Genomic DNA, 115,343 nt, shown 5'->3' on the forward strand with positions numbered 1-115,343 from the left:
CCCGATTTCTTTAACAATCCCGCCAAATGAAAGAGCAATTAGTATGAGCGATACTCCAAACAACATGCTGTCTAAGCCACCGATGGACAGAAGACTGTCAATGGCTTCATCTCCTGTCTCAGCTGTATATCCAAAATGAGAGGTATTCATTATTTCGCCAATCGTTACACCAGGTACGGTATAGAACGTAGTCAAAGCTGCAGCCGCAATCCCCATAATTAAAGCAGGGATCGAACTGACCCGAATAAAAGCCAAAATAATAATGAGAAGCGGTGAAATTAAGGTTACGGGAGTAATTGGGAATTCAGCTTCAAGGATCGTTATCATACTGTTTACATTCGACGTATTGGCTGCCTCTTGTGTTGACATAAAGCTGAGGAGTCCAAAGATCATCAGTGTAATTATAAGACTTGGCACCGTCGTCCACATCATATGTCTGATATGTTCAAAGATATCCACTTTGCCCGTTGCCGAAGCCAAGTTCGTTGTATCAGAGAGCGGCGACATTTTATCCCCAAACATAGCACCACAGACGATAGCCCCAGCTGTCATTGCAGGTGAAATTTCCATTCCATAAGCGACTCCCATTAAAGCGATTCCTATTGTACTTAAGGCACTCCAGGAACTTCCGGTCATCGTTGCAACTACTGCCGTAATTATTACGGCTGATACTAGAAAAATCGATGGTGACAAAACGTGCAGGCCGTAGTACGTTATGGTTTGGACGGTACCATTTAATACCCATATGCCTACAAGAACTCCGATAAGACTTAGTATCAAGATTGCAGGCACCCCATGGGAAACTCCCTTAGTCACGGCCTTTTCTAAATCCTTCCACGTATAGCCAAGTTTCAACCCGTAAAGGGCCACAATAACGGCAGCTCCAATAATGGGAATATGGGGAGCAGCACCAAATTCCAAAATACTTACACCAAGAACGGCTACAACGACGGCAAATATAACAAGCGACATGCTAAAGGACGGAATTCTTTTTTCCACAGTAGGCCTCCTTTAAATGAGCTTTAACATCATCTGACCAGGATTTTGAATAAAACCTATAAAACGGTTGATAAAAGCTGCCGCCTGGGCTCCGTCAGCTACTCGATGATCAAAGGTAAAGGAAACATTCATTACATCTCGTATAACAATTTCATCATTAATAACTACAGGAGTTCGTTTTGTTTTATGAAAAGCGATTAGTCCTGTTTCTGGATAATTTAAAATCGGTGTTGCTCCTGTACTTCCAAGTGGGCCTACGTTACTCATCGTAAACGTCCCGCCAGTAAGGTCACTTGAAGATAGCTCATTGTTTTTTGCTTTTTTCGTGAGTTCCTTCATTTCCGCATGAATGATCTCTATTGATTTATGTTCCACATTCTTAATCACTGGAACAATCAATCCCTCTTCTGTATCGGTAGCTAAGCCAATGTTATAAACTTCCTCCAGCTTAATCCGTCCTTCTTCTTCTTCAAGTTTAGCATTGAAAATCCGGTATTCTTTTAAAGATTGCTGAAGAGCTTTAATAAAGAATGCAGCGACAGATATCCCTATTCCCTGACTCTTTAAGCTCTGCTTTAAGGCAAGTAAGTCTGTCATCATCACCTCATCAAAATGTGTTACGTGTGGAGCTGTGTAAAGAGACTGTGTCATTTTCTTGGCGATTTGTTTTCTTCTTCCGCGAAAAGGTAAGTAATTCTCCTCTTTCACATCCTGACCATGCTCAGTACTTTCCTCCCGTATCCCTTTAGTTTTTGTATGCGCTTTCATAAAGTTAAACACGTCATGATCCATGATTCTTCCTGATGGGCCCGTACCTTGTACTTCTTCAAGTTTGACACCATTTTCTCTTGCTATTCGACGAGTATGAGGAGATGCCTGAACCCGCTGGCTCGGATTTTCCAATTGAAAAGGCTTTGTGCTTAACGTGCTCGGGCCATCTGACCTTGTATCCCTGCTTACGAGCATCGTCTTTGTTTCTTCCTGATCTTGCGTGCGAATCGATAGAATAGTGGACCCTACTTCTACAATATCTCCGATTCCTGCACAAATTTCTTCGACTACCCCCGCTGAAGGGGCTGTAAGCTCAGCTGTCATTTTGTCTGTCTGAATTTCTACCAACGGCTCATCATTCTTTACTCTCTGTCCAGCTTTTACGAAATAGTGAACAATTTCTGCCTCGTGCATTCCTTCACCGATATCATGCAGTTTGACCTCCATAAGCTTTTTTGCCTCCTTAGTCGCGCAATACTTCTTTTACACTTGAAATAATTTTATTCATACTCGGAAGGTAGTCCTGTTCCAAAGAATAAACAGGAACAGAAGTATCAAAACCAGTTACTTTTTGTACAGGTGCCTTTAAATAATAGAAACAAACATCGTTAATAACGGAGATAATATCCGCACATACTCCACCTGTTTCAGGAGCTTCCTGCACGACAACCACCCTCCCTGTTTTCTCTACAGAAGCTTTTATCGAATCTTTATCGAGGGGATAAAGAGTTCTAAGATCGATAATTTCACACGTCTGGTGATTGTCCGCTTCCCACTTTTTCACAGCTTCCGCCGTATCTGAAACCATAGCTCCCCAAGTAAAAATCGTTACATCTTTACCTTCTTTAACTACGGCAGCCTTTCCAAGCTCCAATGAGTATTTATTATCCGGGACGTCCAGGCGTCCTGACCGGTAACAGCGCATCGGCTCTAAAAACAAAACAGGGTCTGGATCTTCAATGCTTGCAATGAGTAAACCTTTCGCATCGTAACTGTTAGAGGGAACAACCACTTTTAACCCGGGAATGTGGGTAAACAATGCTTCTACGCTATCTGAATGAATTTCCGGGGCTTTCACTCCTGCGCCATATGGAGCACGGATGACAATAGGAACCGTATACCTTCCTAAAGTACGCTGGCGCAGCCTGGTTGCGTGTGTCATGATTTGATTAAAGGCCGGATAAATGAAACCAAAAAACTGCATCTCACAGATCGGTTTAAAGCCGTTTACCGCAAGACCTATTGATGTTCCTATGATACCTGATTCAGCTAATGGTGTATCAATGACCCGCTCTTCTCCAAACTCCTTGTACAGTCCATCAGTAGCGCGAAATACTCCTCCGTTAACTCCGACATCTTCCCCTAAGACAATGATTGAATCATCTTCTTTCATCATGGTCCTCATTCCATCTGTAAGGGCCTGCACCATTGTCAGCTTCTTCACTTCTGCTGCTATCGTCGTCATTAGTGAGCCTCCTTTATTATTTGATGGTGACGCTCACGTTGTTTCTCAATCGTCCATGTCGGTTTCTCAAATACATGTTGGAAAACTTGATCTATATGAGCAGGCTCAACGCTTTCCGCTTCTTTAAGAGCTTTGTTTATTTCATCTGAAAATTGCTCTTCCAGCTGTACTTTCCAAGTTTCGTCCCACCAATCTTTGTTCTTAAGAAGCCGCTCAATTCGAAGTAAAGGATCAGTTGTTAATCTTCTATGTTCGCTTTCCTGCTGGTCACGGTATTTTGCCGGATCATCTGCGGTAGTATGGGCTCCGTATCTCCAAGTGACAGCTTCAATTAACGTCGGCCCTTCACCTCTTCGTGCTCGATTTACAGCTTTTTTCGTTTCCTGATAGACGGCTAGCACATCATTGCCATCCACTCGCAGGCTTGGTATGTCATATGCCAGGCCTTTTTGAGCGATTGTTTTGGAATTCATCTGTTTTTCTACGGGCACACTAATAGCAAATCCGTTGTTCTGATTAAAAAATACAGCCGGCACCTGGAAGACGCTGGCGAAGTTTAGGCCTTCATGAAAATCTCCTTCTGATGTTGCGCCATCTCCGAAATAAACAATAGATACACGATCTGTATGTTTTTTCTTTTCTGCCCAGGCGGCTCCCGCGGCATGCAGAAGCTGGGAGGCAATCGGTACGGCTGGTGGAAAAATATGTTTATCCTCTGGAGGTATGCCTCCTTCTACCCGGCCTTTCCAATAAAGAAATTGGGTTTTAAGAGATTGGCCAAATGTCATCGTTGCTGCATGATCTCTGTATGTTGGAAACATCCAGTCGCCTTCCGATACAGCCAGTGCGCTGCCCACCTGTGCTGCCTCCTGCCCTTCATACTGTACATATGTTCCAATCCTTCCCTGCCGCTGCAGATTCAGACATTTCTTATCCATTAACCGCACTCGAAGCATATGTCGATAAAAATGTTTTATCTCTTCTTCGTTCACTTCTTTCTGCTCATTTACAAGCTCTCCATTACCATTGATGTACTGAATAATTGGAAATTCCTTTTTCAAAAATCATCTCTCCTTTATGTGGCAGATTGAGGGGTCTCTTGTGTGAATGTTTTTAATGCCTCTAAAAATAGCTGGTTTTCCTCTTCAAGACCGATGGTGATTCGAAGCATTGTCGGATACCCCATTAAGTGGCCTGGCCGCACGATAATTCCTTTGCTTAACAGTCCTTCAAAAACTTCTTCCGCCGGCCTTTTAACATCTGCCATAATGAAGTTGGTTTGTGTAGGAAAATAAGATAGACCTAGTTCATTAAATCCTTGAATCAGCTGCTTCCTCCCCTTTTTATTTTTCTTGATCGTATTCTGGAGAAATTCTTCATCTTCCAGTGAAGCAGCAGCGGCTGCGACTGCCAATCTGTTAAGGTTAAATGGATCTTTTACTTTCATAAGTTCCTGTACGATAGCTGGAGCCATTATCCCATAGCCAATCCTTAAACCGGCCAGGCCGTAAATTTTTGAAAATGTTCTTAGAATAATCATATTAGGATAATCATTCAGTAAAGGCAGTGTTTCAAGGTATTCATCACTATCTGCATATTCATAGTATGCTTCATCAATGATTAGCAGAATGTGGGAAGGGACCTCGTCAATAAACCGTGCAAGCTCAGCCTTCCTGACAATTGTTCCTGTAGGATTATTTGGATTACAGACAAACATCATTTTTGTTTTGTCTGTAATTGCTTTAAGCATGGCCGAGAGATTATGTGTACCATCCGTCATCTCAACTTCTACAGGCTTGCCGCCTTCAATGAGAACATTCGTTTTATAACGCGGGAATGTAACACTAGCCATTACAGCCTCATCCCCTTCATTTATGTATGATCTGGTAAGAAGTCGAATGATCTCGTCCGATCCATTTCCAAAAATAAGCTGATTTGTGTTTACTTTGAGACGCCTGGCCAGCTTAAAACCTAACGTCGGTGAAGTGATTTCAGGATATCTTGTAAGCTCACGCATTTCCTCTTGTACGGCTTGATCAACATAAATAGAATAACCAAACGGATTCTCATTAGAAGCCATTTTAATAACACGATTCAGTCCTTTTTCACGTCTTAATTCTTCAATGGGCTTGCCGGGCGAGTACATAGAGACTTTCTGCAGCTGAGGGCGGGGCGGAATCATCACAAAACCTCCTCTAAAGTTAATGTAAAAATAAGGTACCAAAACCAGTTTAGAGTTATCTAAATTTTCTATCAAGAACGTTATTTAAAGTGCTGTTGCTTTCACGCACTAAATGATGGGTAAATCCGTTAAAGTAATCCTTATACGACAGCGTCAGATTTTTTTCAATAGCTTGAGAGTATAAGAATTATACTAAATTCATATCTCAACCGTTTATTTCATGTGATTTTATAGAATCAGAAAAAGGCTGACGAGTTAATCCCGTCAGCCTTTTTCTGCACGCGTATAATTATTGTGAAAAACACTCAGCATACTGGTTCAAAAGTATAAATTTCCCTAGAAAGCAGAAGCTACCATTACTACTTACAAAGGAATGATTAATTTGAAGAAACTGGCTTTTTTATTATTGATGATTTTTCTAGCTGCTTGTAATAATAACAACAATGAAGAAGTTAACAATCCTCCAGAAAACGCTCCTGCTGAAAATGAAGATCAATTGGCCGGACAGACAGATGAAAGCTTTAACTTTATAGCTTTTGAACTGGATGTGGAGTATCCGGATGATAAGTTAGTGGATGTAGAGTATGAAAATGAGAAGGAAGGAATGGATGCTAAATACTTTGATGAAATGAAGGATCTAGATTTAAGAAGTGATGAAGCATTAGAAAAGCTTTCTCCTTTGTTTGAGAGCTTCACTTTCGATCAAAATACTTCTGATAAAGAAGTGATCAAAGAAGTAAAGAAGGCATTTGAGGTTGAAGATAATTACGATAAATTTGAACTCGAAATTGAATTTGAAGATGGAACAGATAAAAAGTACAAATAAACATGCGGGCTGCATTAACCCGCATGTTTCATTTTTTTATTCTGGATTTTTATATAAAATGGTAATCATAAGGATGATAACAGCAACTACAACCGACAGAAAAATCATTCCAGGCACAGTAAATTCATAAATCATATTTTATCCCCTTCCGTTCGTCCGGCTGTTCTCTACTCTTGAAACCATCTCACGTTTTAAATTGCTTTATTTTTCAGAATTATCTACAATTTTACCTCATTTCCAAAAATATGTAAACCGAAGAAGGCTTGTCCTTCTAAAATACATACCTCATTCGATATCAATATTTACTACCGAAACGAGGCTTTCTTCCGTATTATCGCCAGCGCAAAGCAATTCGCAGCTTACAACAGTCAACACCGCTAACCTGTGAGGAGAACTCCAGCCGCAGTCCATCAGGATTAAAATAAACATCTACTTTTGAACCCACGCCGATGGAATTGATTAATTGCTTAACTTCCTCACTATTTGACTGTTCAGCCGCCTGCATAAGCTGTGCATCAAACGCTTGGGAAGAAGCTAAACGATCAAGCACAATACTGGCATCACTCATCAGTTTTTTCATTTGTCCAGCAGAACTTTGCAGCAGTTCCCCATCTGCCGGTCGATGGGGACGCTGCGGCCAATACATAGGATAATAATAGTTTGGATAGTAATAGTTATAATACACGATCATACTTCCCTTCCAGAAGAAGATTTAAATTAGTATATGCCACTGGAAATGGTATTCGTGTTTGTCTGTTTTCCCTTACTTTTTTATCCCTTGACGTTCTTGTGTATCCCTTTAATCTTTGGGATAATGATATAGAAAAACGAAGAGCGTACATATACAAGGAGGAGCCAGAAATGTCCAAAGATCCAGAGTCTAACTTAAAGATTTTTTCCTTAAGATCAAATCGAGCACTTGCTGAGGAAATAGCGGATAACGTGGGAATTGAGCTAGGTGAATGTTCTGTCACTGAATTTAGTGATGGTGAACTGCAAATTAATATAGAAGAAAGCGTCCGCGGAGCTGATGTATTTGTTATTCAATCGACAAGCGAACCGGTCAATCAGCATATTATGGAGCTTCTCATTATGATTGACGCTTTAAAGCGTGCTTCGGCAGAATCCATAACTGTCGTCGTTCCTTATTATGGATACGCCCGGCAAGATCGGAAAGCCCAGCCCCGTGACCCGATTACAGCCAAGCTGGTCGCTGACTTAATCGAAAGAGCTGGAGCTACAAGACTAATGTCCATTGATATTCATGCTCCACAAGCCCAGGGATTCTTTAACATTCCTGTCGATATGCTTCTCGCCATGCCAATTATGACGGAATACTTTACAAAGAAGAAGCTGGAAAATGTAGTCGTCGTATCTCCAGATCATGGCAGTGTGAAAATGGCCCGACAGATGGCGGACCATTTAAAAACACATATTGCTATTATTGATAAACGCGGCCCTCGTGGAGATATTAAAGGTGAAATAAATATAGTAGGAGATATTAAAGGCAAAACGGCTATTCTTATGGACGATATTGTAGATACGGCTACCAGAATTACGAGCGGGACGAAAGCGCTGCTCGACCATGGGGCTAAAGAAGTTTATGCCTGCAGCACACATCCTGTTCTCTCTGGACCAGCTGTTGATAAAATAAAAGAATCACCTGTAAAAGAATTGATTGTGACTAACAGCATTTCTCTTTCAAATGAGAAAAAGCTGGATAAAATTACTCAGCTTACAATTGCTCCGCTGATTGGTGAAGCGATCAAGCGTGTGTTTAATGAAAAACCTGTCAGCCCATTATTTGATAAATAAAATAAAAAAAGGTGGACGCCATACTAAGCGTCCACCTTTTTTTATTTACGATCTACAGCACCAGCTGTTGCTTTTACAAGTTCTACTGTCTGATCAACAGTAGACTGTCGAAAGTCCTCAAACTCATCTGTCGTATATATCCCAGGTTCTTCAGGATAATGTTCCTGTGCAGCAACATGCAGATGTCCTCCTGGTATGTCATATGCCCCTAAGCCCAGCCTCACTCTGTTGGAGCGGTATTGGCTTTCATTTGATAAATAACTTCCGCCGCCTCCAGAACGGGCATAAGAGTCTTCTGATGGCCCATTTTCATGACATACATAGTCTCCATCGCGATATTGGGGAGCCTGCCACTCACATATCTCATTGTTTCTTACTACCGGCCATGGTCCGGTATTTGCAGCGGTCATTTCCTTCACCGGCAGCGTAGTTTCAATAAACTCAGGAAGCACATCAGGCATAGGCCAGTGCTCAGCTGTTGGGATGACATTCGCTCGCTCCTCAAGCTTATTATCAATACCTGTCTGCCAGCGTCCGGCATATCCTTCGATCGCCATCTTCCTTGGACCGCCCTGGCTGATGGTCATCATTAAATCAACCTGCTCTTTCGTAGCTTTTAAATAAGGACCAAACGTATCTTCTACAATACCTTCTTCAAAATCCTCCCATCTTACTGGGAAATTAGCGGCCTGAATAAAAGCTGGCCCGTCATTTGTCATCACTTTCTTTCCATCTAACTGCAGGGCTGCAGCCCCGGAAGGGTTGGATCTTCTAAATTCCTGTTCGAGGCGGTAAGGGTCAAAACCACTTACTAAAATACGCTTCCCCCCTTTACCTTTAGGGTAATCGATAGAGGTAATTCCCCTTGACGTATATTCCAGCTGCTTCATCAGCCTCTCTTTGTCCTTATCAGTAATATTAAATGTTGGCTCCCATTGTCTCAGGGCACTGGTCATATGTAACCTTGTCCAGTACAGCGGCCGATCATCATATCGATCCAGATCCCCTAAGTCTGTCCTCTCCCCTTGTGCACGTTGAACAGCTGTACTCCACAGCTTCTCTCCATGTTTAGTTATTAAGTTTTCCACCTGCTTTATGTTCTCAGCTTGACAAAGATCTTTCTTAAACTGATCCGCATATTGTGTAAACTGTGCCTCTTGCATGATCTGCTGAGGAATTGGCTTGCCATCTTCAATCCGCTGCTCTTCCGGTGTTAACGAAATACCCTCATTAAAACAGTTTTCTGCCGCAGCCACTTGTCCGCCTCCTGACATAATTGCTAATGATAAAATGAAGCCCAAGATTATTCTCACATTCATTAAATGCCCCTCCTTTGATGATTGGTTTAATTTTAAAAAAATAGCGGAAAGTTTTTCAAATTTTTTGAATTATTTACTGAAAATTAGTTAGTTTGTCGTGTATTCGAGGGATATATTTTAGTGTGAACGGCTTATGTTTTCAGTCACTATTGGTATAAAGCCAGCCAAACTAGCAAATATTGAGGAATAGAATAGATTGTCAAAGGAGTTTTCAAAGATGAGCAATCCGTTGATCCAAAGACTTATCCTTGGATTTGTTACCGGTACGATGATTTTCCTTGGTTTTCAAGCGGGACTGGCTATTACCAATAATAGTGGGGTGGGAAGTATATTAATTGCCGTCTTTTTCGGTATTGTTACACGCACCATTGTTTCCTTTTTGATAAAAACCACAGTAGAAAAAAACGCTTCCCTTTAAGGAGAAGCGTTTTTTAATGGAACTATTTTATTGACGCGGTCCCCACTGGTAAGCAGTTTTATCTCCTGCTTATGTAAATAGAGAGAAGCTCTCTCTATTTTTGCTTTAATAATCTCATACTGTTGAGTATAACAATTAAAGCAGCTCCCGTGTCGCTTAATATCGCCATCCATAATGTTAAAAACCCTGGAAATATGAGCAGCAGCGCTGCCGTTTTAGTTAATAAAGAAAACCAAATATTCTGCTTAATAATAGTTAATGCTTTCCGGCTCAAATTAATGGTATGGGGAAGCTTTTCTAAGTTATCCGCCATTAGTACAATATCCGCTGTTTCCATAGCCGTGTCAGTACCTGCCCCTCCCATGGCTATCCCGAGATCTGCCGTGGCAAGCGCCGGGGCATCATTAATACCGTCCCCAACCATAGCGGTCTTTTTACCTTCCTGCTGCAATTTTTTAACAGCGGAGACTTTATCTTCAGGTAGAAGTTCCGCAAAATAACGGTCTATCTCTGTCTGGCTGGCAATTTTCCTGGCGGTTCCTTCATTATCTCCTGTAAGCATAACGATTTCTTGCATACCGACACCTTTTAGCTTTTTAATCGCTTCTACGGAAATATCCCTAATCGTATCTGCTACACTAATAATGCCTGAAATTCTATCATCGCTTCCTACAACGACAACGGTGTGTCCGTTCTTTTGCAGAGAATCAATCTGTGCCTCTATACGGGGGAAATCAGTATTCATCTCACGGAATAATTTAGGACTTCCTGCAAATTGCTCGACTCCATGAATGACAGCCTTCGCCCCTTTTCCAGCAATCGATTGAAAAAGTCTGCCTTCATCTGAACGTATCCCACGATCTTCTGCATACTCCGTTATTGCCCGGGCAATAGGATGAGTAGAATGCTCTTCTATAGTGCGAGCGATCTTTAAAGTCTCCTCAATGTCACCATCCACCGGGATAACGTGCGCCACTTTTGGTTTACCTTCTGTTAATGTTCCCGTTTTATCAAAAGCCACCGCTTGTATCAGTCCGGCTTTTTCTAAAAACGTGCCTCCTTTAATTAAGACCCCATTTCTCGCTGCATTCCCTATCGCCGATACAATGGCTACCGGTGTAGAAATGACGAGCGCACAAGGACAGGCCACTACAAGTAGTGCAAGCCCTTTATAAAACCATTCATTCCAGGATCCCATTCCCAGTAAAGGAGGACCTGCAATAATTAATAAGGCCAGCGCAAAAATAATAGGTGTATAAACTTTGGCAAAACGGTCAATGAAAGCCTCGGTCGGCGCTTTCCTCCCCTGTGCTTCTTCGACGAGATGAATAATTTTAGCAATCGTTGTATCCTCGACCAATTTAGTCACGGCAACTTCGATCGATCCTTGTTCATTGATAGTTCCAGCATATACCTTATCTCCTCTGCCTTTATCTACAGGCAGAGACTCTCCGGTAATAGGAGCCTGATTTAAACTGGAAAAGCCCTCAATAACCTCCCCATCAAGCGGCACTTTTTCACCAGGTTTTATTAAAACTACATCATTTACTTTTACATCCTCTACAGGTCTACGAACCCATTCACTCCCTGATTTAACCGTGGCCTCTGATGGAGTCAGGTTAATTAAGCCGCGAATCGATTCCCGGGTACGTTCAATCGATCGGCTTTGCAGCGCATTGCCAAGCGCAAACAGCCAGACAACTGTGGCTCCTTCAAACCACTCTCCAATAAGAGCAGCACCAAGAGCGGCTGAAACCATCAGCACATTCATATCAAGGGACCGGCTCTTCACAGCATAAAAGGCGCTTTTAGCAGGCTTATAACCGCCGAGCACAATGACAGCTGCATAGAAGGAGGTTACGAGTGGCTGAGGCAGATTGGTAAAGGATAAGATAAATCCAATAGCTAGCAGGAGCCCTGAAATTAATGTAGCCCAGCCCTTTTCTTTTTGCTCAGCAGTCTGCGGTCGTCCCTTTTTAATTAAAGCTGCTTTAAACCCTGATCTTTCCACTTCTTTAATAACTTCCTCAGAAGTCATCGTATGGTCTATATACAATTTCCCCGTAGAAAAATTAACGCGTGCTTCCTTTACTTTAGAATTTTTAGATAAACGTTTTTCAATGGTAGCTGCACATGATCCGCAATCCATTCCTGTAACGCTGAATGTCTGCATATGATCAGCAGGTGATTCAAGGAAAGGCTCATTTTTTTGTCGATTATCTGAACAGCTTTTTCCTTGGGTACTATTTTCATGGGAACAGCAGCTGCTATGTTCTGCTATTTCCGGATTCTGTTTCATAAGAATTCCCCCGTTTTCCTACTCATTGGCATGAACCATGGCGATAGAAACAAGCTGGCGTACGTGCTCATCCGCCAGTGAATAAAATACAAGTTTCCCCTCTTTACGATATTTTGCCAGCTTCATATTACGCAGCAGGCGTAAATGATGAGAAGCAGTAGCTGTAGTGGAACCGATAATATTTGCAACATCGCATACACATAATTCTGGTTCCAATGTTAAAGCATAGGCTATCTTAAGTCTGGTTGCATCAGACAAAGCTTTAAATATGAGTTCAACCCCGGCTACTTCCTCAACCTTAGGTTGTATTCGGCTGACCAATTTTTCATCATAACAAAACGTTTCACAAGTGGGAGCCGTTTTTTCTATATCTTTGCTCATTATATTCCCCTTTCATTCAAATAATCATTTGAATATTTGTTTATAGTGTATCCTTCTTATTAAATAACGTCAAAGCATTATATTCAAATTATCATTAGAATGTGTTATTAAAAAATAAAAAAAAAGACTGCTCGGTCAGTCTTCACTGACTTTTGAGCAGTCCTTTTCTTCTTATTTAATTAGTAAGGATCGGATTCATGGCTCTTCTTCACAGCTTCTTCGGCTGCCTCATTTTGAGCGAATGAACCTTGGCCATATTTAGATTTAGATGCTTCACGTCCTGGAATCTCATTTTCCATATTCATTTCCTGCATCTCCGCTATTTTTGCTTCAATGCCTTCTTTTACACGGCGTCCATAATCTTCATCGGCTTGTGTAAAATGTTCAATCATAGCGTTTTGAATACGTTCATCACAACTTGCAAGCGCGTTGGAAAGATTATTAATTAATTCGTCCCGTTCCCAGTCTTCAAAGCTGCGGTACGTATCGCCTGCCTGCCCATAATTGTTCGTACGATCAATCGGCTCACTCTTAACGGCAGCATTGTAAGTTGGCTCATGAGGCGGTCTATCTGAACCGTCAGCTTCCTGAAAACCGCCTTTCATTGATGGCTCATAGTTAATATGAGGATTGTCCCCCGATTCCCTGGGATCGCGAGTATCCATCTGTCCGCGCTGCTGGTTTGTACGGATACCGGTTTTAGGGGCATTTACAGGAACTTTCAAATAGTTTGCCCCTACGCGGTAACGCTGGGTATCTGAGTAAGAGAACGTGCGCCCCTGGAGCATTTTATCATCTGAGAAATCCATTCCATCTACAAGTACTCCTGTACCAAAAGCAGCCTGTTCTATTTCCGCATGAAAGTCCTCTGGATTGCGGTCAAGAACCATTCGTCCTACCGGCAGCCAAGGAAACTTATCCTCCGGCCAAAGCTTCGTATCATCAAGCGGATCAAAATCAAGTTCAGGATGGTAGTCATCCTCCATGATTTGAACAAACAGCTCCCATTCAGGATATTCTTCACGTTCAATAGACTCAAAGAGATCCTGTGTAGCATGGCTTACATTTTTCGCTTGAACCATGTCAGCCTCTTCCTGTGTCAGGTTCCGGATCCCTTGTTTCGGTTCCCAGTGATATTTAACAAGCACGGCTTCACCTTTATCATTGACCCACTTATAAGTGTTCACCCCTGAACCCTGCATATGACGGTAAGTTGCCGGAATACCCCATGGAGAGAACAGGAATGTAATCATATGGGTCGCCTCAGGAGTGCGGGAGACGAAATCAAACATCCGTTCAGGATTCTTAACATTTGATGCCGGGTCTGCCTTAAAGGCGTGAATCATATCTGGAAACTTCATAGCATCAAGAATAAAGAAGATTTTTAAATTATTCCCGACAAGATCCCAGTTTCCATCTTCTGTGTACATTTTAACCGCAAACCCACGGGGATCACGATCGGTTTCAGGTGAATCTTTTGAACCAGCTACTGTGGAGAAACGCACCATTAATGGCGTTTTCTTACCTGCTCCTGAAAATACTTTAGCTCGAGTATACTTCTCGACAGGCTCGTCCCCGACTTTTCCATATGTTTCAAAGTATCCAAATGCCCCGGAACCGCGTGCGTGTACTACACGTTCTGGAACTTCTTCCCTGTCAAAGTGGGAAATTTTTTCGATAAAATGATAATTCTCAAGTGTGGCGGGCCCTCGATTGCCTACTGTACGGATATTCTGGTTATCTGTAACAGGACGACCCTGTCTTGTTGTCAGTGTCTCCCGTTCCATATCCTTATTCTTCGAGTTATTCTTATCCTTGTTATCTGCCACGATGAAACCCTCCCTGAATTTGTATAATGATTAATTCTAATAAACCTAACACCTCCCACTTAATAACTATTCCCATTTTATAATTATTTTAATCTAAAATACAAAAGTTTTTCTAATAAATTATTCAGGTGGAGATTTCTGTTTTTATTTCAAGACTGGAGAGTTTCATAAATACGTGCAAAATAAGATTAATCCTTTCTTAAAGATTCTTTCCATTCTAACCCTTTTTGCTCAATTTCTTTTATGTACGCATCTTTTCCTTCTATATAACTGTCGATATCAAAAGGATGCTTTTCAGCTAATCTTTGCTTTAGCTGACTGTATGTCAGCGCTTCTTCCGGATGTGCTCTCATATAATCTCGAAATGCTAAATGACGTGCCGCCTCCCGACTTCCACTCTCAAACACATGGATATGATGTGTACGGCTGTTCCCGCCTTTCTTAAAAAACCTGCGGCCGGCAATGCCATGTTCCCCTTTTGCTTCATATCCGAGCATCTGCATCTCCGAATTGTAACGATCCACTTTTCTAATATCATTCACTTCTACTAAAATGTCGATCACAGGCTTTGCATGGATGGATGGTATGGATGTGCTTCCAATATGATGAATACCGGCCATCTCTTTTCCGAAAATACTCTTCACCCTCACTGCTTCTGCATTAAACATCGCAGGCCAATGCAAAGAATAAGGAACTATTTTCACTTCTCTCATCACGTATTCCTCCTTAAAAATTGAATAATAATTAAGCAATAATCAGACAGACCCTTTACTCGTCTCCTTTTATGATAAGTAGGAGGTGACTTAAATGACAGGTTTAAATAAAAACATACGATATTACCTTTTGGCGGGAAGTGTCTCAAGATTCGGGGATGTACTATCAGGAATGGCATTTTTATTTTTAGCCTACGATATGACACAGTCGGCGCTGCATACGACAGTTATTGCTGCAGGTGAAACAATACCTTATCTTTTCAATGGGCTTATAGGAGGGGTCGCTGCTGATTGGCTTCCAAAGAAGAAATTGCTGCTGTTTTTGGATTTAGTAAGGATTCCTTTAATCTCATCAGTTGTAATCTTTTATCAATTAGAACTGTTAAATTTCATTTATTTGATGGTCATTAGCTTTTTGATTCACAGCATTGGCTGCTTTTTTAACCCTGCCCATCGTGCCATCCTCCCCTTAATTACTAAGGAATCAGAGCGCACGAAAGTAAACAGCTTATATGACAGCTTAACTAGAGGCGTTACTGTGCTCAGCCCTTTTTTATCCGTCTGGCTGCTCAACTCGTATGGGGTGATCCACTTCTTTACAATAGACGCTGTATCTTACGCGGTCAGCGCCTTATCTATTTGGAGGATTCACTTTAAAAATTACAGCAATTATGCGGACAGGTCATTAAAGGCCATGTTTGGGGCTATTACTGAATTCCTGTCATGGGCAAAAAACCATACAATGATTAAACAGTTATTCTTTTTTACATTTCTTACTGTATTCTTTAACACATGGGTATGGGAGGTTGGCCTTCTGCTTGCCTTAAAAGAAATAACCGGCAGCAGCGAGGAAATATACAGCATCCTGCAAGGTGTATTTGGAGCTGCGGTCATTCTTACAAATCTTATGATCCCTTATCTTATTAAGAAAATGTCATTAACCATTTATCTGGCAGGCTCATTAATTTGGGGCAGTGGAGTTGTTTATTATGGACTCACTTATAACGTTGTTCACTTTTTTATCGGTTGTGTGATCGTTGGCATTGGTCTTCCTATAGCAGGGCTGGCAAGAGTTTATCTTCTACAGACGCTTGTCCCAGAGAATAAAATGGGGAGAGCTTTTAGTACAAACGCCGTCTTGTTATACCTAGCAAACACTTTGTCTTTAGCTTTGTATGGCTCTCTGGCCATTTTTGTTCCTATTCAATTTTTAATAATATTCAGCGGAGTCATGATTGTGAGTTTAATAGGTATAGGTCTACGCACGGTAATTGCGGCGAAACTCGGTCGGTGTCTTTCGATAAACTTTTTTAAATAGATGGTTATAGGAATTAACACTTTTGAATCCATGCTGAAGAGCAATTGATAAGACTGTTTCTTGAGTCTGAATGAGTGCAGATTTACTTATAAACAAGCGGTACAACTGGAGCCAGGAATATGGAGATAATCCAATTTCTTGCTTAAATAGATGAGAGAATTGATATTTATTAAACTGAGCGTGTTCTGCCATTTCATCTAATGTCCAATCTTTCTCGAAGTTTTCCTTAAGAACCTCCAGCAGACGAACAATACCAGCTTCGCTGCTCTGCCCTGGGAATTCTTTCAGATGAGAACCTGCTCCGTACTGAAGAAGAATGGAGAGCTGGGTCAGACTGTTATCTAAAAAGAAAGCATTCATTTCTGGCTCAGAATTTTCATGTTCTATTAGAAAGTCGCGCACAAATAGCATCCACATTTGAATTTGCGGGTGTTTATAAGCAATCATAGAAAACTCCGGTTCTCTTTCGGAAAGTCCCATCTGTTGGGCGGCACTTCTAATAAGCTCAGGATTAAGTTCGACAAGAAATTTCTCCTCGACGACGTTCAGCTGCTTATGCTTTTCTTCCGGGTTCATAATTAAAAAAGAACCTTTATCAATGGAAAGATCTCCATACGAGGTTTGGTAATCATCGTTTCTCCACTCTCGTTCACCTAATTTATCCTTTCGTAAAAGAAGCAGTCCATTCTTATTGGTAACATTCATAGTATCAAACTTTCTTTTTTTTTACTTCTCAGCTGTATTAAAAGCTTCTAAATGCCGGCGGATGAGCCGAATTTGTCCGCGATGACTGAGTTCATCTTCAAAGACATGAAACCAGCGAAAATAATGGTTAGCCTGATCGTCTGGACCAAACGGAGAAATTTCATCCATCCATTTGTCGTCTTTTTGTTTAAAGCGCTCCAGTGTTTCTTTCCTGACGTTATTTAATTGATTTATGTAATGAGATAATTCAAAACCTTTCACTTCCTGATGTGCTTTCTCTCCGAGTGCAAGGCCTGATTCAAGTCGTTTAAACTCTTTTTCAGTAGGATCCCTGTCTTCAAAAGTCATAATTTGATAGACTTCTTCAACACTTGCTATGTGATTCAAGAGGCAGCCGATGGAGTTCCCTTTATTATCTATTCGATAGTCCAATTCCTCTGCTGTAAGGTTTTCTACTGCTTCCAGTGTCGTATTTCTTGTGTATTCCATCATAGAAACAAGCCTGCCAATTACAGGAGTGTAGCCTTCCTTAACGTCCACTATAAACCTTTTGTTATCGTCAATATTCACATTACCTCTCCTTTCTTCTTTTTTAGTATACCAATATTTTCAATATACAGAAATATTAGATTCACACCTGCTTTTTATTTAGCATTAAAACTGTTCTTTTACTGTAGAAAGATAAAAGCACCGGGAAAGTCTGTTGATTTCCACGGTGCTCCTATTTATCTCTAATCTTCATTTATAAAGCACGTTACTTCCCTGTTTTAATGAATAATCACCCTCGTGAAACTGCCTTTTTAGCAGATACTGCAGCAAATGTAATGGTAATGGCGCAGGCGATGGCTATTGCGATGATACCCTGCATCAGCTCCCACCATTGCCAGCCATCAATAAGGACCGTTCGCATACTTTCAAAAATATAGGTTGTTGGATTAATTGTTGCTGCGACCTTAAGCCACTGAGCTTCAATCAGTTCGTAAGGGACAAATGTGGTACTGAGAAAAATAAGCGGAAAGAAAATAAATGTTCCAGCTTGGGCAGCCTGAGCATTCTTCGTTCTTAAAGCAACCCCTGCTGAATACCCAGCAAAAGCAAGCCCCCAGCCAATCGTAATTAAAATAACGAATAAAATACCGCCTATCCCCGTTACCGATTCAAGGCCCATCAAATAGGCGATCGCTAAGATGAACAATGTCTGAACAAACAGCTGCAGCATACCGGCGATGATCGGCCCGAGCACTATCGCCAGCCGTGAAGCTGGTGTAAGCAGCAGTCTTGAAAAAAAGCCGTTTTCTATATCTTTTACGATGGCCTGCCCGGCACCCCCGGCTCCGCCGATTGCTGCAGATACAATGGATACAGGAAGAATAAATGCCAGATAATTAGCCCCTTCAAAGTTAGGAAGCTGTGATATCCCGCTTAATCCCCCATCATATACAAGTAAGAAAAAAGCAGATATTAATAAGTTAGGTATGAAAGAAAATGGATTTCGCAACGTAGTGATGATATTTCTTTTCGTAATAAGCCACGTATCTTTTATTAAACTATTGCCCATTTTCCTCACCTTCCTCAGGTTCATTTGTTATCTTAAGAAAAATATCGTCTAATGTGGGAGAGGACAAGTTGGTAGTGTCCAGCTCTATTTTATGTTCATCTAGAAGTCTTACAATTTGCAGCAGCTGCTTATTTCCTTCATGTACATAAACGTTCAGCTTGCCGTTCTGCACAATTAAATCCACAGTTGATAAGTTTTCCTTAAGGACAGCTTCTGCTTCGTGTAAGTCTGCTTCTTTTGTGAATGTAAGTGTAATTAGATCATTCCCTATTTGAGACTTCAGCTGCTGCGGAGTCCCTGAAGCTACAATCAGTCCACGATTAATAATGCTGATTCTGTCAGCCAGTGAATCCGCTTCTTCTAAATATTGAGTCGTCAGGAATATGGTCGTTCCCACCTGTTTATTCAAACGCTCTAATTCCTTCCAGATCGCCATTCTATTTGTTGGATCAAGACCTGTCGTCGGTTCATCGAGAAACAAGATTTTAGGCTCATTGACTAAGGTTAAAGCAAGATCAAGCCTGCGTCTCATGCCTCCTGAATAATTCCCAATTTTTCTGGAAGCATCCTCTGTTAACTGTACAATTTCAAGCAGCTCGTCAGCACGGTGTTTGGCACTCTGCTTCTGGTAGCCGAATATACGGGCCTGAAGTTCAAGCATTTCTCTTCCTGTTAAATCAGGATCCACTCCTGTTTCCTGGAGGGCCACTCCAATATGGCGTCTCACTTTTCCAGGATCTTTACTGACATTATAACCAGCTACAAAAGCTTCTCCTCCTGTGGGGTTGATCAAAGTTGTCAGCATTTGGACAACCGTTGATTTGCCAGCTCCATTAGGTCCGAGAAAAGCAAAGAACTCTCCCTCATTTACTGTGAAACTGACATCCTTCACTGCCTGTACATTGCCTTTCTTAAAGGTTTTAGCAAGATGGTTGACCTCAATGGATCCATGCATTAAAAATATCTCCCTTCATTTCCGGCACTAATGTCAGAAATCCTTTTCCTATAGAATACCCTATTTGCCCAGTTAAATCACTTTCCAGATTTATAGAATATGCCTTGTGGAGATTCCATTAAAACAGCCGTCATAATCACGCTAGATATTTTTATAATACATTCTGTATAATCGCTTATATTTCTGCTGGATAACCTTAAGAAATTCAAGCAGCAGCTTATATTTTTCCACATTGAGCTTTAGATCTTTTGTCCACTTTTCTTCAAGCTCCAGCAGTTCAAGCTGATGCCATACGTCGAGATCGTCCTGTTCAAGCAGGTGAAGTTGTTCATGGATCTTTTTTCGTATTTCTTTAATAACATCATCCCAATACTCGGGATCATTAACGACATATACATTGCCATCAGAAGTAAACTCTCCGTCCAGGTAAAACAAGGTCTGAGGAACGATGTAAAAGCTTTTATCTAATTTCTCTACATATCTAAGACTATAGCTGAATAGCTGATTATATAATTCAACCAGTTTCTTTTCATTTATTGATCTTTCCAGCTGATTCTTCTGCTGGAAAGCTTCTTTTATATATAGGGACAAGTAGGTAAAGATAGTTGTAATGACAGGAATCACGATTATATACCAATCCATTAAAGTCTCCCCTCTCATACAGCTGCTCATGTCGATATATATGCTTCGGCTTTTTATGGCAGAAGATAATTGAGACTGCTTAACTAATTAGAAGTAATAATTTTCTCCTGTACTTTAGAATGAAACGATTTATACATAAGTTCTAAAAACCCATAAAAAAACCTGAGCAGGAAAGCTCAGGTTTTACTTTAAACAGGTGTTAAAGACAGCTTGGAAGTGAACATGACTGTGGCTGAAGCCACGCTGATAATCGTTACTATAGAGAGCAACAATGTCTGAGTTGAAAACAAATAACCTCCTAATAAAATAACAGCTAAATCAATAAGAAGGATGACATAACCCACATTAATTTTTAACAGGTTGGCGATCATTTGAGCCAGAAGATCTGTTCCGCCAGTGCTCGTCTGGTGACGTAACATATAGCCGATTCCGCTCCCTACTAGTACTCCGCCTATCATTGAACAAAAAACGGGTGGTATATCAAGATGAAAAGCACGTATCCCACTAAAAAAATCAATTAAAAAAGAAGACATGAGCAGTCCATGGAGACTGTTATAAAAATATGGCCTGAAATAGAACCATGCAACCACAAAAATCGGAATACTAATACATATGATTGTAATCCCCACCTTAATATGCCAGAGATAATTGACAATCAGGCCGAGACCGATCACACCACCATCTAATACCCTGTCAGGAATTAAAAACATATTAATTCCCACCGCAAGCAAAATACTTCCTATTATTATAGCCGCTGTTTTTCTAATAATCCGATTCATAGGTTTTATCCCCTCAAGCGAATAACAGTTTATGATTCAATATATGAAGGCATGTCCTCCAAAAGAATGAAATTAGAGACTCTTTCGTTTAAACCAATTCATCTACCGTTTCACGCAAACCATATAGAGCATCATTACACGCTTGAAAGATATTCATGAGTGAATTCTTAAAGGGTTGGATATCCTTATAACTAATACGTTTTTCAAGGAGGAACAAACATGTCAAGCCAGAAAAAAGAAATACAGCCAAAACAGCACCAGAATCGTCAGCCTGGTTTTGAACACGAAATGAATCCTCTGCCCATTTATGAGGATCCAAACTATAAAGGAAGCGGCAAACTTACCGGCAAGACTGCAGTAATAACAGGCGGAGACAGTGGAATTGGACGTGCCGTTAGTCTTTACTTTGCAAAAGAAGGAGCCGACATTGCCATTTTGTACTTAGATGAACACGATGATGCCAATATGACTCGATCATTAGTCGAAAAAGAAGGAAAACGTTGCAGACTATTCAGTGGAAACATTGGAAATGCTGGATTTTGTGAAGATTCGGTGAAACAGATTGTGGAGGAATTTAAAGGAATTGATATTTTAGTAAACAATGCTGCGATTCAATATCCGCAGGAGGATTTTATGAATATTACGAATGAACAGCTTGAAGAAACGTTCCGTGTAAACATTTTTTCTTATTTTTACATGGCAAAAGCTGTCCTTCCGTATTTGAAGCAAGGAAGTACTATTATAAACACTTCTTCCATCACGGCTTACGCAGGGAATGAGCAGCTGATCGACTATTCCTCGACTAAAGGAGCGATCACGACATTTACTCGCTCTCTGGCAAAATCATTAGTAAGTAAAGGGATACGTGTAAATGGAGTTGCACCCGGACCTGTATGGACACCGTTAATTCCAGCAAGCTTTGATGCTAAAAAGACAGCGGAGTTCGGTTCTGATAATCCAACAAAGAGACCTGGACAGCCAAAAGAATTAGCACCGGCCTACGTGTATTTAGCTTCCAGTGATTCAAGCTACGTCACGGGACAGATGATCCACGTAAACGGTGGTGTAATAATAAATGGATAAAAAAAGCAGGCTGTCACTGGGACAGCCTGCTTTTTAATTGATTAATTTAGTAATAGAAGTTTGCCAGTAATAGAACAGGTCAAATATCCAATGGTTGGGAGAAGTTGTGGATTCCGCTTGCAAAGAAACTTGAGTTTCCGGTTCTTCTTTTTTTTCCAGCTGAAAAGAAGTGAGAAGCTTGTCTTCACTGTGTATCTCCAGTCGTCCATCCCCCGTTACTTTCTCTTCAATGGCTTGATCCTTTGGCTTGGCGTAATGAAGTTCTTCTGGGGTGATAAATTCATTTCCATCGGCCTTGTAAACTTTATTATCTGGGATAGAATTAGTCTCATAGTGATCAAATGCATAATCAAGCAGTTTGCTGGTTTCCTGATAGGCCACATTTTGTGACTCACTTTTAAGAGTAATGACAATTACTTTTAGACCGTCTCTCTCAGCTGAAGTAGATAACGTCGTTCCTGATTGACTAACAAATCCTGTCTTCCCCCCCGTTACGTCCTCATTACTCGGGTCGATAAGCAGTTTATGGTGAGAAATGATAGTAGTCTCCCATCCTTCACCTTTCCAGTCTAACTTTTTCATACCGAAATACTTGGAGAATGTAGGGTTTTTCAAAGCGTATTTAGTGAGAGCAGCCAGGTCTTTGGCCGTCGTCTGGTGTTTTGGATGATATAGGCCGTGCGGGTTTTCAAAGTGGGTATTTCTTAAGCCGACTTCTTCTTTTAAATATTTATTTAGTTCTTCAGAGAATGCCTTCCCATTTCCGCTCATGTGTTCAGCAATGGCTAACCCGGCATCGTTTCCTGAATTAACTAAAAGGCCTTTTACTAATTTATCAAGAGTAACTACTTCCCCAGGTTCCAAGTAAACTCTTGTACCGTCTACTTCTCTTGCTTTCTCGCTAACCGTCACCTTATCCTGCAAATCAGCTTTCTCAATGGCGTAGATGGCCGTTGCCATTTTAGTGAGACTGGCAGGATACATCTTTTGATCAGCATTTTTCTCAAAGAGAATTTCTCCTGATTCTTCATCGATAACAATAGCTGATTCTGTTAAAAGGCTGATATCACCGCTTCCAGGAGCAAAAGCCGAGGTAACAGCAGGGATACAAAAGAAAGTTATTGCGAAAATAATAAACACTTTTTTCATCTTTTTACCTCTAACTATTTGAATTTATCACCGTTTTTCTCTTACCTAATGTAAGATTTTTCGTAAAATTACCTATTGACTATCTTATAAAAAATTTGTCGAAAATTGTTGTTAATGATTAAAATTTAATATATTTGACACATACATTTTTTTCTAATCGTCAAGATTAATAGATTTTATTGAAAGTATTGGATGAATTGTCTGGATGCTGGTAAAAATACTTCAATGATTTAAACTAGTGAGGAAGGAAAAAAGATAAATATGGTTAAGAGAAAGAAAAAGACGGTTTTGTTTATTGGGGTAAGAGAAAAGATGCCTGGAAATGACTCGTTTTCCGTGGGAGTTTGTCCCTTCCAGGAGCCTCGTTATTGCTTCGTTTTTTCTCAATGGTGAAAGAGAAAGAGTTGTTCCGTTTATCAAGGACGGAGAAACACGGCTTGAAAATAGCTCGCTTTCCACGGGGAGCCTGTCATTGCTTCATTTAGTTCTCAATGATGAAAGAGAAAGAGCTGTTCCGTTTATCAAGGACGGAGAAACGCGGCTGGGAAATAGCTCGCTTTCCGCGGGGAGCCGGTGAGCTAGCTCGTTGCACTCGCGGATCTCACCATGGCTCTATCTCCCTGCAGGAGTCTCGCCATTTCCCAGCCTCTTTTATTATTGGTGGTATAAACGGAACACTGTAGTTTCAGTAACCGCTCTTAAGGAAATAGGCTCTTCTTCCCCAATATTCCGTTACTCCTAATAAAAGTAAAGGGCCGGGGGAAACGGCGACACTCCTATGGGAGGATAGAACAGTGTGAGATCCCAAAGCTTTAGCCTGAGGGAACTCACCGTTCGCCCATGGAAAGCAAGTTTCCCCTGCCCCGGCTCTCTTTATTCAGACAAACGGAATTGCATTCTCATAGGCATCTACATCGCAGCATTACCCTGCCTCGTCGACTATATTTTTAAAAGAAAAACAGCCCCGGGGATATTAGTTCTTTATACCCCCGGGGCTGTTTATTTAATCCATATTATGAAACAACATCGTATCCTTGTTCTTCAATGGCATCCTTCATATCATCTTTACTTACATTGTCTTCGGATTCTACGTCGACTTTGCCTGTTTGCAAATCAACTTTTACCTCCTCTACTCCTTCTATTTCCTGCAGGGCACCTTTTACTGCTTTTTCGCAGTGTCCGCAAGTCATTCCTTCTACCATTAATGTTGTCTGCATGATTCTCCATCCTTTCTACCTTATATTTTTGCTCTTTTTAAACGAAGCGAATTGCTTACTACGCTTACTGAACTAAAAGCCATCGCTGCACCTGCCACCCAAGGTGCTAATAATCCAATAGCAGCTACCGGTATACCGGCCGTATTATAAGCAAGAGCCCAAAACAGGTTCTGCCGAATATTTTTCATCGTCGCGCGGCTTAAGTGAATAGATTTACTTAAATTTTCAAGGTCACCGCCGATCAGTGTTACATCAGCGGTTTCAATAGCGACATCAGAACCCGTGCCAATCGCTATGCCAATATCAGCGGTCGCCAGGGACGGAGCATCATTAATTCCGTCACCTACCATAGCTACTTTTTTCCCTTGAAGCTGAAGTTCTTTTACTTTTTCGGCTTTTTCTTCAGGCAGTACTCCGGCAAAAACTCCATCAATACCTACCTGCTTAGCGATTGCTCTGGCGGTTCGTTCATTATCGCCTGTGACCATATAAACCTCTAATCCAAGCTGCTTTAAATCGGAAATGGCTTGTTTAGACGTTTCCTTTACCGTATCGGCTACTGCTACATAGCCTTTGATTTCATCATCCACTGCTATGAGCATTGCTGTTTTACCATTATTCTCAAGGGCTGAAAGAGCATTTTCGTATTTTTCATAGGATAAATTTTCTCGCTCCATAAGCATGCGAGTTCCTACATAAATCTTCTCCCCCTCCACGACCGCATAAATTCCGTATCCTGGTATCGCTTCAAAATGAGAGGCTTCCTTCTCTTCTATTTTGTGTTTTTGACCATAAACGAGAATGGCTTCAGCAAGAGGGTGTTCAGAAGCTTTTTCGGCAGCCGCTAAAGCTTGCAGAAGTTTCCTTTCATCATAATCAATCGAAACTAAATCCGTAACTTCCGGTTTTCCTTTAGTAACGGTACCCGTTTTATCTAATAAGATTGTTGTCAAATCTTGAGTACCTTCTAAATATTCTCCTCCTTTAAAGAGGATTCCCTGCTCAGCCCCTTTTCCTGTTCCCACCATAATAGATGTCGGTGTAGCAAGCCCTAAAGCACAGGGACAGGCGATGACCAGTACGGCAATGGCCGCTTCTAAAGCTGCCGGCCATTCACCTGGTAAAACAAAGAAGAACCATACGGCAAAGGTGAGAATAGCAATACCAACAACAATCGGGACGAAAATACCGGAGATTATATCTGCGGTACGCTGTATCGGCGCTTTCGAGCCTTGAGCTTCCTCCACTATTTTTACAATTCCAGCAAGAGCGGTGTCTTTTCCTACCCGCTCTGCTTTCATTTGCAGGGTACCATTTTTATTAATGGTAGCACCAATCAAAGGATCTCCCTCTTTTTTCTCTATAGGAATGGATTCACCTGTAATCATTGATTCGTCAACAGAAGAAATGCCACGGATAATACTTCCATCAACCGGGATTTTTTCTCCAGGCTTAACGATAATAATGTCTTCAACCTGAACTTGATCTACAGGAATCTTTTCTTCTTTTCCTTCACGAATTACAGTGGCTTCCTTTGCTTGTAAATTCAATAGTTTTGTTAGAGCTGCCGTTGTTCGTCCCTTAGCGAGAGATTCAAACAATTTACCAACTAAAATTAAGGTAATAAGAACAGCACTTGTTTCAAAGTAGAGTTCCGCCATCCTATCATGGTTTATCTGCCAGCGAATGGCTTCCACAACACTGTAAAAATAAGCCGCCGATGTACCTAATGCTACGAGCACATCCATATTGGCACTTTTATTCCGTAACGCCCGGTAAGCTCCTGTATAAAAGCGCGCCCCAATATAAAACTGAACAGGAGTAGCCAGCAGAAACTGAAACCATGGATTCATTAAAATAGAGGGGACAGGCAAGCCAACATCCCATGGCAAATGAGCAATCATCGTATAAAGCAATGGAAAAGATAAGATAGCAGAAATCCATAACTGCCGCTTACGTTTCTTAATTTCTTCCTCTTTATATTCCTTCTGTTCCGCTCGTTCTTGCTTGACCACTGCGTCATAACCAAGTTTTTTTACTTTCTCAATAATCATGTCTATAGACACAATATCAGGTTCATAGTCCACAGTACCTGCCTCTGTCGCTAAATTGACGGCGGCATTTTCTACTCCGTCCATTTTATTTAAAACTTTTTGGATTCTCGTTGAACAAGCAGAACACGTCATACCGTGTATATCAAGTTCTACTCTTTCTTTTTGAACACCATATCCAAGTTTTTCAATTTTTTCTGTGATCTGACGGGGGTTCACTTGCTGATCATCATAAGTAACGGAAGCACTTTCCATAGACAGATTTACATTAGCCTGGACGCCTTCCATTTTGTTGAGCACCTTTTCAATCCTTGTTGAACAAGCGGAACATGTCATTCCTGTAATACCTAAACGCATACTCTTTTGTCCGCTCATTACATAGGCCTCCTTACTTAGAGAATTGCTGAATCACTTTCATCAGCTCATCAATCGCCTCTTCGCCATCGCCATTCTTCACCGCACTTGCGACACAATGATGGGTATGACGCTCCATTAAATTAAACCCTACTTTATTTAATGCCTTATTAATCGCTGAAATTTGGATAAGAATATCGACACAGTAACGGTCCTCTTCCACCATTTTTTGAATGCCTCTTACTTGTCCTTCAATCCTCTTCAAACGATTCATTACAGCTTCTTTTTCTTTATTCGTTCTAGGAGTAACAGGTTTTTTTCCACTGTTTTCTGGTAAAAACTCATCGTTCATTTGCATTTTCCTCCTCTTATTTCCAATATACCCCTCACAGGTATGTACAGTCAATAAATTTGTTTAAACATTTTTTCATAATTTCCGCATTAAGGTAACAGAGCATTTCACTATCAACACTAGTAGCTATATAACCCTATTCATACAGTAACCTTAAAAAATTTTATCTATTCTTTTGATTTAAATTACCTTACTTATTGAGCACTCGTATACCCTTCACCTGTATCATTCTATACCTAAACACTTAAAGTGCTGACATCCAGAATACACCCTTACTATCATTTTCTCATACTTTCCACCTAAATATAAATTGAATAGATTCATTCATCAGGTTTAATAGGCTGGAAAGCACTTTTTCTAATAAAATAGGAGGCTGTCTTAGCAGATTTCGTTTTTATTCATAGAATATAGAGTATCGCTACTTGCATACAGAAGGAGGGAAATATATGGGGTGCAGAAGAAGCAATAATGTAGGCGGTGCTTCAAAAAACCGCAGACGCATTGCCGGTGTTTCTGATAAAGGCAGCTGTAACAATGTTGCAGGAGTTTCTGATAACAATTTCAAAGTACCTGTCAAGTCGTATATTGATGGAGAAGATTTCTGCCGTGCAGTAAACCGTTGTTTAAATAATGATGTCATGGGGGCCAGTGAAAATAATAATAACAGCCGCCGCCATCATAAAAAACGCGGAAGCATGTGGGATTCTTGGTTTTAAATAAATAAACGATTTACCAATTACAGCTAAGGATGGATGATGTGTTAGATTCCGCATATCGCGGAGTCTGACATTTTTCTTTCTATTAAAAGCATTTGAAAAAAAAAAAGATAGACGACGTCCATTATTCATTGTGTTAACTCCCTGTGAGGTCTATAATAGATTCATTTAAAGAGAGGAGTTTTAGAATGGATACAGGAATAATAGAGCTGGCTGCCAGAGAAGAATGGAAAGAAGCTTATCCCGTTATGAAGCAGCTTCGGCCCCAGCACAGCGAAGAAGCGTATGTAGAGCTCGTAGAAGAAGCACAAAAGAAGCAAGACTATAAGATGTTTGCCCTTTATCAGAAAGAAAAAATTGTATCCGTTATTGGTTTTATGCCGCAAATCACCCTTTACTATGGAAAATTCATCTGGGTTTGCGATTTAGTCACGGATTCTAATGTTAGATCCAGTGGCTGTGGTAAGGAACTGCTGACCTATGTACATAATTGGGCCGTTTCAAATGGCTATAATTCTATTGCCCTATCTTCGGGTCTACAGCGTGAAGAGGCTCATCGATTTTATGAAAAGAAATTGGATTATCAAAAAGTGAGCTATGTTTTTAAAAAGGATTTGACATAAAAAAGAAGCGGTTTCCCTGCATAGAAGGGAAACCGCTTCTTTTACATTCAACCGGATTTCTTCAGCTCATCATACATCGCATTTTCCCTTTCACGCTTAGACAATAAAGTAACGGTCAGTAGAACTACAATGGAAACAGGCAGCCCTAGGAAAACAGGATGGAGACCAAATGGATGGCCGGCAATCTGCCAGAATACAGCTACAATAAGTCCTGTCCACATAGCTGCAAGTCCTGCTGTTTTAGTTGTCCTTCTCCAGAATAATCCGAACATCACAGGTGCCAGCAATCCAGATACGAGCATAGCTGTTCCAGTGATCCATAAAGTAACAAGCTGCGGGATATAGAGAGCCAGCAGCAAAGCTATGATCGAAACACCGATTACTGATCTCCTGCTGTATGTTAACATTTTCTTATCATCAAAGCTTTTCATTCTAGGCTTTACTACATCATTTACAACGGATGAGGAAGCGGCAAGGAAAAATGAATCGGCACAGGAAATGACAGTGGCTAATAAAGCAATAAGCATTATAATCACTAAAGGAAAAGGTAAAACAAGACCAATGATTTCATAATAAATCAATGCAGGGTCAATGCCCGTCATATTTAAACCATAACGAGCTAATACTCCTATTAGAACGGTGGCTGCTGCGGTTAAAAACCCTAAGACAATCGCCGCCCAGAAACCGGTTATGGCTGTTTTTATGTTTTTAGCAGCCCAAAACCGCTGCCATAAATCCTGTCTTACAAACTGGTAGGCTCCGATCGTCAGCATGTACACCCAAAATTCAGAAGGACTGATATTAAAAATACTTAACATATTCCCAGCTTCTGCTCCTCTGGCACGTTCAGCAAAAGCTCCCCAGTCACCAACCATAAGCAGGATTACAATTAATAAAAAGAATACCCCAGCTGTTTGAATCGTTCCATGTATGGCATCCTGGACCATAACGGATTTAAGACCCCCGTAATAGGTCTTCAACGTTAAAAGTACCCAGCTTATTATAATTCCTATCGTCATATCTAATCCTATGGTCAGTTTCAAGATCGTAGCGATTGCGACAAACTGCATACCGGTAATAGCACAGTAAGCGCAGAGTATGCTGATGACAGTAGGGATCCTTGCACCTTCTCCAAAGCGAAGCGCCGTGAAGTCACCTAAAGTAACCATATTGTATTTTTCGCCAAGCAGTCTAATCCGCTTTAATAAAAAGGCAGCAATAACAATGGAGGTTAAGGTAAAACCGATCGCCAGCCACTGCTGCCCCATGCCGGCGTTATAACCATTTGTCATATAACCGAGCAATATGGATCCTCCAATAGCTGTACCTACAAATGTTAAGATGAGAGGCATCAGTTTAGTAGAACGGCCGGCTACATTATAATCTTCATATGTTTTAATATTTCTATTAATAAAGAGAGAAAGCCCAAATAAGAATACAAAATAAATAGCAATAATAGATATAAGAATAACCTCTTGCTGGCTGCTAAACATTAAATCACCCTTTCCGATGGTTGAGTACTATAAATTAACTTTCCGTCCGCATATACGGCTTTTGTTCGAATCGATAATAATTCTTCTGGTTCTATCTCTAATGGATTTTCATAAATTACGATAAGATCGGCTTTAGCTCCTTTTTTTAAAACACCAAGTTGTTCTTCTTCAAAGGAACTGTAGGCAGCATCTGTTGTGTAGGACTTTAAAGCTTCCCATACGCTGATTCGTTCTTCTTCATCGACCACTTGTCCACTCGATGTTTTCCTCGTGACAAGACTGTAAATCCCTCTCCACGGATTTGCATCACATACTGGTAAATCAGAGTTAGCTGGAGCCGTTATGCCGAGCTGTTTCATCGATTGATGAGGAAAGGCCCCTTTCATCCTTTTCTTTCCTAATTTGTCTATATAGTTGTCTCCGATGTCGTACAGAAAACCTAAAGAGGATCCAGCGATTAAACCCAAATTCTTCATCATCTTCAAGTGTTCCCTTGAAGGAAAAATACAGTGCTCTACTCTGTTGCGCATATCGTTTATCTTCTCCGTACGACTGATCTCTTCAAATGAATGAAGGGCAGTTTCAATCGCTCGATCACCAATAGCGTGGACTGCAATACGAAGCCCGGACTTGATGCCTTTTTTCATAAGAGGCATAATTTCTTCGACTGTGTTATAAAGAATTCCTGTTTCCTCTGTTCCTATGTAAGGAGTCGAAAATGCAGCCGTTTTTCCTCCAACACTTCCATCGAGCATAAACTTTAAGCCTTGAATTTTTAACTTATCATTTCCAAAACCGCTTCTTATCCCGACTTTTAATACTTCCTCCAATGAACCTGTAAACCCATTTTGATCTACAGCCCATAACCAAGGTCTGATTCTTACACTCAATTCGTTTTCATTTAGTAACCATTGATAAAGCTGTAAGTCATCAGTTTGTGTCGACATATCATGGACAGTCGTAATCCCCCACGAAGCAAACTTCTTCTGAGCCCGTCTCATACCTTCCGCCATTTCCTGAAGACTATATTTTGGTGCGGCAATTAACCCTTGAGCTTTTTCCTGTAATAATCCTGTTAATCTTCCTTCTGAATCTCGTTCGATATGTCCGCCTTGAGGATTTGGTGTTTCTTCCGTTACTCCGCTTAATTCCAGTGCCCTGGTATTAGCAACAGCCATGTGGGCACATGTCCTTTTTAAAACTACAGGATGGTTGGGGGCTGCTTCATCTAAGTCCCAGCGGGTAGGGTTACGTTTTTCTTTTAATTTGCTGTCATCCCATCCCCATCCAATAATCCACTGATCTTCTTCCGTTTGGTCAGCACTTTCTCTCACTTTACTTAAGATTTCCTTTAAAGAAGACGCTGCTTCTGGCTTACAGTCTATTTCTAACAAAGTCTGCGCGTAGATCGCGGGGTGTATATGGCTTTCTATAAACCCAGGCATTAAAGTACTCCCCTCTAAATCAATAACCTCTGTATCAGCCCCTTGATAAAAAAGGGCTTCTTGTTCATTGCCTACATAGATGATCTCTCCCTGTTTCACGGCAGCTGCATTAGCTAAAGGAGAACCATCATCCATTGTAAGCAAGTTTCCATTGTAAAAAATCATATCCGCCCAGTTCATGTCTATAACCTCCTGGAAATTAAATAGATACATTTGAAGTAAGCAGGAAAAAGGGTATGGTTGTAAAGTCAAATGGAAATAACCAGTTCTATAAGATCCCTCCTTTTTTATATAAAAAAACCAGCCTGATACGCAGCAGAAATAAGAGTATAATTCGTTATACTTTTCTTCATGCGCATCGGCTGGTCTTATTTCTAATGCCATGCCCTGCTTCAACTGAGCAGAGTCAATTAGAATATACAGCTATTCTGCAAAAATTATTAAATTTTCTTAATTTTATCAATATTTTGTCTGATAATCAAACTTCGATTTAATTGAAAGAAAAAGCATCCAGCGTAGGATGCTTTTCATGGCATATAGGTTTTTGCGCTGCTGCTGACCCTGCCTGACTTCTTCTCACTGGCTTCAACTGAAACGACGTCATCCTTTGAAAAAGCGACTCCGCCTTCATTAAATTTACCGCTTCCCTCATATAATTCTTCAATGATTGAATCAACACTTTCTCTCTCAAGATTCAGCTTTACGACATGACCATTTGCCAGGGACACACTTACTGTTAATTCTTTCACAAAAAACACCTCCTTCGACTACTTTCAACAGGTAGATTTATTTTCCTTCCACTTAAATCATTACCCTATAAATCAGGTAGTTAATTAAGTCCATTAACCTAGATACTGCTTGGACCTTCTACGATGTGATTGAGACTTCAGGCCTCCAATGTTAAGAAGCGTACAGTCTCTTGTTCTTCCACAAGAAGACATGCACACCGTATACCCTTCAGGAAGTGTCCTAAAGAAAAAAGCACCTCAAAGCGGGAAGCTTAGTTTTCTCTAGATTTCTATCGGCTTTTTGCCGTCTAATGATCACCATTATGGAAATACAAGTGGTGGTTTCCTTCCTCAGAATTATAATTTTGAAAGAAGTCTTACAATTGGTCAACTTTCGTTCACTAGGTTACAATTTAGGCTATTGATTTTACCGTAATCACTAAGTCAAAAATAATAAAATTTTATCCCATTTTTGACTCAAAAGTTTTCTTGATCTTATTACGATAAAACTCCTTAACTAGAATTCTCACACCCAAGACATTCTACAGATTATCCATACATTTTTCTCTTTCATACTTTTCTCTTAGCATATTTTTTTAGTATATGTCGAGAGAATAGATCTTTGTATAGATGCCCCTTACTAAATATAGTTATTAATGTTTAATTTATCCAATTTAAGTTTTTATGTGTTACAAAACGGGGATTTTATCTATGAAAACCATTAAGGAGGAATGAAATTGTCCATCGAACTAAAAGAAAGGTTAAATTCTTCTAGTCAGGAAAATTTGCGTCAGGCTGCTGTCTTGGAATTCACGGAAGAAATCTTTGAGTCAGACAACTTTTGCTCTTTAGAGATACTGACTCCAGACGAACAGCAACTGTATATCGTGAACCGAAACGACCGGACATTGACGATTTTGGCAATTTCAAAAGATATGGCTGTTACTAAGGAAACTCTATTTACTCAAAGAATCATTTCCCTGAAAGAATGGTTTGTGGATTACAGCATGTCAGACAATACACCTCCTAGAAAATTAGAAATTGTGCTCATGGGCGGAAGGAAGTTACTGATTGAGCCAGGTCTATCGAGTTCTCAAGAGGGAAATTATAAAAAACCTGAATTCTGTGACCAGGTGAATCAAGACTTCGAAAACCTTATTGCCGCTCTAAAGAATACGGTCATATTATAAGTTAAGCGCCTTTTAAGCGGAAATGTTATTGTAAGCACGTCTTTCCTTGGAGATCCGAGGAAAGGCGTGCTTTTTTATTGTTTAGAATGCAATAGATGAAAAAAATGAGGATTGGAAAATTACGGGCCAAAAGAATTTAAATATTTCAGCAACAATCGATAAAAATTAAAGAAATGACGAGGCCTCTCCTTGGATGAGAAACCGCGCGATTCCGGCACTTTGTATGGATGATTCCGATTGGGCTCAAACCAACGACCTCCACCCTGTCAAATGAATGTCTAAGTAAGAACGTTTCCGAAAACCTTTTAATGAATACTGTGATAGCAGTTTTTATGAGAAGTCGATAGGAAAAAACCGGCTCACTTATTATGAATATTAAAGAGTTTGGTCCACAAATGGTCCACTTCCGTCCACTAACTAAAAAGATTATAAGCTACAGCTTACTAGGCAGTTGGAGTCAAAATGATACTCACCAATATAATATTTAAAAAGTCTGTTGAGAGTTTAAAATGAAGAATGCCTGGTTCAAGATATTCAAGAAGAGAATAAGGACCAGGCATTTTTATTATGATTTAATAAATTGAATTTCATAATTTCCTAAAAAAAATAGGAAACCCTTGCAGCCCAAGGATTTCTAATGAATTGGAACATTATAAATTTATTCTTGTATAGGTTCATATCCACACGCCCGAATGGCTTGTGTAAAGTCGACCAAAGACCCGGCTTCTTCATTATAAGAAATGGTCAATTTATTCAAATCGTCACTTACACCAGCTTTTCGTATCCCCCATACTTCGTTGACGGCTCCCTTTACTTTCTCCGCATCCGATGCATCTGTCATCCCTTCAATATGGAATGTGACTTCCTTCAATTCATCACCTTCTCCTAATCGTTTTTCAACCCATGGCCCATGCCTTTCAAGAAATGCACCATTGCCGTGAGGGATCGATTGACTTCAGGGTCTCTCATCGATTTGACAAGCCCCCACATTCCTAACTTCTCGTCCTCTGGAAGATTTTCTGTCATTCCTTTAAGACCTTCGCTTGCTCCGTTCAATATGCGATCAAGTTGTTTAGGATCGACCTTTGTAATAAAGTTGAAGGCACCGATTCCACTTTTCACTAAATCATGGACAGTAGGTTTATCAAGCTCTTCCATTGCTAAAATTCCAAGCTCATGCCGTGTTTTCAACATTCCTTTTGCAATATCAAGGAGTCCAAATTTTCTAAGCTCTTCAATGATTTCTACCATCAAGAGAATAGATTCTTTGTTTTGGGCTAATTGATTAAGAATAAGATTTAAGTCTTCCTGCTGCTTTTTTTCAGGAGTTACAAAAGTTTTATCAATTTGCTTGATCGCTTTCGCCATGTTCTACTCCCTTTCTCTTGATGAATTCAGGTATGGAGGTAAAATCTTTGCGTGCCCATTTACGTTCCACCCCCACACCTTTTTGTGGTTGAGGATTACCAAAACGGTGATTGACGTCAGGAATTGGGGATGGCCCACTTGGCTCGATCACTTCCATCTTGACATTCATTTCTTTGTAATTAGGGGTGTGGGTGACTTTGTCATGATAACTACTCGTCAATAGATTGACAGCACTTTTTTCGACCATCGTATGCATAGGAAAATACAATTCATTTCCCTTGACCTGGTCTGTAACCCATACCCTTACTTCTGCTTCACCATAAGGCGACTTTAGCCGAACAAGGGCACCTGTTTTAATGCCTCGTTTCCTTCCCAGCTCCTCTGATACCTCGAGCCATGGCTCAGGAACTTTATGAGTAATTCCATCTGAACGATAGGTCATATTACCTTCATGGAAATGTTCCAATATACGTCCATTGTTCAGATGGAGATCGTATTCCTCACCAGGCTCAAATGGCGGAGTCCATTCCACTGGGAATAATCGTGCCTTTCCATCTTCGAAACCGAATTTTTCCTCGAAAAGCAAGGGAGTGTCTGTCCCGTCTTTATCAACAGGCCACAACTGACTGTTCCAACCATCGAGACGTTCATAACTGACACCAGAAAAGATCGGAGCTAGTTTCGCGGCTTCTGCCATGATTTCTCCAGGATGTTCGTAGTTCCAATCTGCACCTAGTGTATTTGCGAATTCCTGAAAAATCTGCCAGTCTGGTTTGCTTTCCCCAAGGGGTTCAAATACTTTGTGAAAACGTTGAATTCTTCTTTCCGTATTTGTAAAGGTACCATCCTTCTCTAGACTTGGAGCTGCAGGTAAAACGACATCAGCGAACTGGGCAGTCTTCGAGAAAAAGATATCCTGGACCACAAAGAAATCTAGTTTTTCAAAAGCTTTGTTAACATAATTTAGATTGGAATCCACTATTCCCATTTCTTCACCGAAAAGATACATAGCTTTCACTTTCCCATCATGAATCGCCTCGACTACCTCATGGTTGTTGTAACCAGGCTCCTTTGGTAAAGTAGTTCCCCAGGCTTTTTCATATTTAGCACGGATTCGATCATCCTCAATGGATTCATAACCAGGGAACCATTCGGGCATGGTACCGAAATCACTGGCTCCTTGAACATTATTATGGCCGCGCAGAGGATATGCGCCTGTTCCGGGTTTTCCATAATTCCCTGTTACAAGGAGTAAGTTCGATATAGCTGTACTCGTATCAGTACCGCCTATATGTTGAGTTACACCCATAGCCCAAAGAGCACACATGCTTTTTGCTTCATGAATGATTGTTGCTACTTTTATTAAGAGCTCTTTGCTCAGACCTGTTTTTTCTTCGGCATACTCCAATGTATAAAGTTCCAAGGAGTCCACGAATCCTTGGAAATGATTGACCCGTTGGTCGATAAATGCTTTGTCATGCCAGTCTTGGTCAATGATATATTTTGCAATAGCATTCAACCATACTAAGTCAGTCCCAGGTTTCGGACTTATGAATAAATCTGCACGTTTAGCCAGTTCGTTTTCCCGCAAATCAAAGACGATTAATTTTTGATTAAAAAGCTTATTCGCCCGTTTTACTCTTGTTGCTAAAACAGGGTGGGACTCTGCAGGGTTAGCTCCGACTACTAACACCAGATCTGAACTTTCGATATCCCCGATCGTTCCAGAATCCCCTCCTATGCCAACTGTCCGCATTAATCCCGTTGAAGCAGGGGTTTGGCAATAGCGCGAACAATTGTCTATATTGTTCGTGCCAAAAACACTACGCGCCAACTTTTGAAATAAAAAGTTCTCCTCATTCGAACATTTCGATGATGAGATAAATCCAATAGCATCGTTTCCATTCGTCTCTTTAATGTCTGTCATTTTAGAAGCCATCAATGAGAGAGCCTCTTCCCAGGACGCCTCGACGAATTTATCACCTTTACGAATCAAAGGGGTAGTCAACCTTTCTTCACTATTAACAAAATCCCAGCCGAATTTACCTTTTACACATGTAGAGATTCCATTGGCAGGAGCAGCAGGATCAGGCTGGATTTTTAATATTTCCCGATCCTTTGTCCATACTTCAAAACTGCAGCCAACTCCGCAATAAGTGCATACGGTCTTCGTCCTATCTATACGATCCTTGCGCATGGTTGCTTCAATATTTGAAATCGTTAATATTTCCCGATACCCCGGTTCAACTTCTTTTGTCAAATTGATCATAGGTTCGAGCACATCATTCGGAATGCCTGTCATGTAACCAGCTTTTCCAAGCATTGATTTTTCCATCAAGGCATTACATGGACATACAGAAACACAATGCCCACAAGAAACACAAGATGACTGATCGATTGGCACATCGTCATCCCATATCACTCGAGGCTGCTTCCGTTCCCAATCAATGGTCAAAACTTCACTGACTTGAAGATCTTGGCAAGCTTCTACACATAGTCCGCAAAGAATACACTGATCAGGTTCATATCGATAGAAAGGATGAGAATGATCTGCAGGATAAGGTTTCTCTCTAAACACGTAATCCTGGTGCTCGATCTCTAAATATTCAGCCGCATTATGAACTTCACAGTTACCATTATTGTTATCACACACCGTACAGTAGAGTTCATGATTTTCAAGAATACGTGACATCGCCTCGTGTTGGGATTGTTGAACTTTTTCCGAATGGGTTTTTACAATCATCCCATCCTCCACTATAGTTGCACACGCCCTTTTCAATTCACCATCAATTTCTATAAAACATGTATCACACGTTTGGATGACACCAATACCCAGGTCGGGTTGGGTTGAACAAATGCCAGGAACATAGACACCGTATTTTCTAACCGCTTCAAACACTGTCTGTGCAGGGTTAACCATATATTCCTTTTCATTAATGTTTATCGTCAATTTCTTATCTATGGGCAAAACACGACACCGCCTTAAAAAATGTTAGCTTATGTTTTGTCTTTATTGGTGGATTTATACAAATTAAAAATGTATGCGGTTCAGCTTCTAGCTTACTTTTTTTGTACTAATCTTCATGGAATGTATTTATTACAACGACGTTTAAAAGAAGAGCTTCAGCAATTGCCCCATTCCTAGAATTATATAATTCTCAATCTAAGAAATATAAAACGGATACAATATTAAGCGAGACGTCTCTAAGAGGAAATACTGATTGCGCAATAATAAAATTCTGAAAAAGTTGGTTTCGTTCTGATTCTGTTAAAGCTCCCTTTACTTGAAAGTTACAGGGGATTATTGCAAATTACAGTGATAAACGCTGTATTAATTTGAGAGCTATTTTTCGTAAGAATCTAATTGCTAAACAAATTTGTTGCTATATGAAAAACCATACAAATAAAAAGCACCCCAACTACGGAAGAAGGATATAATCGATTAAAATAACTTTTATGAAACCTTTATGAATAATTAGGTATTGTGTTTACGAAACTTGTATGTTTTGACTAACTTATAGAACAAATAAGTAACGTAATAAGGTATCAGATATGAAATAAAAGTAAAAAAGATATTCCACCCATTACCATATATGACCCTTCCATACAGGAGGAGCAATAGCTCCAAAAATGTTGTTCCAAATGAAAAAAGAAGAATCCAATACCATGTTTTTTTATACTCCTTAATAAAAAATATCATATAACTTGAAAAAACTGGATATAAACCTAAAATAAACGGAAGTGTTGAAAGAGATTTTATATCAAATACCGGCAACAATACCCAAAATCAAAACTCATTTCCTAAGATATTTATAGTAAAAGATAGAAGTACAACAAAAGGTGTGATAATTTGTACAATGTTTCTTTCTCGCTTATATAACCAAATACAAAATAGCCAAGGCATAATAAAACCACTTATTAGATTTACAACTATTTTAATCACCCTTATATATGATGTACTTATAATTGATGGTCAATAGTATGGCCCAAACAGAGTCGAGCCAGACCTTAGTGTGTCTTTAACTTTGGCGCCCGTAATATATGATTAATTTAGTTCCATTATCCATCAGGTTTTCTTTTTTTGTTCTACATCATAAATGTCTTCATCATCCAATAATTTTCCCACATATCATAAGTCTCTTCCCAATCTCTTTGTTTTTCGTGCCAATTCATCCGTATTTTACATTTTACAGTCGTATTTATTCGTTAAATTCATTTAGAATTAAATAAACACCTTCAATTATTCAGTATGCCATTCAGCTAAATTATCGAATCATATCTGTGGCAATATTCATCTAGAATTTAACTAATTGGTTCAAGGAATTGATTTAAAACAGGTTTACAATTAAAGTCAGCACCTATGGTTTTCTGCTTTGGATGTGTAATGAATGATTTTTCTTAAGTTTGGAACAATACCCTTTGATTAAATCAATAAGGAGGGGACCAAAATGGATATTCGAAAATTAGCGGATCACGAGTCCTTGGATCTACATGAAGTTATTAATTTTAAGACCCTGTGTTTAGCAAAATCAAAACTTATGCAAGGAGTGGTTTTTGATCAGGAATTGAGAGCATTAATGCAAAAGGATGTTGAACAATCTATTCAAGCGCTTGGAGAATTACAGGCAATCTATAACCGAGCACCTTTTGAAGCTCCTATTCCTCAAAGCCGACCAACACCAATAATAAATTGAAAGGAAGTAAAATTCATTGAATAATGACTATTTAGACCCTATAAACTCATTACATGTACCTGAGCTAGCTGACACCACATTTGCCATGGATTTCCTCCTACGTGCCAAAGAAGGTGTGCGAAATACCGCTGTTGCATTAACCGAATCTGCATCCCCTGAAGTTAGAGAACTGTTACGAAACCAGTTAATGCAAGGTATTGCCATGCACCAAGAAATTACAGAACTTATGATTGACAAAAAATGGTTCCATCCAAATGAACTAAGTGAACAGTATAAACTAGATCAACTTTCTGCCAATAACACATTGATGATGGGTAAAATGAATCTATTTCCTGTTAATAACAATAGAAAAGGTATGTTTGATCGGACACCTGATGAACACTAACACTGGAGGCTGTATAGCATGAAGGCAGTAACGTATCAAGGTATTAAAAATGTTGTAGTCAAAGAAGTTCCAGATCCAAAGATTGAAAAACCAGATGACATGATTATTAAAGTAACGAGTACAGCTATATGTGGATCAGATTTACATTTAATTCATGGCATGATTCCTAACCTGCAAGAAAACTATGTTATTGGCCATGAACCAATGGGGATCGTCGAAGAAGTTGGTCCAGATGTAACTACGCTAAAAAAAGGAGATCGAGTCATTATTCCTTTTAATATAGCCTGCGGTGAATGCTCTTACTGTAAGAACCATTTGGAAAGCCAATGTGATAATTCTAATGATAATGGTGATATGGGTGCCTATTTCGGATATTCGGGTACGACGGGTGGCTATCCAGGTGGGCAAGCTGAATATTTAAGAGTACCGTTTGCCAACTTTACTCATTTCAAAATTCCTGAGACTTGTGAAGAACCGGATGAAAAATTAACCGTTATTGCTGATGCGATGACTACTGGTTTTTGGAGTGTTGACAATGCAGGCGTAAAGGATGGAGATACAGTTATTGTTTTGGGGTGTGGTCCGGTTGGTCTTTTTGCTCAGAAATTCTGTTGGCTAAAAGGAGCAAAACGTGTGATTGCCGTAGATTATGTAAACTATCGATTGCAACACGCCAAACGTACCAACAAAGTTGAAATTGTAAATTTCGAACACTTTGAAAATGTTGGAATGCATTTGAAAGAGATGACGAAGGGCGGAGCGGACGTTGTCATTGATGCAGTTGGTATGGACGGTAAAATGACTGATCTAGAGTTCCTCGCGAGTGGAATGAAGCTACAAGGCGGAGCATTCGGTGCGTTTATCATGGCTTCTCAAGCAGTGCGTAAAGGCGGGACAATCCAAGTTACAGGCGTTTACGGTGGCAAATATAATGGATTCCCAATGGGAGATATTATGAACCGTAACGTTAATATTCGCTCTGGACAAGCACCTGTAATTCACTATATGCCATATATGTTTGAATTAGTTTCGACCGGAAAAATTGATCCAGGAGACGTTGTTAGTCATGTACTTCCACTTAGTGAAGCAAAGCGTGGCTATGAGATTTTTGATACAAAAATGGATGATTGTATTAAAGTCGTGTTGAAACCTTGAGGAAGGAGGTAAAAAAAATGAACTACGCCTTACATGAAGTTCTTGAGGTCCATGAAATGGCTGCATTTAAGACCAATTGTTTGACTAAATCCAAAACGATGAAAGGGTTAGTTACAGATCAGCAATTAAAAGATATTATGCAGCAAGACATTGATGCATCTACGAAACAATTACAAGAATACGCTTCTATCCTTTCCAACGCTCAGCAGTAAAATAGGAGATGAATGAACATGAAACCAATCATTGAAAAATTAACAGGCATGAATGCCCTATCGGATCAAGTGGTTGCAATGGATTTATTGATTGCAGCTAAAAGTGGAGCTAGAAACTATGCCATGGCCGTTACGGAAGCAGGAACGCCGGAAATTAAAGAAATGCTCACTCGCCATTTAATAGAAGCTCTTGATATGCATGAACAAATTTCTGCTTATATGGAAGAAAAAGGATGGTGCCATGCTTGGGATACAAACGAACAAATTAATTTAGATTTAAATAATATCAATACAGCATTGAACTTACCCACTCAATAAAAATAATAGTTAACCAACCAAAACTGTTTCTCATAAACCATTTATATTTAAAAGAGGGAAATGTACAATTTCCCTCTTTTTTGCATTTGCCATTTTCTTTTACAATTATGAATTCAATGATTTCTTTTAGCATAAGAACTAAATTAAGCAAATTACAACCTATTGGTAAAAGGCTTACCCGTTCATATTTTACAAAAAATTGAACCAATTAATTTTATTATGAAAAGGTAGGAGCAGGAAATTCATCAATTTTCATACGAAGTAAACTATAAGGTTTTTGTCGCAGGTCTTTTCCATAATGAAATCTTGCCTGCCGATGTAATTGGTTCACAATAACATACAAATATTGGTCCGGACCAATTGAAAAAGTATCCGGCCACAAAATTCTCGGGTCATGTGCAATTGTTTCCATTATGCCATTCGGCAATATCTTACGGATACTGTTATTTTCATAATCTCCAGCATAAACGGTTCCTTTTGCATCTGTTATCATTCCATCAGAAGCCCCTTTTTCTCCCCAATACTCCACCTGATATAGTAAATCCATGTCCGATATCGTTCTGTCTCTTAGGGCTTCTGTTGAAATCGAGAACAGATGACGACTGGTAAGTGGGCAGAAAAATAAATTTTCTCCATCGGGAGAAATCGCTACACCATCAGATGCCAATCTAAAAGGAGATGTTGAGCCATCTTTGTTTCGGTTCATCAAAATTTCACCTTCTACTTTCGGTAAAATATAAGGATCGGGAGAAGTTGAATTTGCTCCATTTAATCGTCTAAATGCGATTCCATTTTCTAAATCTACAACGATAATAGCTCCTGGTCCTTTGGAAGATGAATCGGTTATATATGCATAACCCGCATTTCCAACACGAAAATCAAATCGGACATCATTCAGGTAAGTAGTGGGGAGGACAACATCTTCTGTGAAGGTATATACTCTTCTAATTGTATTGGTTTTTAAATCAACAGCGACTAATTTTGCCCCACCTTTTATGGGTTCAGAAAAATTGGGTGCCGCTGTATCTAATACCCAAAGTGTTCCCCTGCCATCGGTAACTACACTTTGGACACTGATGAAAGACATTGTGATATTCCCTGGGTCAATCAAATTGGTTTCGTAACTAGGATAAGGTCGCAATTGATCCCCAACAATTTCGGCAACCGTAAATTTTACATCGTCGCCCCATTTTGGAAAGCAAATGAAAATACGACCGTTTTCTGACACACTAACACCTGTAGGCATTGCCCCATTAAATGCATAAATCAGTTCTAACTTACCGAAATATTTCTCCATAGGTAACATTGGTTCCATAATATCCACCTCACCAATTTCGTACTGGATATCACTATATATGATTAGAATTTTTTCTAGTGCCTGGTTCTTACGGTGTATTCATACTAAACGAGAAAAATGGAATAAAACAACCATGATAGTGAATCGAAGGAACGAACGTATCAAGCACATTACCATTTTTATTTGACTGTTTTTACTAAAACGTCAGGAGAATGTATTTTATCACTAACCTCCTCTAGGGAATTAATAAGTAAGCTAGCCCCGTCGATTAATATCTGGAAAGGCAATACCGTTAGCTTTGGTTAATATTAGTTTGTCATAAACCACCAACATACAACTGAAAATCGTTAATAATAAGACTCTTTGAAAAATATATTACTAAACTACTCTTAGCATAATAAGTGATAGCCAATGTACAGTTATTGCCCCCGATTGCTTAATAAGAGGATTGAGGTGCCGCCCATACCCTTTTTGACAAGAATAGCTATCAATAGAAAATGAAATCCCTTATATACTAGACTTACCAGCTAACCAAGATACTTTTTTGATAAATAATACATGGATGGACATGAGTATTCTTCAGTTAAAATCCAGTAATTGAATTAAGCTGATTGTAAAGAACTTAAAAGGACTCCAATCATCGCTAATCCCGCAATAGTCCCGATTAAAACGGTTGGCACTCAGAAGTTCTATGAACTTATGAGCGTCCTCTTCCATATTCCGTTCATACCTCTGCTTGCGGACCAAAAAACCCTGAACTTTTTATGGGCTTGAGTCGACTCTTTGCGTTCTGAGCGCAAGATGGATGGATCAATTTTTGATATCTGTTAGTGGTTGGATTTTAAGGTCATAATCGACTTTGACCACCATCTGCTCCCATTTGTCTAACCATTCTTTTTCATCAAGAGGTTTTGAGAAAGGTCTCAAGGTATACTTTCCGAATTGTATAGGGTCAGCTTTAGTCTCTTGAAGCTTTTTTAAAAACTCGGTAGTCTGTTTTTCCAAATATGATTCAACTTCCGCCTCGAATCTTGAAAGGTCCTCCCGGTTGAGCAATTTTTGTTCCCGGCCAATCTCATCAAGCCGACCGTTCAATTGGACATTGAGCTTCAGTTCAGAATATGTTTGATCTATATTCACTTGGACATTTGCTTTCACATGGCCCAGAACAAAAGATAAGTCACGGATCGGAAAATACTTTAAAAAGTGATCATTGGTGATAAGCTGGTAAATTTGCTCTTCCGTGTTGTTCGTGGTTTCGATCAATTTGTCATTTTTAAAAATGCCAGTACCTTGATATTTGAAATCTTCACCACTCGCTTCAAATACAGGCAATACTGGAGAATGCGCTGGAGAATGAAGATCTTTCATAAATTCATGCAAATTTACAACGGTTAACTTTCCTTGATTGTCGTAATGCTTGAACATCCGATAGAGATAATAATCCAGGTTTTCTTGTACTCCCAGTTGACTGTTAATGTACTCATCAAAATCCCCTCTTACAATGACTAGATACACACGTTTAGAAATATCAGGATCTGTCGAAATCGTTTCAATCAATGGCCTGATCCCTTCTGTTGCAATTTCATCACTGATCAACAGCATCCGGAGTTGTCCAACTTTCAATTCTCTATAATATTTTAAATTGAAACCCTGAAGACCTTCTTTTAACAAGTCGACTTGAACAGTCAAAAGGCGTTTCTTTTCTTGTACAAGGGGAGGTATTACAGTGCTCATTCTGAAGTTCTCCCCCTCATTCTCCCCCTCCCCTTTCTGAATCGACCAAAAAGTCACGGGTGCAATTTCTTCAATCAGATTTTTTTCTACAATAGGCGAACAACCAGATAAAACGAACATATAAACAAAAATAACGAAAATTATTCGGGTATGTTTATGTTTCATACTAGCCACGCCCCTTTCGCTTTAAAGAGATGAACAGAAGTAATGGTACTAGTAAGTAAGTGAGTGCTCCTGCCCATATCTCCAGCTCTAACAAAATATTTTGGTTAGTTGCCTTTTTCCACAACAATTCATTATTTATGAATAAACAAATGAATAAGATACCATAGCAAATGGCGAGCCCTGATTTAGTCGTTTGATCTTCCGATTTTTTCAGAGTAATACGAGCCGCACCATAAAAAATCAACATAAAGAGTGATATGGCGAATACAAAGTTAATTAAATAAACAGAGATTAAAATCATATCAATTCTTTCAAAAACTGGAGATTCCAGGTAACGCATCATTTCCATCATTGGGAATCTGCTTTCTTCTAGATAATGTGCTCCGAAAAAGAACAAAGATGCAATAAACAGAAACACATATTCAAAAATGGTAAATGCGTTTCCAATTGTCATGTATGAAAATATTTTTTTTCTCGTATTGAACCAAGGTGCAAGTAAAACCAAATATTCAGGCCCTGATAAGGCTGAACAAATAAATAGAACACCTTTCCATGATTTCATCGTCCATTCATAAGGTATTAACGGAAACAGATCTTGTATAGTATTAGAAGGTAGAAAGAGGAAGTTGAATAATAACAAAAACATCCACGATGTACATAAAAAAGCAATGACGACGAATCGTATCGTAGTGGTCATTCCATGTGAACTAACGTACCAGCAAATAATCAAAATGAATAAAATCATCCAATTCGTATTCAAGGAAGGAAAGATGAAATATTGAGTTACTTCTATATATCCGAGAGTTATTACTGTTATTTTTAATAATATAAATCCCAATCCTATGAAAGCTAGTAACCGTATCGATCGCTCACCAAAAAGTTCTACAAATCCTTCGTATCCTTTAGATGCATAGATGGAAGTGAACCATTTCGATAACATGAAAATACTGATTTGTGATAGTAATCCTACGAGGATGATAACCCAAATCCTATAGGGATATATAAGAAAAACGGGCATGATGATCACAAAATATAACATTTGCATTCTGTTCACCATCAAAGTGACATAAACACCGTTCAATGAAGAGGTTTTCTCAAACAATGAAAATACACTCAAGATATCATCTCCTTCGTTTATAACGCCACTTCTGCAATGGATGGAGAGCCTCCGGTCTTGTTTTCATCCAATGCAAGGGACCACGGATAAATAGATCGAGCCAATCTTTTCCATAAAAAGGAGTAACAGGTGCAAAATATGGTTGTCTTAAGGAAGTAAGTACATTCAAATGGACAAAAAGTAAAATAATACCCATGAAAATACCCATTACTCCAAGATAAGAAGCAAGGACCAATATTATAAACTGAATCAATGCGTTCGCTTTGGTCATCAAGTAATTTGGCACTAAAAATGATGCGATAGCAGAAATACCAACAATAACGATCAAAACTTGACTGGCGAACCCTGCTTCTACACTAGCTTGTCCTACCACGATACCACCGATCACACCTAGCATTTGACCAGATTTGGTAGGCATTCGTAGACTTGCTTCTTTTATGACTTCAAGTGTCAGCAACATAAGAAGCGCTTCCCAAAATGGAGTTAGTGGCAATTGAGTTCTCGTATCCACAAGAACGAATAGAATTTGTAAGGGAATCATCTGATAATGATGTGTCGCTAAAGCAACATATATTGGAATCATCAGCAAGGAGAGCATGAAACTAAAATATCTTAACATCCGCAGGAAGCTAGCCACGACCCAGCGATTAATATAATCCTCAGGTGATTGAAACAAATGGAAAAAGCTGATCGGGGCATTTAGGGCAAAAGGTGTATTATCCACGAGAATGGTAACTTTTCCAACGCCCAATGAGTGAGCACACACATCAGGACGGTCAGTCTGTTGAAACTGTGGAAACAAACTGTGTTTATGGTCTTCCATAAACGCTGCTAATTGGGAGGAGTCAAGAATCTGATCATAGTCGATACTCTCGATTTTCTCCCTAGCAATAGAAATGTGATCCGGATTCGTCAAACCCTCAATATACATTAGAATAACCTTTGTTTCAGTTTGTGATCCTACCGTGAATTTCTCTGATTTTAAGGAAGTTAGTGGCAGCCTTCTACGGATCAATGTAATATTCTGGTCTAAGTTTTCAGTGAAACTGTCTTTGGCTCCATAAAGAATTGTTTCTGTTTCAGACGTTTCTATCCCACGTCCCGTTGAATCTTTAAGACTGACAGCATACACTTGGTTTTCAATGGTGTCCAAGAGTAGGATTGCTCCCAACATCAATACATTTTCAGCCTCTTTCAACGTTGAAATATCTGTAACTTTAGAGACAGAAATACAATCTGAAATCTTTTTATAATTACAGTGCCGTAAAGGTTCAATTACAGCTTCATTTAATCTTTCTTTATCAATCAATGTTTCTATGTATATCAATACAAATGACTTATGGTTATGGGTTTGATGTTCGATTATTTTAGCGTCTTCCATATTGTCTACGCGTTCACGGAGAACCTCTAGTGTGACAGGGGTATTGTGGCTATTTTCCGTTTGATTTCCTCCCCCTGTACTCTTCCTCTTCTTAAACATAAACATCAATCTCCTAATAAGATAATGTATATACACCTTCCTTATTGTGTTCAGTTTCAGACAATTTATACTAACAGAAAATGACATAGACCCAGAAAACCACCAAGTGCTCTTAGCGGTTTATCGTACTTTTCCTTTTTTCCAGACCCTGGCAGGACCAGGGTAATTATGATGACTAGCAATCCAGTTACAAAATAAAATGACACAGAGTGTGAATTCTGTGCCATTAGGGTTTGGTTACTATTAAAATAATCTTATAAATGATAAACCCGATCACTAAACCAGGAACTAAAAAGAGCATAGGTAAAAAAATCGGTCCAATTAAAAAGCCAAAAATCTTTATTTTAACAGAATAAATTAATCCAACGGTTACAAAAAAAGCTCCGAATAAAAAAGGAAGGTAAGAAATAGAAGTTGTTTCACCTTCTGCATCACGGTAGGCATCCCACATTGTAAACATATATAGACAAGGATAAAACATAAGCCATTGATAATCAGGTGTTTCAATAGCTGTGTTTATTTCCCCCAAAAAAGAGTACATAATAGTTAAATTAAAATTACTTTGAACGTTTACTATAATCTCTAAAAGGAGAAAGACTGTTCCCTTCACAATCTTTCCATTTAAGATCTGACCGAATCCAGGTAATGCTATACTCCATAATAAAGCCTCATGTTTTTTAGGCTTTCTACCCATATCATCTAAGACCCTTCATTTCTTGTGCTTCCATCAGACTTTTTAGATAATTTTTTACGGTCAGCAGCAGTAGGTAGTTCCTCCAACCACCCATGATTTATCATCATATTCATTCCTTGTTTAGCATATTTACCAATTCCTGCTGCCAACTTAGTAAACTTAAAGTGTAAGTCATGTCTCAAGATTTCTGAAATAGCTGAACCGTAATTTTTTATCCCAATTGCATTAGATAAAACCGTATGATACATTAACAGCTTATCTGAAAATGGCGAAGATGTAGAATCTGTGACATGAGTATCCATCAATTTAGGAGTTGGGAGATCCTCATTCATAAGCAATTCTCCTAATTCCTTTATTTGTCCTTCTGCTAATGAAGATCCTTCTCGAAAATACTTTTTCAAGTTATCAGAAGATGCAACCTGGCTAAATGCGGTCATTAATGCTTTTCCTAATGTGTTTGTATTTATGTTAACCTGTAAATGTTTAATTTCTAATGCAGTAACAGGTCTTTGTTTCCCAGCAATTAAAGAAATAAAAGATTTACTTTCAACAAAATCAACTTTTTTAGGATATGGAATGTGTGGCGGTGATATATCCATTCCTTTAGATAGTAGTAAATAAATTCCGTATTTATATGTTTTTATTGTGTCTTGAATACACATATCAAAATAATCAACTAAATCATACCTTGATGCATTAGATAGAGAGTCACCATATTTTGACAACCCTACTCTTGACATTTCTATTATATAAAACACCATAAACAAGTCACTAAAAAGTCGCGGTGCTCCGTTACGAACATCTTGTTCACCAAAACCAACGGGAACAGGAATATTTTCCTTCGTATAAATTTCTTTAATTAAATTAAGGTGTTTTTTTGAAATATCTGATGCAAATACTATAAAATCCCTGATTTCATCATCTTCTACCACTTGAAGATAATGTTTAAATACACAGTGAAATAAAGAATCTCCGAGATAATTATTAAACAAATCACCAATTTCTGATGCAGTTAATTTTTTATGTTGTTGATGTTCTTTTACATGTGCCATAACTTTTTTTTCTATTTGAGATGATATTTTATTTGCATCCATCAAAGATTCCCTCCATAAACTAAGCTATATTGTTAGTATTAACTAAGGAATTCAAATTATAATTTAAATGCATATAATTTCTCATTTCAATATACTAAGCCGTTTTAAGTATCCCACCCTGTATCCCCCGGCTCCTATTTAAGAATAAAAGAAAGCCTCTCAAAAGTTTATGAACTCTTGAGAGGCTTTTACATTTAGTAAACGATTTTAAAACCAAGTCATAATCCCACCATTCTGCCTATTCACTCGCTTCTAAAAAACAATATCAGACCATATAGAAATATTAATAACAAGGTTTTTCTTAAAAAGTAAATTGATTAAAACACAAATATACATCAATAAAATACCAAACTCTATGTAAGAGGATGCTTCAAAAGGTTTTCCTCAACCTTTTAAGCACCTCCTCTTTTTCAGTTTATCCCATTTAACCTCCTGATTATGAATGAGTAGATTCCCCACCGTCTACATGAAGCACTTGGCCCGTAACGAAACGAGAATCATCAGAAGCTAAATACACATATGTTGGGGCAAGTTCAAATGGATGGGCTACCCGTTGCATCGGGTTAGAGGCACCATATACAGCAACCTGATCTGATGAGAAGCTAGCAGCGATAAGAGGTGTCCATATCCGTCCAGGTGCTACAGCATTAACCCGAATCCCTTTATCTACCACATTATTCGCCAAAGCACGCGTGAATCCCACGTTAGCCCCTTTTGTTGCCGTGTAATCAATCATTTGTTTTTCTCCAACATAAGTTACTACAGAAGAAGTTTGTATGATTGAACTTCCTGGTTTCATGTAAGGAAGTGCTGCTCTGGTTGTATAGAAGTGGGAATAGATATTCACCTTAAATGTATCATCGAATTGCTGGTCCGTAATGTCCATCAGGTTCTTTTGCTGGAACTGGATTCCTACATGGTTACAGAGGACATCAAGACGGCCAAACGTCTTGATGGTTTGCTCTACGATTGCGATACACTGCCGTTTATCCCGCAAGTCACCTGGCATTAGCAAACATCGCTGACCGAGTTGTTCCACCCTCGCTCTGGTTCGGTTTGCATCATCATGTTCATTTAAGTAAGCGATGGCTACGTCGGCTCCTTCTTTGGCAAATGCAATTGCGACCGCCGCCCCAATTCCGCTATCACCCCCTGTAATAAGCGCGACTTTTCCTTTTAATTTTCCGCTGCCTCTATAATTTGGGTTTTCAATGATCGGCCGGGGCACCATTAACCCTTCGACACCTGGATGAAAGAGCTGACGCTGTTCGGGTAAATTCAACGGAATTTCCTCATACTTGGTTATTTTTCCATAGTTAGGGTACATCGGGTATGGGTGTTCCACTTTGTTTGCATCAAACTCTTGTTGCAACTGTTGGATCTGCTGCAACTTCATTTGATTCTTCGGACCCATTACATGATTATTTTGATATTGACCCGTCACGTTGCTCCCTGGATACCGATTCATTTGTGACATGTGATATTGAGGCGATTGAGCCATTTGAGGCATCTGGTAATACGGCATCTGATTCACTTGTTGGATATAATTCATTTGCGAGTGTTGCATTTCCGACATATGGTGGATGGAATCCATTTGATCCGCAGAATCCATATCTTGCATTTGATCCATCTGTGGAATTTGGCGATCTTTCTTTTCTTGACTCATGGCAAACCTCCTGATAGTAAACGTTCTGTTTACTGTATGATGGGCAGAAAAGTGAAGTGCCTGTTTCCATTCCAACCATTTGAGGTACACTTGTCCTATCTAGGAAATAAAGACTTGCTCCCCATTAATGGGCTTTGAATAAAGTAAAAAGTAAGATAAAATATCAAGGAGGTTGCTTTTTTTGCGATTCGAATTTAATCCGGAAGTAAAATTATTACTGGTAAACTATTCCGAGGAAAAAGTAAGGATGGATTATATCAATCATTCCTGGCCAATGTCAGAAATAGGATGGAGACCGCCTTTCTATACAAACCCTCGTTATGGTTTTAATCACCCTATCATTTAGCAAGTTTATATTTTTAGACATTAAAAAAAAGATTCACAAGCTAACGTCAATGAGCCTGTATTATGGAGTAATCTCTAATACAGGTATTTTTGATTTCAGATAAATTAATGGCGATTTGTTTGCAAATGGTCCTGATTACATGTTAATGGGATGTAGAGGAGTGATCTACTTTCCAGAAATGAATCTAACTGGTTCTCCTCATAAAGGAATGGCAGTTAATTTATTGGTACTGCTGGAATCGAATAAAATGGATAGTTTCACGAAGCTTTCTCATCCCTGGCGAAAAGGGGGACTACCCGATTACTTTCCCTTACGAATATATTCATTTATTAGTTCATCAAGTATTTGACTGGTTTCCAATGTTTCCTTATGCGTTAACCCCAGCTTTCCCCCAAGGATCAGGAGACGTTTTCTTCTGTATTCTATCTCTTGTAGGAGACTCTGCTTGTATGTAATTGCGTTTATTCGTTTCATTATCTAGTCCTTTCTATGATATTTCACGGCATTCCTCCTGTTCTCACGCGTACAAAGCCTATAATAGAGGCTTTTAATCTTGAGACTATACTATAACTTTACAAATTACTTGTCTAATAGACTTCAGTCAGCATTTCACTAGTTTCAACCAAAACTATAATCATTTCAGCCAACAAGTTGGTATGTTGAATCAACTTTTTCAAAGATCGTAAGAAAAAACTCGACAAAATATGCCGAGTTCTTCAATGGGATTTATAGGTTTTTAGCCGTTGTACGGAATCCTTGGATATCTTTACCGATTTATCATAATCGTAAAAGTGTCCGCAGTATTTCTGGTTTTTCTGTTCTATGACTTCTAAATAATCTATATTCAAAATGTACGACTTATGGCATCTAAAAAAACTATCATCTAATTGCTGATTTAAACTGGTTAAAGATTCATATGTCTCCGCATGTTTTTTATAGGAATAGATGACAGACTTTCTGTTTACTCTCTCAATAAAAACAATTTCTGCCAATGGAATGAAAATAAATTTACTGTTCTCTTTTATAACCAGTTTTTTTCTTTCAGATTTAAGGCTTTGCTTCATTTGATTTATTTCAGGGAGTTGCTGCATAACACTATATTGTTTTGCTTCTATTGTTGATAGCGCAGTAACATCAATGCACGATCCCACCACCTCCACTACTTCCCCATTCTTAAAAACCGGTCTTAAACATGCGAAATAATGAATACCCTTATTCTCACTTTCATAGTGGACTGTTTCACCTTTCCAGGCTTTACAGTAATATTCTTTTTTGAAGTTTGCTATGTCATATGGTAAGAATTCATCGAGGTTTTTACCCAAAATATCAGTTTGCTTAAAACCAAGATTATAGAGTAGCTGTCCTTCAACCTCGGTATGGATGAACTCATTCTGCTTTCTTGTGAATTTATAAACCATCCCCGTATGCCGAAGGTCTACTTGTTTTACATACCGATAATCCTTCATTCCGTTCTCCTCGCTAACCTTTATATGTGTAATCATTGGTACAAAGTTCAAACCTTCCAAACGGAAAATAATTTTCACATTATTCTGTATTATACCATATAAAAAACCTTGGATAGATTTATTTAAGGCAGGAGAATTTTAAACTATAAAATACAATTTCGCAGATAAGGAAACCTGTCTATACATTACTTTTAATTCTTTATAGATTAAATATCCTAAATGGAAATTTACTGGGAATCTTTCAAAATTAGAGGTGAAATCAATGACCTATTGTTCAGCCTGCTGTCCCGAAAGCGATCTTGTCTCTGACAGCTTTTGTGGAAACTTTACAGTAAGAATATCTTTTAAAGCCATCTCCAAAGCCAAAGCGTTATCCTGCAATTGCTGCTCATCTAGTTGCAGTTTTTCTTCTCTCTCTTGTTCTTTAAAAATTTCTTGAACCATTTCTACATGTTCCGGAAGTATCAATGATGTCCATTTAATTGTCCCTCGATCATTTGGATTCTCCATTATGCTTCTTTCCTTTCACGAGGTTTATATGGATAAATGGAAAGAATACTATCTTTCCTAAATGAACGTACTTTCTTTTTTGTATAACAGTATCCAAGGATATGTTCTTCTTCATTCTTCACTGTTCTAATTACTCGGTATGATAGCTCTCCTTGTGAATCCATATAAATCATTTCAAGCTTTATTTTTTCTTCACTAGCTTTGATTAACAAATTTTCCATGATTATCACCTCGTTCACGAACGTTTGTTCTGATTATATTCATCCCGAGTCTTTTTAATCAATAAAAGATTCCGTTAGTTACGGTGCACATTACTGAAGAAAGCTTTTTCAGAGGGTTACATTTAGGTTTTCGAGGCAATTATTTTTGAGATCTTAGGAGCGGTGTTGGCGCTGACTACTAAACCGGTGTATTTATTTTATTCCTTGATGCAGCAAGTAAACATGAAACCGAAGTATGTGTATAGCTTTATGGCGGCAATCAGGCTGATTCCATTGATGATTGAAGAGATGAAGACCCTTCATCACGCTTTGAAGGTCCGGGGAGTTCAGAAAAAATGGGGTGAGAGGTTTTTATCATAAACTAAAGTCTTATTCGATTCCTCTTCTTTCCAATAGTATAAGAGGAGCTTATCGAATTGCAGTTGCTATGGAAACAAAACCTTTTTCTAAACATACCCGTCGGACGTTCTTCTATAAATTAGGGTTTTCTAAGTTTGATGTTATGTTTTTGCTTTATTTAGCCGTTACCATTTGCACTTTCCGTACTTATCAATCATTGATGTTCGTTATGAGGGATAATGTTGGGGAGCTATATTCATCTAGAATTTTAAAGAAAAATACAAATCCATGACTTGTTTTCACTCAGCTATGGAAACCTAAGAGTAAGACGCTGAGGTTTCTTCGGAGTGAAAGGAGCAGATGATGAAGGAATTATTGGGATTATTAAAACAAGGCAATAAGCCTGCCTTAATGGCATGTATCATGAATGCCGTTATAGCTATCATAAAAGCGATTGCTTTTTTTATAACAGGCAATGTGGCGATGTTTGCTGAGACGATGCACAGTATTGGTGATACAGCTAACCAGTTTTTCGTATTTATTGGATCCGCTTTAAGTAAAAAATCCCCAACGAACCGATTTCCTAATGGCTTTGCGAGGCTTGTAAACTTAGTTTTGCTTGGGGCCGTGATCATTGTGGGAATATTAGCGTATGAAACCATTAGAGAAGGCATTCATCACATTACGGAGCCTCCTGCAGCTGGTTCGTGGTTTTGGTTGAATATCGCTGTTTTAGGAATCGCAGCCATATTGGAAGCTATTGTTTTGAATAAAGCCATGAAGCAAGTATTGGTTGATATTGGAAAAGAACAAGTAAAAGGCATTAATGTGGTGATGGTAAGTCTTAAGAATATAAAGGGAGCTAAGCCTGCCACAAAGCTCGTCTTTTTAGAGGATATGGTAGCGACACTCGGGGCAATAATCGCTATCGTATCTATTGTGATTGCAACCTATACAACGTTTCATGCAGCGGAGGGGTATGCTTCTATCCTCATTGGTCTCATGCTTTTTTATGTGGTCGCACGTATATTTCTCGACAATGCCGCTGGTGTTCTAGGAGTGGCGGATGAACAAATGGAAGAGAAGATTGGTAAGTTTGTTTTTGAGGAAAAACATGTGAAAGATATTCAAAAGCTGATGGTCATGAAAGAAGGGGAGGAGCTGCACGTGGAGCTTAAGGTCGAATTTGATCCGGATATGTCCATAGCAAAGGCTTCTGATGTCCTAGAAGGGATAGAAAGAAAGATTTTAAATGAGCGTGGAGTTACTGAAGTGATCATTGAATCTGATAAGGATGATGAAATTCTAAGCTGGCAAGGAACGGAAGAAGAAAATTAAGTATGATTGTCCCAAAGCCACTCCTTTCTTGTTCGAAACAGGAAAGGAGAGCCTTTTGACTAGGATAGTATCCTCCTTAAACATAGGAAAAATTCGTATTTTTCTAATATCATTGGATAGTTCAAGCTGCCTTTGGGGAACGTAATAAAAATTTTAAAGGGTGAGCGGACCATGGTATTGATTATTAAAATCTTATCCCTATACTTAATCGCCATCGTTATAATGAGATTAATGGGGAAGTCCACTATTATTCAAATGACTCCTTACGATTTGGTTGCGATCATTATCATTGGAACCGTCGTGTCTGAACCATTAATTAGTACGGAATATCTGCCAACCATTTATGCTTTAGGAATCTTAGTCAGCTTACACATAGTGTTTGGTAAACTAACGCTTTGGCAATGGGGGAACGGGTTCTTCTTAGGGAAACCTACTATCTTAGTTAAAAATGGTGAGATTGTAGAGGATAATATTGAAAGATCAAGGTTATCTATCGCCCAGCTGCTCTCGATTCTAAGAAGTAAAGGTTACCCTAAAATAAGCGATGTTGAATATGCCATGCTGGAGCCTATCGGTGAAGTAAGTGTAATACCTAAACCAGGTAACTCTCCTGTGACCGTAGAGCACATGGATATTTGCATCGATGATGAAGGTTTGCCTATTGCCGTTATTATTGATGGAAAAATCCAGCATAAAAACTTGGTGCTGTTGGGAAAGTCTAAAGAATGGCTGCTCGACCACCTCGACCAACATGATTTGCAAGATAAAGATATCATTTATGCTTATGTGAGTGAGAAGACAAAGCGGTTAAAAATTAATAAAAGGAAAAAGAAAAAATGAAACCTCTTTTCATTTTGAATAAATAACCCAGAAAATTGGGTTTTTATTAAATAGGACTAATTCTATAACGGTGGTGTAGCGATGGAAAAAGATAAGTACGATATCTGACATTACGACGCATGTACATAATCCTTATGAAATCGTTAAGGACTTATTAAAGAATCTGTTTTGTATTGACCAGCTCTCTTCTTATAGACCTTTGATATCGTATTTAGGCAAAACGCTGGAAGCTTTTTCGGAAAAAACCACCGTGAATAATAGCGGTCAAACGCCTGCTTCAAATCCTTCCACTGCGTGCAATTTTTCGTTTGCTTATAACGAGCCACGTCTATTACCTTCATCGTGTCGTCCTTCGTTAAAAGTAAATTGTGCAGGTGAATGTCTGATGGGTTTAAGTCGTTTTCACGTGCAAATGCAATCGCCTTATCCACTTCAACGATGTGTCGGCGACGAATGCGCCTTCCTTCTAGCATGCATTGAAAGAGTGTCTTTCCATCTATATAATCCATCACAAAATAATTAGTTCCGACCTCGTAAAGCGTTGGAAAATAGGAGCTTCCGGCAAGCCTGTCATAAATCTCTGCTTCTAGCTTGGCAAGATGCTCAAAAGGTGGATAAAACACTTTAATCGCCTTCTGCACATGCGGAAGCTTAAATACATAGGCACTTCTTCCACTGCCGATGAGGCGCAACCGCTCATCATAGGTTTTAAGTTCAATTTTTCTCTTGCAGACCAAAAACTTTACACTATCAGCAAGGTCTTTGTATTCTTGAGTTGAATCCACAAAACCGATCTCTTTCATTCCTTTCCACCTACCTCTTTTTCTGACCCTTTCGCTTTGCAATTTCCTTTTGAATGACTGGCCACACATGTTTCTGAGCCTTTTGCAAACCTTTCTTCACAGCCTTATTCTTTAATAATTTTAATATCTTGGACATATGAGCACCCTCCCATGTTTTCCAAAAGAAAAAGAGACATCAACCAACCGGCAATCCGAAAAAAAATAAAAAGAGACCTTTGCCCGCACAATGCATGGCAAAGGTCTCGCTAACAACAGTTATGTTGCCAACAATGCCGAGGACTTTTGTCCTGTAATGACGACAGTTGCTGAACAGCTACTCCCCTTTGGGATGTGGTTATGAAGTTCTTCCACTTACTATAAGATCTTAACCTTTCACCGTCAATAGTATTTTTTGGAAGAAGATGTGTTAATTTAAGCTTAATTTGGGATATCGCCATCATGCCGCATACCTTTTGACAAGTAGCTCTCAATACAAAATGAAATCCCTTATATACAAGTCTTTTAGCTAACAAAGACACTTTTTTGATAAGTAACACATGAATGGACATGAGGGTTATCCAGTCAAAATCCGGTCATTTAAACCGTTGCTTTTAAAACGTTTAGTTATAGACCTCTACACTTTTAAGCAGTTTCTACTTGAGTGCCTGTACGTTTTCCACTGTCTTGTTTAACTGCATCAAAATCTTTCTTTTCTATAATTAAGGACACTAGAACACCGCCGACTAAAGCCCAGAATGGCGAACTGATGTCAAAGAAACTTACCCCAGACATACCTATTACAAGAGCAAAGAAGGAACCTATTTGAAACCTTGGATTAGAAAAAGCTGATTGTAAAGAACTTAAAAGAACTCCAATCATCGCTAATCCCGCAACAGTCCCGATTAAAACGGATGGCATAGCAGTGACAAATGGTACAGCAACTCCTGCTAATAATCCAAATGTTGCAAAAAGCACACCATTCACCACAACAGAAGCATAGCGACTTTCCTTATCTTTTCCTGCTTCTTCAGAGGCACAAATAGCTGTCATTGGACCTGCAACATTGGCATTGTGTCCTCCGAAGAAGGAAGTAATTATTCCGCCGATACCACTGTAGATGGTCATAGCATTAATCGGCGGCTTATAGTTCTGGGCAATCAATACCCCTGACGCTTGTGCATTCTCTGCACCTATTACCAGTAAGGCTAAGGGAATGGAAATCGAAAGGATGGCATCAAGGCTGAATGAAGGTACTACAATACCAGGTACAATAAAGCTTGGTTCCATAGCGCCCAGTTGAAACTGGTTCATTGAACCTGCCAGAAGTACTGCGACCAAAAATGCTGTTAATATCGGAGGAACATGGGCAATAAATTTTGATGAAAGTAAATATACAAGGATGGCCGCTCCAGCGATCAAGGGAGCTTCTTCTACGGATGTAATCATGCCTGTTCCAAATTTGATCATTGCTCCTACTATCATTGCCATAACAATAGGAAGGGGGAGCCAATTCATAATCTTTCCTATTAATCCACTTATACCTAAGACAAACACAATGAACCCCGATACAAGATAGGCTCCAGCTGCTTCATTCAAGGAGAAATGGGTTAGTGCGCCTGCTACAAGTACGGCGCCGGGAATAGAATATGCACCAGCAATTGGCTGCTTATATTTCAAAGATAGAATAATCCCAAGTAAACCACCGAAAAAATAGATGGCAAACAACCAAGAAATCATTTCACCTTGCGATAATCCTCCATTTTGAGCTCCACCTATAACAATTAAAGCTGGTCCCGTGCAACCAAAGATTGCTGCAAGTGTCCCGGCACTAAAGGTATTCACATTCAGATGCTTAAGTAGGTTGTTCTGTTTATTCTTCAACAGCCACTACCACCTTTTTGGAAATTCAGAGTTTATCTATTTTAATAGACTGGCTCCTATAAGGGATGCCCTTGCAGGCCACCCTTATCTTCCTATAAATTGCGGCTTTCTTTTTTCCACGAAAGCCTCTACGCCTTCTTTAAAATCTTCAGTTCCCCTTAGCATTCCATATGCTCGACCTTCAATTTGCAACCCTGTACTTAACGGACCTTCTTCTGCAGCATTTAATACTTCTTTACATACACGTTGAGCCAATGGTGAGAAGCGAGTAAGGTCCTTAGCCACACTTGCTACCTCTACTTCTAATCGACTCTTTTCTACTACTTGAGTGAGCAACCCCCATTGATAAGCTTCATGAGCAGGAATTCTTCTGGCTCGCATAATCATGTCTTTCGCTCTAGTCAATCCAACAGCCCGTGCTACCCGTTGAGTACCACCGCTTCCCGGTATCATCCCTAAATTCATTTCAGGCAATGCTAACAACGTATCCTCTGCAGCAATCCGAAAATCACAAGCCATAGCGATTTCAAAACCTACCCCGAATGTATATCCCTGCAATTGAGCAATTACCGGTTTCGAAGAACGTTCAGGAGCTGCTACATTCTCCGCCAAGTGGGATAATTCTTCCGGATGAGCTTCCATAAACTGCGGAATGCTCCCCCCAGCACTAAAAGCTTGATCACCTTCTCCTTTAATAACGATTACCTGTACATTTTCATCTGTATTTAAATCATCGAAAATTCCAGAAAATTGAGATCGTGCGATCATGCTGATATAGTTCATTTTTTCTGGTCGATCAAAAACAATAGTCGCAATTTTGTCCTCCCTGTTTTTTTCTACTCGAATGTGATCATATCTTGTATTCATTGTCATATTTATTTTCTCCCTTCTATTTTCTTAATGGACTACCTGTTCATCGTTAAATAATTCAAATTCCCCTTCACGTAATTTTCTGCGAAGGATCTTTCCTACTGGACTTTTTGGTATTTCTTTAATGAAAATATAGTTTCTAGGACGCTTAAAATTAGATAACTTCGGATTGTTTTTACAGTATTCATCCAACCCCTGAATAGTAAGTGATGAATCAGAAGGTACTACATAAGCCGTTACGATCTGGCCCCAACGATTATCCTCTTCTCCGACGATAGCAACTTCTGAAACTTTAGGGTTTTTCGTTAACACATCCTCCACTTCTAACGGGTGAATATTTTCTCCACCCGAGATGATCATATCGTCTACTCTACCTACTACGTGCAAATCTCCATCTGCATCTATATAACCTAGATCACCAGTAAAATACCAGCCATCACGAATCGATTTTTTTGTAGCATCCGGTCGATTCCAATACCCTTTAAAAGCTTCACTGGAATCTAGGTTCGCAATAATTTCACCGACCTCTTCCTTGTTCACTATATCCGTGTTACTGGCCCCCCCATTGGGGTCAGCAGTCACTATACGTATATTTTGATGGAACCCAGGTTTACCAGCGCAACCAGGTTTTTCTCTTACATTTGGATTAATTGTGAATGTGTATACTTCCGTGCTTCCATAATGATTAACGAAAACCTCAGGTTTAAAGTATTTTACACATTTTTCTGTCAGGGCAGTTGTCATAGACGCCCCAGCATATCCTAATTTCTTTAAAGAAGCCAGATCGTATTTCTCAAAATGAGGATGGTTCAACATATCATGGTACAGGGTTGGAACTAGATATAAACATGTAAGCTGTTCCTCACTTAACAATTTGAGCGCATCTTTAGCATCAAAATCGGGAAGTATCACATACTTACCATTGACAAAGGCGATTGATAAGAGCGACCTCATCCCCATCGTGTGATAAAGAGGCATCGTTCCAAGAGTGCTTTCACCTACGGTATAATGGTTTTGTATAATGTGAGCGGTAGCAGACGCATATTCATTTTTATTACTTCTCGGAACTCCCTTCGGCTTGCCGGTCGTTCCTGAGGTATAGAGCATAAGGGCTATGTCATCGTCCTGAATGGTTGGTTGTTCGTAGCTACCTGGACTTCTTTCTACTAACTCCTTGAAATAAATATCTGCCCCTTCTACGTCATGTACGCCTATCAAAATAGGCCGTTCTTTAAAGTCTGCATTCAGGACAGCTTCCTGACTGACATCTTCATAGACGATTGCGGACGCTTCTGCATCGTTCACGCAATACTCTACTTCCTTGTCCGATAATCGAAAGTTAATAGGAGTATAAATAGCACCAAGCTTCTGCAAAGCCCAATAGGTAAGCACATTTTCCAAATGGTTTTTTAATATAACGATTACCCGGTCTTGTTGCTTGACCCCTACCCGTTGCAAAGAGGCAGCCACTTGAGACACCTTAGAATCCAACTGAGAATAGGTCAAGCGAATATCACCTTGGACTACCGCTGTCTTATTCGGGTGCCTTTCTACTGCAAACTCTAGTAACTTTGCAATATTCATGTGTTCAACTCCTTTACGGACTTTTTGTTTTCTTCCATAGTCTTCTCTACAGCTTTTACTATGCCATCGTAGCCTGTACACCTGCATAAATGACCTGACAGCATCTCTTTAATTTCCTGACTGTCTGCTTCAGGTTTTTTTTCGATAAAGTCAGTGGCTGCCATGAGTATCCCTGATGTGCAAAAACCACATTGTAATCCGTGATTTTCCTTGAAGTTTTTCTGCAGAGTCGTTAATTCGCCGGTATGTGCGAGTCCTTCTACCGTACGTATATTCCTGCCATCTGACTGTACCGCGAAAATTAAGCAACTTCTAACTGCAGCATCATCTAATACAATCGTGCAAGCTCCACACACCCCATGTTCGCAGCCTACATGCGTACCAGTTAGTCCGCATACCTCTCTCAAAAAGTCACTTAAGAGCATTCTAGGTTCCACCATTTCCTGATATCTAGTGCCATTGATAGTGACCTCAATTTCTTGCACCGCCAAATTCATCACCCTCTCGCTCTTTCGTATGCCTGACGTAATGTACGTGAAGTCAGCACTTTAGCTAGATGCCGTCGATACTCTTCAGAGGCATGGAGGTCTGATTCGGGTTCCACACTCTCCCCTACTATTTCTGCTAGTTGTTCGATTAGTCCATCCGTCAACTGCTCTCCGCAGAGCACTGTTTGGGCGTCTTCTATTAGAAAAGGAATAGCTTCTACACCACCCAGAGCTAAACGGATATTTCCGATTCTGCCCTCCTCGTCAACGGCCATCTGACACGAAGCAGCCACCAACGCAAAATCCCCATGTCGACGGGCAATCTCCATAAATGAATGGCCTGTTTTCCCTTCCCAGACAGGAATATGGATTTCAGTTAGTATCTCCGTCGGCATTAAATCAGTAGTAAGGTAGGTAAGAAAAAAGTCTTCGGCATCAACGACTCGTTCTTCATCTTCTGAAGAAATCTTCACTTTCCCACCAAGTGTCATCAGCACAAGTGGGAGCTCTGCACTCGGGTCAGCATGGACGATACTCCCACCAATCGTGCCTCGATTCCTTGTTTGTAGATGTCCAATAAGTGGGACTGCTTCTTTTAGTAAAGGAATGTTCTGCCCTACTACATCAGAAGCCTCTACCTGGCTTTGTCGTGTCATAGCGCCTATTTTGACTAAAAAGTCTTTACACTCAATGAAGTCAAGGTCAGTTAATCCGTTGATATCGATTAGACACTCAGGGGTTGCCAGGCGCATATTCATTATTGGTACGAGACTTTGTCCACCAGCTATTATCTTTCCTTCAAATCCAGCTTCATCTAAAAGTCTTAGTGCATCAGGAAGGTTATCTGGCCGGTGATACTCGAACTTGGCTGGTTTCATCACTCAACCTCCTTTCCATTCAAGTATGCTGCTTTGTGTTTTCCAGCTCTTTTTTAAATTTCTTAAAGAAGTCCTGAATAATCATTTTTGCAACACCACCGAGCATCCGCTGACCTATCATGGCGACTTTCCCACCAACTTCTGCATCGTAAGTATACTTAAGTGTAGTTTCGGTCTCATCCTCGGCTACTAGGTCTATGTTACCCACGGCTTCTACTGTCCCAGGACCTCCTTCCCCTTTTACGATCAATTTGTAGTGCTTAGGCTTGTCTAAATCTGCCAGCTCTATAGTGGAGGAATATCTCCCTTTAACTGCAGCAATACCCATTGCCAGCTCTGCTTCATATTTATTTTCTTCAATCTGTTCCAGCTTTTCACAACCCATAATGCATTTCTCAAGTACATTTGGATCCATTAATACTTCCCATGATCTTTCAATCCCAGCATTCAAACTCAATTTTCCTTTTCCTTCCATCATGCATTCACCTCTTTTTGTTTTTGATAAATATCTGACTCTGCTAAAAGACTCCATATATAATTTGGACTTAAAGGAAGCGTGTCAATTTCAATAATATAAGGAGACAATGCGTCACTAACCGCATTGGCAACAGCTACAGGAGCACTCATCGTATTGCCTTCCCCAAGCCCTTTGGCTCCAAGGGGAGTGAGCGGTGAAGGAGTCTCCATGTGCTTTATCGTTACTTTTGGCATTTCCGGGGCAGTCGGGCAAAGGTAATCCATAAAAGATCCTGTTAAAAATTGCCCTTTTGCGTCATAGGCTAATTCTTCATACAAGGCGCCACCCAGCCCATGAGCAAGACCGCCGTATATTTGTCCATCTACAATTTTAGGGTTTAATAATTTCCCTGCATCATGGATGGTCACATAATCGATAATCTCTACATTTGCTGTTTCCGGGTCAATTTCTACCGTTACCAGGTCGGAGACAAATCCATAGGTCACTGAAGAATTGATTAAATCCTGTTCATCAGGCGGTTCAGTGTTTTTAGCTGTATAATAATAAGTTTCATAGATACCTGGTTCCATTCCTTCTGGCAGAGCCAGAGGATTCCAATGTGCTGTACCGACAGCACGCTTTAATGAATATTTCTGTTCCGGATTGTCTTTGACAAATATACTTCCTTCTTTTAATTCCAATTCACTAGCTTCCACCTGCAGCTGATGGGCCGCTATTTTAAAAAGTTTAGATTTCACCTTGTGGGCTGCATAAAATACTGCACTGGATCCTAGGGATGCGAATCTACTGGAATAACTTCCTGATGCAATCGACCAGGCGCTGGTTGAAGTGTCTAATTCCGCCACTACATTGACTTTATCCATCGGAACACCCAGTACATCAGCTATTATTTGGGCTGCCACTGTTTCATGACCTTGACCGGATGGAGTAGTGCTGATTCTCACATTGACGCTGCCCGTCGGATCCATAGATACGGTTGCCGCTTCGGCACACCCGGATTTAGGGAGGGAAGAAGCTCTTTCCTCGGGAGTTAAAGCCACCGTAATGTATCCCATGTTTGAACCTGAAGGCTCCACGATGTTCGCAAGTCCTACACCGAAAATTTTCCCTTTCTTTCTTGCCTCTTGCTGCTTTCTTCTAAACTCTGTATAGTTGCCAGTTTCAATCGCGAGTTCAAATCCCTTTTCATAATCTCCGCTATCATACATACCTCCGGAAGCAGTCTTATAAGGAAACTGATGCTTCTTGATTATGTTTTCTCTAATGACATCTGCTGGGTCCATATCAAGTTCATTTGCAACTCGCTGCATCAGCCTTTCTAATGGAAAATAAAGCTCTTGACCGCCATATCCTCTTATAAGTCCGGTCGGCAACTTATTAGTCATGGTTGCAATTGCTTCAATATGGAGATTAGGAATATCATAAGCTCCAGTAGAATTAGCATGCGTCCTATATAAACAAGCAGGCTCAGGCGCTCGTATATATGCGCCAACATTGTCTATCATTTTCATCCTTAGGCCTGTTACCTTGCCGCTTTTCTGTACCGCAGCCTCTATATAAGTAACTCGGTCTGTTCCGCTGGAGCTTGCTGATAAATGCTCTTGCCGATCTTCAATCCACTTTACTGGACAACCAGCAATACGACTGGCGATGGCTAACAGAACCATGTATGGAAATGCCCCTGCTTTTATCCCATAGCTCCCCCCGATATCTTTAGGGACTACAATTCTTAGTTTGTTACCAGGGATACCTAATGCTTGTGCCATTACCGCCTGAATAACAAATGGCCCGTGAAAATTGGCATGTATGGTGTAACGGTCTTCGCTATTTTCATAGCTTGCCAGGATTCCATATGTCTCTACAGGTGTTGCAGAGTATTTGGGGAAATTGTATTTATGCTTGATTATATGGTCAGCTTGCTCGAACGCCTGATTGACCTCCCCGTAATCGAAAGTCCGATGATTTGCTATGTTGGAACCCACATTTTCATGGAGTAACGGGGCATCAGGTTCCAAGGACTTTTCGATGTCGACAATCGGCTTGCGTCCTTCGTATTTCACTTTTATTTTCTCCATCGCATCTTCAGCAATGTATCGATTTTTAGCTAATACTACTGCTACAGGCTCTCCAACATAACGAACCTTTTCCACAGCAACCGGGTAATATTTCACGGGAGCGCTTACACCAACACTAAAAGGTTTCATATACTGTTTGATTTGCTCACCCGTGATGACTGCTTTCACACCCGTTACCTTTTCAGCTTCTGACGTGTCGATTGAAATAATATCCGCATGAGGATATGTACTTCTCAAAATAGCAGCCTGAGCTGTATTGGGTGGTGTTCCAATATCATCCATGTACTTTCCCTGACCGGTTAATAAGCGATCATCTTCTACTCGATTGACAGGAGCACCTATTGATTGAGTCATGAACAAACCTCCTCACTCAACACTTTTTCATAATCACCTTTTGTATCGATATCAAAAAGGTGATTTGTACTCATCTCTACTAACTCAACTTGCTGATTATATTTTTTAATAACTGATCTTCCACCTTCATCGCCGGACACGCTGAATAATTCACCAAATAGCTCTCTATGGAACAACACTGGGTGTCCCCTGACACCAAAAGAAGTTGATTGATAGATGGAAGAGTTCCTCGTCTTTTTATATCTTTCAATTACTTTATTTATTTCGCGTTCTGTTATATAAGGTTGATCCCCAAGGAGGAATAAAGCAGCCTCTGCATGTTCGGGCAGTGTTGTCAATCCTGCTTGTACGGAAGTTGATAACCCTCTATTCGCTCTGCTGTTCAAGATCACTTTACGAACACCAGGGATTCTTGCTTCATTGACCAGACCCGCCACATCCGGGTTTACTACTACTACTACTTCATCCAGAGTGGAGTTGATTGCCTGCTCAATGACTGAACGAACCAATGTCTTTCCCCTGAAAGGTAGAAGCATCTTCGGAGCGTCCATACGAGAAGACAAACCTGCAGCTAAAACAATTCCCCAGACTTCCCTTTTTTTCAGGTTGTCAATGATGCTTCCTCCTCTCTTTTTTGCTCCCATATATAAGGCCCCTTTGTCATCTTAAGTGAGATACCATTACCTCCGCGATGAACATTGATCATCTCAGTAACAATGCTACAGGAAATTTCTTCCGGAGTTTTTGCCCCAATATCAAGCCCTATAGGACTATAAAAATTAATCAGTTCTTGTTGTGAAATGCCTTTGGCATTGGATATTCCTTCGAGTAGCTGGTAGGTACGTTTCCTTGGACCCAAGATCCCGATATAACCTGTTTTTGCTCTCAACAGCTCATTCAATATTTGCTGGTCTTGTTCAAAATGGTGGGTCATTATGACGATGAACGAGTACTCGTTCAATGTTATTTCAGGAAAGGTCCCTCTTTCGTTCAAGAATAGGTCATCCGCATCAGGAAAATGTGCGTCACTAACAAACGCTGGACGATGATCAATGACAGAAACTCGCCAATTCAATCGTTTCACTCCATCAACAAGCGGCACAGCGTCAGGTCCTGCCCCAAACACAATGACATGAGGAGGAGGGGTAACGAAATCGAAAAAGACCTCTAACTCCTCACCCTTATAAAGACCTGTTTCATTATGCTTTAAACGTTTACTGTACTCATCCCTAATTCGCTCATCATTTATCTCATTAAGGCTTTCGTCTTCCTCAATGATTATTCGTTTTTTCTTAGTTGATACAGAATATTCTGAGGAAATAATGGTAAGCAGGCATATTGAATTATTTAACGCTCGAGATAAACCCTCTTCCATTTCGATAGATGAAGAGCACATAGGGTAAAACGGTTCTAGATATAATTCAATCGAACCGTTACAGCCAATCCCTAATCCCCATAAATCATCTCCTCCATCTCTGAAATCATAAAATACTTTCTTAGATTTTCCAGTCTCCATAACGTGTTTGGCGTATTCACCTAGGTCTCCTTCCACACAACCTCCGCTTACAAGTCCAGTTACAATACCATCTTCACTAATAAAACATTTTGCTCCAGCTTTTTGATAAGTAGATCCTTCAGTTCGAATGATAGTACCCAAAACCCCTATCTTCATTAGGGAACGACATCGTTTCATTTCTTTATAAATCGGAAGCATATGCTATCTCCCTTCAAGCTTTAATAGTTCGTGATTCATTTTTCCAATAGAATTGATCACGGTATTCACTAGGTGTGACCCCCACATGCTTTTTAAATGTTGTGGCAAAATATCCTGCAGTCGTAAATCCCGTATTATTAGCAATAACTTCTATTGGAAGGGATGACAGCCGGAGCGTTGTCTTTGCTTTTTGCATTCTGACAAAAGCTAGATATTCGACAAAACTTTTCCCCGTCTCATCTTTAAACATCCTACTAAAATAAGAGGGACTCAAATATACCTGATTGGAAACATTTTTTAATGTAAGTGATTCGCTATAACGCTCCTGAATAATATGAATAGCACTCTCAATAGGTTTACTTAAATCAGATACAATCCCACCTTTCCCTCTGTTCATGAAATTGTTTATCTGCTTACTCAGCTCGGGAGTCAATACCCGTTCAAAGGTTTCGACTAAATTATCTTTAGAAAGCGTTTTCAGTAAATAAGCGGAAAATCCTGCATTGATAGCATCCTGTACGAGACTAAACATTTTTAAGTGAGTCACTACAACCACCGGTAAATCTGGATACATTTCCAAAGCAGTTCGTCCCAATTTAATACCATCCATGTCCGGCAAAGATAAATCAACAACCATACAACTAGGCTTATTTTGTTTTAATAGAAACAAAGCGCGATCAGCCGTACTTGATTCATAGACAGAAAGAAAGTTATACTTACTGGCTTGAATAATCTGACAGAACTCTTGCCGACTCTGTTTATCATTATCCACAAGCAACACTTCAGCCAAATTGAGTTCCTCCTCACTTAAAAAGTCTAACGAAGATTTTCTAGCTGTTGTTTTAAAATTTTGTAATTAACTTTTTATATTTTTGTCTTATTAGAATTTTCTGATTATAAACTAGCATATAAGAGATCTTTATGACTCTGTTTTAAAATTTTGCTTTTACCTGTTTAATATATTTCTCTAAATGAAACCCCTGACCTTTTAATATTTCATAAAAATTAAATCGGTATAAGAGGGAGTAGGGAGAAGAACAATATTTACGCTTACTAGACGCGATTGTAAGTGAACTCAAGCTGTGCTTAGAGTTTTTAGGCCTTACCTCAATATATTTGCGTCATAAAAACCCTTTAGTTAGTACGAGCACTAAGGGAGATAACTAAAAAAAATAGGAAATCCCCAAGTTGGGATTTCCTATTCTACACTTCTAATCAGGTATTGGCCTATTGGTAATTGTTCCTTGATGAAAATACAACTGCCAACTTCACTTCTAGCGTTTCCAACTAGAACTCCGAAGCGTATTGCGATTTTTAGTATTGTTATGGATAAAATAAGTGGTTAACACGACATCAGGTCCGTCATCTTCAATGGGAATCCATGTGGTGTTACATTAAAATGTCTTACACTTATACCTCAACTGCATCTACTTAATCATTACCTTATCCTCTTTATATTTTTGAAGGAAGATAATATGGGTTGGCTTTAACTGCTTCTACAATTTCTTTTGAAGCACTCTCATGAAAAATACGTTTCCACATTTTCAAAAGGTTCTCCTGCGTTACTTCCACTGGTTCAACGCCGATAAATTTTGGAACATATTTATCGAGAACCGCATTGGCAGCTGCAAGAGCAAGCGCCCTCCCTTGATCATATGGCAGCTGGGCACTAATTTTTTTAATGTTTTTTCCATTAGCCATATTCAATGCCAATTTATAATCTAAATCAGCGGTACCGATTAGAATGTCCTCCCTGTCTAATTCTTTTAAAGCCTCAAGCACTTTAGTGGCTGGCCCTTCCCATGAAACATATATACCCTCTATGGCAGGATGTTCATGTATGAGTTTTTTTGTTTTCTCAATGACTTCACTCTCATCTTTAAATTGCTCTTCTCCCACAACCTCTAGGTCTGGATATTCTTCAACGAGAATTTGGTGAGCCGCTGTATCACGCTGATTGGTTGCATAAAAATCAGAGTCAAACGATAACAGTCCGATTCGTTTGCGGCCCTCTTCCCTCATTGTACTACCAAGCCCACTGCCGGCCAGGCGACCGTGTGACCACTCATTCACAGAAACACAGCTAGTATAATCTTCCTGCTCCATTCCATGAGGAATATTTGTAATTAATATGAGCTTAGACCTGCTCTTTCCAATCTTTTTAAAGATTTCGGAGGTCTTATTATTTTCAGTGGGAATAGCAATCACTATGTCTGGATCAAGTGCCATTAAACCTTCAAGTTGCTTATTCTGCATGGCTGGATCAAAATGTGCGTCTGTTACAGCAAGGAGTGAAATTCCTAATTCGTTAAACAGATCACGAATTCCTCTTTCATGAAGGTGCATCCATGCAGCTCCTGTATAATGGAAGGAAATCACTGCCGTAGGCTTTTTACTGCGGACTGTTTCAATTTCCTGTTCAGTAATTTGGATCGAATCCACGGATGCAGCTTTTTCTCCAAACGGACCGCGTGCAATACCGGCTGTAGATTGGCGCAGCTGTATCTTTACTGGAACATGAGACGGGTCGTTTTCCTGTGAAGTGTCATACTCTTCTTTAATGATATAAGAAAGAATTTTGTCGCTGATTTGCCCTACGTCTGGTCTTACAGCCGTTAATGCTGGGTTATATAATTCAAACCAACGCCGATCGTTAAAACAAAGAATGGAAAGATCTTCTGGACAATGCAGATTTCGGCGGTTTAAAAAAGTAAGTACTTGAAGAAGCGCAGTTTCACTAGTAATAATCATTGCCGTGGGTGGCTCTCTTCTAGAAAGTATCTCATGAATATTTTCGACTGAGGATGATTCTATTATATATTCCTTATATAAAGTAATGTCACAGTCCTTTAGTGCATGTTTGTACCCTTTTAGAATATCGTCAGGCATTCCATCCTGTTTAAAACAGTCATGCACCAGCGCAATTTTTGTGTGCCCATGATTAACCAAATGTCTTACTGAATCATAAGCTCCTTTATAGTTGTCAGATATAATTGTGTAGGCTTCATTTGTCTCATTCTCATTAAAGTCAAAAGCGTTTTCACTTACAACGACTGTAGGGCTTGCTTTCAACGATGAATGGACCTTAAGTGATCTACCCAATGGTCGATCCAACAGTAACACTTTACCTATATTTAGTTTTGAATTGGCTAGTGAATAGCTGCTCAATGTTTGTAGTAAATCCTCTGCTTGTACATGCACGATGTGCAATTCACTAATATCCGATGTCTTCTCCTTCAGTGCCTGAATAATATCAGCCTGAAAGGGGTGAAAAATGTCTGTGGAAAACACCAGGATCTGCTGCTTTTGATCTTTTGGACCTCCTCCTCTTTTTTTAACGATAAAATTCGGCAATTCCTCTAAAGAATCAATGACCTCTTCTACCCTTTGCACCGTTTCAGGGCTAACATACCTTGTTCGATTTACTACGTGAGAAACTGTAGCAACTGAAACACCTGCCATTTTTGCTATTTCTTGGATGTTTGCCATAACTGATTTCTCCCTTCCACTATATATTTCTTATTTTATATAGAATAACCGGTTCGTTTGATATCCTGTCACGTTTAGTATGAACTCGGCCGGGAGTAAATTCAACTTTCCACCGGTTTTTTACGTAAAAAATCATGCCCACCACATAGTGACTGGTTTTTCTTCTAGAATGGATTCCTGCACCATTCGGACTGCTTTTCCCAATCCTTCCTCTGTAGATGCAAGCATATCTTCATGCTCAATAGAAATTACCTCATCAAAGCCTACTGCCTTTAGCGCGCTGAATATGTCCTTCCATCTCTTCATAGATTGACCGTATCCTATGGAACGAAAACTCCAAGCTCTTTCTAAAAACTTGCTATAGTGTTTGGAGTCAAGTACCCCGTTCACTTCTATATTACGTTTGTCCAAATAAGTATCTTTTGCATGAAAATGATAGATGGCTTTGTGTTTCCCTAAATACTTTATTGCTTCAACTGGATCAATTCCCTGCCATATAAGGTGACTGGGGTCTATATTTGCGCCAATGTTCTTTCCCGCTCGCTGGCGCAGCTCGATCATTGTTTCCGGATTATAAACAACAAATCCAGGATGCATCTCTATAGCAATTTTTTCTATTCCATGTTGATAGGCAAAGCTGGACTGTTTTTTCCAATAAGGGACGACGACTTCCTCCCATTGCCACTTACGTAACTCAAGATACTCCGGTGGCCAGGCGCACGTTACCCAATTAGGTACGCGGGCGTCAAGGCTGTCTCCTGGACAGCCAGAAAAACAGTTTACAACCTCTACCTCTAACTGCTCTGCTAAACGTATTGTATTCTCCCATGTCTGATGATGGTCATGAGCAATTATGCTCTGGGGATGGAGCGGGTTTCCCTGGCAGCTTAGACCGCTAATTGTCATTCCCCGATCCTGAATTTTCATTTTTAGTTCTTGTATTTTATCAGGCTTTCCAAGTAATTCCTTCGGATCACAATGATTCCTTCCTGGATAATTTCCTGTTCCTAATTCTACTGCTTGAACGCCAAGGTTCTGAAGTCGATCAAGAACCTCATCAAGAGGCAGATCCTGATACAAAACAGTAAATACACCAACTTTCATTCCTACTTCTCCTCCGTTGTTATGTCTACTTTTTCTTTCGGCCAAATGCTACCGCTAAAATTATAATAATGCCTTGAACAACCATTTGTTGACTAACGTCAAGTCCTTGCAGTATCAGCGCGTTGTTAATAGTCCCTATCATGATGGAGCCAATGACGGTTCCTATTACTGTTCCTACTCCACCAAATAGACTAGTGCCACCGAGAATAACAGCAGCTATCACCGACAACTCATCTCCTTCACCGAAGGTAAAACGTCCTGCCTGCAGACGTCCGGCGTATAACATGCCTGCCAGACCCGCCATCATCCCAGAAGCCATAAAGACTGTCATCTTAATTCTATTGGTCTTAATACCCGAGTAAGTGGCAGCCATTTCGTTTCCGCCGGTAGCAAGCGTTTCTCGGCCGAAGGTGAATTTACGTAAAATAACATGCCCTATAGCAGCAATTATAAGAGTCCAAATTAGCAGAATGGGAATGCCTAACACACTTCCAGAACCAAAAAGGAAAATATAACTATCACTCAATATAGGAATGGGAGCAGTACCTGACACCCACATTGCCAATCCACGAGCGATCATCATCATGGCAAGCGTAACAAGAAAACTCGGAATAGCTACTCTTGTAACTAGATATCCGTTTATAAATCCGATGGCCAGCCCTGTACCCAGTCCTACCAATACACCGGATATCATTCCCAAACCTGCCTGCATCGTCAGGGCAGTAGTTATAGCAGATAAAGCTGCAACTGAACCAACGGAGAGATCAATCTCTTTAGATGAGATAACAAAAGTCATCGCAACACCCATAATAGAAATCATGGCGGTTTGACGTGCGATATTTAGCAGATTATGAGTAGTCATAAATCCCTGCTCTGCTAAAGTAATTGAAAAATAAATTAAAACCAGAACGAAAGCGATGTATACGATATATTGTCTCCAATCAAATTTTATCAATTTACCCTTCACCTTGGATGGCACGTTCAACATCCTCCTCACCTTTAATATCTTTTCTTTCTATTGAACTGGTAACCTCTCCATCTTTCATTATTAAAACCCTGTCGCTCATTGCCAATAGCTCCGTCATTTCAGAAGAAACGACCAATACAGCTTTCCCTGCATCTGCAAGCTCACGGATAATTTCAATGATTTCTATTTTTGCCCCAATGTCGACTCCACTCGTAGGTTCGTCTAACAATAAAATTTCTGTTTCGTTCAACAACCATTTAGCCAGTACTACCTTTTGCTGATTTCCCCCGGAAAGAAGTGAAATGGTCTTTTGCGTACTATCTGTTTTCACATTTAGTTTTTTTACCAGTTCTTCTACTACCTTATTTGCCTGCTGATTCTGTAACACATTGTTCTTCGAGAGTTTGTCCAGACTGGAAAGAATCATGTTTTCTCTCACGGAATGACCGAGCACCAGGCCCTGCGAACGACGGTCTTCCGGTACAAGTCCCACCCCTTTTCGAATGGCATCTTTAGGTGAAGAAAAGGAAACTTGATCACCACGGACCTTCACTTCTCCTCCAGTTACTGGGTCCACTCCAAAAATGGCCCGAACGGTTTCAGACCTTCCACTGCCCATCAGCCCTGCCAAACCAAGTATTTCACCTCCATGGAGAGAAAAACTAACATTTTTAACACGGGAACCGGATTGTAGATTTTTCACTTCTAGCAATGGTTTCCGGCCTTCTTTTTTCGGCCTCTCTACCCACTCAAAGGATTTGACCATGTTGCCTCCAATAATATAATCAATCAGCTCTTCCATTGTTACTTCTGAGCAGGGAGTCGTTATGACATTCGCTCCATTTCTTAGAACGGTAATTCGATCACACACTTGAAAGATCTCATCCATCCGGTGGGAAATATAAATAATAGTGATTCCAGATTGTTTTAGCTGATCAATCAGAGAGAATAGTACTTCTGTCTCTGTTTTTGTCAAAGTAGAGGTTGGCTCATCCATAATTAATATTTTCGTGTTTATGGAGAGTGCTTTTGCAATTTCTGTCATCTGCCAATATCCAACACTGAGATTTTCAACTAAATCTTTCGGTGAAATAGAGAGCCCCATATCGTCAAGAATGCGCTGGCTGTCATTAATCATTTTTTTATCATCGATTAATCCCAGAGATGTGCGTGGCTCTCGATGTAGAAAAATATTCTGAGCGACGGTCAATTTAGGAATAAGGCTGAATTCCTGAAAAATCATTGATACGCCAGCATGTTGAGCGTCGCGAGGGTTTTCGAAGTTCACTTTTGAATCCTCTATTTCAATCGTTCCATGATCAAGCTGGTAAACCCCAGTTAATATCTTCATCAATGTAGATTTTCCAGCCCCGTTTCCACCCATCAAGGCATGGACTTCTCCGGCTTTCACATTAAAATTCACTTTATCGAGCACTGTGTTACCATTAAATCCTTTTTCAATTTCCTTCATTCGGAGTATCGTATTGCCCATACTTACAGCCCCTTTGCTTTGCGTAAAGCAAGTAAAGTTTTTATTTCATATAGATAAAGACTTTGTGATTTCCCATTGATTGTTAGCTGCAGAACGAAGAATAGCATCGCTTACTTCACTAATCCTATGACCTTCTAAGAAACTTGGTTGACAGGATGTATCCTGCTGGAGAGCTTGTAGAAAGTCGTGCATCTCCACCATTTTTACTTCACTATAGCCGATACCTAATCCTGGAATTGGCCACAGTCCATCTCCGTATGGATGGGCTGCCCCTGTATAAATTGTTTTATAACCGCGACGGTCATCAGGATCTTCCGAAAAACAAACCTGCAGCTCGTCTCTCCTTTCATAGTTAAAATAAAGAGAGCCTTTTTCCCCGTGAATTTCAAATGTCAAATAATTGTGACGACCCCAGGCGTTTCTTGTAGCTTCCAAACTTCCAACTGCTCCATTTTCAAAACGGAGCAGTGTCATCAGCTGATCATCTACATCGACGGAGCCTTTTTTACAACTATCTCCTTTAATGTTTCCAAGAGAGTCTGTACCTGCATCTTGAATGGGCCGCTCTTTAACCCATGTTTTTGTCATCGCCATGACCTGTTCGATATCGGCTACTAAATAATGCGCTAAATCAATAATGTGGGTACCGATATCACCTAGTGCACCAGATCCGGCTGATGATTCCTGGAAACGCCAGGAAAGTGGAGAGTCAGGATGGGCGGACCAATCCTGTAAATATGTGCCGCGAAAAGAGAGAATACGGCCAATTTCTCCATCTTCAATGTATTTTTTAGCTAGTGCAACAGCTGGCGTTTTCCGGTAATTAAAAGCTACCTGGTGCTTCACTCCCGCTTTCTCTACAGCACGCAACATTCGCCTTGTTTCTTTAGAATTTCTACCAAGTGGCTTTTCACAAATGATATGCTTTCCGGCTTCGGCCGCTGCTATAGCCATTTCCTCATGCAGATGGTTTGGGGTAACAATGTCAACAATATCTATCTCTTTATCGTCTATAATCTCTTGCCAGCTATCCGTATAAGAAGCAAACCCCAGTTTGTGAGCAGCCCCCTTTGCCGATTCCATTGACACATCTGCTATTTTGTATTTTTCCAGAATGATACCATCATCAAAAAACATAGGTGCTGCTGTCATAGCGAGTGAATGCGCCTTCGCCATAAACCCGCCGCCAATCATTCCTACCTTTAGCTTTTTCATGATCAAAACCCCCTCACTTTTTTTCCATTTCTCCTCGAATCTCTGGTGGCACTTCCTCGTTATACACTAGCTCCCATGATTCAAGCAGGTTATTTCGCGTTACTTCTAGAGGTGGAACCGCAACATAAGGAGGTGCTTCCTTATCTAACAGAGCGTATCCGGCAAGAATAGCTTCTGTCACTCCCTGATCATAAGGGAGCTGCGCACCGATACCTTTAACATTTTGATCACGTGCCATATCAAGGGCTACCCCTGAACCTAGGTCGATTGTAGTAATAACCAGGTCTTTCAATACTGCCGAACGAGCAGCCGCCAAGGCTCCTTCTGCCGGTACGTCCCACACTACAAATAACCCATCCAAATCAGCATTCCGAGTTAACATGGCGTTGGCCACTCGTTCTCCATCTTCTGGCTCCCCTATCCCTTCACGTTCGACAATTTTAATGTCAGGATATTCTTCGTTGATTGTCTTTTCAAAAGCCTCTACCCGCTGTGCCGTTACAAAATAGTCAGCATCATGATAAATGACCCCTATTTCCCCTTCTTCTCCTAGCTCCTCTGCCATGCTATGAGCAGCAATGACACCATTTCCATAGTTATCCGCAGAGACAACGCTTACATAATCCTCTCCAGGAGAAAACCCTTTCGGTACATTGTCCATAAATACCAGTTCAACACCAGCCTCTTCTGCCTTTCGGTATGCACTGGCTGTGGACACTGGGTCTACTGGTACACTGATGAGAACATCCGGGTCTCTTGCTAGCAATGTTTCGATATCAGAGGCCTGTTTCTCTACGCTAAATTGTCCATCTGTAACCGCTATAACCTCAACTCCCATTTTTGCGAAAGTCTGCTTCAACCCATCAATCTGTGCTCGGGACCAGTCATTTCCTGCATAATGCATCGCTATAGCTGCTGTATAGTCTCCCTCACTGATCTCTTTCGCTTCCTCCACAGTCAGTTCAAGAGTATGAGCAGATACCGCCTCTTCTCCGTGAGGTCCTTCGCTATATATTTTTGATTCCGGGATATCAGGGTTAATCGTGATCGGTTCTGTAGCAACATCCATTTCTATATCTTCTGAGATTACCTCGTCACTGCTGCCTTTTTGTGCACTACATCCAGCCACTAAAAGTGTGATTAGTACAAACAATCCTGTAACGAACTTTAATCTCATATTTCTTTCCCCCTTTTAATCCAAAGTGAAATACTTTGAGTTATAGGAGAAATCATTTTACCTTCTCCCATCTGCGTGACTCTGCGGAAGCTAACACAGCTTCACATACTTGGTCCACCTTATAAGCCTCATTAAATGAAGTAGAAGGCTGTTTTTTATCAGCAATCGCTTTCAAAAAATCGTAGCTTTCAATTGTTTTCAATTCACCATATCCAATATTCATACCAGGAATATTCCATGTTACTTCCCCATAAGAATGAGCAGGTCCCGTATAAATCGTTTTAAATCCTCGACGGTCCTCCGGGTCTTCTGAGAAACTTACCTGGAGTTCATTTAAACGCTCGTAATTGAACAGGATCGAACCCTTCGTACCATGAACTTCTACAGTAATATAATTATTTCGTCCCCAAGCATTCCGAGTAGCCTCTATACTTCCAACAGCTCCATTTTTAAAATTGACAAGAAACGATGCCTCATCATCTACATCCACCGGTTCTTTTGCTGCGTCAGGATCTACTTTCACAGTTCCAAGCAGGTCTGCTCCACCCTCCTGTACAGGTCTTTCCTTAATGAAGGTTCTAACGTTTGATACTACCTCTTCAATATCTCCGGCTAAGTACTGCGCTATATCTATAACGTGAGTCCCAATATCTCCTAATGCCCCTGCTCCTGCATATTTCTTCTGAAATCTCCAGGACAAAGGTGAATCTGGATCTGCGCTCCAGCTTTGCAAATAGGTTGTACGAATATTGAGAATGTCGCCAATAGAACCATCTTCGATCAGTTTTTTAGCTTGAACAACTGCCGGTACACGGCGGTATTGGTAAGCACACATTGCGATAATACCATCGGATGATACTTGCGCTGCTGCGTCTGCCATAGCTTTTGCGTCTTCAGGATTGTTTGAGATAGGCTTCTCACAAAGTACGTGCTTACCTGCTTCTAATGCAGCTATAGAAATTTTCGCGTGTGAATCATTCGGGGTACAGATACTTACTGCATCAATTTCCGGGTCATTAATAATGTCATGCCAGTCAGTCGTCCATTCCTTGAAACCAAAACGATCTTTGGCATCCTTTGCTGTTTCCTCATCTATGTCACATACGGTTTTCAGCTCTGGAGAAGCCGGTGCAGGCCAAAATAGCTTTGGTACGTTAGAGTAACCTACAACGTGTGCCTTCCCCATAAATCCAGCACCAATAAGACCAATTTTTATATTTTTCATTATAATTCTCTCCTTTACCTAATTATTAAGTATTTTTATTTAATGAAGTATTTTTCAGAAATTGATAGGATACTTTACATGCTTCAACAGGATCACCATCATAACCGTCGATCTCTACCAGCCAATCACCTGTATACGATTGTTCCTCAAGAAAGTCAATAATACCGAGGAGATCTATAATTCCAAGCCCTAACGGTACAAAACCTTCACCATCCCAGTCTTTCAAATGGATATAGGGAATTCGGTCTCTGTACTTTTTGATAATTTCTAATGGGTCACCGCCGCCTGCCGCTAGGTGCGCAAGATCAGGACAAAACGCTATAGATGAGCAAGAAAAAAGCTGATCAATTTGTTTTGGTGATTCAATCATGGAACCTAAGTGCGGATGATAACTTGCAATTAACCCTTCTTGGGACACTATAGATTCTGCCTCAGATAATGATGCTGCCAATCGTGATATGTCTTTTTGCTCTCCACCCGAAGCTCGAACCGCCCCACCACCTAGCACGAGATGCTTCGCTCCTGCTTCAGCTGCAATTCTTGCTGTACGCTGAATGCGCCACAGTTCGTCCTGCCATGCATCTTCATAAATAAAATTTGCGCCAGCGTACACCCCATAGAGTGAAAGCCCCATTTCCTGAAGTTTTGCTTTAAGCTCTTTAGGATGACTTGCAAATTGATCCAGGTTGCCATCGAACATTTCCACACCGTTGAACCCCTGGCTCTGGATTTTCCGAAAAACTTCTTCATCCTTACACATAGTTTCATAGCGTACGTCTTTAATACTAGTTACTCCGCCGCCTGAACCTACTAAAGGACCAAATGCATTAGTCATATAACCAACATTCATTTTTTACCTCCTTTTTTTACGTAAATAAATAAATTAAATCGCTTACATTTAGTAATTTAACACTCTATGAAAACGTAGTCAATTATTTTTCGTAAAATTTGCGCAAATAAAGCGATATATTTTACAGAACCTCGAGTTTCAGTCTTTAAAATATACCTATCTAATTTTGATTCTGTTTTTTACGTAAATAATATAAATTAAAAAAGACTACCTCCTGGGTTAAGAAGTAGACTTTATTCATACATTAGACAGCTTCATAGATAACTCTTACCTCATTCCTCCTATTCCCTGATTAAGTTAAATACTTCAATATAAAAAGTGAACTAAGGGAAATAAAGGTGAATTTAGATATATATTTTTATGACCTTATTCAGTAGAACCAATCAATTCATAACTTGAAGGATCTCTACGCTGCCAGTCACGATTACAACATTTGATCACTACCTAAGAATACCCACAAAAGTTGATATAATAGCATTCTCTGAATTGTTTATAGGATATAATAGGAACTAAAATGAAGGCTGTTGACGGATTCGGTCAACAATTCGTCAACAAACAAGTGTTTCTTTTTATATAAAGCCATTATGTCAATTGTGGATTATATTAGTGGAACTACAGCATGCACTTCACATGATTTGTCTAAGGTCCTCCTTTTAATCGCATTTAATCGCATTTAATCGCATTTAATCACTTTTAATTACACTGTACTTTCAGTGATACTAACAAAAGGAAACAAGTTTTCATCCTATGATTTTTATTCCCAGTTTACCTTTACGTGGTCAAATGTGTGACCACGTGACCGCAGTATAACCGCACTTATTCGTGTTGCTAAACTAAAATCAAAATTCGGACCCAATATTAAAATCGCCCCGGTAAGAAAAATAGGTAGTCCTATAATTTTTAGTATAGTCAACGTATCACCCTTCCTCCCATCATCCTTACAAGTCTTCAATAAATCTACCCTAAATAGTGAGAAGATAGCGATTTCACTATTAGGATCACCCCCTTAAATTGATTAGTTACATAATCACAGATTTGACGGAATGATTATTACAAGGGCTCCTATTGAGCACTTTCAGTTTGAAAAATTCCCATATTGGGAAAATATGATCATGGATTGGGCGGAGGAAGATGTAATGTCTATCCTTCATATATGTGGGGTGCTCAAGCTACACTTTACCATCATTTTGATATCGATAAATTTGCCTTTGAGGAAAGATGTTCTAATATTTTTCACCATAGAATTTTTAATGGTCACAGAGACATTAAGCTTTTTGTTCAAGGTTGGTAAACACATTATAGCGACTGGACATTTAGATACGATAGGGAGATCCCTAAGGAAGAATATAAGTGCGATTTAGACAGAGAGTTAAGTGTAAAAATTACCCGCACAATATTTTTTAAATAATGGCGCTCTCACGCTCATTTATTTATTTTCAAATTGACTCAATTATTATAAGTATCAGGAGACACCATACGAGTAGAAATGAGAGAGACAAAATTAGTGAAATGAGGAAGATACCATGGAACGTAATCACACGATGATGCAATTTTTCGAATGGCACTTGGCAAACGACGGTGACCATTGGAATCGTCTAGCCCTGCTAGCAAGTGAATTAAAAGAGCATGGCATTGATGCTTTATGGATCCCCCCCGCAACAAAGGGTATAAGCCAGGAAGATAATGGCTACGGGATATATGATGGTTACGACTTAGGCGAGTTTGATCAAAAGGGTACAGTACGAACGAAATACGGAACAAAGCAAGAACTCTTAGAAGGCATAGTCGCTTGTAAAAATGCAGGAATTCAAGTTTACTCAGATATTGTCATGAATCATAAAGCCGGTGCCGATGATACGGAGCGCTTTGAAGTGATCGAAGTAGATCCTAATGATAGAAATAAAGTTGTCTCTGAGCCCTTTGAAATCGATGGATGGACAAAGTTTTCATTCCCTGCACGAAATGGCAAACATTCCTCCTTTCAATGGTCCCATCACCATTTTAATGGCACGGACTATGATGCCAACGAGGATAAAATTGGAATTTATCAAATATTGGGAGACAATAAACGTTGGAATAGTCATGTCGATAATGAATTTGGAAACTATGATTATCTCATGTTCGCTAACATTGATTACCATCATCCAGCCGTACAAGCTGAAATGATTTATTGGGGTGAATGGTTTATTAACACAACCAAGTGCGACGGTTTTCGGATAGATGCGATTAAACATATTAATCATAAATTCATCTCTGTTTTTGTTCATACCATGCGTTTGAAATTCGGAAAAGATTTTTACTTTGTCGGTGAGTTTTGGAACACAGACCTGGAAGCGTGTCAAAACTTTTTAAACTATGTAGATTACGAAATTGATTTATTTGATGTAGGTCTTCATTATCACTTTCACGAAGCTTCGCTAGCTGGTCGTAATTATGATTTAAGTAAGATTTTTGAAGACACCCTTGTGGGTACTCATCCAACGAACGCAGTGACATTTGTTGATAATCATGATTCGCAGCCTCAAGAAGCCTTGGAGTCCTGGGTGGAAGACTGGTTCAAACCTTTGGCATACGCCCTCATCCTCCTTCGTAAAGATGGTTATCCATGCGTGTTTTACGGAGACTATATTGGTATAAATGGTGAGAATCCGATCCAAGGTAAAAAAGATATGATTGATCCAATCTTAGATGCAAGATATCATTTCGCATACGGTGACCAAAAAGACTATTTTGATCATGGAAATACGATTGGCTGGGTAAGAAAAGGCGTCTCGGACATTCCAGGGTCAGGGTGTGCCGTAGTCATGACTAATGGTGATGATGGAAAAAAACGCATGTATGTAGGAAAAAAATTCGCTGGACAAATCTGGATAGACCTAACAGGAAATCATCCCTCACGCGTAAAAATTACAAAGGACGGCTTCGGTCAGTTCCGTGTGAAAAGTGCCACCGTTTCTATATACGTTAAAGAGAATGCATTAGAAGAACAAAAGCGCGTCCCAAGCATCGATTAGTCTCTTGGGGCGTCTTTCGCTATGTGCATCGTGCCATCACAAAAAGGACACCCCCCTTCCACTTGTTCTCCTTTTTCAAAATCAACGACAACAAAATCAGGAACCTCATCGGTTTTATAGAACATGAACGTCTCTATTTCTTCCTTATGGGTAGCTGCAAGGAGACGTACCGTGTAAGTCTGTCTCCCTGTAACTTGTTCATCATCAAGCCAAGTAAGATTTGGGATTTCAGTAAACAAGTCTGGTGATAGTGCACCAGCAGAGGAGCAAACTCTTTGTTACAGATTTGCCCCCTATTAAGGAATACTCAAATTCAAGATTTAATAAGAAATTATTTATAATGGATAAAAATAACCCCCTTGCAAAAGATGGCCCTTGCAGGGGTTATTTTCGTCAATATGATTCTTACTTTGACACATTAGAGAAACAGAAAAGACGTCCTAATAAATAGGACGCCATGCATAGCAATATGAACTCTCTATCTCTTATACACCTAGTTCTTCTTTATCCATTATTCGGTCAATACTTTCTAAAACTTGTAATTCATCACTTCCTTTTGCTATGACTTTTACCTTAGCTCCATGTGGTATGCCTAAAGACATAATCCCCATGATTGATTTTAAGTTCACTTGTTTATCTTCATATACTAAAACAACTTCTGAAGTAAATCCACTTACAGATTCAACTAATTGTGTTGCTGGACGCGCATGTATACCTACTTGACTTTTAATTGTATAGATTTTCTCGCTCATAATTTAATCTCCACTCTTATAATTATTTTTTCGAATAGGCTATAAATCTTATTCTAAATTTTCTCCATTTATATTGATCACTTTTTTATACCAATAAAAACTATCTTTTCTATAACGTTTTAATTCCTTCAGATCTTTATCATTTCTGTCTACATAAATCAATCCGTATCTCTTTTTAATACCTTCTCCCACACTGACTACATCGATAGCCGACCACGGACAGTAGCCCATTAACTCTACTCCTTCGCTAATCGCTATCTGACATTCTTTTATATGCTCTCTAAGATACTCAATTCTATAGTTATCATGAATCTTTCCATCTTCAGTTAATTCTTCCTCGGCTGCACATCCATTTTCAGTGATAATTAAAGGAACATTATATTTTTCATATAAATCTCTTAGAGTGGCTCTTAGCCCAATGGGGTCAATAACGCGAAACTCTCCTTGATTAATGTGGGGATTAACTACTTCCTGTGCAATTCCTACTTGTTTCTCACGAGCGATTTTTTTCATAAAACTCTTACTTACATTATATTTCTCTGCTACTTCTGCTGGCACACTATAAAGCTCTTCCCCTTCAGGGAAATATCGCATAGTATGCCCACCGTAATAGTTAAACGCAAGGAAATCAGGCTTAGCATTTTTAAATAGTTCTAAGTCCCCTTCTTCCAGGGTAGGTGCTATGTCTCTTTCTTCAAGAAAAGCCCACAAAGCTTTTGGATAATATCCTTTATATAGAGGATCAAGCGTTAATCCACTACGAAGTAAATCGTAATCCCGAGCAGCGACCACATCAATCGGATCAGGTGATGCAGGATAGATGATTGTAATACTAGGTGCCGAACTAATCTTAGCTTCCGGTAAAAGTTCATGACATGAAATCATAGCTTTTGCCTGTGCTAAAGTCATGTGATGACCCATTTGGAACCGTTGTTTATCGTCTTTTATTTCTCCTCCCAGCATATGACCTCCAAAGACAATTCTTGTATTACCCTCATTGTTTGTAAGCCAGTATTGTACTCTATCTCCATATCTTTCAAAGAGAGTACGACTATAGCGATCAAAATCTTCAATACTTTTCCTAGATGCCCACCCTCCGTATTGTTCAATCAAAGCAGAAGGCATTTCAAAGTGGAAAATTGTTACTAAGGGCTCGATGTTGTATTTTAGACATTCATTAATGACATCATCATAATGTTGTAATCCTTTTTCATTCGGTTCTTTGTCATTTCCATTAGGAAAAATTCGGGACCATGAAATTGAAAACCGGTAAGTTTTAAATCCCATCTCAGCAAAAAGAGCAATATCTTCTTTATATCGATGATAGTGATCAATTGCTACTTTAAAGTCTGTCGATCCTTTAGCAGAAACTTGATCATCCATAATTGTAGGCCCCTTACCGTCTTGATCATAAGCCCCTTCGACTTGAAAAGCCGAGGTGGATCCTCCCCACAAGAAGTCTTTTGGAAATGGTTTTAATTGTTTATGTTCCATATAACTTTCCTCCTAGTTACTTGCTACTGCTAAATTTTCATTTTCACTCTCATCCTTACCTTTATCCGCTTTATCTTCTTCTTTACATCTATTCTTATCTAATTTCTTAAAGAAAGGATAATAACAAACGATCGTGACACCAATCATTAAAAGTTGAAATAAAACTAGTAGAATGCCGCCCTGTACAAATGCAGAGAAAAGTACTGGTGTTCCTGTTGGAAGAAATACACCAATAGGGGTGGGAATTATACCGGAAACTGTTGCTAAATAAGCACAAGTGATAGTTACTATAGGTGTAAATATGAAAGGGATCGCTAGAATTGGATTAAGTACAATTGGTACTCCAAAAATAATGGGTTCATTAATCGAGAATAATGAGGTAGGCAATGAAAGCTTGCCTACAGCCTTTAATTGTTTACTCTTTGCTTTGAATGCCATAAGCAAACATAATCCCAATGTACAACCGCCTCCACCAATTAATGAATAAAGAAAACGGAATGCCCAGGAAATTACAAATGGTAAAGGCTCTCCTGCTTGAAAGGCAGCTAAATTAGCTAAATCCATAGATAATAATAATGGTTTAGCAACAACGTTTGTAACCATTGAACCGTGAATACCAAATAGCCACAAAATATTTGAAACTGTGACGAAAAATAGAAGCCCCCAATAGGATCCCCCTATATATTGCATTGGAATTTGCAAGTAAGTATAAATAAATTGATGGATGCTTCCAAAGCTCGTTGCGTCAAATAACGCTGATATTATAGTAAATAAGGCTACTATAATAATTCCTGGTAATATAGAAGCAAAAGTTTTTTGAACGGTTGGTGGGACACTTTCCGGCATTTTAATTACTAAATTACGGTTTACAATCTTCATATAAAAGTAAGTTGAAAGTACACCGACAATCATAGCTACAAAGAGACCTTGCGCACCTAACCATTCAAAAGGTAAGTATTGTGCTTCCTCAATAACCTTAAACGGAGTCAAAATTAGAAAGGACATAAGTGAGATTGTGCCTGCAGCCAAAGAGTCATGATCATGAGCCTCCGCTAATCTATAAGCCACGAAAAAAACAATATAAAGTGACATAATTTTAATCGTAAGGTTAGCTGGCAATCCTAAAGCATCCTTAATTCCTATGCTTGTTATAAAATTTTGATAAGGTTCAAATGGCATACTTGAAAGTATGATTGAAATTGCTCCAATCATTAAAATCGGAAGACTGGCCATAAGTCCGTTAGAAACAGACATTAGGTATTTATTGTTTTGAATAGTATCTGCTATCGATAACATCTTATCTTGATTAAATTTTTTTAACTTCATTGTTTATCCCTCCATGAGTGATAAAGCATCCTGTAAGATTTTTTCGCCATTTAACATTCCATAATCAGCCCCATTTATTACTTCCACCTTTATTCCTTGAGGTTGGTACTCATCTTTAAAACTCTTTAATTTATAGCTAATTTGTGGCCCTAGTAGTATCACATGGGTATCCTTTGAAGATTTTTTCAAAGAACTTTCCGGTACGGCTTCAATATGGGCTTCAATTCCCTTGTTATTCGCAGATTCCTGCATTTTTTTTACTACCATTGAAGTTGAAAGTCCTTGATTACATACTAGAGTAATTTTTTTGGTCATAATTTTAATCCTCCTTAGTTTTTAACTCTTCTATTTTCCTTAATAATTTCAATCATTTCTACAGCTAGGTCTCTTACTGTCATAGCATTCATTAAATGATCCTGAGCATGTACCATTAAAATTGTAATGGGATAACTTTCGCCACGCGCTTCTTCTTGGATTAATTCTGTTTGAATTGAATGGGCACAATGAAGGGATTCATTTGCTTGGTCGAGAAGACTTTGGGCAGTATCATAATTTCCTGCTCTAGCCTCTGCAATTGCCTTCATACTAAAACTTCTTCCTGTTCCTCCATTAGAGATGATCCCCATAACTTTTTGTTCATAATTCAAAGAAATTCCTCCTTTCATTATTTTTATTTGCTCTCACTACCAATACATGCAAAATCCATGCCAACACACATACAAAAAAGAGTATATGAGAAGTTTTTCTCTCATACACTCTACAGAGAGTTATATTCTAACAAGTAGTTAAACCTCTATGTTACCCCGTTTTTCCTCCATTTGTTTTAAATACATCTTAATAATATAATAAATATCATTTAGCTCAATTTTTATTTTATATTTCAAAAAAGATCGGTCAAAAATCATCTGTGTTCTTTGAATTAAAACTGTGTTATTTATAATCTCTTCTTCACTTTCTAAAAACTTAACACGCTCCTCCCCCTTCTTTATTCGTTCAAATAAACCACATAAATGTAGAGAAAAGCCAATCAATACATTCAAATCGTATCTTACATTAAGAAACTTCTCCATTTCATGATTAAAATGCATAATATCCGCAATTAAATCTTTAACCTTAATACCAGGTATCTCCACATGCTGCTCCATAAACTCTGATAAATGGAGGTAGGTAGTAGCATCCTTAATTAAACTATTAATATCTTTCAATGATTCCATATTTAGTACACTGTACAAGTTAAACTGAGGTATGTCCGTAGTGATTTTAAAAGAACTTACTATACAAATAACTTTATATTCTTCCTCTATCGCTTTGATTCTTTTTGTTATACTTTCTTCTCCTACAATATTTACGGGTAAAACCTCTAAATCAGCTTGTTTATAATTTAATTTATTCTCCAGAATTTCCTTTATAGTGTTTGCTGTACCTTCTCCTGTTAAACAAACAGTTAATATAGCCAGCTTCTTCTCTCTGGAATTTTGTTCTGCCTCTATCGTCTTATTTGGACGTTCATTTTGATTAAGTTTTTTAATATCCTCATACAATTCTTCCAAAGAATAGCCTAGCATAGCTTTTCGAGTTGCTTCTAATACATGGATCGTACTTACGCGAGAAATAGACCTTGTTTTAATACCTAAATCCTTCTCTATTTCACTAGCAAAAGTAGTTAGGGATCCCATATCGACAAGAAAAAGTGTATCTAACTTTCTCTTATCTTTTCGAAGTATTTCCTTCAATCTTTCCAATACTTCTTGTGGTCTCTCATCAAGTCGCGCATTAACAGGAATAGCATATGACGTATTAAGTAACTCATTAGCCGTTGCCACCAAGGATGAGGCAGTCCCGCTGCCATGAGTCAGAACTATTACTCTAGTTTTATTATCGTTATACTGACTTTCATATTCATCATAAACGAAAAATAAGGTTATAAAACCTGCTTCATCCTCTGGTATATTAGTATCAAAATGTTCATTCATCATCTCTATACATTCTAAAGCTACTTGAAAAACACCCGGATATTGAAGCTTAATTTGCTCAAGTCTCGGATTGTAAATTGGAAGCCCTAGTTGAAGACGTTCCAGCATGTTAGATATATGAATAGCGAAAGCATAAAAAACTTTTTTTCCCCAGTTTGTATTCAACCTTTTTTCACTAAATTTAATAAGCTTTTTAGTCAATTCTAAGGTGTCTTCAGATATTATGAATTCTAAGCGATTATTATTGTGGGACCTGTGAGAGACAAAGTTGGTAAAATAATTATCTATATCTTTTTCCATTTCTTTTTCAATCTCATTCATTTCTATCTTTTCTTCTTCCAACATATGAAGTTTCTTATCAATCATCTTATAGATAGTTTCACCTGGAAGTGGATACTCCATTTGTTTCTCAAAGGTTTCAGCATTATATTCAAAAAATCTTTCTTTAATATTATTTAGACTAACCCATAGCTTTCTATGTTCTACCTGCGTATATAGACCATTTAATATATGTGAAGGTAAATCTGTAGTAGTAATAATAATCTCTTTTTTCTTTTTGATAATAAAATCGGCATATGCCTTAGCACATACTATTTGGACATCTGATTTTAATTGACCTATGTTGTTTTCACAGCGATAGCTTAAAAAAGCACGAATAGAGTTAACACTTACTTTTATAGTAGTTTTTAATCTACCAGATTCCTGTTTTAAAAACATACTTATTAAATGAAATCTTTCTTCTAATGTTCGATTGTCTAAGTTAGGAATCGTTAGAGTCATGGGGATCCTTCTAGTAAAAGCCCTTAGCAAACTGGAAGATGGATCCTCCGTTGTAGCTGCAATAATAAGTACTTGGGATTTCCTTTCTTGTTCAGTTTCTCCTAACCTTCTAAATACTCCTTTATCAATATAGGTAAATAGAATTTCTTGTCCCTCAGGTGGCAGACGATGTACCTCATCAAGAAATAATATTCCCTCATGAGCTTGCTCAATGAAGCCTTTTTGATCGCTTTCAGCCCCAGTATAGGCTCCTTTCTTTCGTCCAAATATTTGTGAAACAAGCAATTGGGGATTATTGGCGTAATCAGCGCAGTTAAAGGAAATAAAGGGTGCTTCTCCATTTAATTTACCAATTTCAACTGCATAGTCATACATTAATTCTGCCATCATTGATTTCCCTACACCGGTCTCTCCTAGAAACAACATGTTCATACCAAATGGTGGATAAAGGATCGCTGCCTTTCCTTTTTCTACTATCGAAAACATGGAAGGATTCCCTCTTGCAAAAAAATCTAGTTTGGTTGTGCCGAAATCTAACGACCTGCCTGGCTCGATTGGTTCAAATAAAACTGGTTTCTTCTTTGATTTCTTTAGTCGTCCTTCTTTTACCAACATGTTTAAATCACGACTTACATTACTCCTATCTATCTGTAAATACTCACTAATCTCTTGAGCCGTAATACCTTTCCTCTTAGATTCATAAAGATCTTTCAAAGTTGACTCAATCAGTTGTATACGTTTCATAATTATCCCTTCAATACTGGTTAGTTTTACTACGGGTTAGTATGCGTTTTCATTATTAAATATAAGTATAACAAAACAATAATAGTAAGTTTACCCACCAATAAATGTATGTATATAGTAGTTAAAAGATAGTATACATTCCGACTAATAACTTAGAGGGCTGTTGAAGGCACCTTAATTAAGGTGCCCTCAATAATTTAAAACCCTGTTAAATCAAGCATTTCTGGTTTGGGACAGAAATAATATATCCTGCCCCAAGTGTTAATCACGGTCTTTATTCTGTTAAATGCCCCCATTAATTGAACAAGTTTCTTGTTAATCCAAATCATCCTCAAGGAAGGAATTTTTCTTTTTTCTAGTATCTTGCATCCCATATTTCTTTTCAAGATATTGACCGATTATAGAGCTGTTAATCCCTCTTCTGACTGCCGTTTCAATAATTATATAAAGAATAAATAGACCGATTAGATAAAATATTATAGTTAATCCAATGCCACCCATTAAGTAGAACCCCCATATTCATATTTAATAAACAGACCTTCTAATGTAAACTTCCCGATAGCAGCCCGTACCCAGCTATCGCCCCCTATTCCGGAAGACCTGAAATCGAGATATTTATAATTAACATACCTCCCATCTTTGTATTAATGATCATTAGAGTAATACATAAATTGCATATCTTTTTTTTACCATCTTTAAATTTATAGGCTTCTTTGCTGATGACTTGGCGATATGATTCGGTAACATGAATAGCTCCTCCATCTGAAAGAGCAATGAACGCATTGTCTTCACCTTTAGAGTACTCACATAATAATTCTTCATCAGTGTGATCATAATGACACCATAAACGATTACTGTGTATAAGATTTAAAGGGTTATAGCCACTTATACCTTTCTCTTTTGTCGTATGAGTAACATCACTTCCAAAAATTATTGCCCCTGCACTCTGTCCGAAGATAGTGCCTCCCCAGTCATAATACTGTCTTAAAACATTATCGAAGTCACTATTCTTTATAGTTTTTAATAAAGTTAATGTACTTCCTCCACTAAAGTAAATAGCTGAAAAGCATTTCAATTCATCTAACGTTCTATGATTGAGATCTGTCCACATCGTAACCTCTTTAACACCTAAGTGTTCAAGTATGCTTTTTATGTAATCAAGGCTCATATGATGCGGTCTATATTTCGCATCACCGGCCAGAGGTATATAAAGTATAGGTTTATTTTTCTCAATAGTCTCTACAAGAAACTCATATACTTTTAAATTTTGTTTAGAACTTCCACCACCAGACAAAATTAAATCTCCCATATTACTCCCCTTACCTAAAGAATCCTCCCTGGGACTTCCACTACCTATTTTATACAATTACGTCCATTCTTCCGTCTCAAGCAAAAAAGGAAGTTTACTTAAGTCTTACGTAATCGCTCCCTTTAACGGAACAAAGAACATTATCCACTATTCTTAAATTGCTTACTTATCTGAAGACACAGTTTCAATATAGAAAGCAAGTAATACCATCGCCACTAAATTAAGCTGCTACCATCACATAACGTTCGAATTAATGGTTAAGCTTGGGGATATAATGTACTAAAGTTATTTTTCAGTAGCAGGGGGAGATATTACGAAACATGTAGCAGGGGCAATCTATATATCGTGCAGTATTATCCTATTTTACTTTGGAGGCTTTGAAGATTTCATACCATCTACTAATATGGACTTATGGATTTATCTACTTTTCTTTATTGGTCTAGGATACGTTGTTTTTGGTATAGTAGATGACTACAATCGAAGAAATCGTAATAAGTAGACGACACTCATTGAATTGGGTGTCTTTTTCATTCTGTCTCAACTTTGCCTTTTAGAGCTTACAGCCAGCTCTCCTCATCTATCGATTCACCTAAAATTTAAGTTACCTTTTTCTAGCTTACTGGTTTTCCAGCATTCTGGGGTACCATCCATTCCTTTACAGAGAACCAAGCATAAAATAAGAGGAGATGGAAAGCAGATAAAAAGGAGGTGAATGATATGACTATTATTAATCGAATCACGAATGGAGGATTTGAAACAGGGACCCTTGCTCCTTGGATTAGTTTAAATGCCTCTGTCACTTCAGCTGCAAGTCATACGGGGACTTCTAGTGTCCTTTTATCCCCTCCAAGCAGCACAGCTATACTCTATCAGATTTTCCCTGTTAGTGAAGGGGAAAACTTTGAGTTTTTTGCTTCCTTGGTCAGAACGAACGGGAATCCCAGCCCTCAACTGTTAATCACTTTGACGTACTATAATGAAAATTTCAATCCCTTGGCCACAGGGTTAACAATCAATATACCGGGGGGGAGACTTTCGGCAGTTGGAGAGTGGTTAGAAGTTTATGGGACTTCTTCTCCTGCACCGCCAGGAGCTGTTAACGGGTTATTATTGATCCAAAAACTTCCGCGATCAGGAGGATCTAACGTCTATGTTGATGATGTAGCTTTACTAACGGTTGAAGGTGGAGAACCAACGGGAGCAACTGGACCAACAGGAGCCACCGGAACGACCGGACCAACCGGGCCAACGGGAACCACTGGACCAACGGGAGTTACAGGACCGACAGGAGCCCCAGGGCCAACTGGACAAACCGGAGCCACAGGAGTAACGGGAGCAACCGGGCCAACGGGAGTCACTGGACCTGCTGGCCCTTCCACCCCTAGTTCTGTTAATCGCATTTATGTAGCAAACCTAATCAGTAACAATGTATCTGTCATTAATGGAAATACAAATACTGTCATCACGACGGTACCAGTGGGTAGGAACCCTTTTGGAGTAGGCGTGAATCCTATCACGAACCGCATTTATGTAGCAAACCAAGGCAGTAACAATGTATCCGTGATCGACGGAGGGTCTAATGCCGTTATCGCTACGGTACCCGTGGATAGTGTCCCTTCTGGAATAGGCGTGAATTCTACCACAAACCGCATTTATGTAACAAACCAAGGCAGTAACAATGTATCCGTGATCGACGGAGGGTCCAACACCGTGATCGCGACGGTACCAGTGGGGGATGCCCCAATTGGAGTAGGCGTGAATCCTACCACGAACCGCATTTATGTAGCAAACGAATTCAGTAACAATGTATCCGTGATCGACGGAGGGTCTAATACCGTTATCGCGACGGTACCAGTGGGGTTTATCCCATTTGGAGTAGGCGTGAATCCTACCACGAACCGCATTTATGTAGCAAACGAAGCCAGTAACAATGTATCCGTGATCGACGGACTGTCCAATAGTGTCATCGCGACGGTACCCGTGGATAGTGTCCCTTCTGGAGTAGGCGTGAATCCTACCACGAACCGCATTTATGTATCAAGCAGTACCAGTATCAATGTATCCGTGATTGACGGACTTTCCAATAGCGTCATCGCGACCGTTCCAGTGGGGACTAACCCTGAAGGAGTAGGTGTGAATCCTTTAACAAATGGGATTTATGTAGCAAACTATAGCAGTAACAATGTTTCCGTCATTAGCGGAAATACAGATACGGTCATTGCTACTGTTGGTGTAGGCACCAATCCAGTTGGAGTAGGTGTGAATCCTTAACTAAAAGTTTGTGGCTTTTCCTTGCCAACTCCCACCTCACCACTTACTCATAATTGTTTAATCCCCCTATTCATCAACGAAGAGGGGATTACATACTTCATCATCTTTTCTTTAGGGCTTCTTTTAATAAGATATTGACTACCTCTGAAACATTTTTCTATTCATTAAGAGCTTGTAAACGGATCGCTTCATGTATGGATTCATCTAATTTTTCTGTTTTAATTTCCACTTGAACATCTAATAATAATGGATGCATCAAAGTTCCCCTCTCTTAATTTAGATTATATTGTTATTAAGAAATTTGTAACAAGAAATAAACACTTAGAAATCCTCATCTCCAAGAAATAAATCTGGAGGACGAGAGTTATCATTTCGTGGTACCCCCACAGTTTGCTGATAGGCTGACAACCTTCAAACTATCTCTATTATCTCGAAACTGAGTCTTCCATAAATCTGCCCTTATCCGGAAGACTCAATCTCAAGATAACTATATCTGGGACAAAAAAACCGACCTTCTTCACCATATTCTTACTCGTAAATTTAAATAGAAATATTTTAGGACAAATCCTTCAACTAAATTACTTTTCACGTTGATAAACAGAACATTTGTTCGTATAATGTCAACAAGGTAGGTGATTTCATGAAATTTCCGGAATACACTACATCAGCACTAGAGGATTGGTTATCTAATTGGTACATCAATAGAAATTTTCAGTACCCAGCCGATCTTGACTTAAACTATATAGCAATGAGATATAACATTTCTATCAACTATAAGCCTATTCAGTCACGTTATACTAGATTTGGAAATTACAAAGAAATAATTCTTAACACTAATTTAAAAAAATCTACTCAAAGAGAACATTTTTTTCATGAACTTTGTCACGCAATACGTCATGTAGGTAAGCAATCCATGATGCCAGAGGCGTTTAGAGAGCTCCAAGAAAGAGATGCTAAACATTTCACCTTATATGGTGCCCTGCCCTATCATATGATCAGTAATTACGACATAAACGATCCAGACTTAATTGAAAGGTGGTCACAAGATTTTAAGGTTAGTCAAGAATTATGTGAAGAACGGTTAAAGCAAATCAAGAGAAGATAATATCATCGGCAAACTAATATTGTACCGCGGATCAAGAAGCTTATGAGCTATGTTACTGGTAAGGAGGTTAAAATTATGGCGAGCTACGAACGTAGGGGAAAGGATTCTTATTTATTAACTGTTTAATTAGGTTATGACGGTAAAGGAAGGCGTAAAAGAAAACGGAAGACCATTCAAGTTGACGAAGCGTTACTTAAGACCAAGCGAAAACTGGAAAACCATTTGAATGATGAATTAGTGAAATTCAAAATTGAAGTAGAAGCAGGAGAATACATTTCCCCCGGCAAACTTAAGTTAAAAGACTTTATAGTGGACTGGGAAACAAAATACGCAAAGAGGAACTTAGGCGATCAAACGCTTGAAGCTTATAAAGGAAACCTGAAGAACCATATCCTCCCTAACTTTGGAGAGCAACGTGTAGATCAAGTTAAAGCCATACACGTGTAAACTTTTTAAGTGATTTAGAACAAAACTCCGGACTGTCACAGGGCACCATTCAATACATTTATAGGGTTTTTCGGAATGTTATGCAACGAGCGCAGGATTGGGAATTAATTAAAAAAAACCCTTTAGCTTCAGTAAGTAAGCCAAAAGATAAGAAAAGGCGTAAAGTAAATGTATTCGAGCCTGAGGAAGTCCACCAATTGTTTGAAGCAGCCATTGATCAACCTCGTCACTGGAGAGTTTTCTTATCATTAGCTTTAGCTTGCGCTATGAGAAGAAGCGAATTACTTGCTTTAGAATGGAACCAGATTGATTTAAATGAAGGAACTATAGAAGTTTCTCAAGTTATTACCAGAGGAGAAAAAGGTAGACCTGTTCTAAAAGAACCGAAAATCTGAAACATCAATTAGAATTATTTCGCTTCCTAAATCTGTTGTATTGGATTTAAAAACTTTTAGAACCGAATGGATGATAGGGAGAATGAAGGTTGGAGACCTTTGGACTGAAAAAGAGCACGAATTTTTATTTTGTAATGAAAATGGCCACCACTTTTATCCAACTACCCCAACTACCTGGTGGCGCCGCTTCACGAAAAAAGCTGGGGTTCGATTTATTAGACTCCATGATTTAAGNACGACACTCATTAAATTGGGTGTCTTTTTCATTCTGTCTCAACTTTGCCTTTTAGAGCTTACAGCCAGCTCTCCTCATTTATCGATTCACCTAAAATTTAAGTTACCTTTTTCTAGCTTACTGCTGGGGTACCATCCATTCCTTTACAGAGAACCAAGCATAAAATAAGAGGAGATGGAAAGCAGATAAAAAGGAGGTGAATGATATGACCATTATTAATCGAATCACGAATGGAGGATTTGAAACAGGGACCCTTGCTCCTTGGATGAGTCTTAATGCCTCTGTCACTTCAGCGGCAAGTCATACGGGGACTTCTAGCGCTCTCTTATCCCCTGCAAGTAGTACGGCTCTACTCTACCAGACTTTTTCAATAAGTGAAGGGGAAAACTTTGAGTTCCTTGCTTCCTTGGCCAGAACGAACAGGAATCCCAGTCCTCAATTATTAATCACTTTGACGTACTATAATGAAAATTTAAATCCCTTGGCTACAGGGTTAACAATCAATATACCGTGGGATAGACTTTCGGCAGTTGGAGAGTGGTTAGAAGTTTATGGAACTTCTTCTCCTGCACCAGCCGGCACAGCTATCGGGGTTTTATTGATTCAAAAGCTTCCGCGATCGGGAGGCTCTAGCGTCTATGTGGATGATGTGGCTTTACTAACGGTAGAAGCTATAGGCCCTACTGGACCCCGAGGAGCCACCGGATCGACTGGGCCGACGGGACCCACTGGATTCACAGGACCGACAGGAGCAATGGGACCAACCGGATCGACGGGGGCAACAGGAGAAACAGGACCAGCCGGACCGACAGGGCCAACAGGGGAAACAGGACCACCCGGAGCCACAGGATCCCAAGGGCCTCGAGGAGAAACAGGATCTCTAGGACCATCAGGACCAGGAGTAACACCTGCTTTTGGTTCGTTATATGGAGTTGATTCCGCTAAAATTCCCCAACTAGGACGACGAATTGTTTTTGATTTTCCAGGACCCTATCAAAATACTGCAGTTATTCCAGGAACAAATTTTATACGAGTGCTTGTCAGAGGAACATATGAGATAACTGCAAGTCTGGAACATATTAATTCGAATGGAAGTTTCGTTCGATATGAAATCTGGAAAAATGACCTCATTCCAATTCCAGGTTCAGAATTTACTTCACAAGCAAATGGAAGTGTATCTATAAGTAAAACTATTCAAGTTGATATGGGTAGTTCTGATTTTTTGACAGTGGTTCCAATTTTCATAAGCTTAGCCGGCACCGCCCAGTATTCCGCTCCAACATTAACAGTAAATCGAATTGGATGACAAATAAAAAATTCGAGAGCATTAATCTTAAAAAAAAAGAAAAAATTGACTGATAAAAATTCAATTATCCCCAAATTAGATGATCGTCCATAAGTCTCCTCCTTACAAGGACCTGGCACCATCTTATGCAAGTGACTAGGAAAAGAACGGGAAATGGGCATAAAAATTGCTTGTTCTTTCAAAATTAAGCAGGAGTAAGGAAGGAACGCAAAAGAGTTTCTTTATAACTGAGGTCTTGAGGAAGATTGTTCAGATCTCTAAAGGAAATGACTGACCTCCTATTAAAAGAGAAGCCTCTCAAAAGTTTATATAACTCTTGAGAGGCTTTTAGATTTAGTAAAAGATTTTTAAAAACAATCAATCTGTTCTCAAACCCTATGGTGAAAGGGTTTTGGGAGCTATCATATCATGCCGCCCATTCACTGTATAACATCAAAAAATGAATATAGGATGTAAGAACCTCGTATAATCCACTTTCCAACTTTACGGCATCGGTATGTGTTAAATAAGGTAACAGTACTATTAAAGAAAATTCAGGAATATCCAGTCAAAAGTTCTTGCTCAAACTTGCCACGAGACGACCTACAGTTTAGATGGCTGTTAAAGGAACCCTAATTAAAAACACTGAATAGCTTAAAACCCTGTTAAATTAACTATCTCTGGTATCTAGTCAAATATAAAAAATAAAGAAACTGGGGCAAAAAATAATAAAATTCTATCCCAGTTATGCCCCATTATCTAAAATCGTTTTACTTCATTATAAAACATGATTCATGTAGGAGAGATCATTTAAACAATCGTTCCCCTTTAACAGAACAAAGAACATGATCCACTATTCTTAAATTGCTTTCTTATCTGAAGACTCAGTTTCAATATAGAAAGCAAGTAATACCATCTCCACTAAATTAAGCTGCTACCATCACATATCGTTTGAATGAATGGTTAAGCTTGTGGATATAATGTACTAAAATTATTTTCAGTGGGGGAGATATTACGTAACATGTAGCAGGGGCAATCTATATATCGTGCAGTATTATCCTATTTTACTTTGGAGGCTTTGAAGATTTCATACCATCTACTAATATGGACTTATGGATTTATCTACTTTTCTTTATTGGTCTAGGATACGTTGTTTTTGGTATAGTAGATGACTACAATCGAAGAAATCGTAATAAGTAGACGACACTCATTAAATTGGGTGTCTTTTTCATTCTGTCTCAACTTTGCCTTTTAGAGCTTACAGCCAGCTCTCCTCATCTATCGATTCACCTAAAATTTAAGTTACCTTTTTCTAGCTTACTGCTGGGGTACCATCCATTCCTTTACAGAGAACCAAGCATAAAATAAGAGGAGATGGAAAGCAGATAAAAAGGAGGTGAATGATATGACCATTATTAATCGAATCACGAATGGAGGATTTGAAACAGGGACCCTTGCTCCTTGGATGAGTCTTAATGCCTCTGTCACTTCAGCGGCAAGTCATACGGGGACTTCTAGCGCTCTCTTATCCCCTGCAAGTAGTACGGCTCTACTCTACCAGACTTTTTCAATAAGTGAAGGGGAAAACTTTGAGTTCCTTGCTTCCTTGGCCAGAACGAACAGGAATCCCAGTCCTCAATTATTAATCACTTTGACGTACTATAATGAAAATTTAAATCCCTTGGCTACAGGGTTAACAATCAATATACCGTGGGATAGACTTTCGGCAGTTGGAGAGTGGTTAGAAGTTTATGGAACTTCTTCTCCTGCACCAGCCGGCACAGCTATCGGGGTTTTATTGATTCAAAAGCTTCCGCGATCGGGAGGCTCTAGCGTCTATGTGGATGATGTGGCTTTACTAACGGTAGAAGCTATAGGCCCTACTGGACCCCGAGGAGCCACCGGATCGACTGGGCCGACGGGACCCACTGGATTCACAGGACCGACAGGAGCAATGGGACCAACCGGATCGACGGGGGCAACAGGAGAAACAGGACCAGCCGGACCGACAGGGCCAACAGGGGAAACAGGACCACCCGGAGCCACAGGATCCCAAGGGCCTCGAGGAGAAACAGGATCTCTAGGACCATCAGGACCAGGAGTAACACCTGCTTTTGGTTCGTTATATGGAGTTGATTCCGCTAAAATTCCCCAACTAGGACGACGAATTGTTTTTGATTTTCCAGGACCCTATCAAAATACTGCAGTTATTCCAGGAACAAATTTTATACGAGTGCTTGTCAGAGGAACATATGAGATAACTGCAAGTCTGGAACATATTAATTCGAATGGAAGTTTCGTTCGATATGAAATCTGGAAAAATGACCTCATTCCAATTCCAGGTTCAGAATTTACTTCACAAGCAAATGGAAGTGTATCTATAAGTAAAACTATTCAAGTTGATATGGGTAGTTCTGATTTTTTGACAGTGGTTCCAATTTTCATAAGCTTAGCCGGCACCGCCCAGTATTCCGCTCCAACATTAACAGTAAATCGAATTGGATGACAAATAAAAAATTCGAGAGCATTAATCTTAAAAAAAAAGAAAAAATTGACTGATAAAAATTCAATTATCCCCAAATTAGATGATCGTCCATAAGTCTCCTCCTTACAAGGACCTGGCACCATCTTATGCAAGTGACTAGGAAAAGAACGGGAAATGGGCATAAAAATTGCTTGTTCTTTCAAAATTAAGCAGGAGTAAGGAAGGAACGCAAAAGAGTTTCTTTATAACTGAGGTCTTGAGGAAGATTGTTCAGATCTCTAAAGGAAATGACTGACCTCCTATTAAAAGAGAAGCCTCTCAAAAGTTTATATAACTCTTGAGAGGCTTTTAGATTTAGTAAAAGATTTTTAAAAACAATCAATCTGTTCTCAAACCCTATGGTGAAAGGGTTTTGGGAGCTATCATATCATGCCGCCCATTCACTGTATAACATCAAAAAATGAATATAGGATGTAAGAACCTCGTATAATCCACTTTCCAACTTTACGGCATCGGTATGTGTTAAATAAGGTAACAGTACTATTAAAGAAAATTCAGGAATATCCAGTCAAAAGTTCTTGCTCAAACTTGCCACGAGACGACCTACAGTTTAGATGGCTGTTAAAGGAACCCTAATTAAAAACACTGAATAGCTTAAAACCCTGTTAAATTAACTATCTCTGGTATCTAGTCAAATATAAAAAATAAAGAAACTGGGGCAAAAAATAATAAAATTCTATCCCAGTTATGCCCCATTATCTAAAATCGTTTTACTTCATTATAAAACATGATTCATGTAGGAGAGATCATTTAAACAATCGTTCCCCTTTAACAGAACAAAGAACATGATCCACTATTCTTAAATTGCTTTCTTATCTGAAGACTCAGTTTCAATATAGAAAGCAAGTAATACCATCTCCACTAAATTAAGCTGCTACCATCACATATCGTTTGAATGAATGGTTAAGCTTGTGGATATAATGTACTAAAATTATTTTCAGTGGGGGAGATATTACGTAACATGTAGCAGGGGCAATCTATATATCGTGCAGTATTATCCTATTTTACTTTGGAGGCTTTGAAGATTTCATACCATCTACTAATATGGACTTATGGATTTATCTACTTTTCTTTATTGGTCTAGGATACGTTGTTTTTGGTATAGTAGATGACTACAATCGAAGAAATCGTAATAAGTAGACGACACTCATTAAATTGGGTGTCTTTTTCATTCTGTCTCAACTTTGCCTTTTAGAGCTTACAGCCAGCTCTCCTCATCTATCGATTCACCTAAAATTTAAGTTACCTTTTTCTAGCTTACTGGTTTTCCAGCATTCTGGGGTACCATCCATTCCTTTACAGAGAACCAAGCATAAAATAAGAGGAGATGGAAAGCAGATAAAAAGGAGGTGAATGATATGACTATTATTAATCGAATCACGAATGGAGGATTTGAAACAGGGACCCTTGCTCCTTGGATTAGTTTAAATGCCTCTGTCACTTCAGCTGCAAGTCATACGGGGACTTCTAGTGTCCTTTTATCCCCTCCAAGCAGCACAGCTATACTCTATCAGATTTTCCCTGTTAGTGAAGGGGAAAACTTTGAGTTTTTTGCTTCCTTGGTCAGAACGAACGGGAATCCCAGCCCTCAACTGTTAATCACTTTGACGTACTATAATGAAAATTTCAATCCCTTGGCCACAGGGTTAACAATCAATATACCGGGGGGGAGACTTTCGGCAGTTGGAGAGTGGTTAGAAGTTTATGGGACTTCTTCTCCTGCACCGCCAGGAGCTGTTAACGGGTTATTATTGATCCAAAAACTTCCGCGATCAGGAGGATCTAACGTCTATGTTGATGATGTAGCTTTACTAACGGTTGAAGGTGGAGAACCAACGGGAGCAACTGGACCAACAGGAGCCACCGGAACGACCGGACCAACCGGGCCAACGGGAACCACTGGACCAACGGGAGTTACAGGACCGACAGGAGCCCCAGGGCCAACTGGACAAACCGGAGCCACAGGAGTAACGGGAGCAACCGGGCCAACGGGAGTCACTGGACCTGCTGGCCCTTCCACCCCTAGTTCTGTTAATCGCATTTATGTAGCAAACCTAATCAGTAACAATGTATCTGTCATTAATGGAAATACAAATACTGTCATCACGACGGTACCAGTGGGTAGGAACCCTTTTGGAGTAGGCGTGAATCCTATCACGAACCGCATTTATGTAGCAAACCAAGGCAGTAACAATGTATCCGTGATCGACGGAGGGTCTAATGCCGTTATCGCTACGGTACCCGTGGATAGTGTCCCTTCTGGAATAGGCGTGAATTCTACCACAAACCGCATTTATGTAACAAACCAAGGCAGTAACAATGTATCCGTGATCGACGGAGGGTCCAACACCGTGATCGCGACGGTACCAGTGGGGGATGCCCCAATTGGAGTAGGCGTGAATCCTACCACGAACCGCATTTATGTAGCAAACGAATTCAGTAACAATGTATCCGTGATCGACGGAGGGTCTAATACCGTTATCGCGACGGTACCAGTGGGGTTTATCCCATTTGGAGTAGGCGTGAATCCTACCACGAACCGCATTTATGTAGCAAACGAAGCCAGTAACAATGTATCCGTGATCGACGGACTGTCCAATAGTGTCATCGCGACGGTACCCGTGGATAGTGTCCCTTCTGGAGTAGGCGTGAATCCTACCACGAACCGCATTTATGTATCAAGCAGTACCAGTATCAATGTATCCGTGATTGACGGACTTTCCAATAGCGTCATCGCGACCGTTCCAGTGGGGACTAACCCTGAAGGAGTAGGTGTGAATCCTTTAACAAATGGGATTTATGTAGCAAACTATAGCAGTAACAATGTTTCCGTCATTAGCGGAAATACAGATACGGTCATTGCTACTGTTGGTGTAGGCACCAATCCAGTTGGAGTAGGTGTGAATCCTTAACTAAAAGTTTGTGGCTTTTCCTTGCCAACTCCCACCTCACCACTTACTCATAATTGTTTAATCCCCCTATTCATCAACGAAGAGGGGATTACATACTTCATCATCTTTTCTTTAGGGCTTCTTTTAATAAGATATTGACTACCTCTGAAACATTTTTCTATTCATTAAGAGCTTGTAAACGGATCGCTTCATGTATGGATTCATCTAATTTTTCTGTTTTAATTTCCACTTGAACATCTAATAATAATGGATGCATCAAAGTTCCCCTCTCTTAATTTAGATTATATTGTTATTAAGAAATTTGTAACAAGAAATAAACACTTAGAAATCCTCATCTCCAAGAAATAAATCTGGAGGACGAGAGTTATCATTTCGTGGTACCCCCACAGTTTGCTGATAGGCTGACAACCTTCAAACTATCTCTATTATCTCGAAACTGAGTCTTCCATAAATCTGCCCTTATCCGGAAGACTCAATCTCAAGATAACTATATCTGGGACAAAAAAACCGACCTTCTTCACCATATTCTTACTCGTAAATTTAAATAGAAATATTTTAGGACAAATCCTTCAACTAAATTACTTTTCACGTTGATAAACAGAACATTTGTTCGTATAATGTCAACAAGGTAGGTGATTTCATGAAATTTCCGGAATACACTACATCAGCACTAGAGGATTGGTTATCTAATTGGTACATCAATAGAAATTTTCAGTACCCAGCCGATCTTGACTTAAACTATATAGCAATGAGATATAACATTTCTATCAACTATAAGCCTATTCAGTCACGTTATACTAGATTTGGAAATTACAAAGAAATAATTCTTAACACTAATTTAAAAAAATCTACTCAAAGAGAACATTTTTTTCATGAACTTTGTCACGCAATACGTCATGTAGGTAAGCAATCCATGATGCCAGAGGCGTTTAGAGAGCTCCAAGAAAGAGATGCTAAACATTTCACCTTATATGGTGCCCTGCCCTATCATATGATCAGTAATTACGACATAAACGATCCAGACTTAATTGAAAGGTGGTCACAAGATTTTAAGGTTAGTCAAGAATTATGTGAAGAACGGTTAAAGCAAATCAAGAGAAGATAATATCATCGGCAAACTAATATTGTACCGCGGATCAAGAAGCTTATGAGCTATGTTACTGGTAAGGAGGTTAAAATTATGGCGAGCTACGAACGTAGGGGAAAGGATTCTTATTTATTAACTGTTTAATTAGGTTATGACGGTAAAGGAAGGCGTAAAAGAAAACGGAAGACCATTCAAGTTGACGAAGCGTTACTTAAGACCAAGCGAAAACTGGAAAACCATTTGAATGATGAATTAGTGAAATTCAAAATTGAAGTAGAAGCAGGAGAATACATTTCCCCCGGCAAACTTAAGTTAAAAGACTTTATAGTGGACTGGGAAACAAAATACGCAAAGAGGAACTTAGGCGATCAAACGCTTGAAGCTTATAAAGGAAACCTGAAGAACCATATCCTCCCTAACTTTGGAGAGCAACGTGTAGATCAAGTTAAAGCCATACACGTGTAAACTTTTTAAGTGATTTAGAACAAAACTCCGGACTGTCACAGGGCACCATTCAATACATTTATAGGGTTTTTCGGAATGTTATGCAACGAGCGCAGGATTGGGAATTAATTAAAAAAAACCCTTTAGCTTCAGTAAGTAAGCCAAAAGATAAGAAAAGGCGTAAAGTAAATGTATTCGAGCCTGAGGAAGTCCACCAATTGTTTGAAGCAGCCATTGATCAACCTCGTCACTGGAGAGTTTTCTTATCATTAGCTTTAGCTTGCGCTATGAGAAGAAGCGAATTACTTGCTTTAGAATGGAACCAGATTGATTTAAATGAAGGAACTATAGAAGTTTCTCAAGTTATTACCAGAGGAGAAAAAGGTAGACCTGTTCTAAAAGAACCGAAAATCTGAAACATCAATTAGAATTATTTCGCTTCCTAAATCTGTTGTATTGGATTTAAAAACTTTTAGAACCGAATGGATGATAGGGAGAATGAAGGTTGGAGACCTTTGGACTGAAAAAGAGCACGAATTTTTATTTTGTAATGAAAATGGCCACCACTTTTATCCAACTACCCCAACTACCTGGTGGCGCCGCTTCACGAAAAAAGCTGGGGTTCGATTTATTAGACTCCATGATTTAAGGCATACCTCTGCCACCACTTTAATAAATCAAGGGATACATGCCAAGATAATTTCAGAAAGACTCGGCCATTCAGACATTAGGATCACAATGGATACTTATGGTCATGCTATTAGAGCAGCTGATCAGGAAGCAGCTAATAAAATGGACGAAGCATTTTACAAAAGGAAAAACATCTAGTTTTTCCTTTTGGTCCACAATCGGTCCACTTCCCTTAAAAATAAAAGAAATGACGCGGCCTCTCCTTGGATGAGAAACCGCGCCATTCCGGCACTTTGTATGGATGATTCCGATTGGGCTCGAACCAACGACCTCCACCCTGTCAAGGTGGCGCTCTCCCAGCTGAGCTACGGAATCATATGTAAAGCTGGTGTTAAGTTGTTCGAACAAATATTAATATACAATGAGAACATAATAATGTCAACGAGTTTTCGAGAACTTTTTACGAATGTCGAAAATTAGGTCTTTATGTCGCTTCATTTTTCGTGAGTACTTTTTCCTGAATAATGTGATAAAATAAGGATGAAACCGTTTTTTGACATAACTGAATTTCTTTTTATTTGTATGGGCGTTAGGAGGCAGCTTATGGGACGAAAAGGAAATATGGAAGATTATACGATTTCCAGTCGATACTTAGATGAAGATATGACGCTGAAAGTATACACCCCTGAGAATTATTCCCCTCTGTATAAGTACCATTTCTGTATTATGCAGGATGGAAACGACTATTTCCAGATGGGTCGTGCAGCTACTCTGAGTGATGTGCTGCATGGGGATCAGGAAATAGAAAATACCATATTTATTGGGATTCACTATAATGATAAATATGACCGCAGGGAAAAATATCATCCTGATGGAGAGAAACAGGGTGATTATGTTAATTTCCTTGTACGTGAGGTTGTTCCATTTCTAGATGAAACACTTCCTGGATATAGTGTTGGCCGCGGCCGGACGCTTGTCGGTGATTCATTGGCGGGTACGCTTGCCTTAATGACTGCGGCAAGATTCCCGAACATTTTTGGAAATGTCATTATGCAGAGTCCTTATATTAATAAGGATGTTCTGGATTATGTTCAGTCCATTTCTGATTTGTCTTCCCTGACGATCTATCATACGATCGGCAATCAGGAGACAGAGGTTGAGACGACGGATGGCCAGGTAAAGGATTTTGTAGGTCCCAATTACGAGCTCCATGATTATTTGATTACTCAGCCGCTTTCTTATGAGTTTCATGAGCTGGATGGCAATCACACGTGGGGAACATGGCAAAAAGATTTTAAAAGAGCATTGTTATCAATTTTTTCAAAGGAAGAATAGGAGGTCACGGAAAATGAAGTACGGTATTGCGATCTTTCCATCAAAAAAAGTACAGGATAAGGCTAATTCTTACAGAAAGCGGTATGACCCGCATTATGCGTTAATTCCACCGCATATCACAGTAAAGGAACCCTTTGAGGCGGATGAGCAGCAGCTGGAATCTGAGATTATACCAGAGCTTAAAAAGATTGCCAGAGAATCTCAGCCTTTTAAAGTTCAAATCAATAGAGTCAGTTCATTTTCACCGGTGACGAATACGATTTATTTAAAGGTTGAACATAATAACGAAATCGATTCTCTGAATGATAAGCTTAATTCAGGTTCTCTTCCTAATAATCAGGAATACTCCTTTGTCCCTCATATTACCATTGCACAAAAGCTGTCGGATGAAGAATTCTCAGACGTCTTCGGAAGTATGAGAATGCTTGACTTCGACATTGAGGATAGTCTTGACCGATTTCAGCTGCTTTATCAGCTGGAAAACGGTGCATGGAGCGTTTATGAAACGTTCCGTCTGGGAGAGTAAGCGGGATGAATGTCGATATTCGCACAGTAACAACCGATCTTGAAAGAAAAGATGCCTTTTCTGTTCGTGAAAAAGTTTTTATTCATGAGCAGCAAGTCTCTCCTGAAGATGAGCAGGACGATTATGATGAATTTGCCACACACATCGTTGGCTATAACGAGAAGCAGCCGATCATTGCCGGACGTCTTCGTTTCGTCGGGGACTACGGAAAATTCGAGCGCATCTGTGTTCTTTCTTCTTACAGGGGAAAGTCACTTGGTAAGCGGGTCATTACTCATATGGAGCGTGTAACAAAGGAAGCCGGGTATCGTAAGGCAAAGCTCAATGCGCAGACACATGCCGAAGGTTTTTATAAAAATTTGGGCTATGAAACCGTCTCGGATGAGTTTATGGATGCCGGGATCCCTCATGTAACGATGATTAAATCTTTATAAATATAGATAAAGACCTGTCAATGTGGCAGGTCTTTTTTGAATAATTTTTGTTTTCCCTGACCACAATGCTAAAAAGACTAACAATACGGGCAGGGGATTTTTTATGGACTATATGAGAATACTTGTTGAGTCCCTTTTTGGGTTTGGAGCTTTACTTCTCTTAACCAAAATACTCGGAAAGACAGAAATCACGCAAATTACGGCATTTGATTTTATTGCTGCCCTTGTCCTGGGAGAATTAGTGGGAAATGGACTGTATGATACAGAAGTAGGAATTCCACAAATTGCTTTCGCCGTTTTATTATGGGGATTAATGATTTATACTACACAATTCATTACACTTAAATTCAAAAAGTCGCGCAGTGTTCTTGAAGGGAACCCAGCGGTTATTATTAATAATGGGTCTATCGATTACGAGGAGATGAAAAAAAGTAAATTGGATATTAATCAGCTCCAACATCTGCTCCGTCAAAAAGACATTTTTTCTTTAAAAGATGTTTTGTTTGCTGTTCTAGAAACGAATGGATCCATTTCAGCAATTAAGAAGCCCGCTGCAGGAACACCTACCCGCTCTGATTTTAATTTACCCCTCGCAAGTCAAGCTCTGCCAAGGCTGCTCATTAGTGATGGCGAGGTACTTTGGGACAACTTAGAAGAGCTGAATTTGAATAAAAATTGGCTGGAATCGGAACTTCAGAAACAAAATTTCTATTCGGTGGAAGATGTTCTCATTGCGGAATACACTCCTGGCGAAAAGCTTTTTATTATGGGCTATCAATCAACCACCGGGTAAAACGTCCACTTAAAATCACTCACATCATGGGTGATTTTTTTGTTGTGAATTAATCCTGTTACGTAGGCGGTAACAGCTGTTTTAAACAGAAGCCACTGAGGAAGATTTCTTCCATTCACCTCAAATTTTCTACAAACGGCGGCCACTGTCTCCTCATGGGTCACCCCATCTGGATGCTTACTTACAAGCTCTTCTACTTCATTCATAATATTTAAATGGTAATCAATGTTTTCCTGAAGCGTTTTTCTAAATTCTTTTTCATACATACCGTGGCCCGGGACTGCTCCTTCTGTCTTTACTTGCATGAGCTTCTCAAGAGATTGTATGGTCTTCACAGCATCTGTTATATAAGGGATTCTGTGCTTATGAAGCTGTTCTTTTCCAAAATAGGCATCAGCCGCGTAAAGCGTGTCATATGCTGCAAGTGACAGCTGATGATAACTGTGTCCTGGTGATGCAATAGCTTGTACTTTTAATGTGCCTATTGCAAGCATACCTTCTTCTGCTATTTCATCCACTCTCATCGGCGGTCCTTCCAAAAACTTATTGCGCAGCTCAGGTAGTGGATCATTTCCACCGAATAAATAAAGCGGTTCTAAGGAGGGGTTTCGCAAAATCGCTTCTTCAAAACGCGGAGCTATCGTATGTAATTGAAAGCGCTCCTGCAAGTATGCCGCTCCCCCATAATGGTCCGCATGGGCATGTGTAATAAAAAGATGTGTCAAAGGAAGCTTTCGCTGTTCAAGCTCCTTGACCACCTTTTTCACGGATGATGAATCGATTCCTGTATCAATTAGTAATCCAGTTTCTCCATCCGTGACATATCCGATATTTACAGCACTTTCATAAATATAACAATATGAGTTAATTTGATTAAATGGCATAGTTCGTTCTCCTGTAATAGTACTTTCTATATTGTTTCGCTGAAGTGGTGTCCTTTTCCTGTTATTTCTGCATAAACTTTTTCACAATTTCTTAGCCTGCAGTGAAAATTTTGCGGAATGTGCAAGGACGGACTGGAATAAGGGTGTTTATTTCTTTGAGTAGGATTTTCATTTCTTAATGTCACTGGATATACTTTCTCAAGGTAAAGAGGAGAGTTTCTTTTGGGAAGCACTCTCTGTTGATAATCCTGATATTGATATTGAGGTATTGGAAGAATATAACCCATCTCATCCCCTCCTATTACCTACCTTTACCCGTCACTGTTATTTTTTATTCTTACGTCCGCTCGCTAAAAGTGTAAATTAGGGACTGCATGCCGGCAATAGCCATTATGAATAAAAACAGTTCACTATATGGTACAAATAAATGCAGGGCGACAACAATCAGTGCCATCCATACACCGACACACCACTGGCAGCTGAGCAATTCTCCAATCAATCCTTTAGGCTCCAGCCATTCTTCCCCATCTTCTTTTATAATCGTAAAAAACGGGGAGCGGAGCGGTTCAAAAATAACATCCTGAACGACTAGACGTGTCAGCCGAAAACACGCAAAAGCAAGTATGAAAAGGTTCAGCCAATCTCCCATGCATGTACCCTCCCTTTCTAAAGTAAAAGGCCACTACGTCGTAGCGACCTTTTTCACTAACTAAATCCAGGAAAATCCTCCGCGGGAGCTGCTGGATTCATCGTCGTGTTTTTTATGTTTATGTTGGGAACCGTCTTTTGATTCATCCTGAGAACCTCGTCGTCCCCCGAAGAATGGGTCCCACCCTCTGTGTTGCTCTTTCTTGTGATCATCTTTACGATGATTTTCAGGCTGTATGATGACATTATCTGCTTTAATTACTAAGTCCTTGACGTAGATGACTTTTTCTTTTTTCTTTTCAGACATACCTTTCATCTCCTTATTAATAGTCATTGTTACTTTATGGTGCAAATGTCCATTTGGTGTAGTCAATCGCCTAACTGCAAGTCATTCCCTTGTTTTTTTACAGAAGAGACAAACGCCCACACCTGAGATGGGTATCTACATATTCTATTAAAGACATTACGTCAATACGTATTGAGAGGGGCTACAAATAATGAGCTGTGGAAAACATCATGATTCAGGAAATTGTGTATGTGACATTTTAAAAGAAATTGTGGCAGCACAAAATGATGTACTTTCTGATTGCAACACAAGTTGTGAGCAATCAATAGGAGACTTATTAGGGGATACGGGTGGATCAGGACATGACACAGTGCCTGTGCTTCTTTACTGCAAAGGAACCTGCAAACCATTCAAGGGGTATGGAGCTCGTCGAGATTCCATCGAGCATATCAAATCCAGCTTTTACTTCCGTGTAAAAGATGTAGATAAAGATTGCTGTGCTACATTAGAATTACTGCGGGATCCTGATGATAAAGACTGCAATCCTGACTCTCCAGTCGATCAGGAAACTGGGCACTTAAGAGCAACAGGCATCTGTATTACAGTCGACTTGTTCTGTTTCTGCCATATAACATGCTTACCAGCAATTACAGCGCTATCTTAAATGATAAAACTGCGGCCTTAACGGGGCGGATTTAAAGCTTGCAGGTGTTTACTGCAGGCTTTTTTTTCTATAAAAAAGACGGCCGCGGCCATTCGGCTCGCGGCGTTTCTATATGCCTTAAAAGCCGATCAGCCGAATATCCTTAATTTCCTCAAATGGAAATTCCTGTTGAAATGGCTTTTGAAAAGTTTTCATTCGGACAATACCGTCTTCATAGCTATTGATATAGCCTTTAAAGGTTTCATTTCTCTCAAATGCCGTGACCTGACATTTCATTTTCGGTACTTGAGGCGGGAGCTCTACAAAGTACCGGACTTTTTCTTCTAAATCCATGTCACGAAACATCTGTCTGCGCTCTATTCTCTTTTCCCGGCGTTCGACTGATTCTGATGCTGTCTCTGCTTTAGGCACCTCTTCTCCGGCAGTCTCCTCTTTCTCTTCCGGATCTTGCTCACTGCCTTCCGCCTGTGTCTCTTCCTCCTCTTTAAACTTAAGCTGGTTTCTTAATCGAAGTTCCTTTTCATGGAGGGAAGTGTCTTTCACAGGGGCCGTACGAAAACTAGTCTGCATGGACACTTCAGCCGGCGGCAGGTTCGGCTGAGTGATATAAAGCATAGGCGGTTTCACAATTTGTTTTTTACTCGCCACGACTCATCTCTCCTTTTAATATCATCATTCTATGTATATGCTTTAAAAAGTTTTCATGTACGGAAAAATTGAGAGACAAAAAAAGCGCCCTTCAAAAGGCGCTTTCTTAATCAGTATCCTACAATATTGAACCCTGAATCTACATGAATCAGTTCCCCTGTAATGCCTCGGGAAAGATCGCTCATAAGGAAATAAGCTGTGTCTCCAACTTCTTCTTGTGTAATTGGACGGCGAAGCGGTGATTTTTCCTCGATGACTTTAAGGATTTTGTTAAAATCACCAATTCCTTTCGCGGACAATGTGCGAAGCGGTCCGGCAGAAATAGCATTTACACGAATGCCGTGTTTGCCTAAATCGTTTGCCAGGTAACGGACGCTGGCATCCAGACTTGCTTTTGCCACACCCATGATGTTGTAGTTCTCTACAACTTTTTCCCCACCGAGATATGTCATCGTTACAATGCTGCCGCCTTCAGACATTAGCGGCTGGGCAGCACGTGCTACGGCAGTTAAGGAGTAAGAGCTGATATTATGGGCTGTAAGAAAACCATCACGGCTCGTATTCAAGTATTCCCCTTTAAGCTCATCACGATTAGCAAATGCAATACAATGTGCAAGTCCATGAATAACACCTACGTCTTTTTGAATGTCTTCAAATGTCTGGATGATTGCTTCATCATCTGTGACATCACATTCGTAAAAAAGAGATTCAGGCCCTTCCAAGGTTTTTGCCAGATCACGAACAGACTTTTCAAAACGCTCGGATGCATAGGTGAAAATTAAGCGGGCTCCTGCTTTGTTAAGAGACTCAGCAATTCCCCAGGCAATGCTGCGTTTATTTGCTACCCCCATTACTACATATGTACGGCCTTCTAGTGAAAAATTCATTTCGTCTCCTCCTAAAACTTAGTATTTGTCCTTAGTATCTGCTCTCATTGTATATTACAAGTGCAGTAAATACAATTTCCAGAGAGTACAATACCGATAGATTAAGGGTTTTAAGTTCTCTATTATTCAATGAAAAACCCGGGAAATCATATCCCGGGTTTTCTCTTTCATTTATTAGTATTCAAGCTGTGTTCGCAATTCATCCACATAGTCATGGGTTCCGGTAACGATCAGCTTATCACCGAGCTTTAGTTCCGTATCGCCGTGAGGAACAATAGAGTCTGTTCCGCGGAAGATCCTTACCATAATCACATCTCCAGTGAAAGGAAATTCTCTTAAATAAACACCGTTGAAAATTGGATTGTTCATATTAATTTGATAGAGCGCATTGTCCTGCTGGGTCATAATTTCAATAACACTCGGAGCTTCAATCATAGCTTTTAGAAGTACTTTCGTTGACATCAGTACAGAGAATACGTGAATGTCATGTTCCTTCATTTCATCACTTAAAGCAGGAGATTCTACCCGGACAATTACACGATCTACTTCCATTTCTTTGGCAAACTTCGCAATAGAAGCGTTGCGTTCTTCATCCCCAGTAGATACGACGAGAACATCTACATCGAATACTCCGATTTCTCTCATTTTTTCTACGTCATAAGAATCGAGTTCTTTAATATCAAACGTAGACCTTGATACTTTTTCATCGATTTTATCATTCTTCGTATGATAAAGATGTGTTTCAAAAAGCTGCTCATCTAATTCTCTTACAACCGGCAGTGTCATTTGGTTGGACCCGATAAATGAAATTTTTTGAACCGGCTCTCCACTTTCGGCCTTGCCGTAAATTTTCTTAAATAAAATAGGGGTAGTCAGACAGGTGAGCACGGCTACTAAAATGAGCGCACCTTCCATCTGAGCATCGATCATACCTTCCCGTTCTGCAATTGCGGCGGCTGCTATCACAAGAGACAGTGTGGAAGTTAATAGAAAACCAGATCCTACAACGGTTTTCATGTCATACCACTTGCGCATAATAAACACTGGGAGTAGCTTAGAAACTAGCAGTGCTAAAAAGAGCAGCGGGATAAGAATTAATATCCTTGGGTCTGCCAGCAGTCCCCATAAATCAAGTTCCACTCCAACCATCACGAAGAAGATTGGAATGAGAAATCCATAACCGAAGCTGTCGAGCCTTTTAACTAATTCTGGGTTTGGAGAAAGCAAGGATACCAGGGCCCCTGCAAGGAATGCACCTAGAATGTTCTCTGCCCCAACCGTTTCAGACACAGCGACAAGAACGATGATTAGAGTAAAGACGGCCCGCGTATCAATTTGAATGGTGCCTTTCGTCATCGTTTCAATAAAGGACTGGTTTCTAAATCTTTTCCCTAAACCATACAAGAGGATACCCGCTCCAAAGAGGACGAGCAGCAGCCACATGTTTCCTCCGCCTTCTCCATAAATGGAAACAAAAACAGCAAGGAGGATCATTGTTGCTAAATCCGCTATAACCGCAATGAGCAGGATGGTCTGCCCAATTTCAGTTTTCATCATATTGGCATCTTTTAATGTCGGTACAACAACCCCAAGGGAAATAGTAGAAATAATCAGTGTCATTAAAAAGGCATTTTCAATAAATCCAGCCAGTACAAACATATAAGAAAGGCCGAGAGATAAAATAAAAATTCCGATAAAGACAATGAAGGCCAGCTTCACCGGACTAGGAGGACTGCCTGCGTTGTTTTCTTTTTTAGAACTTTTCTTTCTCTTACTGAACAGAGAGAAGTCAATCTCAAGACCGCTTAAAAACATTAGAAATATAAAACCAAAGGTCGATAAAATTTCCAGCCAGTCATCTGGCTCTACCAAATTAAGTCCGCTCTGGCCAATTATAAGACCGACTATAATCTCAGCTACCACCACTGGAATCATTTTAAGTTTAAAACGGTGAAGTAAGATAGGGGTAAGGAATGCTGCAATAATTACAATAACGAGTGAAGTGACGGAAGCTCCGTGTTCCATGAGCTCGTACCTCCTTTCAAATTAAGAGATTCATAAACGCAGTAGCCATACCAAAATAAATAAGTATGGAAATAATGTCATTAATCGTTGTAATAAATGGACCTGACGCCACAGCCGGGTCAATGTTCAGCTTGTGCATCACTAACGGAACAAGGGCACCTGCGAGCGTCGCTACAACCAGTGTGGCCATAATAGAAAGGCCGACAAGTAAACCTAAAAAGAAATTATGCTGCCAGAGATAGACAACCACTGTCGCTATCACCCCACAGCTTACACCGGTGATCATCCCTGTACCGGCTTCGCGCAAAATCATCTTGACTTTACCCTGTTTATCTATCTCTCCTGTAGCAATACCACGTACCGCTACAGCCAGGGCCTGTGTTCCTGTATTACCAGCCATTCCGGCAATTAAGGGAATAAAGATTGCTAGAATAGCTACTTGATCCAGTGTATCTTCAAAACGGCCGATCAGACTTGCTGTTAAGCTTCCAAGGAATAAGAGGATAATCAGCCAGGGAAGTCGCTTTTTTGCTGAAGTAAATGCATGGTCATCCGGTGTATCAACATCAGAGATGGCGGCAAATTTGTTGTAGTCGTCACTTGCTTCTTCTTCCATAACATCCATAATATCGTCGACCGTAATGATCCCAAGCAGATGCTGCTGAAAATCAACAACAGGCAGGGCAAGAAAGTCATAGTCTCTCATCATCCGGGCGATTTCTTCCTGATCTTCACCAACAGATACTGAAACTACACGTTCGCTCATAACATCGGAAATCAGCCAGTCTTCTTCAGAAATAATTAGATCACGTAAGGATATAACTCCGACCAGCCGCTTCTCATCATCGACCACATACGTGTAATAAATAGTTTCAGCATCGGGAGCTTCATTTCTTAAATGAAGCATAGCTTGACGAATGTTCATTGCCGCTTTTACAACAACGAACTCGGTGGTCATGATGGAGCCTGCCGTCTTTTCTTCATAATGAAGCAGATCTTTAATCTCTTCAGCTGATTGCTTATCCATTATCGTTAAAAAGCTTGCCACTTTTTCTTTATCAAGCTCATTTAAAATGTCAACGGCATCATCTGTAGACATTTCAGATAGTATTTCTGCAGCAAATCTCGGATCCATTTCTGTAAGAAAAGGTTCAATCTCTTCATAATCGATATGTTCCATTACATCTGCTGCTTCTTCAGGAGACAAATAGGTATAAATTTGCAGCCGGACACTATCATCGACTTCTTCAAAAATCTTCGCCTGGTCATAGGGATGTAACTCTAAAAACTCTGCTCTAAATTGATCAATCTGCTCGTTAAAAAGGGCATCTTGAATATTACTCCATAGTTCCCGGCGAGTTTGATCATCTAAATGTTCCATACTGCTCCCTCCTTCTCCTGTATAAAGACCGTTTTATAATAAGCGCCTGTTATTTATTTGTCAACGCTCAAGAATCGATTATTATTGTAAGTAAATGGGAAGACTCTTCATAGTTCCGCTTATAATGGTTTATCAGAATATAGCAGAACTCTACATTCATCACAAGTTTTTTATGCTCTCTTAAGAAATGAGTCATAATCATTAGATCAACATAGGAGATGATTTTGTTGAAGATCGATGTTATCGGTGATGTGCACGGCTGTCTTCAGGAACTGAAAGAACTTTTTAACAAACTGGGCTACGAATGGAAAAATGGGCTGCCTGTCCATCCTCAAGAACGTACACCTGTATTCGTGGGAGATATAACCGATCGCGGCCCATCCTCCATAGAAACCATTCAATTCGTCTACAATATGGTCATTGTTCAGAAACAAGCTCTTTATGTACCCGGGAATCACTGTAACAAGCTATACCGGTTTTTTAAAGGAAATCCTGTTCAGGAAACGCACGGATTGGAGACAACAGCTGCCGAATATCGCAGTCTATCAGCTAGAGAACAAAAGAAAATAAAACATCATTTTCTAGAGCTTGTAGATACTTCTCCGTTATACTGGGAGCTTCCTGAAGCGAATGCAGTTATCGCACATGCGGGAATCCGTCATGAAGATATCGGGCTAAACAACAAGCGTGTGAAGACTTTCGTGCTTTATGGAGATATTACCGGAGCTAAATTACCTGATGGGCGTCCAGAACGCAGAGACTGGGCACAGCATTATAGAGGGGAACAATGGGTGGTTTACGGCCATACGCCGGTTTTGGAACCACGATTTGTGAATCAAACGGTTAATATTGATACAGGCTGTGTGTTCGGAAATAAAATGTCGGCATTTCGACTTCCTGAAGAAGAAATTGTGAGTGTGCCTTCTTCCATGACTTTTGTAGAAGAGAAATTTAATACCTTTTCAAGTTTATCATAGAAATTAAAGCTGCCCTCCATCGCATATGAAGGGCAGCTTTTTACTTGGATTTCCATTCTGTGGGCGGGTCTGCTGTAAACATCATTGTCTTACCTGTCCAGGGATGCTGGAGGGCAAGCTGATGACAGTGCAGTGCCTGGCCTTCCTTAAATCTTTTAGACTTCCCTCGTCCATATAAGCTGTCCCCTGCTACCGGATGGCCGATGGAAGCCATGTGGACTCGGATTTGGTGAGTTCTTCCTGTGTAGAGCTTACACTCCACCTTAGTATAGCGTCTCCCAATCCTTTTTACTTTAAATTCAGTAATTGCCTCTCTTCCATCAGGATGAACCTGCCTCCGGATAATTGAATCAGGTTGTCTTCTGATCGGCCGATTAATGACACCGCCTCTTGTCAGCAGTCTTCCTTCTACAAGAGCCGTATATCTTCGGTCTACTTTACCAAGGGAGCTTGATAACACACTGTGACTGTACTGATGCTTAGCAACTAATATAAGGCCAGTAGTATTACGGTCAAGCCTTGTCACGATATGAACGGTAAAAGGAAGCTTTTGCTGATCGTAATGGTGCAGCAATGCCTGGGCAAGGGTACCCGTTTCATGGTCTTTTCCTGGAGATACTGCCATTTGCGCCGGTTTATTCAATACAATAATATCCTCATCCTCATA

111 protein-coding genes, 1 tRNA gene and 1 pseudogene (2 of these 113 only partly in view) are annotated in these 115,343 nt (G+C 39.6%); 36 read left to right on the forward strand and 77 right to left on the reverse strand.

Features of this window, described 5'->3' with window-relative positions:
• The 5 genes in view from nhaC to hisC are tightly spaced (at most 16 nt apart) and all read right to left on the reverse strand, a layout consistent with a single transcriptional unit that may run on beyond the window.
• Positions 1–999 carry the 5' portion of a Na+/H+ antiporter NhaC gene (nhaC, locus tag B7E06_RS13750; RefSeq protein ID WP_082234539.1) on the reverse strand. The gene continues 420 nt to the left of window position 1, outside the view, so 999 of the gene's 1,419 nt are visible here — the first part of the coding sequence; its start codon is at positions 997–999; its stop codon lies off the left edge, out of view.
• A gap of 12 nt (positions 1,000–1,011) precedes the next feature.
• Positions 1,012–2,217, reverse strand: coding sequence for a dihydrolipoamide acetyltransferase family protein (locus B7E06_RS13755; RefSeq protein ID WP_082234540.1), 1,206 nt, complete (start codon positions 2,215–2,217; stop codon positions 1,012–1,014).
• A 16-nt stretch (positions 2,218–2,233) separates the two neighbouring features.
• Positions 2,234–3,235: an alpha-ketoacid dehydrogenase subunit beta gene (locus B7E06_RS13760; protein ID WP_082234541.1), complete on the reverse strand. Its 1,002-nt coding sequence runs from the start codon at positions 3,233–3,235 to the stop codon at positions 2,234–2,236.
• On the reverse strand, positions 3,235–4,296 hold the full coding sequence (pdhA, locus tag B7E06_RS13765; RefSeq protein ID WP_082234542.1) for a pyruvate dehydrogenase (acetyl-transferring) E1 component subunit alpha: 1,062 nt from the start codon (positions 4,294–4,296) through the stop codon (positions 3,235–3,237). Before pdhA ends, B7E06_RS13760 begins: the two co-directional genes overlap by 1 nt.
• A gap of 14 nt (positions 4,297–4,310) precedes the next feature.
• Positions 4,311–5,417, reverse strand: coding sequence for a histidinol-phosphate transaminase (gene hisC, locus B7E06_RS13770; RefSeq protein WP_082234543.1), 1,107 nt, complete (start codon positions 5,415–5,417; stop codon positions 4,311–4,313).
• 382 nt (positions 5,418–5,799) lie between these two features.
• Here hisC and B7E06_RS13775 point away from each other — a divergent pair, with 382 nt between their 5' ends.
• On the forward strand, positions 5,800–6,243 hold the full coding sequence (locus B7E06_RS13775; protein WP_179134057.1) for a YusW family protein: 444 nt from the start codon (positions 5,800–5,802) through the stop codon (positions 6,241–6,243).
• Between the two features lie 331 nt (positions 6,244–6,574).
• Here the strand turns inward: B7E06_RS13775 and B7E06_RS13780 are convergent, their stop codons facing one another.
• Positions 6,575–6,934, reverse strand: a complete 360-nt coding sequence (locus B7E06_RS13780; RefSeq protein ID WP_143414498.1) for a YuzC family spore coat inner layer protein — start codon at positions 6,932–6,934, stop codon at positions 6,575–6,577.
• A 170-nt stretch (positions 6,935–7,104) separates the two neighbouring features.
• Here B7E06_RS13780 and B7E06_RS13785 point away from each other — a divergent pair, with 170 nt between their 5' ends.
• The gene (locus B7E06_RS13785) at positions 7,105–8,058 is read left to right on the forward strand and encodes a ribose-phosphate diphosphokinase (protein WP_082234545.1); all 954 of its coding nucleotides are present in this window, start codon (positions 7,105–7,107) and stop codon (positions 8,056–8,058) included.
• Positions 8,059–8,099: 41 nt separating this feature from the next.
• Here B7E06_RS13785 and B7E06_RS13790 read toward each other — a convergent pair whose 3' ends face one another.
• Positions 8,100–9,377, reverse strand: coding sequence for a C15 family peptidase (locus B7E06_RS13790; RefSeq protein ID WP_082234546.1), 1,278 nt, complete (start codon positions 9,375–9,377; stop codon positions 8,100–8,102).
• Positions 9,378–9,594: 217 nt separating this feature from the next.
• Here B7E06_RS13790 and B7E06_RS13795 point away from each other — a divergent pair, with 217 nt between their 5' ends.
• Positions 9,595–9,795, forward strand: a complete 201-nt coding sequence (locus tag B7E06_RS13795; RefSeq protein ID WP_082234547.1) for a hypothetical protein — start codon at positions 9,595–9,597, stop codon at positions 9,793–9,795.
• A 94-nt stretch (positions 9,796–9,889) separates the two neighbouring features.
• On the opposite strand, the gene B7E06_RS13800 is transcribed toward B7E06_RS13795, so the two are convergent.
• From B7E06_RS13800 to B7E06_RS13815, 4 genes are all read right to left on the reverse strand, one after another.
• Entirely contained in the window at positions 9,890–12,094 is a 2,205-nt protein-coding gene (locus B7E06_RS13800) for a heavy metal translocating P-type ATPase (protein WP_082234548.1), read from the reverse strand.
• Positions 12,095–12,112: 18 nt separating this feature from the next.
• The gene (locus B7E06_RS13805) at positions 12,113–12,475 is read right to left on the reverse strand and encodes an ArsR/SmtB family transcription factor (protein WP_082234549.1); all 363 of its coding nucleotides are present in this window, start codon (positions 12,473–12,475) and stop codon (positions 12,113–12,115) included.
• A gap of 179 nt (positions 12,476–12,654) precedes the next feature.
• On the reverse strand, positions 12,655–14,304 hold the full coding sequence (locus tag B7E06_RS13810; RefSeq protein ID WP_082234550.1) for a catalase: 1,650 nt from the start codon (positions 14,302–14,304) through the stop codon (positions 12,655–12,657).
• A 188-nt stretch (positions 14,305–14,492) separates the two neighbouring features.
• Complete coding sequence (locus B7E06_RS13815) at positions 14,493–15,017, reverse strand: GrpB family protein (protein ID WP_179134058.1); 525 nt, start codon at positions 15,015–15,017, stop codon at positions 14,493–14,495.
• Between the two features lie 94 nt (positions 15,018–15,111).
• Here B7E06_RS13815 and B7E06_RS13820 point away from each other — a divergent pair, with 94 nt between their 5' ends.
• Positions 15,112–16,335 carry an MFS transporter gene (locus B7E06_RS13820; RefSeq protein ID WP_082234552.1) on the forward strand — a complete coding sequence of 408 codons (1,224 nt, stop codon included), beginning with the start codon at positions 15,112–15,114 and terminating at the stop codon, positions 16,333–16,335.
• On the opposite strand, the gene B7E06_RS13825 is transcribed toward B7E06_RS13820, so the two are convergent.
• The 6 genes from B7E06_RS13825 to B7E06_RS13850 form a co-directional block, all read right to left on the reverse strand.
• On the reverse strand, positions 16,276–17,040 hold the full coding sequence (locus tag B7E06_RS13825; RefSeq protein WP_082234553.1) for a helix-turn-helix transcriptional regulator: 765 nt from the start codon (positions 17,038–17,040) through the stop codon (positions 16,276–16,278). The genes B7E06_RS13820 and B7E06_RS13825 overlap by 60 nt on opposite strands.
• Positions 17,041–17,061: 21 nt before the next feature.
• Positions 17,062–17,610, reverse strand: a complete 549-nt coding sequence (locus tag B7E06_RS13830) for a DinB family protein (protein WP_245807738.1) — start codon at positions 17,608–17,610, stop codon at positions 17,062–17,064.
• A 208-nt stretch (positions 17,611–17,818) separates the two neighbouring features.
• Positions 17,819–18,598: an ABC transporter permease gene (locus B7E06_RS13835; protein WP_082234554.1), complete on the reverse strand. Its 780-nt coding sequence runs from the start codon at positions 18,596–18,598 to the stop codon at positions 17,819–17,821.
• Positions 18,588–19,553 (reverse strand): ATP-binding cassette domain-containing protein, encoded by a 966-nt coding sequence (locus B7E06_RS13840; RefSeq protein ID WP_082234555.1) that lies wholly within the window; start codon positions 19,551–19,553, stop codon positions 18,588–18,590. The genes B7E06_RS13835 and B7E06_RS13840 overlap by 11 nt, the downstream gene beginning before the upstream one ends.
• 141 nt (positions 19,554–19,694) lie before the next feature.
• The gene (locus tag B7E06_RS13845) at positions 19,695–20,195 is read right to left on the reverse strand and encodes a hypothetical protein (RefSeq protein WP_082234556.1); all 501 of its coding nucleotides are present in this window, start codon (positions 20,193–20,195) and stop codon (positions 19,695–19,697) included.
• Between the two features lie 188 nt (positions 20,196–20,383).
• Positions 20,384–20,974 (reverse strand): YitT family protein, encoded by a 591-nt coding sequence (locus B7E06_RS13850; protein ID WP_082234557.1) that lies wholly within the window; start codon positions 20,972–20,974, stop codon positions 20,384–20,386.
• Between the two features lie 219 nt (positions 20,975–21,193).
• On the opposite strand from B7E06_RS13850, the gene B7E06_RS13855 reads away from it, so the two are divergent.
• A complete protein-coding gene (locus tag B7E06_RS13855) occupies positions 21,194–22,057 on the forward strand; it encodes an SDR family oxidoreductase (protein ID WP_082234558.1) in 864 nt (287 codons plus the stop codon).
• A 33-nt stretch (positions 22,058–22,090) separates the two neighbouring features.
• On the opposite strand, the gene B7E06_RS13860 is transcribed toward B7E06_RS13855, so the two are convergent.
• From B7E06_RS13860 to B7E06_RS13880, 4 genes are all read right to left on the reverse strand, one after another.
• A complete protein-coding gene (locus B7E06_RS13860; RefSeq protein ID WP_082234559.1) occupies positions 22,091–23,206 on the reverse strand; it encodes a D-alanyl-D-alanine carboxypeptidase family protein in 1,116 nt (371 codons plus the stop codon).
• A gap of 1,013 nt (positions 23,207–24,219) precedes the next feature.
• A complete protein-coding gene (copZ, locus tag B7E06_RS13870) occupies positions 24,220–24,423 on the reverse strand; it encodes a copper chaperone CopZ (RefSeq protein ID WP_082234561.1) in 204 nt (67 codons plus the stop codon).
• 20 nt (positions 24,424–24,443) lie between these two features.
• Positions 24,444–26,849 carry a heavy metal translocating P-type ATPase gene (locus B7E06_RS13875; RefSeq protein ID WP_082234562.1) on the reverse strand — a complete coding sequence of 802 codons (2,406 nt, stop codon included), beginning with the start codon at positions 26,847–26,849 and terminating at the stop codon, positions 24,444–24,446.
• Between the two features lie 13 nt (positions 26,850–26,862).
• Positions 26,863–27,180 carry a metal-sensing transcriptional repressor gene (locus tag B7E06_RS13880; protein WP_082234563.1) on the reverse strand — a complete coding sequence of 106 codons (318 nt, stop codon included), beginning with the start codon at positions 27,178–27,180 and terminating at the stop codon, positions 26,863–26,865.
• Between the two features lie 446 nt (positions 27,181–27,626).
• On the opposite strand from B7E06_RS13880, the gene B7E06_RS13885 reads away from it, so the two are divergent.
• Positions 27,627–27,896, forward strand: a complete 270-nt coding sequence (locus B7E06_RS13885; RefSeq protein ID WP_245807739.1) for a hypothetical protein — start codon at positions 27,627–27,629, stop codon at positions 27,894–27,896.
• Between the two features lie 188 nt (positions 27,897–28,084).
• Positions 28,085–28,519: a GNAT family N-acetyltransferase gene (locus B7E06_RS13890; protein WP_082234564.1), complete on the forward strand. Its 435-nt coding sequence runs from the start codon at positions 28,085–28,087 to the stop codon at positions 28,517–28,519.
• Between the two features lie 47 nt (positions 28,520–28,566).
• Here B7E06_RS13890 and B7E06_RS13895 read toward each other — a convergent pair whose 3' ends face one another.
• From B7E06_RS13895 to B7E06_RS13905, 3 genes are all read right to left on the reverse strand, one after another.
• Positions 28,567–30,012 (reverse strand): sodium:solute symporter family protein, encoded by a 1,446-nt coding sequence (locus tag B7E06_RS13895; protein ID WP_082234565.1) that lies wholly within the window; start codon positions 30,010–30,012, stop codon positions 28,567–28,569.
• Positions 30,012–31,637 (reverse strand): amidohydrolase, encoded by a 1,626-nt coding sequence (locus tag B7E06_RS13900; RefSeq protein WP_179134059.1) that lies wholly within the window; start codon positions 31,635–31,637, stop codon positions 30,012–30,014. The genes B7E06_RS13895 and B7E06_RS13900 overlap by 1 nt, the downstream gene beginning before the upstream one ends.
• Positions 31,638–31,984: 347 nt before the next feature.
• Positions 31,985–32,206 carry a hypothetical protein gene (locus B7E06_RS13905; protein WP_082234567.1) on the reverse strand — a complete coding sequence of 74 codons (222 nt, stop codon included), beginning with the start codon at positions 32,204–32,206 and terminating at the stop codon, positions 31,985–31,987.
• A 710-nt stretch (positions 32,207–32,916) separates the two neighbouring features.
• Between B7E06_RS13905 and B7E06_RS13910 the strand changes: the two genes are divergently transcribed.
• Entirely contained in the window at positions 32,917–33,375 is a 459-nt protein-coding gene (locus B7E06_RS13910; protein ID WP_245807740.1) for a hypothetical protein, read from the forward strand.
• Between the two features lie 658 nt (positions 33,376–34,033).
• Here the strand turns inward: B7E06_RS13910 and B7E06_RS13915 are convergent.
• From B7E06_RS13915 to B7E06_RS22420, 4 genes are all read right to left on the reverse strand, one after another.
• Entirely contained in the window at positions 34,034–34,246 is a 213-nt protein-coding gene (locus B7E06_RS13915) for a cation transporter (RefSeq protein ID WP_082234569.1), read from the reverse strand.
• Positions 34,247–34,260: 14 nt separating this feature from the next.
• Positions 34,261–34,743: a helical membrane plugin domain-containing protein gene (locus B7E06_RS13920; RefSeq protein WP_082234570.1), complete on the reverse strand. Its 483-nt coding sequence runs from the start codon at positions 34,741–34,743 to the stop codon at positions 34,261–34,263.
• Positions 34,718–37,705 carry a formate dehydrogenase subunit alpha gene (fdhF, locus tag B7E06_RS13925; RefSeq protein WP_082236016.1) on the reverse strand — a complete coding sequence of 996 codons (2,988 nt, stop codon included), beginning with the start codon at positions 37,703–37,705 and terminating at the stop codon, positions 34,718–34,720. The genes B7E06_RS13920 and fdhF overlap by 26 nt, the downstream gene beginning before the upstream one ends.
• A gap of 513 nt (positions 37,706–38,218) precedes the next feature.
• On the reverse strand, positions 38,219–38,521 hold the full coding sequence (locus tag B7E06_RS22420) for a CBO0543 family protein (RefSeq protein ID WP_425432197.1): 303 nt from the start codon (positions 38,519–38,521) through the stop codon (positions 38,219–38,221).
• Positions 38,522–39,191: 670 nt separating this feature from the next.
• Here B7E06_RS22420 and B7E06_RS13930 point away from each other — a divergent pair.
• Genes B7E06_RS13930 through B7E06_RS13950 form a run of 5 tightly spaced genes read left to right on the forward strand, consistent with a single transcriptional unit; the run spans position 39,192 to position 41,507 of the window.
• The gene (locus B7E06_RS13930; protein WP_082234571.1) at positions 39,192–39,437 is read left to right on the forward strand and encodes a spore gernimation protein GerQ; all 246 of its coding nucleotides are present in this window, start codon (positions 39,192–39,194) and stop codon (positions 39,435–39,437) included.
• Between the two features lie 16 nt (positions 39,438–39,453).
• A complete protein-coding gene (locus B7E06_RS13935; protein WP_082234572.1) occupies positions 39,454–39,822 on the forward strand; it encodes a spore coat protein in 369 nt (122 codons plus the stop codon).
• An 18-nt stretch (positions 39,823–39,840) separates the two neighbouring features.
• Complete coding sequence (locus B7E06_RS13940) at positions 39,841–40,977, forward strand: zinc-dependent alcohol dehydrogenase (protein WP_082234573.1); 1,137 nt, start codon at positions 39,841–39,843, stop codon at positions 40,975–40,977.
• 17 nt (positions 40,978–40,994) lie between these two features.
• Positions 40,995–41,189 (forward strand): hypothetical protein, encoded by a 195-nt coding sequence (locus B7E06_RS13945; protein ID WP_082234574.1) that lies wholly within the window; start codon positions 40,995–40,997, stop codon positions 41,187–41,189.
• An 18-nt stretch (positions 41,190–41,207) separates the two neighbouring features.
• Complete coding sequence (locus tag B7E06_RS13950) at positions 41,208–41,507, forward strand: spore coat protein (protein WP_082234575.1); 300 nt, start codon at positions 41,208–41,210, stop codon at positions 41,505–41,507.
• 217 nt (positions 41,508–41,724) lie between these two features.
• Here B7E06_RS13950 and B7E06_RS13955 read toward each other — a convergent pair whose 3' ends face one another.
• The 7 genes from B7E06_RS13955 to B7E06_RS13985 form a co-directional block, all read right to left on the reverse strand.
• Complete coding sequence (locus B7E06_RS13955) at positions 41,725–42,822, reverse strand: L-dopachrome tautomerase-related protein (RefSeq protein WP_082234576.1); 1,098 nt, start codon at positions 42,820–42,822, stop codon at positions 41,725–41,727.
• Between the two features lie 792 nt (positions 42,823–43,614).
• Positions 43,615–44,706: a Ger(x)C family spore germination protein gene (locus tag B7E06_RS13960; protein WP_082234577.1), complete on the reverse strand. Its 1,092-nt coding sequence runs from the start codon at positions 44,704–44,706 to the stop codon at positions 43,615–43,617.
• A gap of 1 nt (position 44,707) precedes the next feature.
• Positions 44,708–45,763: a GerAB/ArcD/ProY family transporter gene (locus B7E06_RS13965; protein WP_082236017.1), complete on the reverse strand. Its 1,056-nt coding sequence runs from the start codon at positions 45,761–45,763 to the stop codon at positions 44,708–44,710.
• Positions 45,764–45,827: 64 nt separating this feature from the next.
• Positions 45,828–47,303, reverse strand: coding sequence for a spore germination protein (locus B7E06_RS13970; protein ID WP_082234578.1), 1,476 nt, complete (start codon positions 47,301–47,303; stop codon positions 45,828–45,830).
• A 226-nt stretch (positions 47,304–47,529) separates the two neighbouring features.
• Positions 47,530–47,997 (reverse strand): hypothetical protein, encoded by a 468-nt coding sequence (locus B7E06_RS13975; RefSeq protein ID WP_082234579.1) that lies wholly within the window; start codon positions 47,995–47,997, stop codon positions 47,530–47,532.
• A gap of 5 nt (positions 47,998–48,002) precedes the next feature.
• Positions 48,003–49,091 carry a DUF3231 family protein gene (locus B7E06_RS13980; RefSeq protein WP_082234580.1) on the reverse strand — a complete coding sequence of 363 codons (1,089 nt, stop codon included), beginning with the start codon at positions 49,089–49,091 and terminating at the stop codon, positions 48,003–48,005.
• Between the two features lie 436 nt (positions 49,092–49,527).
• On the reverse strand, positions 49,528–50,505 hold the full coding sequence (locus B7E06_RS13985) for an SDR family oxidoreductase (RefSeq protein WP_082236018.1): 978 nt from the start codon (positions 50,503–50,505) through the stop codon (positions 49,528–49,530).
• Between the two features lie 433 nt (positions 50,506–50,938).
• Between B7E06_RS13985 and B7E06_RS21900 the strand changes: the two genes are divergently transcribed.
• Entirely contained in the window at positions 50,939–51,103 is a 165-nt protein-coding gene (locus B7E06_RS21900; RefSeq protein ID WP_179134060.1) for a hypothetical protein, read from the forward strand.
• A gap of 300 nt (positions 51,104–51,403) precedes the next feature.
• On the opposite strand, the gene B7E06_RS13990 is transcribed toward B7E06_RS21900, so the two are convergent.
• The 4 genes from B7E06_RS13990 to B7E06_RS14005 form a co-directional block, all read right to left on the reverse strand.
• Positions 51,404–51,577, reverse strand: coding sequence for an aspartyl-phosphate phosphatase Spo0E family protein (locus tag B7E06_RS13990; RefSeq protein ID WP_082234581.1), 174 nt, complete (start codon positions 51,575–51,577; stop codon positions 51,404–51,406).
• 242 nt (positions 51,578–51,819) lie between these two features.
• Entirely contained in the window at positions 51,820–52,569 is a 750-nt protein-coding gene (locus tag B7E06_RS13995) for a LytTR family transcriptional regulator DNA-binding domain-containing protein (protein WP_082234582.1), read from the reverse strand.
• Between the two features lie 267 nt (positions 52,570–52,836).
• Complete coding sequence (locus tag B7E06_RS14000) at positions 52,837–53,079, reverse strand: YolD-like family protein (protein WP_082234583.1); 243 nt, start codon at positions 53,077–53,079, stop codon at positions 52,837–52,839.
• A complete protein-coding gene (locus tag B7E06_RS14005; protein WP_082234584.1) occupies positions 53,079–53,300 on the reverse strand; it encodes a hypothetical protein in 222 nt (73 codons plus the stop codon). The genes B7E06_RS14000 and B7E06_RS14005 overlap by 1 nt, the downstream gene beginning before the upstream one ends.
• A gap of 207 nt (positions 53,301–53,507) precedes the next feature.
• Here B7E06_RS14005 and B7E06_RS22090 point away from each other — a divergent pair, with 207 nt between their 5' ends.
• The 3 genes from B7E06_RS22090 to B7E06_RS14020 all read left to right on the forward strand — a co-directional run bounded on the left by B7E06_RS22090 (position 53,508) and on the right by B7E06_RS14020 (position 55,817).
• Entirely contained in the window at positions 53,508–53,660 is a 153-nt protein-coding gene (locus B7E06_RS22090) for an energy-coupling factor transporter transmembrane protein EcfT (RefSeq protein WP_245807812.1), read from the forward strand.
• 342 nt (positions 53,661–54,002) lie between these two features.
• The gene (locus B7E06_RS14015) at positions 54,003–54,977 is read left to right on the forward strand and encodes a cation diffusion facilitator family transporter (RefSeq protein WP_082234585.1); all 975 of its coding nucleotides are present in this window, start codon (positions 54,003–54,005) and stop codon (positions 54,975–54,977) included.
• 171 nt (positions 54,978–55,148) lie between these two features.
• A complete protein-coding gene (locus B7E06_RS14020; RefSeq protein WP_082234586.1) occupies positions 55,149–55,817 on the forward strand; it encodes a DUF421 domain-containing protein in 669 nt (222 codons plus the stop codon).
• 143 nt (positions 55,818–55,960) lie between these two features.
• Here the strand turns inward: B7E06_RS14020 and B7E06_RS14025 are convergent, their stop codons facing one another.
• From B7E06_RS14025 to B7E06_RS14115, 20 genes are all read right to left on the reverse strand, one after another.
• The gene (locus tag B7E06_RS14025; RefSeq protein ID WP_082234587.1) at positions 55,961–56,620 is read right to left on the reverse strand and encodes a hypothetical protein; all 660 of its coding nucleotides are present in this window, start codon (positions 56,618–56,620) and stop codon (positions 55,961–55,963) included.
• 10 nt (positions 56,621–56,630) lie between these two features.
• Positions 56,631–56,756, reverse strand: a complete 126-nt coding sequence (locus B7E06_RS22245; RefSeq protein ID WP_281249092.1) for a hypothetical protein — start codon at positions 56,754–56,756, stop codon at positions 56,631–56,633.
• A 485-nt stretch (positions 56,757–57,241) separates the two neighbouring features.
• Positions 57,242–58,480: a benzoate/H(+) symporter BenE family transporter gene (locus B7E06_RS14030; RefSeq protein WP_245807741.1), complete on the reverse strand. Its 1,239-nt coding sequence runs from the start codon at positions 58,478–58,480 to the stop codon at positions 57,242–57,244.
• 84 nt (positions 58,481–58,564) lie between these two features.
• Positions 58,565–59,353: an enoyl-CoA hydratase/isomerase family protein gene (locus B7E06_RS14035; RefSeq protein ID WP_082234589.1), complete on the reverse strand. Its 789-nt coding sequence runs from the start codon at positions 59,351–59,353 to the stop codon at positions 58,565–58,567.
• Between the two features lie 24 nt (positions 59,354–59,377).
• On the reverse strand, positions 59,378–60,934 hold the full coding sequence (locus B7E06_RS14040) for an AMP-binding protein (protein ID WP_082234590.1): 1,557 nt from the start codon (positions 60,932–60,934) through the stop codon (positions 59,378–59,380).
• Positions 60,931–61,419: a (2Fe-2S)-binding protein gene (locus B7E06_RS14045; RefSeq protein ID WP_425432227.1), complete on the reverse strand. Its 489-nt coding sequence runs from the start codon at positions 61,417–61,419 to the stop codon at positions 60,931–60,933. Before B7E06_RS14045 ends, B7E06_RS14040 begins: the two co-directional genes overlap by 4 nt.
• Positions 61,420–61,430: 11 nt before the next feature.
• Positions 61,431–62,300: an FAD binding domain-containing protein gene (locus B7E06_RS14050; protein ID WP_082234591.1), complete on the reverse strand. Its 870-nt coding sequence runs from the start codon at positions 62,298–62,300 to the stop codon at positions 61,431–61,433.
• A 19-nt stretch (positions 62,301–62,319) separates the two neighbouring features.
• Positions 62,320–62,778 carry an SRPBCC family protein gene (locus B7E06_RS14055; protein ID WP_245807742.1) on the reverse strand — a complete coding sequence of 153 codons (459 nt, stop codon included), beginning with the start codon at positions 62,776–62,778 and terminating at the stop codon, positions 62,320–62,322.
• Positions 62,775–65,207 carry a xanthine dehydrogenase family protein molybdopterin-binding subunit gene (locus B7E06_RS14060; protein WP_082234592.1) on the reverse strand — a complete coding sequence of 811 codons (2,433 nt, stop codon included), beginning with the start codon at positions 65,205–65,207 and terminating at the stop codon, positions 62,775–62,777. Before B7E06_RS14060 ends, B7E06_RS14055 begins: the two co-directional genes overlap by 4 nt.
• Entirely contained in the window at positions 65,204–65,851 is a 648-nt protein-coding gene (locus B7E06_RS14065) for a nucleotidyltransferase family protein (RefSeq protein ID WP_082234593.1), read from the reverse strand. The genes B7E06_RS14060 and B7E06_RS14065 overlap by 4 nt, the downstream gene beginning before the upstream one ends.
• Entirely contained in the window at positions 65,809–66,921 is a 1,113-nt protein-coding gene (locus B7E06_RS14070; RefSeq protein WP_082234594.1) for an XdhC family protein, read from the reverse strand. The genes B7E06_RS14065 and B7E06_RS14070 overlap by 43 nt, the downstream gene beginning before the upstream one ends.
• Before the next feature lie 13 nt (positions 66,922–66,934).
• Positions 66,935–67,702 (reverse strand): helix-turn-helix domain-containing protein, encoded by a 768-nt coding sequence (locus B7E06_RS14075; RefSeq protein WP_245807813.1) that lies wholly within the window; start codon positions 67,700–67,702, stop codon positions 66,935–66,937.
• Positions 67,703–68,373: 671 nt separating this feature from the next.
• Positions 68,374–70,410 carry a LacI family DNA-binding transcriptional regulator gene (locus B7E06_RS14080; RefSeq protein WP_082234596.1) on the reverse strand — a complete coding sequence of 679 codons (2,037 nt, stop codon included), beginning with the start codon at positions 70,408–70,410 and terminating at the stop codon, positions 68,374–68,376.
• A gap of 132 nt (positions 70,411–70,542) precedes the next feature.
• Positions 70,543–71,514 carry a sugar phosphate isomerase/epimerase family protein gene (locus tag B7E06_RS14085; protein ID WP_082234597.1) on the reverse strand — a complete coding sequence of 324 codons (972 nt, stop codon included), beginning with the start codon at positions 71,512–71,514 and terminating at the stop codon, positions 70,543–70,545.
• 25 nt (positions 71,515–71,539) lie between these two features.
• On the reverse strand, positions 71,540–72,493 hold the full coding sequence (locus B7E06_RS14090; protein ID WP_245807743.1) for an ABC transporter permease: 954 nt from the start codon (positions 72,491–72,493) through the stop codon (positions 71,540–71,542).
• Positions 72,471–73,973 carry a sugar ABC transporter ATP-binding protein gene (locus tag B7E06_RS14095; RefSeq protein ID WP_082234599.1) on the reverse strand — a complete coding sequence of 501 codons (1,503 nt, stop codon included), beginning with the start codon at positions 73,971–73,973 and terminating at the stop codon, positions 72,471–72,473. The genes B7E06_RS14090 and B7E06_RS14095 overlap by 23 nt, the downstream gene beginning before the upstream one ends.
• Before the next feature lie 45 nt (positions 73,974–74,018).
• Positions 74,019–75,188 (reverse strand): Gfo/Idh/MocA family protein, encoded by a 1,170-nt coding sequence (locus tag B7E06_RS14100; RefSeq protein WP_082234600.1) that lies wholly within the window; start codon positions 75,186–75,188, stop codon positions 74,019–74,021.
• Between the two features lie 13 nt (positions 75,189–75,201).
• The gene (locus B7E06_RS14105) at positions 75,202–76,365 is read right to left on the reverse strand and encodes a substrate-binding domain-containing protein (RefSeq protein WP_082234601.1); all 1,164 of its coding nucleotides are present in this window, start codon (positions 76,363–76,365) and stop codon (positions 75,202–75,204) included.
• 52 nt (positions 76,366–76,417) lie between these two features.
• On the reverse strand, positions 76,418–77,590 hold the full coding sequence (locus tag B7E06_RS14110; RefSeq protein WP_082234602.1) for a Gfo/Idh/MocA family protein: 1,173 nt from the start codon (positions 77,588–77,590) through the stop codon (positions 76,418–76,420).
• A gap of 25 nt (positions 77,591–77,615) precedes the next feature.
• The gene (locus tag B7E06_RS14115) at positions 77,616–78,440 is read right to left on the reverse strand and encodes a sugar phosphate isomerase/epimerase family protein (RefSeq protein WP_082234603.1); all 825 of its coding nucleotides are present in this window, start codon (positions 78,438–78,440) and stop codon (positions 77,616–77,618) included.
• Between the two features lie 1,034 nt (positions 78,441–79,474).
• Here B7E06_RS14115 and B7E06_RS22425 point away from each other — a divergent pair.
• Positions 79,475–79,801: pseudogene (locus B7E06_RS22425) on the forward strand (homoserine O-acetyltransferase/O-succinyltransferase family protein); the annotation flags it as partial.
• A gap of 162 nt (positions 79,802–79,963) precedes the next feature.
• On the forward strand, positions 79,964–81,454 hold the full coding sequence (locus tag B7E06_RS14125; protein WP_082234605.1) for an alpha-amylase: 1,491 nt from the start codon (positions 79,964–79,966) through the stop codon (positions 81,452–81,454).
• On the opposite strand, the gene B7E06_RS14130 is transcribed toward B7E06_RS14125, so the two are convergent.
• The 9 genes from B7E06_RS14130 to B7E06_RS14170 form a co-directional block, all read right to left on the reverse strand.
• Positions 81,451–81,693 (reverse strand): hypothetical protein, encoded by a 243-nt coding sequence (locus tag B7E06_RS14130; protein WP_082234606.1) that lies wholly within the window; start codon positions 81,691–81,693, stop codon positions 81,451–81,453. The two genes, B7E06_RS14125 and B7E06_RS14130, sit on opposite strands and share 4 nt — an antisense overlap.
• Positions 81,694–81,939: 246 nt before the next feature.
• Entirely contained in the window at positions 81,940–82,206 is a 267-nt protein-coding gene (locus B7E06_RS14135) for a phosphocarrier protein HPr (RefSeq protein ID WP_082234607.1), read from the reverse strand.
• Positions 82,207–82,254: 48 nt separating this feature from the next.
• On the reverse strand, positions 82,255–83,700 hold the full coding sequence (locus B7E06_RS14140; RefSeq protein WP_082234608.1) for a glycoside hydrolase family 1 protein: 1,446 nt from the start codon (positions 83,698–83,700) through the stop codon (positions 82,255–82,257).
• Positions 83,701–83,712: 12 nt separating this feature from the next.
• Complete coding sequence (locus B7E06_RS14145) at positions 83,713–85,026, reverse strand: PTS sugar transporter subunit IIC (RefSeq protein ID WP_082234609.1); 1,314 nt, start codon at positions 85,024–85,026, stop codon at positions 83,713–83,715.
• Between the two features lie 3 nt (positions 85,027–85,029).
• Complete coding sequence (locus B7E06_RS14150) at positions 85,030–85,341, reverse strand: PTS sugar transporter subunit IIB (protein WP_082234610.1); 312 nt, start codon at positions 85,339–85,341, stop codon at positions 85,030–85,032.
• A gap of 14 nt (positions 85,342–85,355) precedes the next feature.
• Positions 85,356–85,673, reverse strand: coding sequence for a PTS lactose/cellobiose transporter subunit IIA (locus B7E06_RS14155; RefSeq protein ID WP_281249094.1), 318 nt, complete (start codon positions 85,671–85,673; stop codon positions 85,356–85,358).
• Positions 85,674–85,811: 138 nt separating this feature from the next.
• The gene (locus B7E06_RS14160; RefSeq protein WP_082234612.1) at positions 85,812–88,523 is read right to left on the reverse strand and encodes a sigma-54-dependent transcriptional regulator; all 2,712 of its coding nucleotides are present in this window, start codon (positions 88,521–88,523) and stop codon (positions 85,812–85,814) included.
• A 315-nt stretch (positions 88,524–88,838) separates the two neighbouring features.
• Positions 88,839–89,024, reverse strand: coding sequence for a hypothetical protein (locus B7E06_RS14165; RefSeq protein ID WP_082234613.1), 186 nt, complete (start codon positions 89,022–89,024; stop codon positions 88,839–88,841).
• An 85-nt stretch (positions 89,025–89,109) separates the two neighbouring features.
• Positions 89,110–89,832, reverse strand: coding sequence for a Type 1 glutamine amidotransferase-like domain-containing protein (locus B7E06_RS14170; RefSeq protein WP_082234614.1), 723 nt, complete (start codon positions 89,830–89,832; stop codon positions 89,110–89,112).
• 717 nt (positions 89,833–90,549) lie between these two features.
• Here B7E06_RS14170 and B7E06_RS14175 point away from each other — a divergent pair.
• The 11 genes from B7E06_RS14175 to B7E06_RS22125 all read left to right on the forward strand — a co-directional run bounded on the left by B7E06_RS14175 (position 90,550) and on the right by B7E06_RS22125 (position 103,386).
• Entirely contained in the window at positions 90,550–92,103 is a 1,554-nt protein-coding gene (locus tag B7E06_RS14175) for an NTTRR-F1 domain (RefSeq protein ID WP_082234615.1), read from the forward strand.
• Positions 92,104–92,743: 640 nt separating this feature from the next.
• Positions 92,744–93,208 (forward strand): ImmA/IrrE family metallo-endopeptidase, encoded by a 465-nt coding sequence (locus B7E06_RS14180; protein WP_082234616.1) that lies wholly within the window; start codon positions 92,744–92,746, stop codon positions 93,206–93,208.
• 222 nt (positions 93,209–93,430) lie between these two features.
• Positions 93,431–93,655: a tyrosine-type recombinase/integrase gene (locus B7E06_RS14185; protein ID WP_179134061.1), complete on the forward strand. Its 225-nt coding sequence runs from the start codon at positions 93,431–93,433 to the stop codon at positions 93,653–93,655.
• Positions 93,656–93,735: 80 nt separating this feature from the next.
• The gene (locus B7E06_RS14190; protein WP_082234618.1) at positions 93,736–94,050 is read left to right on the forward strand and encodes a tyrosine-type recombinase/integrase; all 315 of its coding nucleotides are present in this window, start codon (positions 93,736–93,738) and stop codon (positions 94,048–94,050) included.
• A gap of 440 nt (positions 94,051–94,490) precedes the next feature.
• Entirely contained in the window at positions 94,491–95,591 is a 1,101-nt protein-coding gene (locus tag B7E06_RS22250; RefSeq protein WP_082234619.1) for an NTTRR-F1 domain, read from the forward strand.
• A 1,384-nt stretch (positions 95,592–96,975) separates the two neighbouring features.
• Positions 96,976–98,076, forward strand: coding sequence for an NTTRR-F1 domain (locus B7E06_RS22255; protein ID WP_082234619.1), 1,101 nt, complete (start codon positions 96,976–96,978; stop codon positions 98,074–98,076).
• Positions 98,077–99,473: 1,397 nt separating this feature from the next.
• Positions 99,474–101,027 carry an NTTRR-F1 domain gene (locus B7E06_RS14205; RefSeq protein ID WP_082234615.1) on the forward strand — a complete coding sequence of 518 codons (1,554 nt, stop codon included), beginning with the start codon at positions 99,474–99,476 and terminating at the stop codon, positions 101,025–101,027.
• Positions 101,028–101,667: 640 nt separating this feature from the next.
• A complete protein-coding gene (locus tag B7E06_RS14210) occupies positions 101,668–102,132 on the forward strand; it encodes an ImmA/IrrE family metallo-endopeptidase (protein WP_082234616.1) in 465 nt (154 codons plus the stop codon).
• 222 nt (positions 102,133–102,354) lie between these two features.
• Positions 102,355–102,579 carry a tyrosine-type recombinase/integrase gene (locus B7E06_RS22115; RefSeq protein ID WP_179134061.1) on the forward strand — a complete coding sequence of 75 codons (225 nt, stop codon included), beginning with the start codon at positions 102,355–102,357 and terminating at the stop codon, positions 102,577–102,579.
• A gap of 80 nt (positions 102,580–102,659) precedes the next feature.
• Positions 102,660–102,974, forward strand: a complete 315-nt coding sequence (locus B7E06_RS22120) for a tyrosine-type recombinase/integrase (RefSeq protein WP_082234618.1) — start codon at positions 102,660–102,662, stop codon at positions 102,972–102,974.
• 40 nt (positions 102,975–103,014) lie between these two features.
• Complete coding sequence (locus B7E06_RS22125; protein WP_342743634.1) at positions 103,015–103,386, forward strand: tyrosine-type recombinase/integrase; 372 nt, start codon at positions 103,015–103,017, stop codon at positions 103,384–103,386.
• A gap of 104 nt (positions 103,387–103,490) precedes the next feature.
• On the opposite strand, the gene B7E06_RS14220 is transcribed toward B7E06_RS22125, so the two are convergent.
• Positions 103,491–103,563 (reverse strand) — tRNA-Val (locus tag B7E06_RS14220).
• A 228-nt stretch (positions 103,564–103,791) separates the two neighbouring features.
• Between B7E06_RS14220 and B7E06_RS14225 the strand changes: the two genes are divergently transcribed.
• The 4 genes from B7E06_RS14225 (at position 103,792) to B7E06_RS14240 (ending at position 106,276) form a co-directional block, all read left to right on the forward strand.
• Positions 103,792–104,523 (forward strand): alpha/beta hydrolase, encoded by a 732-nt coding sequence (locus B7E06_RS14225; RefSeq protein ID WP_082234620.1) that lies wholly within the window; start codon positions 103,792–103,794, stop codon positions 104,521–104,523.
• A 13-nt stretch (positions 104,524–104,536) separates the two neighbouring features.
• Positions 104,537–105,049 carry a YjcG family protein gene (locus tag B7E06_RS14230; RefSeq protein WP_082234621.1) on the forward strand — a complete coding sequence of 171 codons (513 nt, stop codon included), beginning with the start codon at positions 104,537–104,539 and terminating at the stop codon, positions 105,047–105,049.
• Positions 105,050–105,054: 5 nt separating this feature from the next.
• Positions 105,055–105,483, forward strand: a complete 429-nt coding sequence (locus B7E06_RS14235) for a GNAT family N-acetyltransferase (protein ID WP_082234622.1) — start codon at positions 105,055–105,057, stop codon at positions 105,481–105,483.
• 103 nt (positions 105,484–105,586) lie between these two features.
• Positions 105,587–106,276 carry a DUF421 domain-containing protein gene (locus tag B7E06_RS14240; protein WP_082234623.1) on the forward strand — a complete coding sequence of 230 codons (690 nt, stop codon included), beginning with the start codon at positions 105,587–105,589 and terminating at the stop codon, positions 106,274–106,276.
• Here B7E06_RS14240 and B7E06_RS14245 read toward each other — a convergent pair.
• The 3 genes from B7E06_RS14245 to B7E06_RS14260 all read right to left on the reverse strand — a co-directional run bounded on the left by B7E06_RS14245 (position 106,258) and on the right by B7E06_RS14260 (position 108,115).
• Positions 106,258–107,160: an MBL fold metallo-hydrolase gene (locus tag B7E06_RS14245; protein WP_082234624.1), complete on the reverse strand. Its 903-nt coding sequence runs from the start codon at positions 107,158–107,160 to the stop codon at positions 106,258–106,260. The genes B7E06_RS14240 and B7E06_RS14245 overlap by 19 nt on opposite strands.
• A gap of 337 nt (positions 107,161–107,497) precedes the next feature.
• Entirely contained in the window at positions 107,498–107,809 is a 312-nt protein-coding gene (locus tag B7E06_RS14255) for a DUF1360 domain-containing protein (RefSeq protein ID WP_082234626.1), read from the reverse strand.
• A gap of 60 nt (positions 107,810–107,869) precedes the next feature.
• The gene (locus tag B7E06_RS14260; RefSeq protein ID WP_082234627.1) at positions 107,870–108,115 is read right to left on the reverse strand and encodes a hypothetical protein; all 246 of its coding nucleotides are present in this window, start codon (positions 108,113–108,115) and stop codon (positions 107,870–107,872) included.
• A 190-nt stretch (positions 108,116–108,305) separates the two neighbouring features.
• On the opposite strand from B7E06_RS14260, the gene B7E06_RS14265 reads away from it, so the two are divergent.
• Complete coding sequence (locus tag B7E06_RS14265) at positions 108,306–108,758, forward strand: CotY/CotZ family spore coat protein (RefSeq protein WP_082234628.1); 453 nt, start codon at positions 108,306–108,308, stop codon at positions 108,756–108,758.
• Between the two features lie 117 nt (positions 108,759–108,875).
• Here the strand turns inward: B7E06_RS14265 and B7E06_RS14270 are convergent, their stop codons facing one another.
• The 4 genes from B7E06_RS14270 to mgtE form a co-directional block, all read right to left on the reverse strand.
• Positions 108,876–109,406, reverse strand: coding sequence for a CotO family spore coat protein (locus B7E06_RS14270; RefSeq protein WP_082234629.1), 531 nt, complete (start codon positions 109,404–109,406; stop codon positions 108,876–108,878).
• A gap of 110 nt (positions 109,407–109,516) precedes the next feature.
• The gene (fabI, locus tag B7E06_RS14275; protein ID WP_082234630.1) at positions 109,517–110,293 is read right to left on the reverse strand and encodes an enoyl-ACP reductase FabI; all 777 of its coding nucleotides are present in this window, start codon (positions 110,291–110,293) and stop codon (positions 109,517–109,519) included.
• Between the two features lie 174 nt (positions 110,294–110,467).
• Positions 110,468–112,318: a monovalent cation:proton antiporter family protein gene (locus tag B7E06_RS14280; RefSeq protein WP_082234631.1), complete on the reverse strand. Its 1,851-nt coding sequence runs from the start codon at positions 112,316–112,318 to the stop codon at positions 110,468–110,470.
• A gap of 16 nt (positions 112,319–112,334) precedes the next feature.
• Entirely contained in the window at positions 112,335–113,699 is a 1,365-nt protein-coding gene (gene mgtE, locus B7E06_RS14285; protein WP_082234632.1) for a magnesium transporter, read from the reverse strand.
• Between the two features lie 227 nt (positions 113,700–113,926).
• Between mgtE and prpE the strand changes: the two genes are divergently transcribed.
• Positions 113,927–114,676 (forward strand): bis(5'-nucleosyl)-tetraphosphatase PrpE, encoded by a 750-nt coding sequence (prpE, locus tag B7E06_RS14290; RefSeq protein ID WP_143414502.1) that lies wholly within the window; start codon positions 113,927–113,929, stop codon positions 114,674–114,676.
• Positions 114,677–114,716: 40 nt separating this feature from the next.
• Here prpE and B7E06_RS14295 read toward each other — a convergent pair whose 3' ends face one another.
• Positions 114,717–115,343: the 3' portion of an RluA family pseudouridine synthase gene (locus B7E06_RS14295; protein ID WP_082234634.1), read on the reverse strand. It continues 246 nt past the right edge of the window; only the last 627 of its 873 coding nucleotides appear in the window; its start codon lies off the right edge, out of view; its stop codon occupies positions 114,717–114,719.

Source organism: Halobacillus massiliensis (genome assembly GCF_900166625.1).
In the GTDB taxonomy this organism is placed as follows: Bacteria; Bacillota; Bacilli; order Bacillales; family Halobacillaceae; genus Halobacillus_A; species Halobacillus_A massiliensis.

What these genes read in the sequence shown, in the direction of transcription:
- B7E06_RS13785 (WP_082234545.1), top strand. Translation starts at nt 7,105, where the DNA reads ATGTCCAAAGATCCAGAGTCTAACTTAAAGATTTTTTCCTTAAGATCA.
- B7E06_RS13960 (WP_082234577.1), bottom strand. Translation starts at nt 44,706, where the DNA reads ATGAAACATAAACATACCCGAATAATTTTCGTTATTTTTGTTTATATG.
- B7E06_RS13820 (WP_082234552.1), top strand. Translation starts at nt 15,112, where the DNA reads ATGACAGGTTTAAATAAAAACATACGATATTACCTTTTGGCGGGAAGT.
- B7E06_RS13900 (WP_179134059.1), bottom strand. Translation starts at nt 31,637, where the DNA reads ATGAACTGGGCGGATATGATTTTTTACAATGGAAACTTGCTTACAATG.
- B7E06_RS14055 (WP_245807742.1), bottom strand. Translation starts at nt 62,778, where the DNA reads ATGATGGAAGGAAAAGGAAAATTGAGTTTGAATGCTGGGATTGAAAGA.
- B7E06_RS14205 (WP_082234615.1), top strand. Translation starts at nt 99,474, where the DNA reads ATGACTATTATTAATCGAATCACGAATGGAGGATTTGAAACAGGGACC.
- B7E06_RS14165 (WP_082234613.1), bottom strand. Translation starts at nt 89,024, where the DNA reads ATGGGTGGCATTGGATTAACTATAATATTTTATCTAATCGGTCTATTT.
- B7E06_RS13955 (WP_082234576.1), bottom strand. Translation starts at nt 42,822, where the DNA reads ATGGAACCAATGTTACCTATGGAGAAATATTTCGGTAAGTTAGAACTG.
- B7E06_RS14160 (WP_082234612.1), bottom strand. Translation starts at nt 88,523, where the DNA reads ATGAAACGTATACAACTGATTGAGTCAACTTTGAAAGATCTTTATGAA.
- B7E06_RS14050 (WP_082234591.1), bottom strand. Translation starts at nt 62,300, where the DNA reads ATGAAACCAGCCAAGTTCGAGTATCACCGGCCAGATAACCTTCCTGAT.
- B7E06_RS13755 (WP_082234540.1), bottom strand. Translation starts at nt 2,217, where the DNA reads ATGGAGGTCAAACTGCATGATATCGGTGAAGGAATGCACGAGGCAGAA.
- B7E06_RS14000 (WP_082234583.1), bottom strand. Translation starts at nt 53,079, where the DNA reads ATGGAGAATCCAAATGATCGAGGGACAATTAAATGGACATCATTGATA.
- B7E06_RS14105 (WP_082234601.1), bottom strand. Translation starts at nt 76,365, where the DNA reads ATGAGATTAAAGTTCGTTACAGGATTGTTTGTACTAATCACACTTTTA.
- B7E06_RS14180 (WP_082234616.1), top strand. Translation starts at nt 92,744, where the DNA reads ATGAAATTTCCGGAATACACTACATCAGCACTAGAGGATTGGTTATCT.
- B7E06_RS13875 (WP_082234562.1), bottom strand. Translation starts at nt 26,849, where the DNA reads ATGAGCGGACAAAAGAGTATGCGTTTAGGTATTACAGGAATGACATGT.
- B7E06_RS14035 (WP_082234589.1), bottom strand. Translation starts at nt 59,353, where the DNA reads ATGACAATGAATACAAGATATGATCACATTCGAGTAGAAAAAAACAGG.
- B7E06_RS14150 (WP_082234610.1), bottom strand. Translation starts at nt 85,341, where the DNA reads ATGACCAAAAAAATTACTCTAGTATGTAATCAAGGACTTTCAACTTCA.
- B7E06_RS14015 (WP_082234585.1), top strand. Translation starts at nt 54,003, where the DNA reads ATGAAGGAATTATTGGGATTATTAAAACAAGGCAATAAGCCTGCCTTA.
- B7E06_RS13845 (WP_082234556.1), bottom strand. Translation starts at nt 20,195, where the DNA reads ATGGATTGGTATATAATCGTGATTCCTGTCATTACAACTATCTTTACC.
- B7E06_RS14265 (WP_082234628.1), top strand. Translation starts at nt 108,306, where the DNA reads ATGAGCTGTGGAAAACATCATGATTCAGGAAATTGTGTATGTGACATT.
- B7E06_RS22245 (WP_281249092.1), bottom strand. Translation starts at nt 56,756, where the DNA reads ATGTCCAAGATATTAAAATTATTAAAGAATAAGGCTGTGAAGAAAGGT.
- B7E06_RS14115 (WP_082234603.1), bottom strand. Translation starts at nt 78,440, where the DNA reads ATGAATGTTGGTTATATGACTAATGCATTTGGTCCTTTAGTAGGTTCA.
- B7E06_RS13950 (WP_082234575.1), top strand. Translation starts at nt 41,208, where the DNA reads ATGAAACCAATCATTGAAAAATTAACAGGCATGAATGCCCTATCGGAT.
- B7E06_RS13995 (WP_082234582.1), bottom strand. Translation starts at nt 52,569, where the DNA reads ATGAAGGATTATCGGTATGTAAAACAAGTAGACCTTCGGCATACGGGG.
- B7E06_RS13990 (WP_082234581.1), bottom strand. Translation starts at nt 51,577, where the DNA reads ATGAAACGAATAAACGCAATTACATACAAGCAGAGTCTCCTACAAGAG.
- B7E06_RS13790 (WP_082234546.1), bottom strand. Translation starts at nt 9,377, where the DNA reads ATGAATGTGAGAATAATCTTGGGCTTCATTTTATCATTAGCAATTATG.
- B7E06_RS14080 (WP_082234596.1), bottom strand. Translation starts at nt 70,410, where the DNA reads ATGGCAAACATCCAAGAAATAGCAAAAATGGCAGGTGTTTCAGTTGCT.
- B7E06_RS13800 (WP_082234548.1), bottom strand. Translation starts at nt 12,094, where the DNA reads ATGAAACAGAATCCGGAAATAGCAGAACATAGCAGCTGCTGTTCCCAT.
- B7E06_RS22090 (WP_245807812.1), top strand. Translation starts at nt 53,508, where the DNA reads ATGCAGCAAGTAAACATGAAACCGAAGTATGTGTATAGCTTTATGGCG.
- B7E06_RS13945 (WP_082234574.1), top strand. Translation starts at nt 40,995, where the DNA reads ATGAACTACGCCTTACATGAAGTTCTTGAGGTCCATGAAATGGCTGCA.
- hisC (WP_082234543.1), bottom strand. Translation starts at nt 5,417, where the DNA reads ATGATTCCGCCCCGCCCTCAGCTGCAGAAAGTCTCTATGTACTCGCCC.
- B7E06_RS13835 (WP_082234554.1), bottom strand. Translation starts at nt 18,598, where the DNA reads ATGGGCAATAGTTTAATAAAAGATACGTGGCTTATTACGAAAAGAAAT.
- B7E06_RS13940 (WP_082234573.1), top strand. Translation starts at nt 39,841, where the DNA reads ATGAAGGCAGTAACGTATCAAGGTATTAAAAATGTTGTAGTCAAAGAA.
- B7E06_RS14135 (WP_082234607.1), bottom strand. Translation starts at nt 82,206, where the DNA reads ATGAGCGAGAAAATCTATACAATTAAAAGTCAAGTAGGTATACATGCG.
- B7E06_RS14260 (WP_082234627.1), bottom strand. Translation starts at nt 108,115, where the DNA reads ATGTCTGAAAAGAAAAAAGAAAAAGTCATCTACGTCAAGGACTTAGTA.
- B7E06_RS22255 (WP_082234619.1), top strand. Translation starts at nt 96,976, where the DNA reads ATGACCATTATTAATCGAATCACGAATGGAGGATTTGAAACAGGGACC.
- B7E06_RS14240 (WP_082234623.1), top strand. Translation starts at nt 105,587, where the DNA reads ATGGACTATATGAGAATACTTGTTGAGTCCCTTTTTGGGTTTGGAGCT.
- B7E06_RS14230 (WP_082234621.1), top strand. Translation starts at nt 104,537, where the DNA reads ATGAAGTACGGTATTGCGATCTTTCCATCAAAAAAAGTACAGGATAAG.
- B7E06_RS14280 (WP_082234631.1), bottom strand. Translation starts at nt 112,318, where the DNA reads ATGGAACACGGAGCTTCCGTCACTTCACTCGTTATTGTAATTATTGCA.
- B7E06_RS13825 (WP_082234553.1), bottom strand. Translation starts at nt 17,040, where the DNA reads ATGAATGTTACCAATAAGAATGGACTGCTTCTTTTACGAAAGGATAAA.
- B7E06_RS14170 (WP_082234614.1), bottom strand. Translation starts at nt 89,832, where the DNA reads ATGGGAGATTTAATTTTGTCTGGTGGTGGAAGTTCTAAACAAAATTTA.
- B7E06_RS14020 (WP_082234586.1), top strand. Translation starts at nt 55,149, where the DNA reads ATGGTATTGATTATTAAAATCTTATCCCTATACTTAATCGCCATCGTT.
- B7E06_RS13850 (WP_082234557.1), bottom strand. Translation starts at nt 20,974, where the DNA reads ATGAATCGGATTATTAGAAAAACAGCGGCTATAATAATAGGAAGTATT.
- B7E06_RS14235 (WP_082234622.1), top strand. Translation starts at nt 105,055, where the DNA reads ATGAATGTCGATATTCGCACAGTAACAACCGATCTTGAAAGAAAAGAT.
- B7E06_RS14005 (WP_082234584.1), bottom strand. Translation starts at nt 53,300, where the DNA reads ATGGAAAATTTGTTAATCAAAGCTAGTGAAGAAAAAATAAAGCTTGAA.
- B7E06_RS13910 (WP_245807740.1), top strand. Translation starts at nt 32,917, where the DNA reads ATGAAATTGTCCATCGAACTAAAAGAAAGGTTAAATTCTTCTAGTCAG.
- B7E06_RS13895 (WP_082234565.1), bottom strand. Translation starts at nt 30,012, where the DNA reads ATGTTTAGCAGCCAGCAAGAGGTTATTCTTATATCTATTATTGCTATT.
- copZ (WP_082234561.1), bottom strand. Translation starts at nt 24,423, where the DNA reads ATGCAGACAACATTAATGGTAGAAGGAATGACTTGCGGACACTGCGAA.
- B7E06_RS14070 (WP_082234594.1), bottom strand. Translation starts at nt 66,921, where the DNA reads ATGCTTCCGATTTATAAAGAAATGAAACGATGTCGTTCCCTAATGAAG.
- B7E06_RS13780 (WP_143414498.1), bottom strand. Translation starts at nt 6,934, where the DNA reads ATGATCGTGTATTATAACTATTACTATCCAAACTATTATTATCCTATG.
- B7E06_RS13880 (WP_082234563.1), bottom strand. Translation starts at nt 27,180, where the DNA reads ATGAACGATGAGTTTTTACCAGAAAACAGTGGAAAAAAACCTGTTACT.
- B7E06_RS14095 (WP_082234599.1), bottom strand. Translation starts at nt 73,973, where the DNA reads ATGGGCAATACGATACTCCGAATGAAGGAAATTGAAAAAGGATTTAAT.
- B7E06_RS13975 (WP_082234579.1), bottom strand. Translation starts at nt 47,997, where the DNA reads ATGGGTAGAAAGCCTAAAAAACATGAGGCTTTATTATGGAGTATAGCA.
- B7E06_RS13795 (WP_082234547.1), top strand. Translation starts at nt 9,595, where the DNA reads ATGAGCAATCCGTTGATCCAAAGACTTATCCTTGGATTTGTTACCGGT.
- B7E06_RS14190 (WP_082234618.1), top strand. Translation starts at nt 93,736, where the DNA reads ATGCAACGAGCGCAGGATTGGGAATTAATTAAAAAAAACCCTTTAGCT.
- B7E06_RS14040 (WP_082234590.1), bottom strand. Translation starts at nt 60,934, where the DNA reads ATGAATATTGCAAAGTTACTAGAGTTTGCAGTAGAAAGGCACCCGAAT.
- B7E06_RS13805 (WP_082234549.1), bottom strand. Translation starts at nt 12,475, where the DNA reads ATGAGCAAAGATATAGAAAAAACGGCTCCCACTTGTGAAACGTTTTGT.
- B7E06_RS14145 (WP_082234609.1), bottom strand. Translation starts at nt 85,026, where the DNA reads ATGAAGTTAAAAAAATTTAATCAAGATAAGATGTTATCGATAGCAGAT.
- mgtE (WP_082234632.1), bottom strand. Translation starts at nt 113,699, where the DNA reads ATGGAACATTTAGATGATCAAACTCGCCGGGAACTATGGAGTAATATT.
- B7E06_RS13855 (WP_082234558.1), top strand. Translation starts at nt 21,194, where the DNA reads ATGTCAAGCCAGAAAAAAGAAATACAGCCAAAACAGCACCAGAATCGT.
- B7E06_RS13965 (WP_082236017.1), bottom strand. Translation starts at nt 45,763, where the DNA reads ATGGTGAACAGAATGCAAATGTTATATTTTGTGATCATCATGCCCGTT.
- B7E06_RS14125 (WP_082234605.1), top strand. Translation starts at nt 79,964, where the DNA reads ATGGAACGTAATCACACGATGATGCAATTTTTCGAATGGCACTTGGCA.
- B7E06_RS13985 (WP_082236018.1), bottom strand. Translation starts at nt 50,505, where the DNA reads ATGGGTCCGAAGAATCAAATGAAGTTGCAGCAGATCCAACAGTTGCAA.
- B7E06_RS13840 (WP_082234555.1), bottom strand. Translation starts at nt 19,553, where the DNA reads ATGCATGGATCCATTGAGGTCAACCATCTTGCTAAAACCTTTAAGAAA.
- B7E06_RS13760 (WP_082234541.1), bottom strand. Translation starts at nt 3,235, where the DNA reads ATGACGACGATAGCAGCAGAAGTGAAGAAGCTGACAATGGTGCAGGCC.
- B7E06_RS13885 (WP_245807739.1), top strand. Translation starts at nt 27,627, where the DNA reads ATGGGGTGCAGAAGAAGCAATAATGTAGGCGGTGCTTCAAAAAACCGC.
- B7E06_RS14175 (WP_082234615.1), top strand. Translation starts at nt 90,550, where the DNA reads ATGACTATTATTAATCGAATCACGAATGGAGGATTTGAAACAGGGACC.
- B7E06_RS14210 (WP_082234616.1), top strand. Translation starts at nt 101,668, where the DNA reads ATGAAATTTCCGGAATACACTACATCAGCACTAGAGGATTGGTTATCT.
- B7E06_RS14245 (WP_082234624.1), bottom strand. Translation starts at nt 107,160, where the DNA reads ATGCCATTTAATCAAATTAACTCATATTGTTATATTTATGAAAGTGCT.
- B7E06_RS13890 (WP_082234564.1), top strand. Translation starts at nt 28,085, where the DNA reads ATGGATACAGGAATAATAGAGCTGGCTGCCAGAGAAGAATGGAAAGAA.
- B7E06_RS14110 (WP_082234602.1), bottom strand. Translation starts at nt 77,590, where the DNA reads ATGAAAAATATAAAAATTGGTCTTATTGGTGCTGGATTTATGGGGAAG.
- fabI (WP_082234630.1), bottom strand. Translation starts at nt 110,293, where the DNA reads ATGAATTTTTCACTAGAAGGCCGTACATATGTAGTAATGGGGGTAGCA.
- B7E06_RS14025 (WP_082234587.1), bottom strand. Translation starts at nt 56,620, where the DNA reads ATGAAAGAGATCGGTTTTGTGGATTCAACTCAAGAATACAAAGACCTT.
- B7E06_RS14225 (WP_082234620.1), top strand. Translation starts at nt 103,792, where the DNA reads ATGGGACGAAAAGGAAATATGGAAGATTATACGATTTCCAGTCGATAC.
- B7E06_RS14085 (WP_082234597.1), bottom strand. Translation starts at nt 71,514, where the DNA reads ATGAAAGTTGGTGTATTTACTGTTTTGTATCAGGATCTGCCTCTTGAT.
- B7E06_RS14065 (WP_082234593.1), bottom strand. Translation starts at nt 65,851, where the DNA reads ATGGGAGCAAAAAAGAGAGGAGGAAGCATCATTGACAACCTGAAAAAA.
- B7E06_RS14255 (WP_082234626.1), bottom strand. Translation starts at nt 107,809, where the DNA reads ATGGGAGATTGGCTGAACCTTTTCATACTTGCTTTTGCGTGTTTTCGG.
- B7E06_RS14100 (WP_082234600.1), bottom strand. Translation starts at nt 75,188, where the DNA reads ATGAAAAAGCTAAAGGTAGGAATGATTGGCGGCGGGTTTATGGCGAAG.
- B7E06_RS14140 (WP_082234608.1), bottom strand. Translation starts at nt 83,700, where the DNA reads ATGGAACATAAACAATTAAAACCATTTCCAAAAGACTTCTTGTGGGGA.
- B7E06_RS13930 (WP_082234571.1), top strand. Translation starts at nt 39,192, where the DNA reads ATGGATATTCGAAAATTAGCGGATCACGAGTCCTTGGATCTACATGAA.
- B7E06_RS22250 (WP_082234619.1), top strand. Translation starts at nt 94,491, where the DNA reads ATGACCATTATTAATCGAATCACGAATGGAGGATTTGAAACAGGGACC.
- B7E06_RS13980 (WP_082234580.1), bottom strand. Translation starts at nt 49,091, where the DNA reads ATGGATGCAAATAAAATATCATCTCAAATAGAAAAAAAAGTTATGGCA.
- B7E06_RS13970 (WP_082234578.1), bottom strand. Translation starts at nt 47,303, where the DNA reads ATGTTTAAGAAGAGGAAGAGTACAGGGGGAGGAAATCAAACGGAAAAT.
- B7E06_RS13920 (WP_082234570.1), bottom strand. Translation starts at nt 34,743, where the DNA reads ATGGCGAAAGCGATCAAGCAAATTGATAAAACTTTTGTAACTCCTGAA.
- B7E06_RS13860 (WP_082234559.1), bottom strand. Translation starts at nt 23,206, where the DNA reads ATGAAAAAAGTGTTTATTATTTTCGCAATAACTTTCTTTTGTATCCCT.
- B7E06_RS13815 (WP_179134058.1), bottom strand. Translation starts at nt 15,017, where the DNA reads ATGAGAGAAGTGAAAATAGTTCCTTATTCTTTGCATTGGCCTGCGATG.
- B7E06_RS14060 (WP_082234592.1), bottom strand. Translation starts at nt 65,207, where the DNA reads ATGACTCAATCAATAGGTGCTCCTGTCAATCGAGTAGAAGATGATCGC.
- B7E06_RS22120 (WP_082234618.1), top strand. Translation starts at nt 102,660, where the DNA reads ATGCAACGAGCGCAGGATTGGGAATTAATTAAAAAAAACCCTTTAGCT.